Raw genomic sequence first — 84,432 nt, 5'->3', positions numbered from 1 at the left:
TAGCGTGGGACATGAAGGCCTCCTGGCTGTGGTGTGGTTCCTCGACAGCTCCACTTCACAACCGGAGGCCTTCACCTGTCAGGTGAACTCACCGATCAGCATCAGGACAACGTCCCTGGACATCACATCTAGAGAGGTGACCATCATGGCCGACGACAACCCTCGCGAGGCGAAGAGAACCCTCACCATCCAGGAGCGATGGGCGTACGACCTCGGACGGCCCTTAACTATGATCACCACGCCTCGGAAGGGGCGGGCGGGGGCGGATGAGACGCCCGCTGGGGAGGGGCCCGCTGAGGAGGGGCCCGCTGAGGAGGGGCGCGACAACAGGTTCAGAGAATGAAACAGGCCCTGACCGGCATTTCTGCCGGTCAGGGCCTGTTACCTAGTAGCGGGGACAGGATTTGAACCTGCGACCTCTGGGTTATGAGCCCAGCGAGCTACCGAGCTGCTCCACCCCGCGTCGGGTGAACACCACGTTACTGGAATGCGCTCACGATGCGCAAATCAGTTGAACGTGACGCTCGTCTCCCGGGTCGGGCCGGACGGTGCCGCCCCGTCCCGGGAGCTGAGATCAGTTGCCGCCCCGCGCCTTCGACTCGGCCGCCTGCAGCGCGGTGATCGCGTCACCGAGCTGCTTCATGGCCTGGCCGACCGCGACCTGATCGCCGGAGCGCTGCGCGGACAGCACCGAGCCCCAGGCATCCGAGACACCCTTCACAGCGGCCTGCACCTCGGGAGTGTCTCCGCCGGGCACCGTCGCCTGCGTGGGGGGCCCGGCCGCACCGGGCTGCTGGCCGCCGGGCACCGTCTGGCCCTGGGTGGGACCGGAGACGCCGGTCGCCGCCGTCGCGAGCGCCGCGTCGACACCCCGGTAGCCCGCGTCGGAGAGCGAGGCCGCGACGGTCGTGCGGTAACCCGCGCCGCCCGTGACCGGGTTGAGGCTGAGCACCTTGATCAGCTTCGGCGCCGTGTTGCCCCCCTGCGCCTGGGCGTACATCGGCCAGACGTAGGTCAGCCCGCCGTTGGCGAGACTGATCGCCTGCAGGTTGCCGAACTTGGGGTTCAACGCCTGGATGTTGGCGTTGTCGGCGGTGTACGGGGGCGAACCCTTGATCAGGTCGACGGCCCAGACCGGGCCCGGCGTCTGCCGCCCGGGCAGCCCGCGGACGTCGCGCACCACGAGCCGGCCCGCGTCCTCACCCTCCGACGCGACCGAGACGTAGGCGGCCATGTAGGGCTGGTCCTTCGCCTGGAGGATGGAGGTCAGCTGGAACCGGGCGTCGCCGCCGCCGGGGCCGGCCGCCACCGAGTAGTAGGGCGACTGGAGGCCGTCCTTGTCGGGCGTCTCCTTCGGCGCCGCTGCGACCTGCCACAGGTCGTTCTGCTGCCGGAACGTGTTCGCGTCCGTCGTGTGGTACTTCTGCAGCAGGAAGCGCTGGACCTCGAACAGATCCTGCGGGTAGCGGAACTGCTGCGCCACCTCGGCAGGTACCGCGCTCCTCGGCTCGATCACGCCCGGGAAGACACTCTTCCAGGCGTTGAGCACCGGATCCTGGTCGTCGACCTGGTACAGGCGCACCGTTCCGTCGTAAGCGTCGACGGTCGCCTTGACCGAGTTGCGGATGTAGCCGACCTTCTCGTCCACCTGGCGTCGTTGCGCCTGCTGACCGGGCACGACCTGCTGCCGGCTCCCGGTAGCGTCGGAGAGCGAGGTCTGCTGCGCGTACGGGTACCGGGGCAGCGTGGTGTACCCGTCGACCATCCAGAGGATGCGGCCGGTACGCGAGTCGACCATCGGGTAGGTCTTGGTGTCGACCGTCAGGAAGGGCGCGAGCTGCTTGACGCGGTCACGCGGGTCCCGCTGGTAGATGATCTTCGAATCCGGGCCGATGTTGCCGTTGAGCAGGATGTTCCGCTCGGTGAACTTGATGGCGTACGCCAGCCGGGTGAACCAGTTGCCGATGCCCACGCCGCCGCTGCCCTCGTACCGCGAGCGCTCGGTGTCGCTGTCGAGCTCGCGCGGGTCGCCGGTGCTCCCCACGACCGAGTAGAAGTTCGGGTCCGAGCCGATGATCTCGCCGAAGTAGATGCGCGGCTGCGTCACGGTCGCCTTACCCGCGATGCCGTTGCGGGTGAACACGGGCTGGCCGCCCGCGTTGGCGTTGGCCACCGCGTCCCTGCCGCTTTCGCTCACGACCTGGTCGACCTGGCCCGCAGGCGCGGTGAGCAGGCCGTTGCCGTGGGTGTAGACCATGTGCCGCGAGGTCCAGTCGGTCGGCGTCGTCGCCGGGTTCAGCTCGATCGGCGCGAGCAGCACGTTCGTGGGGTTGCCGCCGACCTCGTAGCGGTCCACGGACAGGTTGTCGGTGAGCTTGTAGTAATCCTTGAGCTTGCCGAAGTTGGAGAACGCCGGCGAGACGACGTTCGGGTCCAACAGCCGGACGTTCTGCAGCGACGGCGCGTCCTTCGCGGTGATCGTCTGCAGCGCCTCCGGCGTCGCCTTGGAATCAGAGGTCTCGTACTTCGCGTCCGTCAGCCCGTACGCCTCCCTGGTCGCGGCGATGTTCCGCGCGATGTACGGCAGCTCCTTCTCCGCGTTGGGGCCGACGGAGAAGGTCTGCACCGCGGTGGGCCAGCCGACGCCGACCACGAGCGACGAGAACAGCATCAGCACCGTCGCCACCGCCGGCACCCGCAGGTCGCGCAGCACGATGCCGAAGAAGAACGCCGCGGCGCAGATGATGGCGATGCCGGTGAGGATCGCCTTCGCCGGGAGCATGGCGTGAATGTCGGTGTAGCTGGCACCGGTCAGCATCGGCGACCGGTTCGAGTACACCAGCGCGTAACGGTCGAACCAGTACGCGACGGCCTTCGTCAGCAGGAAGACCCCCGCGATCGCGGCGAGCTGGATGCGCGCGCCGCGCGAGAGCGAGCCCTCGCGGCCCGCGAGGTGAATGCCACCGAAAATGTAGTGCGCGAACAGGTTCGCCAGGAACATGACGATCAGGCCGGCGAACAGGAAGCCGAGCACGAATTCGATGAACGGCAGCGTGAAGGCGTAGAAGCCGATGTCCATGCCGAACTCGGCGTCGGTCTGACCGAAGGGCTGGCGGTTGAAGAACAGCAGCACCTGCTGCCACGACGCCTGCCCGAAGATGCCGGCGATGAGGCCGATGAGCAGCGGGGGCACGATCGCGAAGGTCTTGAGCTGGCTCGTCACCACGGCGCGGTAGCGCACGACCGGATCGTCCGTGGGCGAGGGCAGGAAGGCGGGCCGCACCCGGTACGCCAGCCACATGCCGGCGAAGGTGAAGGCCGCGAGGACCAAGCCCATCACGACGAACAGGCCGAAGCGCGAGAGCAGCACGGTCTGCAGCACGCCGGCGTGGCCCAGCGAGCCGTACCAGAGGAAGGCGGTGATCACGTCCACCACCCGCGGCCCGATGAGGAGCAGCGCCAGAATCACCACGGCCAGCGCGATGAGGATCTTTGCCCGGCGGGAGAGCGTGGGGATGCCCGCGGCACGAGGTGTCGTCACGACGGCCAGTGTACGGATTGCCCGACGTGGGACCGGCGTGTGCTCACCGAGAGTGGTACCGCACGCGGCGCGGATGCGATCATGGGCGCGTGACCTACGACGAGCCGGAGCAGGTATTCGACGAGGCGGCCCTCGGCCGCGCGGCCCGCGAGGCCATCGAGTTCGTGGAACCGCAGGGCTGGGGCCAGCCGCCCCAGCTGTTCGGACTGGTCCCGACCTCCCTGCTCGCCACCAGCCAGCCCGAGTGGGCCGACATCCTCGACGACGGCGCCTCGCTGACCGTGATCGAGCAGGAGCCGCTCCCCGGCGACCCGCAGGGCGGGAGCTCCGAGCTGAACAACGTCCTCGCCACCACCACCTGGCCCGACGAGGTGGTCGGGTGCGCCCTGGTGCAGGAGATCATCGTGCTGCCGCCGAACGCCGAGGCCGACCTCGACGGGGCGCTCGAGCCGCACCTGGCCGACGTCGACGCCGCCGACCGGGCCGGCCGCGCCGCAGCCGAGAGCCACCCCGGGCGGCGCACCGCGCGGATGGTCGCCGCCGTACTGCGCGACGGCCACCGGATCACGCTGCTCATGCTGCAGCCCGCCGACGACGAACCCTTCGCGGATGCCGAGCTGCTGCGTGCCGACCAGCTCGCGCCCGGCCTGATCCAGGGCCTGCTCGCCACCTTCGACGAGGTCTGAGTCCCGGGGGCGGACGTCAGCAGGAGGGCGCGGGCCTCCCCTCGCGGACGTCGGCGAGGGCCTCCACGGCACCGTCGAGCGATTCGACCCTGACCAGTTGCAGCCCCGCGGGCGGCGAGGACTTCGCCGCATCGCAGTTGGCGGCGGGCACCAGGAAGACGGTGGCACCGTCGCGCTTGGCGCCCTGCAGCTTGTGCTCGATGCCGCCGATGGGACCGACCCTGCCGTCGGAGGCGATCTCGCCCGTCCCGGCGACGTTCTTCCCGCCCGTGAGGTCGCCCGGCTCGACCAGGTCCACGATGCCGAGGGAGAGCATCAGGCCCGCCGACGGGCCGCCCACCTTCTGCACGCCGAAGCCGATCCGGACCTTCGGGTCCGCGGGCACCTGCCCGACGACGATCCCGAGTCGCGGCTTGCCCTCCGTCTCGCCGAGCGTGACGGGTACCTGCGCGACACCGTCGGGCCGGCGGACGGCGACGGTGACCACGTCGCCCTTCTTCTTGCCCTCGAGCCCCTTGGCGACCTGGTCGGGGGTGGCGACGGGCGCGCCGTCGACGGACTCGAGGACGTCGCCCTCGCGCAGCTTGCCCTGCGCGGGCCCGCCCTCGCTCAGACCGACGACGCCGGCGGCGGTCGGGATCTTCAGGTATCGCAGCGCGGCGATCGTGGCGGACGACTCGGAGCCGGTGAACTGTTCCCGGTTGCCCGCCTCGATCTGCTCCCGGGTGGCCCCGGGCGGGTAGTAGATGTCGCGCGGCGCGATCTGCTCGCCGCCGATCCACTTGCCGAGCGCGCCGAAGAGGTTGAGGCCGTCGGTCACGGCGATGGTGGTGAAGCGCAGCTGGCCGGCGGGCTGGTGCACGGGCAGGCCGTCGATGGTGATGACCTTGCGGTCGGTGACCTTGCCGTCGGCGTCGCGCTCGCCGTAGGTGGCGAGCGTGTCGGCGGTGTCGCCCGGGCCGACGGCGACGTACGGGACCGTCACGAACATCCCCAGCAACACGAGTACCAGGAGCGGCACCAGAGCGGCGAGAGCTGTCGTGATCCTGCGTTCCGTCACGGGCCACAGCGTAGCCGCCGTGTGTTCGCGCAGAGCGTGACGCACGGTGCCGCCACGAGCGGAGCCGGGCAAGTACCGTGGAGTCATGAATGACCTGCCCTTCGGATTCTCCTCCGGCGACGACGGTGGTGACGACGGCAAAGGCCGACGGGACCAGCCCTTCGGCGCCGGTCAGCCCTTCGACATGTCGCAGCTGGGCGACATGCTGAGCCAGCTCGGCCAGATGATCTCCGGCATGGGCTCGGGCATGACCGGGCCGGGCGCCGGCACCGGCGAGCCCGTCAACTACACGATCGCGGCGCAGCTCGCGCGCCAGACGCTCGGCAAGCACGAGTCCGTCTCCGAGAGCCAGCGCACGGCGGTCGAGGAGTCGACGCACCTCGCACAGCTCTGGCTCGACGGCGCCACGGTGCTCCCGGCCGGCCCGCAGCGGACGGCCGCGTGGACCCCCGTCGACTGGCAGGAGAAGACCCTGCCCACCTGGAAGCGGCTCGTGAACCCGGTCGCGGAGAAGATCTCCGGATCGTGGATGCAGAGCATGCCCGAGGAGGCGCGCGAGATGGCCGCGCCGATGATGGGGATGTTCAGCCAGATCGGCTCGATGTCCTTCGGTACGCAGCTCGGCCAGGCGCTCGGCTCGCTGTCGAAGGAGGTGCTCACCAGCACCGACATCGGCCTGCCGCTGGGACCGGACGACACGGCGGCGCTGCTGCCCGAGGCGATCGAGGCGTTCAGCAAGGACCTCGATGTCAAGAACCAGGAGATCCTCGTCTTCCTGGCCGCGCGCGAGGCCGCACACCAGCGGCTGTTCTCGCACGTGCCGTGGCTGCGGGCCCGCGTACTCGACACGGTCGAGCAGTACGCCCGCGGCATCACCATCGACATGTCGGGCATCGAGGAGCTCTCCCGCAACCTGGACCCGACCTCGCTGCAGGATCCCTCGAAGCTCGAGGAGCTGATGGCCGCGCAGGGGGCCGCGCTGCAGCCCAAGGCCACGCCGGAGCAGACCGCCGCGCTCGAGCGCCTGGAGACGCTGCTGGCCCTCATCGAGGGCTGGGTCGAGACCGTCGTGCACGCGGCGATCGCCGATCGACTCCCCAGCGCCGCCGCGCTGCGCGAGACGATGCGCCGCCGCCGCGCCTCGGGCGGCCCCGCGGAGCAGACCTTCGCCACGCTCGTCGGCCTGGAGCTGCGCCCCCGCAAGGTGCGCGAGGCCGCCGACCTGTGGGACCGGATCCTGAACGCGACCTCGATGGAGGCGCGCGACGCGGTGTGGGCGCACCCGGACCTGATCCCCGACGCGTCCGATCTGGACGCGCCCGCGGCCTTCATCGACCGCATGCTGGGAGACGCGTCCGGCGCGGCCGCCTCGGACCTCGACGACCCGATCGGCGCGATCGAGCGGCTGGGGCGCGAGTCCGGCGACGAGTAAATCTCTCTGGGCGTGCATCACGCCTGGTCAGGCCCGGTCATCCCCTGTGGATAACCGGGCCTTTCCGCGCTGTGGCGGCGCGCGGGCGTGCTCGACTGGAGCCATGCGGCACCGTCTGAACCCCTTCCTCACCGTGGTCGTGCGCCCGCCCACGCTCGTGCAACTCGGCGCGTCGGCGACCGGGGCGCCCGTCCTGCGGCCGCCCCCGTGGCTCGCGCCCGATGCGGCCGCGGGGCTGCTGCGCTGGCTGCAGTCCTTCCGCACCCCGCGCGAACTGGAGCGCCGCGCCGCCGACCTCGGTATGACGGCGGCCGACGTCGCCGAACTGCTCGACGCGCTCCGCGGCCACGGCCTCCTCGAATCCGAGCCGCCCCGCTCGCCCCTGCAGGTGCACCTGCACGGCCGTGGCCCGGTCGCGGACTCCGTGCTCGGCGAGCTCGCCGCGCTCGACGCGGTCCGGGTGACCGCGGGGACCGCGCGCAGCTGGTCGCCCGTCGGTCGCGGCATCGACCTCGTCGTCCTCGCCGACGCCCTCTCCCCCGACCCCGTGCTGGTGGCGCGGCTGATGCGGGAGCGGGTGCCGCACCTGCCGGTGGTCCTGCGCGACGGCACCGGGATCGTCGGGCCGCTGGTGCTGCCCGGCGCGGGACCGTGCCTGCGCTGCCTGGACCGCGTCCGGGCCGAGGCGGACCCCGGGTGGCCCACGCTAGCCTGCCAGTTGTTCGGCCGGGCGGGCCGCGCGTCGGCGCAGATCCTGCGCATGACCGCGGCGGTCGCGACCCAACAGGTCGCGGCCGTCGCCGCGGGACGGTGGGACGCGGCGGCCCCTCCGGACGTCCTCGGCTGTACTTTGGAGGTCGAGGGCAGCGCGATCGCCGTCCGACGATGGTTCATGCACCCCGGGTGCGGATGCGGGGTCACCGCCTCCGCCACCGAGGATGCCGGTTGACTACAGGGGGCCAGGTGTCCGAGATCACCCGTGGCAGCGCGAAGCGCACGGCCAAGCTCGCGGGGCTGCCGCTGGGCATGGCGAGCCGCACCGCGGTGGGCTGGGGCAAGCGGCTCACCGGTGCCGACAAGGACGAGGTGAACGCGGAGCTGCAGGCCAAGGCGGCCGAGCAGCTCTTCGAGGTGCTGGGCCAGCTCAAGGGCGGCGCGATGAAACTCGGCCAGGCCATGAGCGTGATGGAGGCGGCCGTCCCGCCGGAGTTCGCGGCCCCGTACCGCGACGCGCTCGCGAAGCTGCAGAACGAGGCGCCGCCGATGCCTGCGGCCACCGTGCACAAGGTCCTCGACCAGCAACTGGGCACCGGCTGGCGCGAGCGGTTCAGCTCCTTCGACGACGAGGCCGCCGCGTCGGCGTCCATCGGACAGGTGCACCGCGGCGTGTGGTCCGACGGCCGCGAGGTCGCGGTCAAGGTCCAGTACCCCGGCGCCGACGAGGCGCTGCGCGCCGACCTCAAGGCCCTGGGCCGGCTCAGCTCGGTGCTCAAGCCGCTCACGCCGGGCGCCGACGTCAAGTCCCTGGTGCAGGAGCTCACCGACCGCACGGAAGCCGAGCTCGACTACCGCTACGAAGCCACCAACCAGCGCAAGTTCGCCAAGGCCTTCGACGGCGACCCGAACGTCCACGTGCCGAAGGTGTTCGCGAGCTCGCCGACCGTGATCATCAGCGAGTGGGTCACCGGCCGGCCGCTGCGCGACGTCATCGCGAACGGCACGCAGGAGGAGCGGAACCACGCCGCGTCGCGTCTCACCGAGTTCGAGGTCAGCGCCCCCGCTCGGACCGGCCTGCTGCACGGCGACCCGCACCCCGGCAACTTCATGATCGCGCCCGACGGGCGTCTGGTGGCCCTCGACTTCGGCGCCGTCGCCGAATACCCGGGCGGCATCCCGCCGGCGGTGGGCAAGATCCTGCGGCTCGCGCGCGACGAGGACTACGAGGCGCTCTTCCCGCTGCTGCGCAGCCAGGGCTTCATCCCGTCACGGCTGGCGATCACGCCCGAGGACATCCGCAGCTACCTCGCGCCGTACGTCGACCCGTTGCGGTCGGAGAGCTTCCACTTCACCAGGAAGTGGCTGATGAAGGCCGCGTACACCGCGACCGACGTACGCGGCGAGCAGTTCCAGACCGGCCGCAAGCTCGCGCTGCCGCCCGAGTACGTGATGCTCTTCCGCGTGCTCCTGGGCATGGTCGGCATCTGTTCGCAGATGGAGGCGGAGGCGCCCTACCGCGCGATCGTCGAGCACTGGATCCCGCTGCTCGACGGCGACGACTGACCCCGGAAACGAGTGAGCCCCGATCCGCACGGATCGGGGCTCACTGCGCTCAGGCCGCATTCTTCCGCGGCCGGCCGCGCGGGCGCTTGCGCGCGATCACGACCCCCTGCTCGAAGATCTGACCTCCCCACACGCCCCAGGGCTCGCCGCGCTCGAGGGCGGCGGCCAGGCAGGCGCGCTGGAGGGGGCAGGTCTCGCAGAGGGACTTGGCCCGCTCGAGGTCCGACGGGGCCTCGGCGAACCACAGGTCGGGATCGCCTGCGCGACACGGCACGCGGCTGTCGATACTGACGGATTCGATGCTCCGGACGACGGGTCGTTCGTCCATGATGGTCGGCACTTCTGGTCACCATTCCACCTGTGATTCAGGTGGCCTCGGTAGCGGCGCCCGGTCAGGCGCACGGGATTCTCTTCCGGGTGGGTGCGCGAACCGTGTGGCGGTCCTCGATCCCCGACGGTGCGGGGGGTGTCGAGTGACCGCGAATCCACGGGTTCCGCGCGGCTGCGGGTCCCGTGGTGAATGTGAAGAGGTGGGTCTTGAGACCTAACCTCGTCGCGAAAGACACACGGGGCGCGTGAGCGGTTCGTGATCGACGGCGTACATCGCCTGCTCCTGACGCAGTCGCCACAGAGGCGGCGTCGTGCCGGGCAGGGCGTGGGAGGCCTCGAGACGAACCGCTACGGCGGCGAACACTCCACCCTCTGCTGCGGTGAACTGCTTGCTTGCGGTGAAAATTGCGTTGTTCATGTCGATTGCCTCCTTTCGCGCGCTGGTCAATCACGGTCCGGCGGCGAGGCAGTACCTCGCGCGTCATCCCGTGCGGTCGTGTTCCACAGTATGCGCACGAAAGTATCCGCACAAGTTATTTTTGACCTGCGGTTTCGCGGAGTTCAGGCGTGCTCGGAAACGAGCGCGAGCACGTCGTCACCGTACTTCTCCACCTTGGTCGAGCCGATGCCGTTGATTCGCACGAGCTGCGCGCGGGTGCGCGGCTCGTGCTCGGCGATCGCGAACAGCGTGGCGTTGGAGAAGATCGTGTACGGCGGGACCTGCTGGTCGCGGGCCTGCCCGGTACGCCAGATCTTCAGGGCCTCGACGAGCGCGTCGTTGAGGTCCGACGGGCAGTCCTCGCAGCGCGAGCGCAGCTTCTCCTCGCGGGTGTCGAGGATGCCGCCGCAGACGCGGCAGACGTCCGACGAGCGGCGCTTGCCCTTCGCGGGGCCGGAGTCGACGCGCGGGCGGCCCCCGTCCGCCTGCTCGGCGACGACGTCGAGGAACCGGGTGCGCTTGCGCGTCTTCCGGCCGCCCTCGTTGCGGGCGAGCGCCCACGACAGGTGCAGGTGCTCCCGGGCACGCGTGACGCCGACGTACAGCAGCCGGCGCTCCTCCTCGATCGGCTCGGGATCGCCCTTGGCGATGGCCTGCGAGATCGGCACCGAGCCCTCGGTGAGGCCGACCAGGAAGACCGCGTCCCACTCCAGGCCCTTCGCCGCGTGCAGCGACGAGAGCGTGACGCCTTGCATCGTGGGCGGGTGCTTGGCCTCGGCGCGGGCGCGCAGCTCGCCGATCAGCTCCGCCAGCGTGAGGCCGGGCCGCTCCTTGGCGAGATCGGCCGTCAGCTCGACCAGCGCGCCGAGCGCCTGCCAGCGCTCGAGGGCCCGCGCACCGTCGGGCGGCTCCGGGGTGAGGCCCAGCGGCTCCAGCGCCCCCTTGACCAGGGAGAGCAGCTCCGCGTCCGCGACACCGCCGAACTGGCCCGCGCGCTCCATGAGTGCCCGCACGGCCTGGCCGATCTCGGGCCGCTCGAAGAAGGCGCTGCCCCCGCGCACCTGGTACGGGACGCCCGCCTCGGTGAGGGCGGCTTCGTGCACCGCCGACTGGGCGTTGATCCGGTACAGGATGGCGATCTCGCTGGCGGGGACGCCCGTGGCCAGCAGTTCGCGGATGCGCCCCGCGACGAGCTTCGCCTCCGCCGGCTCGTCGTCGACCTCGGCGTAGACCGGGCCGGGCCCGTCGGGTCGCTGGCCGACGAGTTCGAGGCGGGTACCGGCGACGCGGCCCTGCGCGGCGCCGATCACCTTGTTGGCCAGCGCCACGACCTGCGGGGTCGAGCGGTAGTCGCGCTGCAGCCGGACGATCGTGGCGTCCTCGAACCGTCGGGTGAAGCCGAGCAGGTAGTCCGGGGTGGCGCCGGTGAAGGAGTAGATGGTCTGATTCGCGTCGCCCACCACGGTGAGGTCATCGCGGTCGCCGAGCCACGCGTTGAGCAGCCGCTGCTGCAGGGGCGTGACGTCCTGGTACTCGTCGACGACGAAGCTGCGGTACCGGTCGCGGAACTCCTCGGCGACCACGTGGTTGTCCTCGAGGATCGCGGCCGTGACGAGGATCAGGTCGTCGAAGTCGAGCAGGCGGTTGCCGTCCTGGTCGGTCTTGCGCCGCTCGTAGGCCGCGTAGACGTCGGCGACGGTGCCCGGCGCCAGGGGTGCCGTGCGGCCCGCGTCCTCGACGGCCTTCGCGTAGGTCTCGGGGGTGACGAGGGAGGCCTTCGCCCAGTCGATCTCGCTGAGCAGGTCGCGGATGGTGTCGGTCTCGGGCCGCAGGTCGCAGTCGCGGGCGGCGCGGCCGATCACGGGGAACTTGTTGTCGAGCAGCTCCCAGCGGGTGTCGCCGATGGCCCGGGGCCAGAAGTAGCGCAACTGCCGCATCGCGGCCGCGTGGAAGGTGACGGCCTGCACGCCCGGCTGCCCGTCGCCCCCGCCGATGCCGAGGCTGCGCAGCCGGGCACGCATCTCCCCCGCGGCCCGCGAGGTGAACGTGACGGCGAGGACCTGACCTGCGGCGACGTGCCCCGTGGACACCTGGTGCGCGATGCGGTGAGTGATGGTGCGGGTCTTGCCCGTGCCCGCGCCCGCCAGCACGCACACCGGTCCGCGCGGCGCGAGAACGGCCTCCTGCTGTTCCGGGTCCAGTGCTTCGATCACACCGTCGAGTATTCCAGCCGGGTCCGACAGATCGGGGCCGGGGAAGAAGTGCGGGCGCGGCGTGGTTGAGTCGGAGCATGAGCCAGCTGACGATGTACACCACCACGTGGTGCGGTTACTGCAACCGCCTCAAGACGGGCCTCAAGGCCAACGGGATCGAGTGGACCGAGATCAACATCGAGGAGGATCCCGCGGCCGCCGAGTTCGTGGAGGGGGTCAACGGCGGCAACCAGACGGTGCCCACCGTCAAGTACGAGGACGGTTCCACCGCGACGAACCCGTCGCTCGCCGACGTCAAGCGCAAGCTGGGCGTCTGAGTCTTCCGACCGCCGAAAGTCCGGTCATCCGTCTCGGCGATCCCTGAGACGGATGACCGGACTTTCTCGTTCCGCGCTCACACCGCCGCGAGCACGGCCCGCCGGTCGCCGACCCGCGCCACGTACGCCCGCGTGAACAGCGCCGGCAGCGCGAAGCCGAGCGCCTGGGCGGCGATCCGGACCGGCTCCGGCTCGCCCAGCGCCACGCATGCCGCGCCGAGCAGTGCTGTCGTCGCGAAGGATCCCATCCAGACCCCGGTGATCACCGTGTTGACATGCAGGAACATCGGGTGCCGGGCAGTCTCCTCGTCGACCGAACGGCGCGCGACGGCCAGCGTGAACGGGCGGCCCGTCGCGAGCCCGATCCCGGCGATCACCGCGAGCCACGCCGAGGAGAGCGCGCCGTCGTAGGCCTCGAGCGGCGAGTGCGGCGCGACGAACGCGAGCACCGCGAGTGCGGCGAAGTAGACCGCCCCGCCGAGTTCGAGCGCGCCCGCCTCCCGTCCGGCGCGCCGGTCCTGCACGAGGAGCCCGGCGGTGACCGCCAGCGCGGCCAGGGCGCCCCACTGCCAACCGACGGTCGACGATGCGATTGCGAGAACGATCCAGGGAAGGAATCCGCGTACGTAAGTCATGGCAAGGAAACTATGCCGAGCACGCCCGGACGTCGTCGGCCCGCGGGTGGAGATCCGGGTGGAGAGCTACATCGCCGCCCACGCCTCGGTGATCGCGCGGGCGATGGAGATGGAATTGGGCAGCAGGAGCGGCGCATCGGGCGCATCGGTGCTCCAGTCCCCCGCCTCCAGCGCGTCCCGAACCTGCGTCCGGCTGAACCAGTGCGCCTCGGCGATCTCGCCGTCCCGGAAGTCGACGACCGCGTCCCGCGAGGCGCGGGCGGTGAAGCCCAGCATCAGCGAGCGCGGGAAGGGCCAGGGCTGGCTGGCGACGTACGTGATCTCGTCGACCTCGATCCCCGCCTCCTCGTGCAGTTCCCGCGCGACGCACTGCTCCAGCGATTCGCCCGGCTCCACGAAGCCCGCGAACAGGGAGAACAGTCGCTCCGGCCACTGATGCTGGCGCCCCAGGAGGACGTGATCGCCACCGTCGTGCACCAGGGTGATCATGGCGCTGTCGGTGCGAGGGAATTCCTCGCGGCCGGCTGCCGTGGCCCGCACCCAGCCCGCTTTCGAGGGGACGGTCGGCGCACCGTCGACGGGCGAGAACCCGGCGGTGGCGTGCCAGTTGAGCATCCCGAGCGCCTCCGCGAGCAGCGCGGAATCGACGGGCGAGAGCAGGTGGCCGCGCATGCGCAGGTCGGCACCGTCGAACTTATCGACGCGCAGCGCGAAGACGACCGCCCCGTCGACCCGGCCGAGCAGCACCGCGTCGGCGGGGCGCGACGGCGCGACCTCGTGCCCGCGGGCGAAGACGAGGGCGGTGCCGTCGAGGTCGAAGCGGCCGCGCGGGTCGATGCGCAGCACCCTCGCGGTCGCCCACGCCGCGTCGAGCGCGGTCTCGTCCGCGCGCAGTTCGTCGGCGCGGTCCACGTGATAGCGGGAGAGGAGCGGGGGCACGGTCAGACTGAGCTTCGCCACGCTCGTCATCGTAGGCTGACCGCATGATCGAACCGTTCGTCGACGCCGCCTGGGTGCGGGCCAATCCCGGAGTGATCCTGGCCGATACCCGCTGCTACCTGGACGGGCGCTCCACCCGCGAGGCCTACGACGCCGGCCACCTCCCGGGCGCGGTGTACATCGACCTCGACGGTTTCCTCGCCGCGCCCCCGTCGCCCGCCGCGGGCCGGCACCCGCTGCCCTCGCCGGAGGCCTTCGCCGCCGGGCTCTCCGCCGCCGGGATCGGCGACGGCGCGACGGTGGTCGCCTACGACGACGCGGGCGGCGTCATGGCTGCACGCCTGGTCTGGCTGCTGCGGGCGCTCGGCGAATCGGCCGCGCTCCTCGACGGTCCGCTCGGCCCCCTCGAGGACACCGGCACCGTCGAGCCCGCGCCCGCGACGTTCACGCCGCGGGCGTGGCCGGCGGACCGTCTGGCCACGATCGACGAGGCTGCCAGCGGCGCGGTCCCCGTGATCGACGCGCGCCCCGCGGACCGCTTCCGCGGCGAGAACGAGACCGTCGACCCGCGCGCGGGTCACATCCCCGGCGCGGTCAGCGTGCCGTGTCGGGAGAACGTGTCCGACGGTGCGCTGCTCCCCCGCGCGACCCTCCGTGCGCGGTTCGAGGAGGCCGGCCTGCGGCGGGGCGAGGACTTCATCGCCTACTGCGGCTCCGGCGTCACCGCGTGCCACGACCTGCTCACCTCCGAGCACGCGGGGTTCCCGGGCGGCCGGCTCTACCCGGGCTCGTGGTCGCAGTACGCGGCCACCGACCGGCCCGCCGCGACCGGCGACTGACGCGCGGGTGCGGTGACCGCTAGCCGGACGCCTTCGCGTCGGCGTTGCGGACGAACAGCAGCCGGTCGCCGGCCTCGACGACCGCGACCGCGGGCGAGTCGACGCGGTACAGGTTGCCCTTGCGGACCACGCCCAACACGATGTTCGGCAGGTGCCGCGGCGAGCGGCCCACCTCGACGCGGGTCACCTCGCGCTCGGCGATGTTGAAGCCGTCGCCGGGCGAGAGCAGGTCCTCGATCATCTCCACCACCGACGGGGTGGTGGTCGCCATGCCCAGCAGGCGGCCCGCCGTCTCCGAGGAGACGACCACCGAATCGGCGCCGGACTGGCGCAGCAAGTGCGTGTTCTCCGACTCGCGGATCGACACCACGATCTTGGCGCGCGGCGCGAGCTCGCGGGCGGTCAGCGTGACCATCACCGCGGCGTCGTCGCGGTTGGCGCCGATGATGATCGACGCGGCGCGCGGCGCGCCCGCGAGCCGGAGCACGTCGGCCTTCGTGGCGTCGCCGCGGACCGTCACGAGGCCGTCGATCTCGGCGAGTTCGAGGGCGGACGGGTCGGTGTCGACGACGACGATCTTGCTCGGCTCGATGCCGTCGTTGATCATCGCGCTCACCGCGGTCCGGCCCTTCGTGCCGTAGCCCACGACGATCGTGTGGTTGTGCACAGCAGACCTCCAGCGTTGGATCTTGAACGCCTGGCGGGACCGCTCCGTGAGGACCTGGAGCGTGGTGCCGACCAAGACGATGAGGAAGAGGATGCGCAGCGGAGTGATCAGCAGGACGTTGATCAGGCGCGCGGATTGGGTCACCGGGGTGATGTCGCCGTAACCCGTGGTCGAGAGGGAGACGGTGGCGTAGTAGAGGCAGTCGAGGAAGGTCAGCGACGTCTTGCCCCCGAGCCCCGCTTCGATCGCGGAGTCCCGATAGCCGTCGCGCTCGAGGTAGACGATGAACACGGCCAGGAACAGCGCACCCAACGCGAGCAGGACCCGGACGCCGATGGCACGCCACGGATTGGTGGAGTCGCCCGCCGGGATACGGAGGATACTGACCAGCGCGTGGTCAGGGAGGTCCGTCAGTTCGGACTTGCTCCGTCTGCGGAACGTTCTGCGTGCGGACATACCTACCTGGAAGATTCCTCGCGAGGACTACTGGTCATTACCCGTCCGGTCTAGCACGTCCGGCGGAGCCGACGTGCAATCTGCCACAATCTACAGATGGTGTCCACAGACCCGACCGCCCGTCGTACCGACAAGCTCGCCCGCGGCATGGCTTTCGCGCTCGCCGGGATGGGCGCACTGCACTTCGTCGCGCCGAAGCCCTTCGACTCGATCGTCCCGCCGAACCTCCCGCTGGGCCTCACGCCCCGGCGCGCGACGCACCTCTCGGGGGTGGCTGAGCTGGCCACCGCCGCGCTGCTCGCCGCACCGCAGACCCGCCGGCTCGGCGGCGTCGCCGCGGCCGCGCTGTTCACCGCCGTCTTCCCGGCGAACATCCACATGGCGCGGCAGTGGTCCGACAAGCCACTGCCGCTGAGGCTGGGCGCCTACGCGCGCCTGCCCCTCCAGGTGCCGATGATCGCCTCCGCCGTGAAGATCGCGCGCGACACGGGCGCGACCGACTAGTCCTCGCCGGCGCTCGTGATCAGGCTCGCGAGTCCCGGATGGTCGAGCAGGTCCGACGGTGCCACCGTCTCCCCCGAGCGCACGTAGAAGAAGGCCGCCCGCACGTCGTCGATCGGCACGTCGCGCAGGCGGGCCCACGCTAGCCGGTACGCCGCGAGCTGCACCGCCGCGGCGCGCTCGTCCGCGGGCTCGGTGGGGCGCACCCCCGTCTTCCAGTCGACGACGGTGAAGCCGCCGCCCGGGTCGCGGAAGACCGCGTCCATCCGCCCGCGCACGACGGTGCCGGCGGCGGCGATCTCGAACGGCACCTCGATGTCGACGGGGGTGCGCGCCGCCCATTCGCTCTCCTCGAACCGCCGCTGCAGCAGCGCGAGGTTCTCGTCGGCGCCGGCGTCACCGTCGGCCGCGCCGGGCAGCTCGTCGAGGTCGAGCAGCCGCGACGCCCCGTACCGGCGCTCGAGCCAGGCATGGAAGGCGGTGCCGCGCCGCGCGTACGGGTTCGGCTTGAACGGCACCGGCCGCCGCAGCCGACTCGCGAACGTGGCGGGGCTGCGACGCAACTCCACCAGCTCGCTCACCGAGACCTCGCGGGGGACGGCCACGTCGAGCTCCGCCTCCGCCTGGCGGGCGCGCTCGGCGAGCAGCGCAGTCACCTCGGCGGCCCAGCCGAACGGGTCGGGCTCGTCCCGATCGGGTTCCGCGACGCGGTCGAGCTCCGCGAGCACCAGCTCCGCGCCGGCGTCCACGTCGGCGCGGTGCGCACCGAGGAAATCGCGGGGCCAGGGCAGCCGGATCGGCTCGGTCTCGAGCGGGTTCGGCGCGTCGTCCAGGGGTTCGCCCGCCCACTCGGTCACCGCGTCCGGGGCGTGGTCGCGCGCCGCGACGAGGAACCGCGACGGTGCCTTCGGGGTCTTGACGTCCTCGCTCCAGTAGTGGCCGGACAGCAGGAGCACCGACTGAGTGCGGGTGACGGCGACGTAGAACAGGCGCTCGTCCTCGTGCATGTTCATGCCCTTGAGCGCCTTGCGGTGCGCCTCGAGCGCCTCTTCCAGGTCCTTGCGGTTGTTGCAGCCGTCGAGGTCGAGGCCGGGCACGCCGTCGGTCTCCCCCGGCTCGGCCAGGTCCCCGCGCAGGTTCGGCTGCAGCTCGGCGGGCGTCGAGAGCCAGGTGGGCAGCGCCCGGTTCGAGGGGAAGATGCCCTCCGACAGGTGCGGCACCGCCACCACGTCCCACTCGAGGCCCTTCGCGGAGTGCACGGTGAGCACCTGCACCCGGTCGGTGGCGACTTCCACGTCGCCCGGGGTGAGGCCGCCCTCCACCTTCTCGGCGGCCGCGAGGAAGGCGAGCAGGCCCGGCAGGGTGGCGGTGGGCCGCTCGGCGTAGGACACGACGACGTCGGCGAAGGCGTCGAGGTGCTCTCGGCCGGTCGCGCGGCCGCCGAGCTGCCGGGACGCGCGGATGCGGGTCTCGATGCTCACGTCCAGCACGCGCTCGGCCTCGGCCACGACCTCGGGCAGCGGGTGCCCGAGGCGCTCCCGGACGTGCCGCACCTCGCGATCGAGGGAGCGGATCTTCGCCAGGCCCGCGGCCGAGTAGTCGGCGTCCGGCCCGGGGTCGGCGATCGCATCGCCGAGCCCGGCCGCGTCGAGGCTCTCCGAGGGCAGCGTCGCGTCCAGGGCGGCGTCGAGCTGCTCCGGCGTGGCGACGGCGCCCGCGGCCGCCCGGCCGGTGGTATGCGCGATCCGGCGTGCGCGATTCCACAGGGCCCGCAGGTCAGCGGCGCCGAGTTGCCACCGCGGCCCGGTCAGGAGCCGCATCGCGGCGGTCCCGGCGAGCGGTTCGACGGCCAGCCGCAGCAGCGCCACGACGTCCTGCACCTCGGGCGTGCTCAGCAGGCCGCCGAGCCCCACCACCTCGACGGGCACGCCGCGCTCGGAGAGGGCGGCGGCGATGCCGGCGGAGTCGGCGTTGCGGCGCACGAGCACCGCGACGGTCGGCGGCTCCTGCCCCGCCTCGATCCGGCCGCGCCACTGTTCCGCGATAGCATCGGCGGCCCAGTCCCGCTCGTCGATCACCGTCGAGTGCAAAGCGATCCGCAGGTCGCCTTCCGGCGCGTCCGGCCGCGCCTTCAGCTCGGAGACGGGCACGCCGCGGCTGCGCAGGTCCTCGGAGACCGCGTTCGCGAGGCTCAGCGCGCTCGTCGGGTTGCGCCAGCTGGTGAGCAGTTCCCGTCGCGGTGCCGGGCTCCCGTCCGTCCGGGGGAAGTCCGTGGCGAAGCGCGGCAGGTTCGCCGCCGAGGCGCCGCGCCAGCCGTAGATCGACTGGATCGGGTCGCCCACCGCGGTCACGGCGGCGGCACCCGACGGTCCGCCGAACAGCGACGCGAGCAGCATCCGCTGCGCGTGCCCGGTGTCCTGGTACTCGTCGAGCAGGACGGCGCCGAACCGCGCCCGCTCGAGGGCCGCGACGTCGGGGTTGGCGAGCGCGAGCTGCGCGGCGAGCCCCATCTGGCTGCCGAAGTCGAGCACCTCCCGCGCCCGCATCTCGGCCGCGACGGCCCGCACCAGCGGGATCAACCGGCGCCGCTGCTCCTGCACCTCCGCGGCCTTGAGCAGCGCCGCGGTGGGGGCGGCCCGCTGCCGCGGCCCGGGCGGGAGCAGGCCGATGAGCCGCTCCAGCTCGTCGTCGTCGGCCTCCAGCTGGTCGGGCATGACGAGGTGGTCGGCGAGCGCCCCCGACAGTCCGAGCACCCATTCGGTGAGGTTCGCCGGGTTCCGGTCCAGCTCCAGGGCCTCGTCCCACCCGGTGACCACGTCGTACGCGATCTGCCACCGCTCGGTCTCCGAGACCAGACGCACCGACGGCTCGACCGGCAGCAACATGCCGTAGTCGCCGAGCAGCCGCCCCGCGTAGGCGTGGTACGTGCTGATCTCCGGCTCGACGGTGCGCAGCGACGCCCGCAGCTCGCCCGACGGGTCGATCCGGTCGACGACGGGCGCCCCGGCGAGCCGGGCGAGCCGTTTACGCACGCGGATCATCAGCTGTTGCGCGGCCTTGCGCGTGAAGGTGAGGCCGAGCACCTGGTCGGGCGTCACGTAGCGGTTGGCGATGAGCCAGACGACGCGACCGGCCATCGTCTCCGTCTTGCCCGCGCCCGCGCCCGCGACCACGAGGCACGGCCCGAGCGGAGCCTCGATGACGGCGCGCTGCTCGTCCGTCGGCGCGAAGGCCTGGCCCAGTTCCCGGGCCAGGTCGACGGCCGAGATCAGCGGCGCGTGCGGAAACCGGTCGGTCATCCCCTCAGTCATCGGTGACGCTCCTCCCCTTGTCCACGACCGGGCAGCACGACGCCACCGCGCAGTACTGACAGGACGCGTTGAGCGTGGCGGCGAACTGCGGCCCGCGGGTGCGTCGCGCGGCCTCCCGGATCACGCCGAGCCACTCGTCCACGTCGGCGGGGGTGAGGGCGTCCTGGTCGCGGACCGTCGCGCCCGTCTTGGTGTTCGCCTTCGCGACGTACACCAGCTTGCCGCCACCGGGCGTCTCCGGGACGCCCCCGATCCCTCCGTGCGCGAGCGCCACCTGGTAGGTCCGCAGCTGCGCCTGGGCCTGCCCGTCCGCCTGGGTCGGGACGGTGCGTCCCGTTTTCACATCCACCACGACGGCCCGGCCGAGCGGGTCCCGTTCGAGCCGGTCGATCCGGCCGCGGATCCGCACGTCAGGATCGTCTCCCGAACCCTCGATCACCGCGTCGACGCCGATCTCCACGCCCGCCTCGGTGAGCTCGCCGCGGCTGCCCGCGAGCCAGGACCGGAAGGACTCCAGCATCTCCTCGGTGCGCGCCAGCTCCCGCTGCGCGAACCAGTCCGCCTCGAGGTCGACGCGGTCCCAGACCTTCTCCAGCGACCGCGTCACCTCGTCCTTCGGGATCCGGCCCGCGACGGCCTGCACCAGGGTGTGCACGAGGTTGCCGGTGGCCTGCTTGGCCGAGTCGCCGTCGCTGCCGCCGAAGCGTTCCAGCATCCAGCGCAGCGCGCAGGCCGACAACGACTCGACGTTCGACGGGGACAGCGCCACCGGCCCGTCCTCCGGCGACCACAGCGGGTCGTCGGTGCTCGCCCCGGCCACGCCGTACCAGCTGTCGGGGTGCGCCCCCGGGACGCGATCGGCGGCGAGGCGGGCGAGCTGGCGCGCCGCGTGGCCGCGTTCCTCCGGCTCGCGCTCGGGATCGCAGGCGGCGGTGCGCAGGACGGCGACCAGGGTCCGCAGGTCCAGGGAGGCCGACGGTGCGCTCTCCACCGCCGGCGTGTAGGTCTCCGGATCCTCGTCGCCCGACGGGGCGATGCCCTGCAGGAACCGGGAGGGCACCAGGTCGCCGTCGCCGTCCGCGGTGTCGACCGCCGTGATGAGCAGCGTGCGCCGGGCCCGCGAGCAGGCGACGAGCAGCAGTCGCCGCTCCTCCGCGAGGAGCGGCAGCGACCGCGAGACGGTGGGCAGCGCCGCGGGATCCATCCCGTCGAGCGCGTCCAGCAGCTCATCGGTCCCGAGCAGGCCGCCGCGGCGCCGCAGGTTGGGCCAGCGCCCCTCCTGCACGCCGGCGACGGCCACGACGTCCCACTCCCGCCCGACGGTGCTGTGCGCCGACAGCAGCGTCACCCCCGGGACGGTGGCCTGCCCGCTGCGGCCGCGCGCACGGTCGGACCGCGGGATCTGCAGCTGCTCCAGGTATTCGACGAAGGCGCTCACGGAGGCGGTGGGCAGGGTGTCGGTGAAGTCGGCGGCGGAATCGAAGAGGCCCATCACCGCGTCGAGGTCGCGATCGGCCTGCTCGCCCAGCGTGCCACCGCGGAGCGCGAGCGCGCCCCAGCGGGTCGCGAGGCCGGTGGCGGCCCATGCCGCCCACAGCACCTCCTCGACGGTGCCGTGCTCGGCCGCGGTGGCGGCCGCGCGCACGGCGGCGAGTACCCGCTCCACGGGCTCGGCCTCCAGCCCGGTGAGTACCGCTTTGTAGGGCGCGAACTCGGCCGCGCCGGTGAGCACGGCAGTGAGGATCTCGGCGGAGCCGCGGTCGTCCGCCGGGTCGGCGCGGCGCACCGCCCGCCGCACCCGACGCAGCGTGAGCGGATCACCCCCGCCGACGGGGCCGGACAGCAGGGTGACGGCCTCCGCCGGGTCGAGCCCTCCCGGCGCGACGGCCGCGCGGAGCACGAGGAGCAGCGCGTGCACGGCGCGCTGCCGGGCCAGGGGCACGTCGTCGGCGGGGACCGTGACCGGCACCCCCGCGTAGGCCAGCGCGCGACGCAGCGGCGCGATCGACGCGGAGACCGACCGGACGACGACGGCCATGTCCTCCCACGGGACGCCGCCCAGGACGTGTTCGCGGCGCAGCATCGCGGCGATCGCGTCGGCCTCCTTCGCCGGAGTGGAGAACAACCGGACCGCCGCGGTCCCGGGCCGCGGCCGCTCGGGCGCAACCGCCCCGAACCGGTGCGGCAGGCGCGCAGAGATGCGGTTCACGGCTCCCGCCACCTCCTCCCCGAAGCGGAAGCTGCGCTCGAGGAGCACGTCCCGGTCGGGCGTGACGTCGAGGTTCTGCAGGAACCGGGTGCTGGCGCCGCGGAAGGAGTTGACCGCCTGATCGGGATCGCCCGCGATCACGGTGAGTTCGGTGCCCGTGCCCAGCAGCCGGATCAACGCCGAGGCCAGCGGGTCCAGGTTCTGCGCATCGTCGACCAACAGGAACCGGATCCGCTCGCGCTGCTGGGCGAGCAGCGCGTCGTCGGAGGCCAGGGCCGTGACGGCGGCGTCGATGAGCTCCGCGGCGTCGACCGCCGGAGCGACGGCCCGCTCCCCAGCGAGGCCGACGGAGCCGCGCAGCAGCGTGGTCTCCTGGTACTCGCGCAGCGCGGTCGCCGCGGCGAGCCACTCCCCGCGGTTGTACCGGCGCGCCAGGTCCTCGATCTCGTCCGGGCCCGCGCCCCGCTGCGCCGCCTGCGCGAAGAGGTCGCGCAACGCCCCCGCGAAGCCGTGCGTGACCAGCGCGGCGCGCAGCCGCTCCGGCCAGTGCGCGCCGCCGTCCTCGAGGTTGCCGCGCAGCAGCTCCCGCACCACCGCGTCCTGCTCCGAGCCGGTGATGAGCCGCGGCGGCGGGCTGCCCGTGGTGGAGGCCTGCAGCCGCAGCACCGCGAAGGCCAGCGAGTGCACGGTGCGCACGAGCGGCTCGCCCGAAGCGTGCACCCCCTCGCTCCCCGCGAGGACCCGCGCGGACAGCTCGCGCCGCAGCGCGGCAGCGGCCCGCTTGTTGCCGGTCAGGACCAGCACGGACTCGGGCTCGACGAACGGATCGGTCAGCTTCGCCACCGCGATGTCGACGAGCGCCGAGGTCTTGCCGGTGCCCGGCCCGCCGCGGATCCGGTACGGCGCCCAGCCGCCCACGTCGAGCGGCAGCTCCCCCGTGGCCGGCGAGGCGAGCGCGGCGATCGGGCCGACCCATTCGCGGGCGACGGGCGGCTCGGGCGGCGTGTACTGCAGGCGGAGGGAAGGCCGACGGTGCTTCCCCGCACCGTCGGCCCCTCGATTTCCGGTTCCGGCGTTCACCCGCGCCCCCTCTCCGACCACGTCCGACGATCACATCACAGCCCACTGACAGTCTCGCGGCGGCACGGCACAGGGCATGATCGGGAGCATGCTCAACACCCACGTCTACGGCCCCGGCACCCCCGGCGCTGCCACCGTGCTCGCGATCCACGGCGTCACCGGCCACGGCGCCCGCTGGCGGCGGTTCGCCGACGACGAGCTGCCGGGCGTGCGCGTGCTGGCCCCGGACCTGCGCGGCCACGCCCGCTCGACGTGGGCGCCGCCCTGGCACCTCGAGCGGCACGTCGCGGATCTGGCCGAGGTGATCGAGCGGCACGGCGGCGGCCCCGTCACCGTGATCGGCCACTCCCTGGGCGGCGCGCTGGCCTGCCGGCTCGCCGCGGCCCGTCCCGAACTCGTGCGCGCGCTCCTGCTCGTGGATCCGGCGCAGGAGCTGGACCCCGAGACGTGCGGCACCATCGCCGACCAGACGATCGAGTTCTTCGACTTCACCTCGCCCGAGGAGGCGAAGCAGGACAAGCGTTCCGGGGCCTGGGCGCGGGTCCCCGAGGCGGTGATCGACGACGAGATCGCCGAGCACCTCGTGCGCCGCGACTCCGGCCGCTGGGAGTGGAACATCAGCTGCGCCGCCGTGACCGCACTGTGGGGCGAGCTCGCCCGCCCGGCCGTCGGGGCACCGTCGGCGATCCCAGCGGTGCTGCTCCGCGCCGACCGCGCCCACTTCGTCACCGACGCACAGCTCGCGGCGATGCCCGACGGCGTCGAGGTGATCGCGGTGCCATCGGATCACATGGTGGCGCAGGAGATCCCGGCGACGGTCGGCGAGTACGCGCGCCGCCTGATCGGATAGGCCCGTGGCGAAGGTCACCGAGGAGCAGGTCGAGGCGGTGCGGGCGCTGATCGAGGCGATCCCGCCCGGCCGGGTGCGCACCTACGGCGACATCGCCGGCGAGCTGGGCCTGAGTTCGCCGCGGATCGTGGGCTGGGTGATGCGCACCGACGCCTCCGACCTACCCTGGCACCGCGTGGTCCCGGCCAGCGGGCGCCCCGCGGTGCACCTCGCGACGCGCCAGCTGGAACGGCTGCGGGCCGAGGGCGTGCTCGCCGACGGCGACCGGATCCCGTTGCGCGATTACCGCCTCTGAGCGAATCAGAGCAGCCAGCGGCCGATCTCGACGATGTGCTCGAGCCCCGGCAGCGCCTCGGCCTCCGAACGCGGGTGCACCGCATGCACGGCGAGCCGGAAGATGAGGGCGCGCAGCACCATCTGCGGCCACTCGGGCAGGTCGCTCCAGCGCATGAGGAGACCGTCGTCGGCGCCACCCCACGACAGCCCGTCGACGGCGACGACCGCGGCGGCCCACGCCGCGGGACGCCAGTACGGGGTGAAGTCGGTGATCCCGGGCGCGGCGGCACCGGCGAACAGAACGGAGCTGGCGAGGTCGCCGTGGACCAGCTGCGGCGCGGCCTCCACGGGCGTGCGTCGCGCTGCGAGCTCGTTCACCAGCTCCACGGCCCGCTGCCGGTGCTCGACCGTCTCGTCGAGCGCGCCGAGCTTGCGGGCCGTCGCGAGGGGCTTGTCCTCCCACGCGGCGCGGTCGGCGAAGCCGAAGTAGTCGACGTCGGTGAACGGTGCGACGACGGGCGCGGCGAGGAAGCGGGGCCGCTCGAGCTTCGCCGTGACCTCGTGGAGGCGGTTCGCCATGGAGATGATCTCGTCGAACCGCGGCTCGGCCGAGCCTGCGATGAAGGTGTCGGCGCGCCAGCCGGAGACCACGTACCGGCCGTCGGTGGCGCGGAAGGGCCGGGCCAGGCGCATGCCCTCGACGAAGAGGTCCTCACGCACCGTGGCCGACCACGCCGCGCGGGCGTGGTCGGCGATGAGCGAGAGCACCACCTCGCCGCAGCGCCAGCCGCCGTCCCATTCTCCGCCCAAGGCGATCGGCTCGGTCTCGTCCAGGCCGAAGGTCGACAGAACGTGCGCGGGGGGTTCGACAGGGCTCACCTGATGAAATCTACCCGCGCGCGGGCGATCGGGTCGCTAGGCGCGGCCCGGCTCGACGAGGAGGATCGGGATCAGGCGGTCCGTCTTCTCCTGGTACTCGGCGTAGGGCGGGTACGCGGCGACGCCGCGCGCCCACCACTCGTCGCGCTCGGCGCCGTGGATCTCGCGCACCGGACCGGAGACCACGGTGGTGCCGTCCTGCACCTCGACCTCGTCGTTCGACAGCAGCGCCGAGTACCAGACGGGGTTGTCGGGCGCGCCACCCTTGGACGCGAACGCCGCGTACACCCCGTCGTGCTCGACCCGCATCAGCGGCCGGCGGTACAGCTTGCCCGACTTGGGGCCGCGGTAGGTGAAGACCACCACCGCCATTCCCGCGACCGCCACCGAGTCGGTGGTGCCGGTCTCGTCGATCTTCGCCAGCTGGTCCGCGACCCAGCCGGCCTTCTCCGTTGCGTATTCACCTTCGAGGGCCATGCTCCCACCCTAGGACTTTTCTCCGGGATGATGGAGGGCGTGCCCGACTCCCGCCCCGTCGTGACCGTCTCCGTCCAGTTCCCCGACCTGTCCGTCGCCGAGTTCGACGGTGTCCGGTCCCGCCTCGTCGCGGCCCGCCCGGGCAGGATCGTCGTGCCCCACGAGGCGCACCGATGGTACGCGGCGGCCTCGGACCCGGAGACCGTCCGCGCGTTGGTGTCGGCGCTCCGGGCGGTGGTCGAAGGCCGGAAGCTCTCCTTCGACGACGAGGAGGCCCTCGACGACCTCAGCCAGGAGTACGCGGATTGGCTCGAAGAATCGGAGGACATCGACGACGCCGAACCCGGCCCGATCATGAGCTTCTCGGCGCACCTGCCGGCGCTCGACCGCGACGAGTTCGCCGCGCTCGCGGAGTCGCTGCGCGTCGCGCACTCGCGGCGGATCGTGCTCGGCGAGCAGGAGGGCCTGAGCCATCACGAGCTGTCCGAGCGCTCCCGCATCGCCGCCCGCATGCCGGGCATCCGCGCCGCCCTGCGGGGCGAGCCGGTCAGCACCGTCGACGCCCTGCCCCTGCTGGCGCTGCTCCACGACTACGCGGGCTGGCTCACGGCGCACCCTCCCCGGTGACACCGCCGCGCTTGGCCCGCGATCAGTAGACGGGCAGCGACGGATCCACCTGACGGGCGTAGGCGGTGATGCCGCCCTGCAGGTGCACCGCGTCGCGGTAGCCCGCGCCCTGGACGGCGGCGAGGACCTCCGCGGAGCGGATGCCGGTCTTGCAGTAGAGCACCAGCTTCTTGTCGGCGGAGACCTGCGCGAGCCCCTCGCCGGTCTCGAAGGCGCCCTTGGGCACCAGCTTCGCGCCGTCGAGGTGAACGATCTCCCATTCGACGGGCTCGCGGACATCGACCAACTCGTAGTCGACGCCGGCGGAACCCATCTCCACCAGCTCCTTCGGCGTGATGGTACTGCCGGCGGCGGCGCGCTCGGCCTCGTCGGAGACGACGCCGCAGAACTCGTCGTAATCGATGAGCCCGGTGATGCGCGGGGCGGCGGGGTCCTTGCGGATCGACAGGGTGCGGTAGCTCATCTCCAGGGCGTCGTAGACCATGAGCCGGCCCAGCAGCGACTCGCCGATGCCGGTGATGAGCTTGACCGCCTCGGTGCCCATGATCGAACCGATCGAGGCGCAGAGGATGCCGAGCACGCCGCCCTCGGCGCACGAGGGCACCATTCCGGGAGGCGGCGCCACGGGGTACAGGTCGCGGTAGTTCAGGCCGCGCTTCTCGCCGTTCGGGCCATCGGGCGCGTCCTCCCAGAAGACCGACACCTGGCCCTCGAACCGGAAGATCGAACCCCACACGTAGGGCTTGTGCGCCAGGACCGCGGCGTCGTTGACGAGGTAGCGAGTGGCGAAGTTGTCGGTGCCGTCGAGGATCAGGTCGTACTGCTCGAAGAGTTCGACGGCGTTCTCGGGCTCGAGGCGGACCGGGTGCAGGTTCACGGTGACCAGCGGGTTGATCTCGGCGATCGAGTCCCGCGCGCTCTCGCCCTTGGGCCGCCCCAGGTCGGAGACGCCGTGGATCACCTGGCGCTGCAGGTTGGACTCGTCGACCTCGTCGAACTCGACGATGCCGATGGTGCCGACGCCGGCGGCGGCGAGGTACAGCAGCGCCGGGCTGCCGAGCCCGCCGGCGCCGATGACCAGCACCTTCGCGTTCTTGAGGCGCTTCTGCCCGGTGACCCCCATCTCGGGGATGATGAGATGCCGCGAGTAGCGCGCGACCTCGTCGCGGGTCAGTTCGGCGGCGGGTTCCACAAGCGGGGGCAGCGTGCTCACACACTGCTCAACGACGGTGCGCCCGGCACCATTCCCTGGCCCGTCACCGTCGGGCCGCGGGAACCGTCACTTGAGGACGGGCGCGACCCAGGCGTTGGGCCGGCAGGCGAGGTCGTTGCCGAAGCCGTCGGACTTGTCGAGGTCGAAGATGTCGCGGTTCTTCACGCCGAAGGACTGCTGCATCATGATCGGCGCGAGCGCGCCCTGCGCGGGGCACGGGACGTGCTGCGGGTAGCCGATGGCGTGGCCGACCTCGTGGTTGATGGCGTACTGCCGGTAGGCGGTGAGGTCCCCCTCGAAGGCCGTCGCGCCGCGCACCCAGCGGGCCAGGTTGATGATCACCCGGCCGAGCTCGCCGTTGTAGCAGGACGACTCCAGTTGGATCGTGTAGCCGCAGGCCGAGCGGGTGGTCATCGGCGAGGTCAGCGAGATGGTGAAGGAGGGCGTGCCCCTGTCGATCCGCTGGAAGGCGACGGCGGGGTCGTGGATCCAGCTGCGGGGGTCGGCGAGGGTGCGGTCGATCATCGTGGCGAAGGGCTGGTCGCCTCCCAGCGCGCCCATGTCGACGCCGTCCTCGACCGCGACCATGTAGGTGAACAGCTGCTGCTTTGCTTCGGACTGCTTGCCGATCCGGGGCGTCGCGCCGGGAACGACGTGCCAGATCCCCTGCCCCTTCTCCGTGAACGGCCCGCCCTCGGGCAGTACACCGGCCGGGGGCACCGGGCCCGGCACCGTCTTCGACGGTGCGCCGACGATCGTCTTTCCCGGCGTCGGGTTGCGGGAGAGCTGCCCCTCGGGCGAGGTGTCGGCGGTCTCCGTGGTCCGCAGGGTGTCGCCGCTGAACGTCAGTACCAGGGCCACCACGGTGAGGACTGCGAGCACGGGCACCGCGTAGGCACGCCAGCCGTAGGTACGCAGCAGGCGGCCGACCCGGCCCTCTTTCGCGTAGACCCGCTCGCGCGGCGGCCGCGTGCGGTGCTCGCCCGACGTCGCGGTGGTGGAGTTGATGGGGTCCCACTCAGCCCGTAGCGGCGCACGCCCGTCCGGACGGGGACGCTTCGGGTTCGAAGGACTACTCACGTCGTCAACAATTCCACGGTCGGCGCGCGCGGAGTGGAACCGACACGCGCCTGGTTACCGCGATTCCTCGGCGGCGGCGATGAGGTCCGCGACGATCCGCGCGGTCTCGGCCGGCTTCTCCATCTGCGCGACGTGGCCCACGTCCTCGAACACCGTGAGCGTGCTGCCCCGGATGTGGCGCACCACCTTGGGGGCGACGCCCACGCTCACAAGCAGGTCCCGCGCTCCCCACACCACCGCGGTGGGCACCGACACCGAGCGGGCCGCCGCCCAGTGCGTGGCGCCGAAGTCGACGATCCAACTGCGGACCAGTGCGTTGAAGCTCGCCGCGAGGGCGTCGGGCGCCCAGGTCATCGACGCGCGCGCCGCGGCCTGGTCGACGGCCTGCTGCCGCCGCACGGGCCCCATCACCCGAGGGTCGACGAGGATCTCCCGGAAGGTCTGGTCCACCTGCCGCTCCGGATAGGCGCTCGCGATCAGGCGGAACCCGGCGGGGCCGACGCTGGGGAGCCGCACCAGCGACAGCGGGAGGAACTGCAGCCGCCGCACCCGTGGCCGCAGGTCGGGGAAGGCCGGGGAGATCAGGGTCAGGGAGCGCAGCAGGTCGGGCCGCAGCATCGCCACGCGGACCGCGATCGCGCCGCCGAGGGAGTTGCCGAGCAGGTGCACGCTCGCGCCGCGGACCACGACGAGCGTCTCCAAGTAGGCGATCACGGTCTGCGCGAACTCCTCGATGGAGTAGTCGCCGTCGGCCGGCGGGTCCGACAGGCCGAATCCGGGCAGGTCCAGCGCGTACGAGGCGGCGACCGGCGCGAGCACCTGCCCGAGGTCGGTCCAGTTGATCGACGAGCCGCCGAGGCCGTGGATCATCACCGCCGCCGGACGCGGGTCCGGCGGCGCAGTGATCGCCGCTGCCGGGTCGACGTGGCGCACGAACACCCGTCGCCCGCGGAGAGTGAGGAACTCCCCGGGCCAGACGTCGCTGGTCCGATTCACCTGAGCGAGTGCCGACACACCGGCAGCTTGCCAGAGCACCGGGGGTCGGCGCGACGGTCGGGAGTATTGTCGATAAGTCAGGACCGAGCGCGGCCCTGGGAAACGGTGAGGTGTACGACATGGCGGACCTGGGCGTGACGACCGCGGCGGGCGATACCCGCGGCGGGCCGAATCCTGCGCCGCGCCGGACCGCCCGCCTGCCCCGCAGCGCGCGACGCATCCAGCTGTTGGAGGCCGCGAGCAGCGTCTTCGTCGATCTGGGCTACCACTCCGCGGGAATGGACGAGATCGCCGTGCGGGCCGGCGTCAGCAAGCCGGTGCTGTACCAGCACTTCCCCGGCAAGCTGGAGCTGTACCTCGCGGTCCTGGGCGCGCACAGCGAGGCGCTGGTCACCGGCGTCCGGGAGGCGCTGAGCAGCTCCACCGACAACCACGAGCGCGTGATCGCCGCGGTCCGCTCCTTCTTCGACTTCGTCGACCGGGACAGCATGGGCTACAAGCTCATCTTCGAGTCCGACGTTCTGGAGCCGGTCGTGCAGGAGCGGGTCGAGGGCGCGGTGGATGCGTGCGTCGACGCCGTCTACGACCTGGTGTCCGAGGACTCGGGCCTCGACCCGTACCGGGCGCGGATGCTCGCCGTCGGTCTGGTCGGCGCGAGTCAGGTCAGCGCGCGGTACTGGCTCTACGCCGACCGGCCCATCCCCAAGGAGGAGGCGGTGGCGACCACCGTCGAGCTGCTCTGGGGCGGCCTGAGCCACGTGCCACTGCAGACCCAGCGCCGCCCCCAGTAGCGCGCCGTTCCAAGTCCTCGCCAAGACCGTGTCACCGGCTGCTCTTGCAGCCGTGAACGCTGCATGAAGTCATTCGGAAGCCGCAGTATCAAGTCCCGGTTTGCCCAGTTCGCACTGGCTAGCGTCAGAGGGTGCCAACTCCGGGAAGGTGGGTCGCGCCCACCGCGTTCGCCCTCGCCGCGGTGGTCGCCGTGGCCGGCGGCGCGTACCTCCTGACGGCGCCCGGCCCCGCGCCGGCGCGCGGCGCGGCGGCGCACGCCGTCGGAGTCACCGCGAAGCTCGACGGCTGCGCGGCACCCGCCGGCGCCGTCGACGCCGGGAACCGGGTCTTCGCCGTCACCAACACCTCCACCAGGCCGCTCGAACTGGCGCTCGCCGGACCCGACGGCGCGGTGTACGCCGAGCTCGACGCCCTCGCGCCGAGCGCGACCCGCCTGCTGCGCGTCGCGCTCGGGTCCGGCGAATACCACTTCGAGTGCTACTTCGCCGAGACCGACGCCGTGAGCGGCCCGGCGTTCCGCGTCCCGGGCGAGGCACCCCGCGGCCCCGCGGTGATCCCGACCTCGATCCAGGACCTCACCCCCGCGACGCTCGACTACCAGGCGTGGATCGGCGGCCGCCTGCCCGCGCTCCGCGACGCCGTCGCCGCCCTCGCGGCCGCATCCGGGATCGAGGCGCAGCGCACAGCGTGGCGGGCGGCGCACCGGCTCTACGAGACGCTCGGCGCCGCCTACGACGCCTTCGGCGACTGGGACCGCAAGCTCAACGGCCGGCGCACCACCGGGGACGCGACAGGCTTCCACGCGATCGAGGCGGCACTGTGGGGGCCGGTGCCCACGGTGCCCGTCGAACTCGAGCGGACCCTCACCCGCGACGTCGACGGGCTGCTCGCCGACTATCCGTCGCTGGCGGTGGACCCGCTGCAGATCGGTCTGCGCGCGCACGAGATCACCGAGAACACGATCGAATTCACTCTCACGGGCGCCGACGACGCCGGATCCCACTCGGGGCTCGACATCGCGCGGGCCAATCTCGAGGGCACCCGGCGGGTCCTGGACTCCCTGAACGCCGTGCTCGCCACCCGCTACCCCAAGCTCCCGGCGACGCGGGCCGCGCTCGACCGCGCCGACCACGTGTGCGCCGACCTGGCCGCCCGGTTCCCGGACCGCCCACTGTCCGAGCTCCCGCTCGCCGACCGGCAGCGGCTCACCACCGCCTTCGGCGGCCTCGTCGAACTGCTCGCCCCGATCGCCGCGATCGCCGACGTCCGGCGGACGAAATGAGGGCCTCGCGGCGCGGCTTCCTCGGCGGCACGGCCGCCGCCGCGGGCCTGGTGGGACTGGCTGCGTGCACGCGCGACGACGTCCCGGCGCCCGCGGCCGCACCGGCGGAGCAGCGGCACGCGACCTACGCGGCCTTCGACATCACGTGCGACTCCCCCGCCGAGACCGACGCGCTCCTGCGCACTCTCTCCGAGCGGATCCGGGCGCTCAAGCAGCCGCACACGCCCGTCTCCACGGCCATCACCGCGCCCCCGAACGACTCCGGGACGCTGGGCCCCGACCTCGGCGGCGCCCCCGATCTCACCGTGAACCTCGGGTACGGCGCGAGCTTCTTCGATCGCTGGCACGCCGACAAGCGCCCGGACGGCATCCGTCCGATGCGCGAGTTCGACGACGACCGACTCGATCCGGCGCGGTGCCACGGCGACCTGCTGCTGGAGATCCGGGCCGCCGAGCAGGACACCGTGCTGCACACGCTCCGCGACCTCAGCCGCGCCGGGCGCGGTGGCCTCGCGCCCCGCTGGCGCCAGGACGGCTCCCAGCCGGCGCCCCGGCCCGACGGCGCACCGCGGAACCACTTCGGATTCAAGGACGGAACCTCGAACGTCCGGCCCGAGGAGTTCGACAGTCTCGTCCTGCTCGACGGCGCCACTCAGCCGTGGACCCGTGGCGGCACCTTCCTCGTGGTGCGCCTGATCCGGATGCTCACGGAGTTCTGGGACCGGATCTCGCTCGCCGAGCAGGAGAACATCATCGGCCGCGACCGCGCGAGCGGCGCACCGCTCGACGGGAGCACCGACCTCGACGCGCCGCAGTACGCCGACGACCCGGGCGGCGACGTGATCCCGCTGACCAGCCACATCCGGCTCGCGAACCCACGCACCGCCGAAACCGAGGGCTCGCGGATCTTCCGGCGCGCCTACAACTACGCGGGCGGCCTCGACATGAACGGCAATCTCGACCTGGGGCTCGTCTTCACCTGCCTGCAACGCGACATCGTCGCGCAGTTCGAGGCCGTCCAGCAGCGGCTGAGCGGCGAACCGCTCACCGACTACATCGCCCCGTTCGGGGGCGGCTACTTCTATCTTCCGCCCCGCGACGCGGGAACGGACTGCTCCACGACAGGAGGCATACTGTGAATCCCTTCCGCTACCGGGGAACTCGTTCCCACACGACTCGGGCCGCAGCGCTCGCGGGCGCTGCGGCGATCGCGCTGGCGGCCGGCGCGATCGGCGCACCGTCGGTACTCGCCGACCCGGGCGACACCGCCACCCCGATCAAGCACGTGGTGGTGATCTTCAACGAGAACATCTCCTTCGACCACTACTTCGGCACCTACCCGGTGGCCGCGAACACGCCCGGCGAGAAGCTGCAGGGCTCGGGCCTGGACGCGCCGAGCTTCACCGCGGCGCCGGGAACCCCCGAAGACGTCAACACCTTCACCCGCGCCGGCCTCGCGGGCGAGGCGAACCCCAACAAGTACAAGCCCTTCCGGTTCACCCCCGGCCAGGCCGTCACGTGCGATCAGAACCACGAGTACACGGCGGAGCAGGAGGCCGCGAACGGCGGTGCGATGGACAAGTTCGTGGAGTTCACCACCAAGGACAAGTGCGCCTCGTCCGGCCCCGGCATGTTCGAGCACCCCGGTTCGGTGATGGGCTACTACGACGGCAACACCGTCACCGGCCTGTGGAACTACGCGCAGAACTACACCCTGAACGACAACTTCTGGTCCACCCAGTTCGGGCCGTCGACGCCCGGCGCGATCAACCTCGTCTCGGGGCAGACCTTCGGCGTGGAGTCCTACGACGCCGCGACCGGGAAGAAGACCTCCGCGCCGGACAAGTACACCGTCGGCGCACCGACCGCCGAGGGTGTCGGCACGATGTACGAGGATCCGGACCCGCTGTACGACGACTGCTCGAACAAGAACCGCACCGGCAAGGACGCGCTCGCGGCCATGCAGGGCAAGAACATCGGCGACCTGCTCAACGAGAAGTCCGTGACCTGGGGCTGGTTCCAGGGTGGCTTCCGCCCGTCGACCGCCGCAGCGGGCGATGCACGTGCGCTGTGCAACACGACGCACCGCAACGTCGCCGGGAACGCGTCCGTCGACTACAGCCCGCACCACAACCCGTTCGCCTACTACCGTTCCACCGCGAACGAGCACCACGTCGCGCCGTCCGGCATCGACGAGATCGGCCACGGCGGCGTGGCGAACCACAACTACGACCTCACCGACTTCGACGCGGCGCTGAAGGCGGACAAGCTGCCCGCCGTGAGCTTCCTCAAGGCCGGCGAGTACCAGGACGGCCACGCGGCCTACTCGGATCCGCTCGACGAGCAGACCTTCGTCACCACCTACGTGAACCGCCTTCAGCAGTCCAAGGACTGGGCGTCCACCGCCGTGATCCTCGCCTACGACGATTCGGACGGCTGGTACGACCACCAGGCGCCCGTGATCCTCTCCGGCAGCAAGGATCCCACGCTGGACCGGACGATCTGCGCCTCCGCCGCCGCGCCCGCCCTCGCCGGGCAGTCGGTGCGCTGCGGCCCCGGTACGCGCCAGCCCTTCCTGCTGATCTCGCCGTTCGCCCGCAAGAACACGGTGAACCACGACCCGATCGAGCAGGCGTCCATCACCAAGTTCCTCGAGGACAACTGGCGCACCGGCCGGATCACCGACTCCGCCGACGAGCGGTCCGGAAAGCTGGACGGCCTCTTCGACTTCGGGGCCGCGCGCGCCGACAAGGTGTGGCTGAACCAGGTCACCGGCGCCGTCGAGGCCACGCCTCCGCCCGCCGATCAGGGCGCGCAGGCCGCCGCCGTGAAGGGCGCACCGTCGAGCTCCGCGGCGACTCCCTCGCCGACCTCGACGCAGGCCGCGGGCGAGTCGGCGGGCTCGTCGTCGAAGACCTGGCTCTGGGTGGGCATTCCCGTGGTGGTCGTCGTACTCGTCGGCGTGGGCGTTTGGGCCCTGCGCAACCGTCGATCGGAGTCGTAGTCCGGAGCAGAGTGCGGTCGGCCTCCTGCGGAATCCGTGGGAGACCGACCGCATTCGCGGTCAGGCCGCGCGGTGCATCAGCATCTCGATGGGGCCGCGGGAGAACCGCCGGGTCCACAGCGCCGACGCGGCGAGCAGGAAGGCCATCACCGCGAGGTACACGGCGACGGTGAAGGCGAGCCGGTGCTCGGCGCCGTACCGCGCGGCGAGCCCGAGGCCCCAGCCGTAGCAGAGCACCGAGGCGATCGCGTTTTGCAGGACGTAGCAGCTCAGCGCGGTCTTCCCCACCTTGCTCAGCGCGGCACCCGCCCGGCCCACCGCGCGCCGCTGGTAGAACTCGGCGACGAGCGCGAGCAGGCCCAGCGCCACCAGTGGGGCCACCGCGTACCGCCCGACGAAGACGGCCGGGCCCGCGAGTCCCAGCGGCGCACCGGCGATCCCGATCGCGAGGTCCACCGGCGCCGCGATCCCGCCGATCCACAGCATGCGGCGGCGCAGGCGCGCGCCGTCGGGGCCGAACAGCCCTCCCTGGAAGAGCGCCGCGCCGGTGAGGAACATCGTGATCGTCAGCGGGATCAGGAAGATCGTCTCCGCGCGGAAGAGTAGCGCGTGGTCCACGCGGAAGAGCACCAGGTCCCAGAACGAGCCGTCGGCATACGGATTCGCGCCGGCGGGCGCCGAGGCCGTGCCGCTGCCGGACGACAGCGCCATTCCGATCGACACCAGCGCCACCGCCGACAGGTGCAGCGCGGCGAAGCCGACCGCCCACCACAGCCGCACCCGGGGTCGCAGGATCAGCATCGCCGAGACCACGAAGGACACCAGGGCGTAGCCCATGAGCACGTCGAACTCGGCGACCAACAGGAAGTGCACCAGGCCGTCGAGGAACAGCACCAGCGCGCGGCGCCAGTAGCGGCCGGGCCAGGGGCGCTCGTGACGGGCCGCCGAAGCCTGTTGAATCGCCAGGCCCACACCGAACATCAGGCTGAGCAGGCCCAGGAACTTGCCCTGCGCGAGGGTCTGGAGCACGCGGATCGGCAGCGACTCGGTGCCCACCGAGTCGAGGTAGCCGACCATCCCGCGGGGCTCGGTGAAGATCCACACGTTGGTGCCGAAGGTGCCGAGGATCGCGACGCCGCGGGCCACGTCGAGGGAGGCGATGCGGCGCGTCGGCGGCGCGGGGATGCGCGCGGTGCCGGCCGGAGCGGGAGTCGAGGTCATGGCCCTACCCTCCCGAACACACGAGGACCCCGCGACCATCGGATGGCGGGAGCGGGGTCCGTCGTTCGGGGGACGACTGCGCTTGTAGCGACCTCGACCGCCGCGTCGTTGAGTCTCGCCGAGCGTTCGATTCGTGGACCTATTTCGTGACGATGACCGGCGTCATCGCCCCCGCGTGGATCGCACGGTCGCTGGTGGCGATGGCGAGCCCGCGACGTGTGGCTTGGGCGACGATCATGCGGTCGAACGGGTCCCGGTGGTCCCAGTTCAGCTGCCCGGCCAGCGTGGCGTCTGCCGAGTCCATGACCAGCTCCTGCGCGGTCATCGCTTCCAGGGTGTCCGTCCAGCTCGACAGGATCGCCGCGCCGTCGAGACGCCCCAGACGAGTTTTGATCGCGATCTCCCACGCTGAGGCCGCCGAGATGAATAGCTCGTTGGCCGGGTTTTCGAGCACCTCGCGGGCCGACGCCGCCACCAGTTCGGGCGATTTCGCGAGCCAGAGCAGCGCGTTAGTGTCGAGGAGCACGGCGGTCACGAGACGGCGTCCCAGGCCGCCAGCTCAGCGTCGGGGAGCGGGGCGTCGAAGTCGTCGGGGATCTCCAGGCCGGGGAACTGTCCGAATGTCCGGCTCCGCGGGGTCACCGGCGTGATGATGACCGCCGCGCGGCCATGCGAGGTGACAGTGACCGGGCTCCCCGTCTTCTCGACCTCGGCGATGATCGCGTTGAACTTGGCTTTCGCCTCAGTGCTCGTGATGGTGCGCATGAGCACACCATACGTCCGTTCAGACCAGTCTGACTAGTCTCATCGCGTGGCGATCCGATCTCGTTCGTCGTGGGGATCTACTCGGCCGAGATCATTCGGCCGAGGCCGGCGCGGCGCCCTCGGGCTTCTTCGCGCCGGAGCGGCGGCGACGGCGGCGCTTGCGGGCCGGGGCGTCGCCCTCGGCACCGATGTCCGACGGTGCACCGTCGGCCTTGGGAGCCTCCGCGGCGTCGCCGGCAGGGGCGGTGGCACCGTCGGACTGACGCCCCCCACGGGTGCGGGTACGCGACCGCGTGCGGGTGCTCTCGCGCTTCTCGCGCGGCTTGCGCTCGACGACCTCGCCCTCGGCGCGCGTGCGCACGCCGGGCAGGCTGCCCTTGACCTTCGGGTCGATGCCGAGGTCGGTGAACAGGTGCTCGCTGGAGCTGTAGGTCTCCGCGGGCTCGGGCTTGCCGAGGCCGAGGGCCTTGTCGATGAGCTCCCAGCGGTGCAGCTCGTCCCAGTCGACGAAGGTGACGGCGGTACCGGTCTTGCCCGCGCGGCCGGTACGGCCGATGCGGTGCACATAGGTCTTGTCGTCCTCGGGGCACTGGAAGTTGATGACGTGGGTGACGTCGTCGATGTCGATGCCACGTGCCGCGACATCGGTGGCGACGAGTACGTCGATGGAGCCGTCGCGGAACTTGCCGAGCGCCTTCTCGCGCGCGACCTGGCCGAGGTCGCCGTGCACGGCGCCCACCTTGAAGCCGCGCTCGGCCAGCTCGTCGGCCACCTTCTGCGCGGTGCGCTTGGTGCGGGTGAAGATCATCGTCGCGCCGCGGCCCTCGGCCTGCAGGATCTTCGCGACCATCTCGACCTTGTCGAGGGCGTGGGCGCGGTAGACGTACTGCGTGGTGCGCTCGTGCACCGCGGAGTCGTCGTGGTGTTCGGCGCGCACGTGCGTCGGCTGCTTGAGGAAGGTGCGGGCCAGGGTGATGATCGGGCCCGGCATGGTGGCCGAGAACAGCATCGTCTGTCGCTCGGTGGGCACCATGGTGAGGATGCGCTCGATGTCGGGCAGGAAGCCCAGGTCGAGCATCTCGTCGGCCTCGTCGAGCACGAGGATCTGGATCTTGCCGAGCACGAGGTGGCCCTGGTTGGCGAGGTCGAGGAGGCGACCGGGGGTTCCGACGACCACGTCGACGCCCTTCTGCAGCGCCTCGATCTGCGCCTCGTACGGGCGGCCGCCGTAGATCGAGGTGATCTTCAGGTCGCGCTCGCCCTTGGTGGTCTGCACGCGAACACCGTCGGAGGCGCGCTCCAGGTCCTCGGTGACCTGCACGCACAGCTCGCGGGTCGGGACGATGATGAGCGCGCGCGGGGTGCCGTCGAGTGCGCGGAGGCCGTCCTCGCCGACGTCGGCGCGGGCCTGCGTGATCAGGCGGTTGAGCAGCGGGACGCCGAAACCGTAGGTCTTGCCCATGCCCGTGCGGGCCTGGCCGATGAGGTCGTTGCCGGCGAGCGCGAGCGGGAGGGTCAGCTCCTGGATCGCGAAGGTGCGCTCGATGCCCCGCTTGCCGAGAGCATCGACGATGGCCTGGTCGACGCCGAGCTCGGCGAAGCTGGGCGAGACGTGGTCGTCGCCGATCACGTGGACGTCGGGCATGCCCTCTACGGTGGCGGGCTCGGTGTGGATGTCGTTGTTCGCAGTGGTGATGGTTCTGCCTTTCATCGGCGGCGAATGCGTCGCGTTCACTTCTCACGCGCGCACTGTTCCGGCCAATGAATCCCCGGCCCGGGTTTCGGACCGTCATCCTCGCCTCGACGCCCTGCCGTTCGACGGTGGGGCGGAGTGCGCGCACAACTACCAGCGACCGAACTCGGTCGCTGCCGACCATCCTACCCCCCGCAGCGGCCCGCACTAGCATGTGCACCATGAGCGAAGAGCCGCAGGACCGGGGAATCACCGCCGAGCACCCGGGCGTCGCGGCCCTGCTCGCGGTGCTGGCGTACGGCGAACTCGCCGCCTTCGAGCGGCTGGCCAAGGAGGCCGAGCTCGCGCCGGACCTTAGCGGCCGGATCGCCGTCTCGTCGATGGCCGCGGCGCAGATGCGCAACTTCGAGCTGTTGGAGACGGAGCTCGACCGGCGAGGGCAGGACGTCGGGAGCGCGACCGCGCCCTTCGCGCCGGTGATCACCCGGTATCACGAGCGCACGACGCCGCGGAACTGGAACGAATCGCTGGTCAAGGCCTACATCGGCGAAGGCCTCGCCGCCGACTTCTACTCCGAGGTCGCCCGCGCGCTCCCCGTCGAACCGGCCACGGTCGTCGCGACGGTGCTCTCCGACACCCGCGAGTCCGACTTCGCGGTGGACCGGGTGCGCGACGCCGTCTCCACGAACCCGGCGCTGCGCTCGCCGCTCACTCTGTGGGGCCGGCGGCTGCTGTCCGAGGCCATCACGCAGGCGCAGGAGGTGCTCGCCACGCGCGACGAGCTGGCCGCGCTGCTGTTCGAGCACTCCGGCGAACTCCCGGGCGTGGCCCAGTTCTTCGAATCGCTACAGACCCGGCACGCCGAGCGGATGGCGACGCTCGGCCTGGGCTGACTGCCCTCAGCAGAATCGGCGCCCTCGCCCCGCGCCGGCACGGCACCGGCGGATAACCTCGTGCCATGGAGATCAAGATCGGAATCGCGGACTCGAACCGTGAACTCGTGCTGCAGAGCAAGGACTCGGCGGAGGACGTCAAGAAGACCGTCGCCGACGCGCTGGCCGGCCGCGCGGAACTGCTGGAGCTGACGGACGAGAAGGGCAAGCAGTACCTGGTGCCCTCCGCCCGCGTCTCCTACGTCGAGGTCGGCACGAGCGAGAGCCGCTCGGTCGGCTTCAACGCCAGCTGACCGTCCGCGGCACCGACCGCCAGTAGGCTCAGGCGCGTGGTGAAACCCGAACGCAGGACCCGCGTCGATCTGGCGGTCTCGGCCGCGATCCTGGTCGCGGTCGTCGTCGCGGGCTTCGTGGCGTGGAACACCGGCTCCGCCAGCAAGACGGTGAGCGAGACCGCCCCCGCACCGTCGACGGCGCCGTCCGCCCTCGTCGAGCTGCCCGCCGCGCTCCGCGAGGCGTGGACCGCGCAGTCCGACCGTCCCCCGCTGGCCCTCGGCGGCTCCCTCGTCCTGAGCCGGGGCGGCGAGGTCGCCGGACACGATCCCGCGACGGGGCAGCGCACCTGGCGCTACCAGCGCGACAGTGATGTCTGCGGGCTCACGGACAATGCCGGGCTCGTGCTCGCGTTCTACCGCGACGTCCGCGGCTGCGGCGAGGTGATGGCGCTCGACCCGGGCACCGGGCAGCGGCGCGCGAGCCGCACCAGCCGCGAGGACCACGACGTGACCCTCACCGGCGACGGCAACTACGCGGTCGTCCAGGGGCCGACGCGCGTCGACGTCTTCCGCTCGGACCTCGTGCGCACCGTCGAATACGGCAAGCCCGACGTGCCCGTGAACCCCGGCGTGCAGCCGCGGTCCGGGTGCACGATCGGCTCGGCGCTGCCCGCCGGTGCGTCGATCACCATCCTCGAGGCCTGCCCGACGGAGCCCTACCCCCGGCTCACCGTGATCGGCGCCTCCCCCAAGGAGGCCTCCGAGCCGCAGGAGACCTCGTCGGTCGTCAGCCCGGACCTGGGCGACGCCGCGCCCGAGGGCGGCGACCGCGCCCGACTCATCACCGCCACGGCCAACGGCGCGGTGGTGTACGTGCCCGCCCAGGACGGACGTCCCGCGCGGGTGACCACCGTCGACCCGCAGGGCCGCACGCTGCGCTCCGTCGACGTGACCACCGGTCCGGGCGGCGCCCCACGCGAGGTTCCCGTCGTCACCGAGGCGGGCATCGCCGCCTTCTTCACCGGCACGTCGACGGTGGTGGTCGACGCCGCCTCGCTGGCCGCGGCGATGGTCATCCCGGGGACCCTCGGGCCCGGCGCCGTGGTCGGCGGCCAGCTCGTGGTGCCGGGGCCGACGTCGCTCACCGCGTACGACCTCAACACGCGGGCCATGACGCGCTCGACCCCGATCGCCAAGCCCGGCTACACCGACGGACCCGTGCTGCTGGCCGAGGTGGGCACCACGATGATCGCGCAGTGGGGATCGACGGTCCAGGCCTACCGCGCGGCGTAGCCGGCCGCGGTTGTTACGACGGCGGGAGAAGGTGCGCGACGGCCTCTCGCGGGTACCGATACGCCCGGAAGATCGAATTGTTCGGGCCCTGAGAGGAATCCAGGCCGACCCCGGCGCCGAAGGCCCCGAACTCGGGCACCCGGTACTCCCACACGACTCTCCCGTCGGTCGTGACCTCGAAGATGCGGCCGAAGCTTCCCTCCGCGATCAGGGTGTTGCCGTTGGGAAGCCGCTGCGCGGACCCCATGTACGGGCTGTAGAAGTTCTGCGGCGGGTTGTCCTGGTACACCCACACCTCCTCGCCCGAGGCGGGATTCCACTCGACCGCTCGGGAATAGGGGAAGCTGATGGGATCGCGGAAGCTACCGTTGTCGAACACCAGGATGTTCCCGTTGTCCAGCTGATGCGGGTAGTGCTGCTGCGCGACGTGCGGTGCGCCCAAGGTCCAGCCGATCTCGCCGGTCCCGCGCCGGATCAGGACCACCTGCGAGGTGCTGCGGAATCCCACGATCAGGTCGCCGTCCGGAGTCTCCGAGATGGTGTTGGCCATCGGCCAGTGGTCCCGCGCGAAGTGTCGATCGAGCACGGCCTCGTCGGGGTCGAGGTTCTCCGCGGCCGACCATCGCCACACCTGCTCGCCGTCCCATGTGACCTCGACGACGACGTCGCCGTAGATGGCGCCGCCGGCCGCCTCCGACCCGGGTACCCCTCCCCGGACCCGTTCCGCCTGCTCGGGGGTGAGTCGCTCGACGGTGAGCAGCGCCAGGTTGCCGTTCCTGAGCACGATGGCGTCGTGGTGCTGGAAGGGATGGTCCAGGCGCCGCAGGATCGTCGAATCCGGTGCCACCTCGGCGACGATCCCGCCGTGGTAGACGCCCCAGATCGGGAACAGCGGCTCGTCCTGGTCGAGCTTGCCGTTGAAGAGCAGATTTCCGGTGTCGAGGATGCGGGCGTGCCTGCCCGGCGGGAAGGGCAGCCGCCAGGTGTGCACGACCACGCCGTCGAGGTCGATCAGGTAGGTCTCGCCGGCTCCGGCGATCGGCGTGTACAGGGTGTAGCCGTCGTACGCGGCATCGCGGTCGAGATGCCGCAGCCCGACGCCCCGCCGCGCCAGAGTGTTCCGGGAAAGGTCAGTGGACACGGTGATACTCCTAAGGAAGAGAGACGAGGCCGGGCGACACCGAGCGCAGCGGCGCCGGATACAGGGATGCGGCGAGATCCGCCGGTCGGCCCGTGACGGTGATCGGCAGCGACGTGGTAGCCCACTCGGCCTCGGCGACCAGCGCGTCGCGCAGCGGGACGTCGAGCCCCAGCTTCACCTGGTAGAGCGGCCACAGCTCGTTGACGTTGTCCGCGGTCAGGGTGTTGTTCGAGGCGGCGACCACGTCTGCGCGCGCCTTCGCGGGGTCGTCGTCGACGACCTTCTGGGCCCTGTTCAGGACCGTCAGCACCTTGCTGATCTGCGCATCGGAGACGTCCGTGCGCGCGACGAGCAGGGTGGGGCTCTGGTAGCCCGGGTAGACCAGTTCGCGATACCTCGGCCCGAGCGCCTTCTTCGTCGCAGCGTAGAAGCTGGGGAAGGTGAATCCGGCGTCGATGTCGCCCGCCGACAGCGAGGCCGGGATCTGGCTCGCCGCCAGGTTCACCACCGTGACGTCCGACGGCGTGAGGCCGCCGTCGGCCAACACCTTGCTCAAGAGGTACTGGGTGTTCGTCCCCTCGGTGACGCCGATGCGCTTCCCGCGGAGATCCGGGAACGCGTTGACCCCGGATGACGTGGTGGTCAGCAAACGCCAGCTCACGCCCCAGGAGAGGTTCGCGACGATGTTGAGCTTCCTGCCGCTCAGCACCGCGGTCACCGTGGGCAGGTCGCCGATCGTGGCGAACTGGGCCTGACCACCGATGAGTGCGTTGAGGGCGTCGCGTCCACTCGGGAACGACTGCCGGGCGGCCTCCAGCGATTCGGCCGTCCACAGCTGCTGCGCCTCGGCGACGAGGAATTGCGCCGCGCCGACTTGATCACCGCCGGCGATGGTGACCCTCTCCGTCGAACCGGTGCCACCGCCGGAACCGTTCGAGCATCCCGCGGTGAGCACCCCGATCGTCGCGATCGCCAGCGCTACGCGCTGCCAGCGACCGAATCTCCGTGTGACACCCGATGACTCCATCACGATGTGTCTCCTTTCTCGTTGGATCGTTGTGGGTTGGTCAGTGCCCGCCGAGGTGACTGACGATGCGCCTGCGGGTCTCCGCCAGCGCGGGCTCGTCGGCGCCGATGAGCGAGATGTCCTCGGTGACCCGGCCTGGCTGCGCGGACATCAGCAGGATCCGCTGCGACAGGAAGAGCGCCTCGTCCACGTCGTGCGTGACGAACAGGATCGTGGTGGACGTACGCTCCCAGATCTCGAGGATGAGCTCTTGCATCACCGCGCGGGTGATGGCGTCGAGAGCCCCGAACGGCTCGTCCATCAGCAGCACGTCCGGTTCGGCGGCCAGCGCCCGGGCCATCGACACCCGCTGCTGCATGCCACCGGAGAGTTCCGCCGGCAGCGAGTCCGCCGCATGCCCCAGGTTCACCGCCTCGAGCGCTGCGAGGGCGCGCTCGCGCTGCTCGGCACGGGGCAATGCGAAGCGCTTGAGCGCGAATTCGATGTTCGCGCGGGCGGTGAGCCACGGGAGGAGTGCGTACTGCTGGAAGACCACCGCGCGGTCCGGGCCGGGCCCACGCACGGGCCGACCGTCGACCTCGATCGACCCGTGCGACGGCAGGACGAACCCCGCGATGGCGTTGAGGAGCGTGGATTTGCCGCAGCCGCTCGCCCCGAGCAGGGTCACGAACGCGCCGGCGTCGATGTGCGCCGTGGTCTCGCTGAGCGCGATCACCGGCTCCCGGCTCCTCGCCTTCCGGTACTCCACGCCGAGCTCACGGATGTCCACGACGCCGCGGCGGTCGGGGTGATCGTCGGTCATATCACTCGCTCCAATTGATGACGCGGCGGCCGATCGCGGCGATCACGACATCCGTGACGGCGCCGAGGATCCCGAGGACGATCAGGCCGACGAACATCCGGTCGGTCTGCATGAATTGGCCGTCGACCTGAATGCGGTAGGCCACGCCCTGCTGGGTTCCGCCGAGTTCGGCCGCGACCAGGGCGAGGTAGGCGATGCTGCTGCCGTAGCGCAGAGCCGTGACGATCGCGGGCGCCGCCGAGGGAATGAGAACCGTGAGCCACGTACGGAGTCGCCCGATGCCGAACATGTCCGACACGCGCAGGTAGATCTGCGGGGTCCGGTGCACGGCGTCGTGCACGTAGAGCCACACCGCGAGGAACACCGCGTACGCGATGACGATGCGTTTCGCCTCCTCCCCGATGCCGAACCACGCGGTGACCAGCGGGATCAACGCGATCGCGGGGATCGGCCGCAGGAACGACACGATCGGCGAGACGAGACGCGCGATCAGCGGATTCCGCCCGGTGATGAATCCCAGCAGGATGCCCAGCGATGCGCCGATCAGGAACCCGATGGCCGCGCGCTGCAGGCTCATGGCGAGATCATCGGCGAGGACGCCGGACTGGATCATCGCGAGGGCCGCTCGGGCGGTGCGGGCCGGCGACGGGAACAGCGTCGAGTCGACGACCCCGCTGGCGGACACCGCCGTCCAGGCGATCAGCACGACCGCGAGGCCTGCCAGCGCCGCCGTCACTCCGTTGTCGAGCACGCGCAGCACCGAATACCCACGGCCGGGGCGCCCGACTTCTGTTCTCGTCACGCCATCAGAGTTATTGACACCGTCAATAATCACAAGTCAGAGCGGTATTTCGCATCACCCTGAGTGAAAAGCTTCCTGCCGCCGGCCCCTCGCGGAGTGGGCGCCGCACCGGTGCCGCATCGAGCGGCGGCTAACATCGCAGCAGTGCGCACGCCCAGACCTGAGACCGTCGCGGTAGGCCGAAGAATCCGCGGGCTCAGGACCGCCCGCGGTTACTCGATGAGCTATCTCGCGCAGTTGGCCGGCATCTCCCAGCCGTACCTGAGCCAGCTCGAGAACGCGACGGCCAGCCCCAGCCTGGCCACGCTCATCACCGTCGCACGCGCCCTCAGCGTGGAACCCGGCGACCTCCTGACACCGTCGCCGGGGTCGGAGCCCGCGGATCCGCCCGCGATCGAGACCGCGGTCACCACGCCCGTCACGCGCGAGCGGTTCGCCGTGATCGACGATCAGGGCCCCCAGGGGGAGTCCCTCACCCGCGCCGGTGCCGACGCGCGGCTCACCGCCTACCTGCACACGTTCGATCCCGCGGCCCCGGAGCGGGGCTGGTTCTGCCACCCCGGCGAGGACTTCATCTACGTGCTCTCGGGCTCGATCACACTGGAACTCCAGGGCGAGCCGCCGGTGCGCCTCGACGCGGGAGACACCGTGCACCATGCGGGCACCACTCCCCACCGATGCGCCCCGGTCGGGCCGGGAACGGCGACGACCCTCCTCGTCTGTGCCCGCGAACTCGGCGATACCGGCCGCGGGGTCGATCGGGGCCCCGCCGCGGACGGCATCGACGCGCCCCACGGCCGCTGACGCACGCGACTCCGGCGCGGCGCGAGCCCGCGACGCTCCCCCTCGGCCGCTACTCGGGAACCCAGGTGACCAGCGGCGCACCGTCGGAGACGTGCGCCTTAATGCTCTGCGCGAGCTCGCGGTAGGCGGTGGCGCCCTTGTTCTTCCGGCCGGCGAGCACGGTGCGGCCGGCCGCGTTCGCCTCGGCGAACCGCACGGTGCGCGGGATCGGCGGCGACAGCACGGCGAGGTCGTAGCGGTCGGCGACGTCGGAGAGGATGTCGCGGCTGTGCGTGGTGCGCGCGTCGTAGAGAGTGGCGATGGCACCGAGCATGCTCAGCTCGGGGTTGGTGATGGTCTGCACGTCACGGACCGTCTTGAGCAGCTGCCCGACGCCGCGGTGTGCGAGGGTCTCGCACTGCAGCGGGATCGCGACGGCGTCGGCGGCGGTGAGGCCGTTGAGGGTCAGCACGCCCAGGCTGGGCGGGCAGTCGATGATCACCACGTCGAACGTCTCATTCACCTCGGCGAGGGCCCGCTTGAGCGCGTACTCGCGGCCGGCGCGCATGAGCAGCAGCGCCTCGGCGCCGGCGAGGTCGAGGGTGGCGGGGAGCACGGTGACCCCGTCCTCGGTCTCGAGCAGCACCTCGTCGATCTTCTTGTCCCCCAGAAGGACGTCGTGCACGCTCCGCTCGATGCGGTCGGGGTTGTGCCCGAGGGAGAAGGTCAGGCAGCCCTGCGGGTCGAGGTCGACGACGAGCACGCGGGCGCCCAGTTCGACGAGGGCCGCCCCCAGGCTGGCGACGGTGGTGGTCTTCGCGACGCCGCCCTTCTGGTTGGCGACGGCGAGGACGAAGGGCGTGTCACCGGTCATGCTGCGAGGGTACCCACCGTGCACCACGATGAACGGATGAGCACCGGACACCGCCTCGTGTACATCCGCCACGGCGAGACCGCATGGTCGCGCTCGGGCCGCCACACCGGCACCACCGACGTCCCGTTGACCGAGACCGGGATCGAACAGGCGCGAGCCCTCGGCCCCGTCCTCGCGGACCTGGCCCTGGCGAACCCGACCGTGCTGGTCAGCCCGCGGGCGCGGGCGGCGACCACCGCGGAACTGGCGGGCCTGACGGTCACGGCCGTCGACGAGGACCTGGCCGAGTGGGACTACGGGGACTACGAGGGCCGCACCAGCGCTGAGATCCGCGTCGACGATCCGGGCTGGACGGTGTGGGATCGCGGCGCGCCCGGCGGCGAGTCGCTCGCGCAGGTGACGGAGCGGGTGGACCGGGTGCTGACGCGAGCGCGGGCGGCGATGGCCGACGGTGACGTCGTCCTCGTCGCGCACGGCCACCTGGGCCGCGTGCTCACCGCGCGGGTGCTGGAGCAGCCGCCCGAGTTCGGGCGGCACGTGCTGATCCTGCCCGCCTCCGCGGCCGTCTTCGGCGACGACCGCGACGGCATCCCGCAGATCAGCCGCTTCGGCCTGACCGGCTACGCCGCCGCGCACTACGCGGGGCGGTAGGCCCGGTCAGTCCCGGCGGTACTCGCCCTCGAGCCAGGCCACCGTCGGCGGGGAGAACAGCAACACGAGCACGACGATCGCGGGCACCAGCAGCGGGTACCCGAGCAGCGGCGAGCTCTGGGCGAAGGCACCGCTGATGCCGGTGAAGCCGAGGAGCACGTTGGTGAGCACGCCGACGGTGCGGCCCCACCGCTTGCCGCGCAGCAGGGCGATGCCGCCCGCGAGTACCGCGGAGCCCATCGGGATCATCCAGAAGGCCAGACCGTAGGCGCCCGTGGTCGTGGAGGCGGTCCCGGCGATGCCACGGATCAGCTCGACGACGCCCACCGCCAGCGCGGCCGCACCCTCGAACGCGACGAGCCACCCCGCGGCCACGACGGTGCCGGGCGCGGCGGTGCGGGTCGCGCCGGAGCGCTTCGTGCGGGAGCGGGTGGCGGCGGGGCGGGAATCGTCGCCGCTTCCGTTGGTGGATGTCACGACCCCAGGGTATCGGGGCGGCCTGGGTAGGCTGCTCGGTGTGCGCGCCCTGTTGATCGTCAACCCCAACGCCACGTCCATCACTCCCGCGGGGCGAGACCTCGTGGCGATGGCCTTGGCGTCCGCGCTCGACGTCACACTGGCGCAGACGGAACGGCGTGGTCACGCCGCCGAGCTCGCCGCCGCGGCCCGCGACGACGGCACGGATCTGGTGATCATCCACGGCGGCGACGGGACCGTCAACGAGGTCGTGTGCGGGATCCTCGGCCGCGAGGGCCTGCCCGGGGGCGCTGCCCCCGTCGGCGCCGACACCCTGCCCGCCATCGCGGTGATCCCCGGCGGCAGCGCGAACGTCTTCGCCCGCTCGCTCGCGGTACCCCGCGATCCCCTGCAGGCCACCGTCCACCTCACGGACCTGCTGGCACGGCGCAGTTTCCGCACCATCGGGCTCGGCTGCGCCGACGAGCGCTACTTCCTGTTCAACGCGGGCGTGGGCGTGGACGCCGAGGTGATCGCCACCATGGAGTCGCTGCGCGACAAGGGCAAGCCGGCCACCCCGTCGCGCTACGTGCGCACCGCGATCCGCACCTTCTTCTCGGCCGCCCGGCGGGAGCCGCAACTCACCGTCCACCTGCCCGGCGCGGAGCCGGGCACCTGGGAGGACGTCGACGGGGTGCACTTCGCCTTCGTCTCGAACGCGAGCCCGTGGACCTTCGTCAACAACCGCGCGGTGTTCACCAACCCGGGGACGGATTACGGCACCGGGCTGGGGATCTTCGCCTCGCGCTCGATGCGGACGATCCCGAACCTCCTGCTGGTGCGCCAGATGCTCTCCGCCCGGCGTACCGACGGCCCGACGGTGCGTCACCTCCTCCGCCACGACGACCTGCCCGAACTGCGTGTGAGCAGCGCCGTCCCGGTGCCCGCGCAGGTGGACGGCGACCACCTCGGCGACCGCACCGAGGTGCGGTTCTGGTACTCCCCGGAGCGGATCCGGGTGGTGGCCGATCTGCCGCCACTGCCGCGAGTGCGCTGACTCCCGCATCCGCACCGCGGCGGCGCTTCCCGTGGACTCCCCGTGACCAGATCCGGCAGGGCGAAGTGAGCAGTTTGTCACGTGTCCACAGAAATCTATTGCAAAGCCGCAGCGTGTGAGGATATTCTTGCGGGCACGCCGTTGAACCGGCAGGAGCTTAGTACACCCCTCGGAACCGGGTTCTCACCGCCCCCGCTGTGAGATCCCCCACCCCCGAGTCGGAATCTCTTGACTCCTGTCGGGAACGTGGAACTATTCATGACGTAACAGCGCGGAAACAGTTGGGTTCCCTCCGCGTTAACAGTCTGGAAATTCGGTGCCTGATCGGCACCTGTGATGAGTGGCGCGCACGCGCGCCTGAAGGAGTGTACTGACATGGATTGGCGCCACAAGGCCATCTGTCGCGACGAGGATCCTGAGCTGTTCTTCCCCGTGGGCAACAGCGGTCCGGCCATCGCGCAGATCGCTGACGCCAAGCTGGTCTGCAATCGCTGCCCCGTGACCGCCGAGTGCCTGTCCTGGGCCCTCGAGTCGGGCCAGGACGCCGGCGTGTGGGGCGGCATGAGCGAGGACGAGCGCCGCGCGCTCAAGCGCCGCAATGCGCGGACGCGCACGCGCACCGCTGTCTGAGAAGCGGACCGCCTTGGACGAAGGCCCGGTGGATCTCCACCGGGCCTTCGTCGTGCGCGGGCCGGGCCGGCTCAGACGGGCTGCAGCGGGACGTGGAGCACCGCGTCCGTACCCCCGTGCCGCGAGGTCAGGCTCAGCGTGCCGCCCAGCTCGGACTTCACCAGCGTCTGCACGATCTGCAGCCCCAGCCGGTCCGAGCTCCCGAGGCTGAAGCCGGGCGGCAGTCCGGCACCGTCGTCCCGGACGGTGACCTCCAGCATCCTCGTCGACCGCTGCGCGAGCAGCTCGATGGTGCCCGATTCCCCCGGCGCGTACGCGTGCTCCATGGCGTTCTGGATCAGCTCGGTGACGACCATGACCAGCGGCATCGCGCGGTCGGCGTCGAGCGGGCCGACATCGCCCCGGCGGACGACGGTGACCGCCGCCGAGCCGCCGCCCGGGGTCACGTCCCCCATGATCGGGATGAGCCGGTCGACGACCTCGTCGATGTCGACGTGCTCGTCGACGCTCATGGACAGGGTCTCGTGGACCAGCGCGATGGAGGCCACGCGCCGCACCGACTCCAGCAGGGCCCGCTTGGCCTCGTCGTTGCGGGTACGCCGGGCCTGCAGGCGCAGCAGCGCCGAGACCGACTGCAGGTTGTTCTTGACCCGGTGATGGATCTCGCGGATCGTCGCATCCTTGGAGATGAGGGCGCGGTCGCGGCGCTTGAGCTCGGTGACGTCGCGGAGCAGGACCACCGCACCGTCGTGCCGACCGCCCGGATGCAGGCCCAGAACCCGGAGGACGACGGTGACGCCGCCCTTCGTGAGCTCGATCCGCGAGCCCTCGCCGCGCCGCAGCGCACCCTCGAGGGCGGTGGCGAGGTCCTCGGACTCGAAGCTGTCACCGACGAGCTCGGCGGTCGCCTCGGCGAGCTCGCTGCTCTCGAGGTCGGTGTGCGCGCCCATCCGGCGGTAGGCGGACTGCGCGTTGGGGCTCGCGAAGACCACGCGGCCGGCCCCGTCGAGCCGGATGAAGCCGTCGCCCGCCCGGGGCTCCGCCTCGCCCGTGGGCAGTTCCTCGCGCTCGGGGAAGGTACCCTCCGCGACCATCGTGCACAGGTCGTCGGCGCACTCGGTGTACGCCACCTCGAGGGGACTCGGGGTGCGCGGGTGGGTGACGTTGAAGTCGCGCGTGAGGACGGCGACCACGTCGCCGTCGGAGGGCACCGGGACGGCCTCGCGCCGCACCCGGGCGGGACCGGTCCACGCCGGGGTCACCCCGCGCACCACCACCCCGCCTTCGAACGCGGCGTGCAGCGTGGGCGCCTCCCACGGCGGGACGACGACGCCGACCCCGTCGGAGTCGTACACCGTGGAGGTGGTGTTGGGCCGGCACTGGGCGATGCAGATGTACACGGGGTCCGTGGTGTCACCCGCCGGGTCGTCGCGGACCCACAACCGCAGGTCGGCGAACGAAAGATCGGCCAGCAGCTGCCACTCGCCGGCGATCCGCTGCAGGTGCCGGGCGGCCCGCCCCGGGAGGTCGGTGTGGATCGCCAGGAGGTCGGCGAGGGAGGCCATGGGATCGCCTTTTTGTCGTCGTCGGTGCCGTCGTGAAACAATAGCGGGTACTGCGTGTGTGGTTGACGGACAGGAAGGAGACCGCCATGGGCAAGCGTGGACGTAAGAAGCGCTCGCGGAAGAAGAACGCTGCGAACCACGGCAAGCGCCCGAACTCCTGATCCCTCAGGTTTCATGTGACTTGCGCGCGAGGGCCCGTCGACGATGATCGTCGACGGGCCCTCGTCCTGTCTGCGCTGGCGGTGGCGCGGCGCGCAGCTACTCCGCGCGGAAACGCACCTCGGTGTGCCGAATGCTGATGGTGAGCCGCTCGCGCAGCCCCTCGGGCGCGCGTTCGCCGCCGCACTTGCGGTTCACGAGCGACTTGATCTGCTGCTCGATGCCGTAGTGCGACAGGCACTGCGAACAGCCGTCGATGTGCGCCTTGAGACGCTCCTTGGCGGCCGAGTCGCACTCGTTGTCCAGGAGCAGCCAGATGTCCGCCATCACGGCGGAGCAGTCGAGCTCCAGGTCCGGATTGCCGTCCGATGAGTACGTCACTTCTCGACCTCCTGATCGGCGGGGCCCTCGGCACCGTCGGAATCCTGCCCCCGGAGGAAGCCGCGCTCCCGCGCGACGCCCTCGAGCTCGGCACGGAGCTGCCGCCGGCCGCGGTGCAGCCGCGACATGACCGTGCCGATGGGGGTACCCATGATCTCGGCGATCTCCTTGTAGGGGAATCCCTCCACGTCGGCGTAGTACACCGCCATCCGGAAGTCCTCGGGGAGCTGCGCGAGAGCCTGCTTGATCTCGTCGTCGGGCAGCGCGTCCAGCGCCTCGATCTCCGCCGAGCGCAGGCCGGTGGAGCTGTGCTCCGCCGTGGCCGCGAGCTGCCAGTCGGTGATCTCGTCGGTGGGGTACTGCGCGGGCTGCCGCTGCTTCTTGCGGTAGCCGTTGATGTAGGTGTTGGTGAGAATCCGGTACAGCCAGGCCTTGAGGTTGGTGCCCTTCTTGAAGCTGCGGAAGGCACTGTAGGCCTTCACGTAGGTCTCCTGGACGAGGTCCTCGGCGTCCGCCGGATTGCGGGTCATCCGCAGCGCGGCGCCGTACAGCTGATCGAGCAGCGGCAGCGCCTCGGCCTCGAAGCGGGCCGTGAGCTGTTCCGGCGTCTCGGTCACCTCGTCGGGGGCCGAGTCCAGATCCGCCACGTGCGTGATGTCCCCGTCCGTCATACCGTCGAAGGCTACCGGTCGCTCGAGGACCGCTGCGCCGCTACCTGCATTCACGACCTCTGCAACAGCGCTGCCCGTCGGCTTGTTCCCGCGGTGTCCGGATCAGCGCAGGCGGAGCCGAACCCTGGGCAGGCCTGTGCCCCCGGCGTGCTCGATCGCCCCACTCAGCGGATCGGCAGCGCCGGGCACACCGGGTGTGAACAGCCGCGGGCCTGTCGTCCGGCGCCCGTGCCCGCCTGCTTGACTGGCCGCATGGGCAAGAAGAACGCCGCGGCGACGCCGGCGATCGCGGCGCTGCAGGCCGCGGGGATCGAGTTCCGCGTGCACGAGTACGCGCACGATCCGCGGGCGGAGTCGTTCGGGGGCGAGGCGGCGCGGGCGCTCGGCCACGACCCGGCGCGCGTCTTCAAGACGCTGGTGATCGACGACGGGAAGCAGCTCGCCGTCGCGATCGTCCCCACCTCCGGCAAGCTCAGCCTCAAAGCCGCGGGCGCCGCGCTGCGTCTGCACCGGCCGGCGATGGCCGACCCCGCCGACGTGCGGCGCGTCACCGGCTACGTGCTCGGCGGCGTCTCCCCGCTCGGGCAGCGCAAGCGCCTGCCGACGGCGATCGACGAGTCCGCGCTCGGCTTCGATACCGTCTTCTGCTCCGCCGGCCGACGGGGCCTGGAGGTCGAGCTGGCACCGTCGGACCTGGTGGCTGTGACCTCCGCGACAGTGGCGCCGCTCGCCGCGCCGTGATACGCAGGGGATGATGGGCGACCCGCCCGGTTTTGGCGGCGGACGCAGTGGAAAGTAGGTTCGTGATATGGCCAGCTACTTCGTCACGGGCGGGACGGGCTTCATCGGCCGTGCCGTCGTGGCGCGGCTCGCCGCTGCGGACCGCGACAGCCCGATCTACCTGCTGGTGCGCGACGCCTCGCTCCCCCGGTTCGAGCGGCTCATCGCGGATCTGGGCCACGAGCTCGCCCCGCAGGTCGTGCCCGTCGCCGGCGACGTCACGCGGCCCGGCCTCGGCATCACCCCCGGCGACCTCCCGGAGCACGTCGACCACGTGATCCACCTTGCGGCGGTCTACGACATGGACGCCCCCGAGGAGCTCCAGCAGCTGACCAACGTCGACGGCACGCGGAACGTGCTGGAGCTCGCGGACCGGCTCGGCGCCACGATCCACCACGTCTCCTCGCTGGCGGTGGCCGGCAACCACGAGGGTTGGTTCGCCGAGTCCGACTTCGACGTCGCGCAGTTCCTCCCCACCCCGTACCACCGCACCAAGTACGAATCCGAGCGCCTCGTGCGCGAGTCGACGGTGCCGTGGCAGATCTACCGGCCGTCGATCGTGGTGGGCGACTCGATGACGGGCGCGATCGACAAGATCGACGGCCCCTACTACTTCTTCCCGTTCCTGCGGCTCATGGGGACCATCCCGCACCACCTGCACGTGCCGTTCGCGAATCTGGGCTACACCAACGTCGTGCCGGTGGACTTCGTGGCGGCTGCGATCGTCGCGCTGGTCACCGCGCCACCGGCGCCGGGCACCGTCTACCACCTGGCCGACCCCAAGGGTCAGAGCATGGCGACGATCTACGAGGCGATCGCGCCCGCCTTCTCCGGCCCGAAGACGCTGCCGGTGCCGAGCGCGCCGCTGGGCGAGTTCGCGGCGCGGATCGGCCGCCGAGGCGAGGTGCGGGCGCTGCGCGACACCATCGCGCGCCAGCTCGGCATCCCGCCGTCGCTGCTGGACCACCCGTTCTACAACACCCGGTTCGACTCGGAGGCGACGCACCGCGTGCTGAGCCGGTACGGCGTGGCGCTGCCGCGCCTGAAGTCGTACGGTCCGAGACTGTTCCACTACTGGGCCGGACACCTCGACCCGTCGCGCAACCGCCGCGACGACCCCCGCGGCCCGCTCGTGGGCAAGCACATCCTGCTGACGGGCGGCTCCTCCGGCATCGGCCGCGAGGCCGCGAAGCAGGCGGTTGTCAAGGGCGCCAACGTCTTCATCGTCGCCCGCAAGCCCGAGGACCTGGCCGACGCCGTACACCGGATCGAGGCCGAGCCCGGAACTCCGGGCGTGCCCAAGGGAATCATCCGCGCGTACCAGTGCGACGTCACCGATCCGGAGGCCGTGCGCACCACCGTCGCTCAGATCCTCGCCGAGCACGGCCACGTGGACGTGCTGGTCAACAGCGCCGGAAGGTCCATCCGGCGGGCCACGGTCGACTCCGTCGACCGCGCGCACGACTACCAGCGCACCATGGCGGTCAACTACTTCGGCGCCGTCTACCTGATCCTGGAGCTGTTGCCGCACATGATCGCCCGCAAGTCGGGTCACGTGGTCAACGTGTCCTCGATCGGGGTGCAGGTGCGCGGCCCGCGGTTCGCGGCGTACATCGCGTCGAAGTCGGCACTCGAGGCCTTCAGCGACATCACGGCGGCCGAGACCATGTCGGATCACGTGACCTTCACCAACATCCACATGCCGCTCACTCGCACGCGGATGATCGCGCCGACCGAGGCGTACGACAACGCGATGGCGCTGTCCGTGGAGAAGGCCGGCCAGATCGTGGTGCGCGCGATCGTCGAGCGGCCCCGGCGCATCGACACCCCGCTCGGCACCCTCGCCCAGTTCGGCCAGTTCCTCTCTCCGCGCATCGCGGCCGCGGCCCAGCACCAGGGCTACCTCCTGTTCCCGGAGCCCGAGGGCGGCGGAGAGGGCGCGGCGAAGGTGCTGGACGTCGATGTGGCCGAGGTGGATACACCGCGCGGGCGGCTCGCGGCCACCAAGGACCTCTCGAAGGACATCTCCACCGCCGCCGTCAGCCCGCTGTTCGGCATCTCCGGCGATCAGGGACTGCGACGCCTCGCCCGCAAGACCCTCAACCGCCTGCCCGGCATCAACTGGTAGGTGCGCGCAGTGCCGTACAGCACTTCGCACAGCAGTAACCGCGGACCGGGCGCGAGCGCCGTCGAATCTGCCTATCGTGGGGAGTGAACCGTTCCCATCCCCCACAAGGAGATCCGACGATGCCCGAGATCCAGTACGCGGTCACCGACCCCGCCACCGGCGAGGTGCTGCAGACCTACCCCACCGCCGAGCCCGCCGAGATCGAGGCGGCGATCGACGCGGCGTCGCGGGCCGCGCGGACGTGGCCGCAGCAGTCGACGGTCGCGGAGCGGGCCGCGCTGGTGCGTCGCGTCGCCGAGCTGCACACCGAGCGCCGCGAGACGCTCGCCCGGATCATCCAGCGGGAGATGGGCAAGCCGCTCGAGGACGCGCTCGGCGAGGTCGACTTCTCCGCCGCGATCTACACCTACTACGCCGACAACGCCGAGAAGCTCCTCGCCGACCAGCCGCTGGATCTACTCGAGGGTGACGGCACCGCGGTGATCCGCCGCTCCCCCATCGGGGTGCTGTTCGGAATCATGCCGTGGAACTTCCCGTACTACCAGGTGGCCCGGTTCGCCGGCCCGAACCTGGTCGCGGGCAACACGATCCTGCTCAAGCACGCGCCGCAGTGCCCCGAGTCGGCCGAGGCGATGCAGGTGATCTTCAACGAGGCGGGCCTGCCGTCGGGCGCGTACGTCAACATCCGGGTCACCAACGAGCAGGCGGCCGACATCATCGCCGACCCGCGGGTGGCCGCGGTCTCCCTGACCGGCTCGGAGCGGGCGGGCGCGGCCGTCGCCGAGGTCGCCGGACGGAACCTGAAGAAGTGCGTACTGGAGCTGGGCGGCTCGGATCCGTTCATCGTCCTCTCGACCGACGACCTCGACGCCACCGTCGACGCCGCCGTGGCCGCTCGCCTCGACAACACCGGCCAGTCCTGCAATGCGGCGAAGCGGTTCATCGTGACCGCGGAACTCTACGACGACTTCCTCACGAAGTTCACCGGCAAACTCCTCGCCGCCGGCGACGGGATCGCGCCGCTCTCCTCGGAGCGCGCCGCGATCACCCTCGAGACGCAGGTCAACCAGGCTGTGGAAGCGGGCGCGCGCCTCGCCATCGAGGGCCGGCGCGACGGCGCCTTCTACCCGCCCGCCGTACTCACCAACGTCACCGAGGACAACCCGGCATTCGGGCAGGAGCTGTTCGGGCCCGTCGCCACGGTCTACCGGGTGGAGGGCGAAGGCGAGGCCCTCGCTCTCGCCAACGACACCCCCTTCGGTCTCGGCTCCTACGTCTTCACCACCGACCCGGAGCAGGCAGCCCGCCTCGCGAACGGCATCCAGGCGGGAATGGTCTTCGTCAACGGCGTGCTCGCCGAGGGGGCGGAGCTTCCCTTCGGTGGCGTGAAGCGCTCCGGCTTCGGCCGCGAGATGGGCCCCCTGGGCATCGAGGAGTTCCTCAACAAGAAGCTGATCCGCACGATCGCGTAGGCCGACGGGGCTTCCGCAGGGGCGTACATGAGGTCGCGCCTCGAGAACTCCATACAGAAAATGAATAACGCCTGGTCGGCACCACATCACGTGGACGACCAGGCGTTATTCATTTTCTGTATGACGATCATGACGTGTACTCGCCCCGTTCCTCCGGCGAGGGCCCGCACCCGCGGCGCAGCGCAGCGGCTACAGCAGGCTCAGTTGACCCGGCTCGCTCCCGGGCTCGACGCGCTCGATCAGCTCGGGGCCCGTGTTGGCGACGGCGTTGACCAGGCTGGACACCGGGCGGATCTCAATCCGCTCGGCCACGTCGAGGGCGGGCGGGCGCAGCAGTACCGGGTCGACGGGGGCGTCCGGGTTCAGCCACTCGTCGAAGGATTCCGGGGTGAGGATCAGTGGCATCCGGTCGTGCACGGCGCGGAGCGGGCCGACCGCGTCGGTGGTCAGCACCGTCGCCGACAGGGTCGGCGGCACGTCGACTCCCGCCCCGGCCGGCCGCCACACCGACCACAGGCCTGCGATGTACAAGCGCGTCCCGTCCACCGGGGTGAGGTAGGTGGGCTGCTTGCGCGGCTTCTTGGCGTCCGGGTCGAGGACCTGCCACTCGTACCAGCCGTCCATCGGGATCAGGCAGCGCTTGGACTTGATCGCCGTGCGGAAGGCGGGCTTCTCGTCGACGGACTCGGCGCGCGCGTTGAACAGCGGCGGGCCGCCCAGGGTCTTCTGCCAGTGCGGCAGCAGACCCCAGCGCATCGCGCGCAGCCGACGGGTGGCCGGATCGTCCGGCGCCTCCCGCGAGTGCCGGGAGACGACGGCGACGACGGTCGTCGTGGGCGCGACGTTGAAGCCCGGCACGTCCAGTTCCACGCCCTCGGTCTCGTCCTCGGCGTCGATCTCCGCCGCCAACAGCGCCGGATCGGTGGTCACCGCGTAGCGTCCGCACATGCCCTCAGCGTACGACGGGACACCGACAGGTTCCGCTCGTCGGGGCGCGCTACGCCTCGAACTCGTCGAAGAGACGACGCGGGCCGACACCGGTGGTGGCGAGGGCGTCGTGCGGGTTCGCGAGGGCACAGGAGGCCATGGACAGGCATCCGCAGCCGATGCAGTCGGTGAGGTTGTCGCGCAGCCGGGTGAGCTCGTCGATCCGGTGCGAGAGGTCGTCGTGCCAGTGGCGCGACAGCCGCTCCCAGTCGGCCTTCGTCGGCGTGCGGCCGTCGGGCAGCGTCTCCAGGGCCTCCCTGATCGTCGCGAGCGGGATGCCCACGCGATGGCTGATCCGGATGAAGGCCACGCGACGCAGCATCTCCCGCGGGTACCGCCGCTGGTTGCCGGTGGTGCGCCGCGCGGAGATCAGCCCCTCGCGCTCGTAGAAGTGCAGCGCGGAGACCGCGACGCCGCTGCGCGCGGACAACTGGCCGACGCTGAACTCCCGGGTGGTCTCCACCCCGCGAACACTACCTGAACGATAGTTCAGGGATCAGCGTGCGGGCTGCGGCGCCGGCGACGAGGCCGGTGCCGGTGCCGGGCGGGCGGCGGGTGCGCCCGGAGCAGCGGGGGCGGCGGGCTTCGCCGACGGAGCGCCCGGCTTCGCGGACGGAGCCGGGGCGGCCGGCTTCGCGGACCCGCTCGCCGCAGGAGCGGGGGCGGGGGCGGCGGTGGGCTGCGGCGGGTTCTTCAGGATCGAGCTCTGCACGCCGAGCAGGTCGACGGCCAGCTGGTCGTCGGCGCCGACGAAGGGCGCGGGCTCGCGGGACTGGCGACCGCCGCGCAGCGACATCGTGACGCCGTTGACCACCGCGGTGTACTGCCGCGACTGCAGGTACTCCACCTGGTTGCCGCGCCGGGTCTTGGTGGTGAACTCCAGGCCCAGGCCGTCGGAGGCGCCGGTGACGGCGATCGAGCGCACGCTGACCTCGGAGGTGGCGCCGTCGCGGACGGCCTTGAAGGTGCCGCACTTGGGGAGGGCCGCACGGAGCGGTGCGACGTCGATCGCGAACTTCGAGACGACCATCGACCAATTGACGCCACGGGCGGAGCCATTGGTCTGCGCGGTGTCGGTGCCCTTCGGGATGGGCAGGCCCGCGTACAGGACCTTGCACTCGGCCGGCGTGACGGCCGCGGTGTTCAGCGACGCCCATGCGCCGTTCCAGCTCGCGGCGGCACCGGAGAGCACCGCGCCGCCGAAGTTCATGCCGTCAGGGAGGTTGCCGGAGCCGATCACCAGCTCACCCGCCCTGTTGACCGGGGCCCCGGCGGGCTTGGGATCGCCGGGCTTCGGATCGGCCGACGCGACCGGTGCGAGGACACCCGCAAGGGTGGCGACGGCGGCGACGGACACGACGGTCCTGCCCACGAACGTAGAAGTGCGCTTCATCGAAGATCTCCCGGCGGTGATGACCTGACCTGTTCCGCCCAGCAAGGTAGCACGCGGTGAGGTCTGTCTCATGTGCAAGGATGTGCGCGTGGAGCAGTTGGAGCTATGGCCCGCGCCCTTCGCCGCAGGTCCGGTGACGGGAACCGTCGCCCTCCCGGGCTCGAAATCGATCACCAATCGCGCGTACGTCCTTGCGGCGCAAGCGTCGTCGCGGTCCACGCTGACGAACACCCTCCGCAGCCGCGACACCGATCTCATGGCGCGCGCCCTCGAGACGCTCGGCGCCCGCGTCGACTTCCTTACCGACACCACGGTTGCGGTGTCGGGCGGGCGTTTGCACGGCGGCGACGTCGACTGCGGCCTCGCCGGCACCGTCATGCGCTTCCTCCCGCCACTCGCCGCCGGGGCGCGCGGCACCGTCGCCTTCGACGGTGACCCGCAGGCCCGGGCCCGTCCGCTGGGCACCGTCCTCGACGCGCTGCGCGGGCTCGGCGCCCGAATCGACGGCGACGGCCTGCCGTTCACCGTGCGCGGCGACGGCCCGATCCGCGGCGGCACCGTCACCATCGACGCGTCCGCCAGCTCGCAGTTCGTCTCCGGCCTGCTGCTCAGCGGCCCGAGCTTCGCCGAGGGCGTCACCGTGCACCACGACGGCAAGCCGGTGCCGTCGATGCCGCACATCGAGATGACCGTCGACATGCTGCGCGCCGCGGGCGCCGAGGTCGACACCTCCGAGGCGAACACCTGGCGCGTCGCTCCGGGCGGTGTCCGGGCGCACGAGTGGACGGTGGAACCGGACCTGTCGAACGCCACCGTCTTCCTCGCCGCAGCGGCGATCACCGGCGGCGCCGTGACCGTGCCGCACTGGAATCCGGAGTCCACGCAGCCGGGCGTCCAGTTCGCCGACATCCTCGCCGCGATGGGCGCCGAGGTCACGCACGCCGCCGGCGCGCTCACCGCGCGCGGCACCGGCGACCTGCACGGCCTCGACTGGGACCTGCGCGACATCGGCGAACTCACCCCCACCGTGGCCGCGCTCGCCGCGCTCGCGGACACCCCGTCGCACCTGCGCGGCATCGCCCACCTGCGGGGCCACGAGACCGACCGGCTCGCCGCGCTGACGGCCGAGATCACCGCCCTCGGCGGGCGCTGTGCCGAGACGGAGGACGGACTGCACATCGAACCCGCGACCCTGCACGGCGGCGTCTGGCACAGCTACGCGGATCACCGCATGGCCACCGCCGGCGCCATCCTCGGCCTGGTCACCCCGGGCGTGCAGGTCGAGGACATCGCGACCACGGCCAAGACGATGCCGGACTTCCCCGCGCTGTGGAACGCGCTCCTCGGCGGATCGTGAGCCTTGGGTAAGCGCGAGTACGACGAGTCCGACGTCCGGGTGCGCCCCGGGAAGAGCAGTCGGCCGCGCACGAAGAACCGCCCGGATCACAGCGACGCCGCGACGGCGATGGTGATCTCGGTCGACCGCGGCCGGTGGGGCTGCGCGCTCGACGGCGACCCCGAGCGGGTCATCGTCGCCATGCGGGCCCGTGAGCTGGGCCGCTCCCCCATCGTCGTGGGCGATTCCGTGGGCGTCGTCGGCGATCTGACGGGCCGCAAGGACACGCTCGCGCGCATCGTCCGGGTCGACGAGCGGTCGACCGTCCTGCGCCGCACCGCCGACGACACCGACCCGTACGAGCGGATCGTGGTCGCGAACGCGCAGCAGCTGCTCATCGTGACGGCCCTGGCCGACCCCCCGCCGCGAACCGGTTTCGTCGAGCGCACCCTCATCGCCGCCTACGCCGGCGGCCTGACGCCGGTGCTGTGCCTGACCAAGGGAGACCTCGCCGACGCGGAGGAGTTCACCGCCGCGTTCGCCGACCTCGACCTGACCGTGATCGCCGCCGGCCGCGACGACCCGCTCGACGCCGCGCACGAGCTTCTCACCGGCCGCCTCACCGCGCTCATCGGACACAGCGGCGTCGGCAAGTCGACGCTGGTCAACCGCCTCGTCCCCGACGCCAATCGGGCCACCGGCGTGGTCTCAGGAGTCGGCAAGGGGCGGCACACGTCCACCCAGTCGGTCGCGCTGTGGCTGCCCGACGGGGGCTGGGTCGTCGACACTCCGGGCATTCGCAGCTTCGGCCTCGCCCATATCTCCACCGATGACGTGATCGCCGCCTTCCCCGACCTCGCCGAGACGGTGGAGGACTGCCCGCGCGGGTGCGCTCACCTGGGCCCGCCCGCCGATCCCGAGTGCGCCCTGGATCGTCTGGAGGGGACGGCGCACCGTCGGGCGATGGCGGTCCGGGGCCTGCTGGCCGACCTGACCGCCACTCCCGACTGGGCCTGAGCTACGCGGACGCGCGCTTGGGGAGCTTCCAGCCGGGCCGCGGGAAGTGGCAGGTGTAGCCGTCCGGGTACTTCTCCAGGTAGTCCTGGTGCTCCGGCTCGGCCTGCCAGAACGGGCCCGCCGCCTCGATCGTGGTCACGGCCTTCCCCGGCCACAGGCCCGACGCGTCGACATCGGCGATGGTGTCGCGCGCGACCCGCTCCTGCTCGTCGCTGAGCGGGAAGATCGCCGAGCGGTAGCTCGAGCCCACGTCGTTGCCCTGCCGGTCCCTGGTGGACGGGTCGTGGATCTGGAAGAAGAACTCCAGCACGTCGCGGTAGCTGGTCTTCGCCGGGTCGAAGACGATCTCGACGGCCTCCGCGTGGCCCGGATGGTTGCGGTACGTCGCGTGGTCATTGGTGCCGCCCGTGTAGCCCACGCGGGTGGACTCGATGCCCGGCTGCTTGCGGATCAGGTCCTGCATGCCCCAGAAACATCCGCCTGCCAGGACCGCCGTCTCGCGGCCGGGGGCCGTGGTGATGGTGCCGTTGTCAGTCATGCGCAGCTCCTTCCGCCGGGAGACGAGTGCTCCCGCTAGTCGCTTCAACATCGCCGTGCCTCGCACGATTCCGACGGTACTCGGATGGGCGAGGTCGGCGGGCGCGAGACTACTGCGCGGCGGCCTGCGCGGCGTCGATCATCGCGTCGACGCTGGTCAGCTTCACCCGGGGACGCACGTCCTCCTCGGCGAGGGCGGTCTCGTGCGCGTCGATGGCCACCCAGCCGTCGTACTCGACGAGGTTCGGCACCCGGTCGACGATGAGCTTCTCGACCTGCGCACCGTCGAAGTCGCTGCGCGCCAGCCTGCCCGCGGCGACGTCGGCGAGCAGCACCGAGACGGTATCGCGCGCGCAGTCGCGGTTGGTGGGGATGACGCCCGACGGTCCGCGCTTGATCCAGCCGACCACGTAGTGGCCCGGCAGGGGCGCACCGTCGTAGCCGACGATCCGGCTGTCGGCGTTGCGGAAGACGCCCCGCTCCGTGTCGAAAGGGATGCCGGGGATGGGCGTGCCGTGGTACCCGACGGCGTGGATGACGAGGCCCGCCTCGTGTTCGGCGACGGTGCCGGTCGGCTGCGCCTCGACCGTGCCGTCCTCGCCCGCCACGAGCTCATTGGTGGCGACGGCGACGGTACGCACACGGTCGTCGCCGCCGATGCCTACCACGGAGCGCAGGAACTTCAGCACGATCCGGCGGTCCGCACCGGTGGGTTCCTGGGCGGCGAGCCTGCGCAGCTGCTTGAGGTTGTTGCGCTCGACCGGCGGGCGCGCCTTGTCGCGCTCCTTGTCCTCGGCGGGCACGTCCGCGGGGTCGACGATCACGTCGACGCCGGGCAGCTTGCCCAGCTCGGCGACCTCGGCGGGCGTGAACGCGGCGTGCTCGGCGCCGCGCCGGCCCAGGACGACGACCTCGCGCACCGCAGAGCCGCGCAGGGCGTGCAGCGCGTGCTCGGCCATGTCGGTGCCGGAGAGCTTGTCGGCGTCGCTGACGAGGATGCGGGCCGCGTCCAGCGCGACGTTGCCGTTGCCGATCACGACAGCGCGCTCGACCCCCAGGTCGACGTCGAGGTCGCGGCGATCGGGATGGCCGTTGTACCAGCCCACGAAGTCGCTCGACGGGTGGTTGCCGGGGAGCCAGGCACCGTCGACCTCGAGGCGACGGCCACCCGACGCGCCGATCGCGTAGATCACCGCGTCGTACCACTGCGCCAGCTCGGCGGCCTGGACGTCGGTCGCCACTTCGACATTGCCGAAGTAGCGGAAGTTCTCGTGCTGCGCGGTGCGGTCGAAGATCTTGGTGACCGACTTGATCGCCGGATGATCGGGCGCGACGCCGTAGCGGACCAGGCCGAAGGGCGTCGGGAGCCGGTCGAAGACGTCGACCTGGATCTCGAGGTCGTCCTGCTCCAGCAGGTTCCCGGCGGCGAAGAACCCCGACGGCCCGGAACCCACGATCGCGACGCGCAAGGGCTTCATCAACAACACTCCCGAAACGGACGGCGCAGCAGCCTCCTTAGGCTGCCCAAAGTACGGAGTCTACGCCACGCCCGAGCGCCGGCGGCGGGCGCGACGCACCCGCTTCGCCTCGACCGCGAGCCGCTTCTCCTCCACCTTGTGCCGCGCGGCTTCGGCGATCGCGGAGCGCAGGCCCACGCGCTCGACCTCCTCCTGCGCGGCGTGCGCCGCCTCCCGGGCGTGCACCAGCCGCTCGTGCGCGTTCTCCTGCGCGTGCGCGAACCGGTCCTGCGCCGCCTCCTGGGCGTGCGTGAGCCGCTCGTGGGCGACCTCCTGCGCATGCTGCAGGCGCTCGCGCACCGCAGTGAAGCGCAGCTCGGACGCGGTCTCCGGCGCATCGTCGGACGTGGCGCGCAGCCAGCGGTCCGGCAGCGAGAGCTTGGCGATGGTGCGCTGCGAGAGGTAGTACTGCCGCAGCAGTGGCCCCTCGGTGTACGGGATGTCGTACTTCTCGCAGATCGCGCGCACCTTGACCGCGATCTCGGACAGCCGATTCGAGGGCAGGTCCGGGAACATGTGGTGCTCGATCTGGTAGCTCAGATTGCCGGTCATGAAATCCATGGCGGGCCCACCGGAGATGTTCGCGCTGCCCAGCATCTGCCGCAGGTACCACTCGCCGGGCGTCTCGTCGACGATCGACTCTGTGGTGAACTTCTCCGCACCGTCGGGGAAGTGGCCGCAGAAGATGACCACGTACGTCCAGATGTTGCGGGCCACGTTGGCCGTGAGGTTCGCCGAGAGCGTCCGCCCGAAGGAGCCTCCGACAGCCTTACTGATCGCCGGGTAGAGGAGGAAATCCTTGCCCAGCTGACGCGCCGCCTTGACGCCCAGCTCGCGGAGCTGCTTGCGGGTCTGCGGCCAGGGCTTGTTGCCGGCGATCGCCTCGGCCAGCTCGATGTCGTGCAGGGCGATGCCCCACTCGAAGGTGAGCCCGAGGAAGATGTTGTTGAGGAACTGCGCGGAGCGCTTGGCCTCCCACTGCTCGTCGCGGGTCACGCGGAGGACGCCGTAGCCCACGTCGAGGTCCTTGCCCACGACGTTCGTGTACTTGTGATGCAGGAAGTTGTGCGAATGCTTCCAGTGCGCACCGGGACAGGCCATGTCCCACTCCCACGTGGTGGAGTGGATCTCGGGATCGTTCATCCAATCCCACTGCCCGTGCATGACGTTATGCCCGAGCTCCATGTTCTCGATGATCTTGGCGACCCCGAGCATCCCCGCGCCCGCAGCCCAGAACCATCGGTTCTTGGAGCCGAGGATCGTGAGCCGACCCGCCGCCTCGAGGGCGCGCTGCGCCCGGATGACGTTGCGGATGTACCGCGCGTCCCGTTCGCCGCGCGCCGCCTCGACCTCGGCACGGATCGCGTCCAACTCGATCGCGAGATGCTCGATGTCGGCGTCATCGAGATGGGCGTATTCGCCCACGTCAGTGATAGCCACGTTTCTAGGTTACGCGCAGTTCGACGGTCCGCGTTACTTCGCGGCCGCCAGCTCCTCGACGTGCGAGCGCAGGCCGCGACGGTTGCCATCTGCATCGATCTCGCCCTTGACCACGGTGGTCTTGCCGCTCTCGTCGTAGAAGCGCTTGTTCGAGTGCGTCTCCGGCGCGTCATCGACGGTGGCCTTGAGGAACTTGTCCGGCAGCGAGAGCTTGATGATGGTGCGCCACGACTCGGCGTACTGCTTCCACATCGGGCCGGTGTTGTACGGCAGGTCGTACTTCCGGCAGATCTCCACGAGACGCGAGTTGATGTAGTTGTAGCGGTTCGAGGGCAGGTCGGGGTACAGGTGGTGCTCGATCTGGCGTCCCAGATGCCCGGAGATGAAGTGCAGCGCATTGCTGCCCTCGAAGTTCGCGGTGCCCAGCATCTGGCGCAGGTACCACTCGGGGAGGGTCTCGTTCTCGATGTCCTCGATGGTGAACTTCTCGGCGTCGTCCGGGAAGTGACCGCAGAAGATGGTCATGTGGTCCCACACGTCGCGCACGGTGTTGGCCACCAGGTTGGCCGAGGCGGCCTTCTTGTAGCCGCGGGCACCGGTGAAGGGCACGGCCATCGCGGGGAAGAGGACGTAGTCCTTCGCGGTCTGCTTGGCGATCTTGGTGAGGACCACTTTGAGCCGACTCCGGAACTCCTCCCAGTCGTACTCGGCGTACTGCTCACCACCGTTGAGCATGGCCTTCAGGGCGTTCATCAGCTCGAGGTGCTGGACGGCCTTGCCGTACTGGAAGCCGACCATCAGCGTGAAGTTGTAGATCGGGTTGAGGAGCATGTACGGCTCCCACGGCTGGTCGCGCGTGACGCGCAGGATGCCGTAGCCGATGTCGTCGTCCATATCGGTGACGTTGGTGTACTTGTGATGCATGTAGTTGTGGGTGTGCCGCCAGAACTTGCCGTCCGACGCGCTGTCCCACTCCCAGCTGGACGAGTGGATCTCCGGATCGTTCATCCAGTCCCACTGGCCGTGCATGATGTTGTGGCCGAGCTCGTTGTTCTCGATCACCTTGGCGTACGAGAGGCACGCGGCGGAGGCGGCCCACGCGGCCTTGCCCTTCCAGCCCTTCATCCCGGCGCCGAGGCCGAAGACGCGGCCCGCGGTCTCCGCGATGCGCTGGCTCTTGATCACGCGACGGATGTACTTGGCGTCCTCCTCGCCGCGGCTCTCCTCGATCTCGCGGCGCAGCGCATCCAGTTCGGCACCGAGCGCCTCGATATCGGCGTCGGTCAGGTGCGAGTATTCCGCGATGTCGGTGATAGCCACGAAGCGTTCCCCAATCGGTACGACCGCATGCAGCGGCTCAAGAACAGAACGGTTCCAGCGTAGCAGCAGCCTGGGACAAAGTCATTGATCTTGTTCCACCTGGGGCGCACGTCACACGCGGCGGCGTCGTCCCCCCGCGCCGCACCGATCCGCGACCCTCACGTTTCGTCCCCCACCCGAAGCCGGTCGTGTGATGTGGGGTCGGCTGTCCCCCGCGCGACGCCGCCTCCCCCGCCGCACGCCGAAGCCCGCGCCGGGCGCACCGTCGGGCGAAGGTCAGGGGCGGCGACGGCCCCGTCGGGCGTGGATGGCCGCACGGGCGGCCTTGAGGCCGACCCGGCGGCCGGTGCGCTCGTCGGTGCGCGGCTCGGCGAACTCCGTACCCGCGAACATCGCCTCGGACGCGGTCTCGGGGGCGTCGTCGGCGGTGTCGCGGAGGTACTTGTCGGGCAACGACAGCTTGGCGATGGTCCGCCACGACTTGTAGTACTGCACGTGCAGCGGGCCGACCGTGTACGGCAGGTCGTACTTCTCGCACAGCGCCCGCACGCGGACGCCGATCTCGGCGAGGCGGTTCGACGGCAGGTCGGGGAACAGGTGGTGCTCGATCTGGTAGCTCAGGTTGCCCGAGAGGAAGTCGATGACGGGGCCGCCGGAGAGATTGGCACTGCCGAGCATCTGCCGCAGGTACCACTGCGCCTGGGTCTCGTTGTCGACGTCCTGCTTGGTGAACTTCTCGGCACCGTCGGGGAAGTGCCCGCAGAAGATGACCGCGTTGGTCCAGACGTTGCGGATCACGTTGGCGGTGATCGTCGCGGTGAGAGCCTTGCGCCAGCCGCGCGTGCCACCGAAGGGCACGCCCACGAGCGGCGCCGCGACGTAGTCCTTGAGCACCTGCCGGCCGATCTTGCGGCCCACGTCCGAGGCGTCGGCCTTGAAGCCCTCGCGGTCGAACCACGGCTTCTTCCACTTGGTGGCCGCGCGGCCCAGCTCGAGGTGCTGGATCGCCACGCCGTACTCGAAGAGCAGCATGAGGAGCGTGTTGTAGACCACGTTGCCGGAGTTGAACGGGGTCCACGGCTGGTCGCGGGTCACGCGGAGCGTCTTGTAGCCCACATCGTCGTCCATGCCGAGGACGTTGGTGTACTTGTGGTGCACGTAGTTGTGGGTGTGCTTCCACAGCCGGGAGGTACCGGCGTTGTCCCACTCCCACGTGGTCGAGTGCACCTCGGGATCGTTCATCCAATCCCACTGCCCGTGCATGATGTTGTGCCCGAGCTCCATGTTCTCGATGATCTTGGCGAGCCCGAGCGTGGCCGCCGAGCCCCACCAGAAGCCACGCTTGTGGGCGCCCAGCAGCATCAACCGGCCGGCCACCTCGAGCCCGCGCTGGGCGGCGATGGTGCGCTGCAGGTACCGCACGTCCGACTCGCCGCGTGCGGCCTCGATGTCGCGCCGGATCGCGTCCAGTTCCGCGCCGAGCGTCTCGACGTCGGCCTCGGTGAGGTGCGCGTACTCGGGGATGTCGGTGATCGCCATGCGGGGCCGCCCTCCGTGGTGGTCTCGGACCGTCTAACCTACGCAACCGTAAGTTACGCAGTCGTAGCCTGTCAACGGAGACCGGCGCGGAGTTGCCGAACCGACACGGGATGTGCACGCCTCGGCTACACGACACGGTCCAGTTCGTCCGCTGCCGCTCGCAGAACCCGCGTGATCACCTCCGCCGGAACGCCGCCGCGCACAAGCCCACGCACCAGCTCGTCGACCGCGTGCTGCGCGGCCGCCTCCCCCGCTTCCCGCGAGCCGAGCGGGGTGGGATCGGCCACGCGAGTGCCCGCTCCGCGCCGGGTGACGATCCATCCCTCACGCTCCAGCTCCTGGTACGCCCGGGACACCGTGCCCGGCGCGAGACGCAGGTCCGAGGCGAGCTGCCGCACCGTCGGCAATCGCTCCCCGGCGCTGAGCGCGCCCACCCCGACGAGGGCCACGATCTGCTGTCGGATCTGCTCGAACGGGGGCACGGGGCTGGCGGGATCGATGGTGATTCCCGCCGTCATCCGCGGGCCTTCGCACTGCGCGAGTCCGTGGGGCGCCATCCCCACGACGGGGCGGCGAAGCGGTAGAGCGCGAAGGCCGACAGGCCGATCGCGAAGGCCATGACCACACCCAAGCCCAGCTCGGCGAGAACGCTCGGGTCCCCCACCGTCTCCATCCGGCCTGTCGGCGCCCCCGCCGCGTCGAACGTCGTGGACGAACACGAGTCGAACATCGCCGGGTAGCGCTCGCGCAGAGAGATCCCCGCCAGCGCGATCAGTTGGGCGGCGGCGGCTCCCACCGCCGCCACGGCCCGGACCACCGCGCGGCGCCGCAACTCGTCGTCCACCTGAGGGTCGCTCCCGACCGCCGGGCGCGATGTCGCCGACGCGGCGAGTCCGGCGGCAAGGACGATGCAGGCAACCAACACCGCGATCGCTCCGAGCGCACCCACCGTCGACAGCGTCTCCTGCGCGCTGCCCGGGGGTGGGGGTGAGCCCCACCGCTGCCGGAGCAGGTCGCACGGCGACGGCGCGGGCGTGCCGCCCGCGACAGCCGACCACGCCAGCATCGCGACGGCGACCAGCACACCGATCACGGAGAACGCCACGAGGAGGCGCGGTGCCATGTCGCGCGCGCTGCGCGGACGTAGGAGCGCCGCCCGGGCGCCGGGAACGGCCGGTCGCATCCATTCGCCGACGAGGCACACCGCGAGGAGCACGAGCGCAGCCCCCGCCGCCGCCGAGGGCCGCCACGCCGCCGGAAGACCCCCCGCCGCCCCGAGCATCGCCGCGATCAGCCACCCTCCCATCACCACGGAAGGCACCCGCTCCCGCCACCGCGTGGCCCGCGGAGCCCTGCGGAACGGATTGTCGGCGGACAGCAGGTACTCGCGCCGCGCGATCGCCGCGACCGCGGCGAGAACCGCCGCGCCCCACAGCGGCAAGAGCATCAGGCTCGTCATGAAATGCGCACCCCCTCGGCCTGCCTGGGCGAAGTCCGAATCAACCGGCCGGGGAACAGATAACAGGCGATCGCCCACACCACCACCAGGACCCCGGCCGATCTGGTCCAGCCGGCCGCGTCGCCGACGAGCGCCCATGAGGAGAGCACGCCGTCACTGAGCGCGCACTCGTGCAGGCGTGGCCACCCGTTGGGGTGGCTCGAGATCTGCGCGTAGAAGTCGCTCATCCGGGGCCGGTTGGCGGCGAGGTCCTCGAGGGTCGCGGATGCAAAACCCGCCGTCAGCACCACGACCAGCACCGCAGCGGACGACGATCGGGTGGCGAGACAGCGGCGGAGAGCGGAGTCGACGGCACCGTCGGACACCACCGAGGGCCGGCGATGGCAATGCCGGACCGCCACCACCGCGATCAGTACGGACCCCCACATCAGCACGAGCTGCACCACAGGCCACCACGGACTGCCGACATCGAGCGGGCCCGACAGAGGCTCGACGACGTTGGGGCCTGCAGGAACCTCGCAACCGAATCCGAGCCGGTTCGACTCCGGCGTCCCCAGCGGCTGCGCGCCGAGGTAGATGAGCGCGATCGCGGACAGCGTCCCCGGCACGAGCAGGACCCCCGCTGCAGCCGGGAGCGCCCACGGGACCAGGTCCCGCAACCGACGCGGCGACAGCGCGCCGCCGATCACCCCCGGCGACGCGACCGGCCGAAGTACAGCCGCGCAGAGCGCGACCTGGGGGAGCAATCCCACGATCAGCATCTCGGCCGGCGCGAACTCCCGGCCCGTGGCGACGCCCACCAGACCTGCGAGCAGGCACACGACGAACGACGCCGCCACCGCACCGCCTGCACGCCCGAGGATCCCGCGCGCGGTGTTCAGGGAATCCTCAGCGCCACCCTTGGGCAACGACCCCGCTGAGCGCGTCGCGAGGAAGCCCAGCGCTGCACCGACGACTGCGAGTACCACCGAAGCGATGATCGGCGTCGAATTCACTCCAAGCCCCCCTTGTGTCAAACAGACAACACAAGAATGGCGCGCCGAGCCGGTTGTGTCAACGGATCGACACAAAAGAACCCTGGGTTACACCTCCAGCGTGCAGTCCCCGACGGCCACGGAGATGCAGGTCTGGATGCGCTCGCCCTCGGTGTGCAGATCGCCGCTGCGCAGGTCGCGGACCTGGCCGTCGGCGAGCTGCACCACGCAGGTCTGGCAGATGCCCATGCGGCAGCCGAAGGGCATCTGCACGCCGGCGGCCTCGCCCGCCTCGAGGAGGGTGGTCGCACCGTCGACCTCGGCGGTCTTGCCGGACTTGCGGAAGGTGACGTCGCCGCCGGACGCGGAGACGTCGGCGCGCTCGACCGTGAACCGTTCCTGATGCAGGCGCGACTCGAGGCCGCGGTCCTTCCACGCCTTCTCCAAGTCGCTCAGGAAGACGCCGGGCCCGCAGATCCAGGTCTGCCGCTCCTGCCAGTCCGGCACGGCGTCGGCCAGGTTGGCGGGCGTCAGGCGCCCGGCGTCGCGCGTGTAGCGCAGCTGCACCGCGACGTTGTCGTGGTTGGCGTCGAAGGCCTCGAGCTCGTCGCGGAAGAGCGTGGACTCGGCGTTCGGGGCGGAGTGCACGGCCACGATGTCGGTGGACGCGGGAATGCCGCGCCGCTCGAGCGTGCGGAGCATCGCCATAACGGGCGTGATGCCGCTGCCGGCGGTGAGGAAGAGAACCTTGGGCGGCAGGGGGTTGGGGAGCGTGAAGTCGCCCGACGGTGCCTGCAGGCGCACGATGGTGCCCTCCTGCACGCCGCTGACGAGGTGGTTCGAGAGGAAGCCCTCGTTCATCGCCTTGACGGTGATCGACACCTCGCGGGGCGCACGGCCGTGGCCCATGTCCGGCACGGAGGTGAGCGAGTAGGAGCGCCACGTCCACTTGCCGCCGACGAGCACGCCGATGCCCACGTACTGCCCGGCCTCGTACTTGGTGTTGAAGCCCCAACCGGTCTCGATGGTGAGCGTGACCGACTCGTCGGTCTCCTGCTCGACCCGCACGATCTTGCCGCGCAGCTCCCGCGCCGACCACAGCGGGTTGATCAGGTGGAGGTAGTCGTCCGGCAACAGCGGCGTCGTGAGCCGCGCGACCGCGCCGCGGACCAGGTTGGTGCGGGGATGCTCGGCGGAGACGTTCTTGGCCGGGGCCTCGAGCCAATCACGGAAGGCGCGAAAAGAGTTGCTCATGGGGGTGAGCCTACGGTGCCGTAACCTCTTGGAACAATTTTCCCTGGGTTGTCCTATCGGGTGCGGCGCGGCTACGGCCTCGCCGGGCGGGACGCGACGAAGTTCCAGTAGCCCCGCGGACCGTCGGAGATCGTGAGCTGGTTCCCCACGACCTTGACGGTGCGGGCGCCGTCGAAGGCCCGGCGGAACTGCTCGCCCGCGTTGGGGGCGGAGCACATCCGCAGGGTGGAGAAGAGGCCGCTGAAGGTGGCCCGGTCGCCGATGACCTCCGCAGTCATGCCGAAAACGTTGCAGCCGTCGTTCCCACCGCCGCTGCGCTTGCCGTCGATGCTGACGTGCGCGGGCGAGCCGGTGTACTTCACGGGCGCCGTCCGGGCGACGCCGCTCGACTCGAACCTCCACTGCGTGCCGGCCAGCGGCACCGGGGCCGCCGACGCCGCAGGTGCCGACGCCACGACGCCGGCCCCCACGACGAGGGCCGCCGCGAACCGGGCACCGCGCACTGTCATTCCCTCACCGTAACCCCGCCCGCGACCGCGGTCAGAGCAGTTCCAGCAGGAAGGGCAGTTCCTGGGTGGCATACCAGGCGAGGTCGTGATCCTCGGCATCGCCGACGGCGAGCTCGGCGTCCTCGTCGCCGAGGTCCGCGGCGTCGACCACCTGCGCGGCGCGGGTCACGGCCGCCTCCGCCTCGGAGACGTCGACGTGCACGGCGAGGACGTCCTTCAGCCGGATCGGCTCGGTCACTTTGAGCACGGCGTCGTCGAGGTCCGAACGCTCCTTCGCCGCCGGCACGTCCGCCGTGATCACCACGCGCCGAACAGGATCCGGCGTGGCACCGTCAGCCCCCTCGGCCTGCGAGTCCTCGTCGTCGACGGCGAGGAGCCGCAGCGAGGCGCGCGCCGCCTGGCGCATGGCGGCCTCGGCGAGCTCCTCGTCGTCGCCCGAGGTGTACGCCTCGCGCAGCGCAGGGGTGACTCCGAAAACTGTTCCCCCCAAAGGGAACAGCTCCCCGTCACGCTGCAGGGCCTGCAGCCCCGCCAGCGTACTGGGCACGTACACCCGGACCGTCATCTACTCCTCCTTCGCGGACGCGGCGAGCTCGTCCAACGCCTCGTACAGGAATTCCGCCATCGAGATGACGTCCCACATGCCGTCGCGGTCGGCGTTGAAGCCGATGTACACCGTGCCGTTGTACGACGTGATGCCGATGGACACGACCTGGTTCGCGATGAGCGGCGGCACCGGATACACCTGCTGCACCTCGATGCCCGCCAGGTACACGGGCGCCTGCGGACCCGGCGCGTTGGTGACCAGCGCGTTGAACGAGCGCGGCGAGACGCTCATCGCGGTGCGCGCGCCGAGCGCATGCAGCGTGGGCGGGGTGAAGCCGCCGCTCGCGGCCAGCGCCCGCGCCGCGACTTGCCGGTTCCGGTCCACCTGGGCGGCGGCGCCGTGGGCGATCTGGCGCATCCGCACCACCGCATTGCTCTCGGCGACGGGCAGCGGGACGATGTAGGCACGCACCTGCTCGCCGACGCCGAGGCCCACGTCGTCGACGGCGATCGGCTCGAGCACCCGGACCTCGGTGCTCGCACTGATCGGCTCGCCGCGCGAGATCAGCCACGTCCGCAGACCGCCCGCGATCACCGACAGCAGCAGGTCGTTCACGGTGCAGCCGAAGGCCGCCCGCAGTCGGCGGAATTCGTCGAGGTCCATTCGCGCGACGGCGAACCGGCGGCTCCGGGAGATGGGCACGTTGAGCGAGCGCACCGGCGTCACGGCGGTGCGGGCCCGCACCAGCGACGAGGCGCGCTCGATGACATTGGCCGCGTCCTCCTGCAGCCCGGTGATGGACTCGGCGACCTCCCCGACCACGCCCTGGATCATCGCCGCGGTGCGCTTGGGCCGCGACAGCAGGTCGATGACCGCGCCCATCACCAGCTCGCCGTCGCTGGGCTCGTGCTGGCCCATCCACAGATCCTCGGGCGGCTGCGGCGTGTGCGGGGTGTCGGTGAGCAGCAGCTGCATCAGGTCGACGTTGTCGCGGCCGTCCACCAGCGCGAGGTGGGTCTTGGAGAACACCGCGAGCCGGTCGTCGGCGAGCCCCTCGATGAGGTACACCTCCCACAGCGGCCGCTCCCGGTCCAGCGGCCGGGAGTTCAGTCGTGCGACCAGGTCGTGCAGCTGGTCGTCGCTGCCCGGCTGGGGCAGCGCGGAGACCCGCACGTGGTAGGTGATGTCGAAATCACGGTCCTCGATCCACACCGGGCGGGCGATGCCCAGCGGCACCGTGCGGACCTTCTGCCGGTACCGGGGCACCTCGGCGAGGCGCTCCTCGATGGTGTCGAGCAGGCGCTCGAAGTCCAGGCCCCCGTCGGGTCGGCCGAGGACCACGAGCGACCCGACGTGGGTGGGGGTGGTTGAGTTCTCCAACGCGTAGAACTCCGCGTCGGACTGGCTGAGCCTGCCCTTCACGTGCACCTCCCCCACGACCGATCGTCGGCGCCAGCATACGGGATCGGCGGATCGGACCCGGTCCGAGTTGGTGGGATCCGAACGCCTTCCTGATGCGTCTAATCAGTATGGGGGCGATCATTCTCGCGGCCGACGGGGCACGATCCCGCGCGTCGCACACACCGGAATCGGGCTTCGTGGTGCTGCGCGCGCCGGACGCGGAACCGCCGGCGCGGCCGCTGGCGCACGCGCGGGCGGTTCGGACGGCGGAGCCGCTGCCGACACCGTCGGAACCGGCGCCACCGGAGCCGATTCCGCTGCCCGGGCCCGTGGCCGCGGTACACCCCGACGCGCACCGGTTCGTGCTCTCGACGCTGCGGCCCGTGTTCGAGGTGCTGGACCGGCGCCGGCCCGCGAAGCACCTGACGGCGATCGCCACGGTGACCGTCGTGGACGTGCTGCGGACCCTGGCGGAGACGGGGCCGGCGGGCACCGTCTCGGGATGGGGGAACGTGCACGTCGGGACGCCGCGCGCCCTGGTGCAGCGGCGCCGCCGGCGCCCACGCGAACCGGAGGTGGGCGCCGAGATCTTCCTGACCTACACCCGCGGCGAGCGCGTGCTCGCCGCGGCCGGACGGGTCGAGGCCGCGGCCGGACGGTGGCAGTGGGTCGCGTTCACGACTGCGGCGTGACGGAGGTCGCGCGGCTACCGGCGATGCTTGCCGCGGGAGGCGGCGGCCTTCTGCGCGGCCTTGTCCGCCTCGCGCTTGGCGGCGCGCCGCTCGGAACGGGTGCCCTGCGGCTGGTCCGCATTCTGCGAGATCTCGGTGAGCTCGCCCGACTCCGACGGCCCGGAGAGAGTGATCTTCTCCGGATCCGGCTCGGAGACAGGAGCGCTGACCTGCGCTTGAGCGGGAGCCTCGCCGCCGGCCGCGGGGGCACCCTCCTCGGGCTCCTGCACCTGAACCTTGAACAAGGTGGAGACCGACTCCTCCTTGAGGCCCTCGAGCATGCCGTTGAACATGTCGTAGCCCTCGCGCTGGTACTCGACCACCGGATCGCGCTGAGCGATCTGGCGAAGACCGATGCCCTCCTTGAGATAGTCCATCTCGTAGAGGTGCTCGCGCCACTTCTGATCGAGGACCGACAGCAGCACGGAACGCTCGACCTGGCGCATCGCGCCCTCGCCCGCGGCCTTCTCGATCGACGCCTGATGCGTGTCGTACGACGCGTGGATGTCCTTGAGGAGGATGTCCTTGAGCTCACCGCTGGTGATCTCGTCCCGGTCACCGTTCTCGTCCTCGCCGACGATCTTCTTCCAATCCAGCTCGATCGGATACAGGGTGCCCAGAGCCGTCCACAGCTCCTCGAGGTCCCAGTCCTCCACGTAGCCGGTGGAGGTGGCGGCGTCGACGTACGCGGAGACCACATCGTCGGTCATGTGGTTGACCTGGTCGAAGAGGTCCTCACCGCGGAGGATCTTGCGGCGCTCGTCGTAGATGACCTTGCGCTGCTCGTTCTGCACGTCGTCGTACTTGAGGACGTTCTTCCGGATCTCGAAGTTCTGCTGCTCGACCTGCGTCTGCGCGCTGCGGATGGCGCGCGAGACGAACTTGTTGTCGATCGGTACGTCGTCGGGCAGGTTGACGCGGTTCATCCACGCCTCGATCTGCGCGCCGTTGAAGCGCCGCATCAGCTCGTCACCGAGTGAGAGGTAGAACCGCGACTCGCCGGGGTCGCCCTGCCGGCCGGACCGGCCGCGGAGCTGGTTGTCGATGCGCCGCGACTCGTGCCGCTCCGTGCCGAGCACGTAGAGGCCACCGGCCTCGCGCACGTCGTCGCCCGCCTCCTTGGACTGCTTCCGGACCCGCTCGATGGTCTCGTCCCACGCGGCCTCGTACTCCTCGGGCGTGGAAACCGGATCGAGCCCCTTCTCGCGGAGCTCCAGGTCGGCGAGGATGTCGGGGTTGCCGCCGAGCACGACGTCGGTGCCGCGGCCGGCCATGTTGGTGGCGACGGTGACGGCGCCGGGGGTGCCGGCCTTGGCGATGATCGCCGCCTCCTGCTCGTGGAACTTCGCGTTGAGCACGGTGTGCGGGATCTTCTTGCGCTCGAGCTGACGCGAGAGGTACTCCGACCGCTCGACCGAGGTGGTGCCGATGAGGACGGGCTGGCCGGCTTCGTGGCGCTCTGCGATGTCCTCGACGATGGCGGCGAACTTCGCCTCCTCCGTCTTGTAGATGAGGTCCGTCTGGTCCTTGCGGATCATCGGCTTGTTCGTCGGGATCGGGATGACGCCCAGCTTGTAGATCTGGTGCAGCTCGGCGGCCTCGGTCTCGGCGGTGCCGGTCATGCCGGCCAGCTTGTCGTAGAGGCGGAAGTAGTTCTGCAGCGTGATCGTGGCCAGCGTCTGGTTCTCGGCCTGGATCTCGACGTTCTCCTTCGCCTCGAGAGCCTGGTGCATGCCCTCGTTGAAGCGGCGGCCCGCGAGCACGCGGCCGGTGAACTCGTCGACGATGAGGACCTCGCCCGAGCGGACGATGTAGTCCTTGTCGCGCTCGTAGAGCTCCTTGGCCTTGATCGCGTTGTTCAGGTAGCTGACGAGCAGCGAGTTCGTCGCGTCGTACAGGTTCTCGATGCCCAGCTGATCCTCGACCAGCTCGACGCCCGCCTCGTTGATGCCGATCGTCTTCTTCCGGATGTCCACCTCGTAATGGACGTCCTTCTTCATCAGCGGGACGATGCGGGCGAACTCCGTGTACCACTTCGACGAGGCATCGGCGGGGCCGGAGATGATGAGCGGCGTGCGGGCCTCGTCGATGAGGATCGAGTCGACCTCGTCGACGATGGCGTAGTTGTGGCCGCGCTGCACCAGCTCCTCTTCGCTGTGCGCCATGTTGTCGCGCAGGTAGTCGAAGCCGAACTCGTTGTTGGTGCCGTAGGTGATGTCCGCGCTGTAGGCCTGCCGCCGGCGGTCCGGGTCCTGCCCGGCGAGGATGCAGTCCACCTCGAGCCCGAGGAAGCGGTGCACGCGGCCCATCCAGTCCGCGTCGCGCTTGGCGAGGTAGTCGTTAGTCGTGACCAGGTGCACGCCCTTGCCCGTGAGCGCGTTGGCGTAGGCGGCCATGACCGAGGTCAGGGTCTTGCCCTCACCGGTCTTCATCTCGGCGATGTCGCCCTGGTGCAGCGCACCGGCTCCCATGATCTGCACGTGGTACGGCTTCTGCCCCAGCACGCGCCACGCCGCCTCGCGGGCGGTGGCGAAGGCCTCGGGGAGGATCTCGTCGAGCGACTCGCCCTTCTCCAGGCGCTTCTTGAAGACCTCCGTCTTGGCCTGCAGCTTCTCATCCGAGAGCGCCTCGTACTCGTCGCTCAGGCTCTCCACGTAGGACGCCAGGCCGTCGAGCCGCTTGACCATCCGGCCTTCGCCGAAACGCAGCACCTTGGAGAGAACCACTGAGAAACCCCAATCCCGTGAACACAGCTAAGAATCCCGGCCGCCTCGGCGGCGGCCGGGATCCATGGTAGGCGAAACGTCAGGTCAGGCGGAGCAGGCCGTAGTCGAACGCCTTCCGGCGGTACACCACGGACGGCCTCTCGGTCTCCTTGTCGAAGAACAGGAAGAAGTCGTGACCGACCAGTTCCATCTGCGACAGAGCGTCATCGACCGTCATCGGCGTGCCCGGGTGATCCTTGATGCGGACGATCTGGCCGGGCAAGTGGTCCTCGACGAGAGCGGCGTACGGATCGTCGTCCACCTCCGCCGCGGCTTGCGCATCGGGCAGGGCCGACGGTGCCGTCGCCTCCGCGACGGAGACCGGAGTGCGGTTGCCGTAGTGCACCTTCTTGCGGTCCGCGGCCTTACGCAGGCGGCTCTGCAGGCGCGAGAGGGCGGTCTCGAACGCGGCGTAGAAGTTCTCCGCCGCCGCCTCGGCGCGGGCGACGCCGCCCTTGCCGCGCACCGTCAGCTCCAGTCGCTGGCACTGCTTGGACTGCCGCGGGTTGGGCTCGTGGAAGAGGCTGACCTCGAACAGGGTGATGGTGGAACGGAACTTCTCGAGCCGCGCCAGCTTGTCTCCCAGGTAGACGCGGAAGTGCTCGGGCACCTCCACGTTGCGGCCGTCGATGGCCACCGGGGCGTTGGGAGTGAGGTATTCCTTGTCGCGCTCGTCAGTGACGTGACCGGGTTCGCGGAAGGGGTCGACCTCGACGTTGGGGGTCGCGTGGGCGCGATTCGTGTCGCGCGGGGACAGAAGGGTCATGTGGAACCTTTCAGGGCAGCGCCGGATCCCTTGCGCTAGAACGGATCACCAGTCCGTCACTGCGGTCAGCGCGCGCGGGAGCAGGCTCAGATTCGAACGACGGGCGGACTGCCCGTCGCCAGGAGGGTGTGTCATCACCTCCTCTTTCTCGAACCGGGAAAGGTATCCCCGAAGATAGCCCCGGTTCCCCGATCCCGCCAGTATTTGGTCACTGCGAGTTCACCGCCGCGTCAGGCCGCGGCCACGGTGATCGCGGCGGCGACGGTCACGCCCCGTCGGGCCAGGGCGTCGACGGACTCCGCCAGGGTGGCCCCAGTGGTCACCACGTCGTCCACCAGCACGACGGTGCCCGCGGGCGGCAGCCCCCGCACGCGGACGGTGCCGCGCACGTTCGCGGCCCGGGCCGACGCGCTCAGGCCGACGGACTCCGCGGCGCCCACGGACCGCAGGACCGGCGCGACGGTCACCGCGCACACCGGCTCCGCGGTGCGGGCGGCGGCGCGGCACACCGCGGTCACCACGTCGCCGCCGCGGCGGCGGGCGGCCCACGCGGTGGTGGGCGCGGGCACCAGGATCAGCGGACCGTCGACCTCGCCCCAGGCGCGCAGCCGCAGCACCCCGTGCGCGAGGGCCCGGCCGAGCGGGACGGCGAGGTCGCCCCGCCCACGCTCCTTGAGTTGCAGGACGGCGCGGCGCCGCGCACCGTCGTACCGGCCCAGTGTCCAGACGGGCACCGCGACCGGCACCGTGGTCCGGATCAGCGCGGGGACGTCGTGCAGGGCCGCCTCGCAGCGGGCGCACCAGCGCACGCGCGGGAAACCGCAGCCGCCGCAGGTGCGGGGCACGGCCAGCTCGACGAGGTCGTCGACCCCGCCGGCCACCCCGCGGACGACGCTCCGCACGACGCGCACGACTCCCCCGCTCCAGGTGCGTTCCGCCCCGGGAGCGCCGGGGTCTAGCCCGGCAGCACCGGGTTCGCCCGGCCCCCCGCCAGGCGATCCACCTGGCTCCAGTATTGCTCGTCGCTATCGGGGCCGATGCCGATCTGCCACACGCCCGACGAATCGGTGGCGTACACCGCGGTGGTCGACACCGCGACGTTGTAGACGGGCGGCGACAGGTTGCGGCTCGGCACCGCGGTGACCTCGCCGGAGTCGTAGCGCACGGACAGCACGGGCGAATCGGAGGTGGTGCGGCCGATGAAGATCGTGTCGCCGGTCTGCCAGTCGACCGACGAGGCCACTAGCTCCCGGTCCGTGACCACCGACGCGAGGTGAGCGATCTTGATCCGCCCGTTCGGCGCCGTCTGCACCACGCCGATCAGCACCCGCCCACCCACGACGAGCGCGACCCGCACCCCGTCGCGCGAGAGCCGAAGCTCGGTGATGGCGCCGGGCGCGGCCGCCGCCACCTCGCTCGCGTCCACGTCGACGGTCGAGATCTCGCCCGTGGTCTGGTCCTGCCGTACCCGGACCACGCGCGTCCCGTCCAGCACCGTCCAGACCCCGGAATCGTCGGGCGTCCACGATGGCCGCGTCATCGACCCGGCCGTGAGCACCTGGGTGGGGACGCCGCCGTACGGGGCGACCGCGAGCGTCGTCGCGGGACCGCCGCGGGGGCCCGCGTCGAGCACCGCCGCCACCTGTCGCCCCGACCACGACAGCCCGATGGAGCGGATCGACGTCGACGACCCGAGCGGGCCCGCGACGTCGGTGACCTGGTTGCCGGTGACCTTCACGAACTTGCCGTCGAGCACCGCGTGCAGGCCGACCGCGAGGTCCGACGAGGCGTTCGGGCTGATCGAGGCGACGTCGTTCGGATTCCAGCCGGCCTGGTGCCGGTCATCGAGCGGGGAGCCGTCGACGGTGATCACGTACGGTCCCTGGACGTCGGCCCCGGCGAGGGTCCACACGATCTGGCCGGCGATGAGCCGCGCCACATCGGGCTCGATCCGCGGCAGGCCGGTCAGATCCACCCGCACCCCCGCGAAGCCGACGCCCGGATCGCGCTGATCGCCCCGCGTGTTCGTGACCGCGCCGCGGACCGCGGCGTTCGTCCCGAAGGGGTTGAAGACGGCGTCCGCCAGCGCCGCGCGCGGGCCGCGGACCAGCTGCAGCAGCAGGTCGGCGGCCAGCTTGGAGCGCGGGCCGGCCAGCCACCGCGCGTCCGGCACCAGGGTGCGGCCCGTCGGGTCCGGGAAGTACAGCAGGTACCGGCGGTAGACGGTGCGGAACTGATCGGTGTCGATGACCAGCATCGGGGTGTCGCCGACCGAGCTGAGGCCCTGCACGCGCCACTGCCCGTCGACCTGCACGAGCTGCACGTTCTGCGTGATCGACTGGCCCGCCGGCTCGAAGGTCCCGTCGGCGCCGAGGAAGCCCGTGGCCTGCGCGCGGATCGTCGCCTTCAGGAAGTTCGCGGTGCGCTCGGTGGGCAGCACGTCGATGTCCTTGACCACGACGGCCTGCTGGGGCACCTGCCAGTTCGCATTGGGCGTGAGGAACGTCCGGGAGGCGGCGTAGTTGCCGTCGGCCACCGCGTTCGCCTTGAGGAAGTCGCGGACGATCACCTCGGGCTGCGAATCGCGGCGCGGCGCCAGGCCCTTGTCGGGCTCCGGCGACTCGCCGCCCAGGTCGCCGATGACACGCGGGCTCGTGGACTCGGGGATCGTGGCGCAGCCGGTCAGCGCGATGAGCGCGGCGAGCACGATCGCCAGGACCTTCGTCGCGGTGGCGCGCAGCGTGCGGATCGTCCTAGGCATCGTCGGAACCCCCGTCCGGGCCGCGCCGCGTCATCGACTTCAGGGGCAGGGGGCTGATGGTGACCCGCCCCCCGCGCTCGCGGGGCAGGGTGAGCCGGAAGCACGAGCCGTTGCCGGGATCGCCCCACGCCTCGAGGCGCCCGCTGTGCAGCCGCGCGTCCTCGATGCTGATCGCCAGGCCCAGCCCGGTGCCCCCGGAGCGCCGCACCCGCGACGGGTCCGAGCGCCAGAACCGGTTGAAGACCAGCTTCTCCTCGCCCGGCCGCAGACCCACGCCGTAGTCGCGGACCGTGATGGCCACGGCCTCGTCGTCGGCGCGCATGGTGAGGATCACGGGCTTGCCCTCGCTGTGGTCGATGGCATTGGCCAGCAGGTTGCGCAGCACCCGCTCGACGCGCCGCGTGTCGGCCTCGACGATGACCGGCTCGTCGGGCATGTCGAGGATCAGCTCGGTCTCGGACTGCTCCGCGAGGTGCCGCACGGTGGCCATCGCGGACGCGATCGGCACCTCGATGTCGATCTGCTCGGCGTGCAGCTCCGCGACGCCCGCGTCGTGCCGGGAGATCTCCAGCAACTCGGCGAGCAGCGTCTCGAAGCGGTCGAGCTCCTTCTGCATCAGCTCAGTGGTGCGGCGCAGGCCGGGGTCCAGCTCGTCGGCGGAATCGGCGATCATGTCGGCCGCCATCCGCACCGTGGTCAGCGGGGTCCGCAGCTCGTGGGAGACGTCGGAGGTGAACTGCCGCTGAAGGTCGCCGAACTCCTCGAGCTGGCTGATCTGCTTGGACAGCGACTCGGCCATGTCGTTGAAGCTCATCGCCAGGCGCGCGATGTCGTCCTCGCCGCGCACCGGCATGCGTTCCTTGAGCCGTCCCTCGGCGAAGCGCACCGCGATCCGTGCCGCCGACCGCACGGGCAGCACCACCTGCCGCGCGACGAGCAGGCTGACCGCGGCGAGCAGGATCAGCAGGACCGCGCCACCCGTGTAGAGCGTGCCCTGCATCAGGCTGAGGGTGGTCTCCTCCTGGGTGAGCGGGAACACCAGGTACAGCTCGAGGCCCGCGATCGTCGACTGCACGGGCGTCCCGATCACCAGCACCTTGCCGTACCGGCCGGTGCTGTCGGTGACCGTCGCGTGCTGAGACGCGGTCTGGCCGCCGCGGACGAAGTTCTGCAGCGACTGCGGGACCTCACTCTCGCTGCCGATCACGATCGGCGGCCGGCCGGCGCCGTGCGGCACGATCAGCACGGGGTCGTAGTTGCCGGACCGCGCGGCCGTCGGGCCCACGTCGAGGCCCTGGCTGACCAGGCTCCCGCGGATGCCGCGGAGCATCGCCTCCACGCCCTCCGTGCGGGTCTCGGCGCGGCTGAGCGAGAGCTCGACGCTCTGTTTGACGCGGGCGGTCTCCTCCTTGCCCGCGGTCAGTTTCGCGTCGATCAGCTGGTTCGCGATCTGCGAGGTGAGCACGAAGCCCAGCAGGAGCAGCACCGTCAGGCTGAGCACCAGGGTCTGCGTGACCACGCGCAGCTGCAGCGAGCGGCGCCACACCTGGCCCGCGTACGACAGCCCCATTCCGGCGTACCGCACACCGTCGCGCACCACGACCGCGGGGTCCGTGCGGACCGCGTGCCACGCCTCGCGCGCCCGATCCGCCAGCCGGGCCGCCCCGGCCCGGTCGATCACGATCCGATCGGCCCGCTCACGCCGGCCCCGCCTTGTAGCCGACACCGCGCAGCGTGAGCACGATCTCCGGGTTCTCCGGGTCCTTCTCGATCTTCGCGCGCAGCCGCTGGATGTGGACGTTCACCAGGCGCGTGTCCGCCGGGTGCCGGTAACCCCACACCTGCTCGAGCAGTACGTCGCGGGTGAACACCTGGCGCGGCTTGCGGGCCATGGTGACCAACAGGTCGAACTCGGTGGGCGTGAGCGCGACGACCTCGCCGTCGCGGGTCACCTTGTGCGCCGGGACGTCGATGACGACGTTGCCGATCGACAGCAGTTCGCTGGGCTCCTCGTCGGTGCGGCGCAACCGGGCCCGCACGCGCGCGACGAGCTCCTTGGGCTTGAAGGGCTTGATCACGTAGTCGTCGGCGCCGGACTCCAGGCCCAGCACCACGTCGACCGTGTCGGCCTTCGCCGTCAGCATCACGATCGGCACCGACGAATCGGCGCGCAGCACGCGGCACACGTCGATGCCGTTCATGCCCGGGAGCATGAGGTCGAGCAGCACGAGGTCGGGCCGGAACTCGCGGGCCGCACTCAGCGCCTGCGTGCCGTCGCCGACCACCATCGAGTCGAAGCCCTCATTGCGCAGGACGATGGAGAGCATCTCCGCCAGCGCGGGATCGTCGTCGATCACCAGGATGCGGGGTTTCATGCTGTCCATAGTGGCACTGCTGGCGGCGTTCCCGCTCGCACGACACCTTACGATCCTCCCCATGGGACGACTCGTCGCGATCGAGGGCCTCGACGGGGCCGGCAAGAACACGCTCACGCGGGCGGTCACGGCGCGGCTCACCGGCGGCGGGCTGACGGTGACCGCGCTCGCCTTCCCCCGGTACGGCACGCAGTTCGCCGACCTGGCCGCCGAAGCGCTGCGCGGCGGAAACGGCGACGTCGCGGACTCCGTGTACGGCATGGCACTGCTGTTCGCCTTCGACCGGCAGGCCGCGGCGCCGGAGATCCGCGCCGCCCTGGCCGCCCACGACGTGGTGCTGCTGGACCGGTACGCCGCCTCCTCGGCCGCGTACAGCGCGGCCCGCCTGGGCGAGGGCGCCGACGGTGCGGTGGCGGCGTGGGTGCGCGAGCTCGAATTCGGCCGGTTCGGGCTCCCGGTGCCCGATCTGCAGGTCTACCTCGACGTGCCGGTGGACGTCGCCGCCGAGCGCGCGCGGTCCCGCGAGGCCGGCGACGCCGCCCGCGAGCGGGACGCCTACGAGCGCGACGGCGGCCTCCAGCTCCGCACCGGCGCGGTCTACAGCGGGCTGGCGGCGGCGGGCTGGGTGTCGCCGTGGCGGGTGCACGGCGTCGACGACGCCCCGGAGCTGCTCGCCGACGCGATCGCAGCCCTTTCCTGAAGAACAGGCCTGTTATTCACTGAAGTCCCACCCGCACCGGTGCTGTGGCGCAGTAACGTGCGCCACGAAAGTGACTCGCCAGTAGCAGGGAGGGACGATCGTGCGGATCCTCGGGGCCACCGCCGCTGCCGGCGCCGCGGCGCTGCTGCTCGGCGTCGCGGTGGCGGACACGACCGCCCCCGGCACCCCCGTCGCGCACCGCTCCCCCGGCCCCGAACTCGTCGCCCAGGCCGCGATCGGCCTCGCGGACCTGCGTCCGCCGGCACCGTCGGACGCACCGGTAGCACCCGCGCCGCGGCACGTGCCGATCCCGCCGCGCCCGGAGGCCGTCAAGGTGGCGCCCGGCCCGCTCGGAATCCCCGGTGCCGCGTTCGCCGCCTACCGCGCCGCCGCCGACCGGATGGCGCTCGAGGCGCCGGGCTGCGGCATCGAGTGGAACCTCGTCGCGGCGATCGGCCGGATCGAGTCGGGGCACGCGGACGGCGGCAACGTCAACGCCGCCGGCGACACGCTCACCCCGATCCAGGGCCCGGTCCTCGACGGCTCGCTCGCGGGCAACGCGGTGATCCGCGACGGCGACGGCTTCGCCCGCGCCCTCGGCCCGATGCAGTTCCTCACCACCACGTGGTCGCTGTTCGGCGGGGACAACTCCGGCGACGGGAAGGCCGACGTCAACAACCTCCGCGACGCCGCGTACGGCGCTGCCCGCTACCTCTGCTCCAGCGCGTCGGGGCTGCAGTCCGAGGCGGCCCAGCGGGTCGCGGTGTTCGCCTACAACCAGTCGAAGGCCTACGTCGACAACGTCGTGGCCTGGTCGAAGGCCTATCGCGACCGGGCGATCCCCGTCGGCGGCATCCCCGACATGAGCGCGCCCGTCGCCCCACCGCCCACACTGCCCAAGCCGCTGCCGCCCGGCACGGTGGTCGTCGTCGGGTGCGGGACGCCCGGCGGCGCGCCGTCCCGCCCCGGTGGGCCGTCGGGGCCGGCGTCCCCGTCCGGCGCGGTGGCCCCGTCCGGCACGGTGGCCCCGTCCGGACAAGCGCAGCCGTCGCCGGCCGGTCCGGCCGCGGGGGCGACGACCTCCCAGCGGCCCTCGGTGGCCCCGTCGGCGGCGAGCGCGGCACGCGGTCCCGGGGGCACGCCGCTGCCCACCACGGTGAGCGACTGCGCGCCC

79 protein-coding genes and 1 tRNA gene are annotated in these 84,432 nt (G+C 71.3%); 31 read left to right on the top strand and 49 right to left on the bottom strand.

From position 1 onward, the window contains the following. The coding region (locus FK529_RS20395; RefSeq protein WP_205124402.1) for a hypothetical protein at positions 1–343 on the top strand (343 nt) is incomplete at its 5' end. A gap of 46 nt (positions 344–389) precedes the next feature. On the opposite strand, the gene FK529_RS17405 is transcribed toward FK529_RS20395, so the two are convergent. Further along, positions 390–463 (bottom strand) — tRNA-Met (locus FK529_RS17405). Positions 464–574: 111 nt separating this feature from the next. Next, positions 575–3,541 (bottom strand): UPF0182 family membrane protein, encoded by a 2,967-nt coding sequence (locus FK529_RS17400; protein ID WP_146563570.1) that lies wholly within the window; start codon positions 3,539–3,541, stop codon positions 575–577. Between the two features lie 89 nt (positions 3,542–3,630). On the opposite strand from FK529_RS17400, the gene FK529_RS17395 reads away from it, so the two are divergent. Continuing rightward, positions 3,631–4,227, top strand: a complete 597-nt coding sequence (locus FK529_RS17395; protein ID WP_146563568.1) for a PPA1309 family protein — start codon at positions 3,631–3,633, stop codon at positions 4,225–4,227. A gap of 16 nt (positions 4,228–4,243) precedes the next feature. On the opposite strand, the gene FK529_RS17390 is transcribed toward FK529_RS17395, so the two are convergent. Beyond that, the gene (locus FK529_RS17390; protein WP_146563566.1) at positions 4,244–5,287 is read right to left on the bottom strand and encodes a YlbL family protein; all 1,044 of its coding nucleotides are present in this window, start codon (positions 5,285–5,287) and stop codon (positions 4,244–4,246) included. A gap of 85 nt (positions 5,288–5,372) precedes the next feature. On the opposite strand from FK529_RS17390, the gene FK529_RS17385 reads away from it, so the two are divergent. From FK529_RS17385 to FK529_RS17375, 3 genes are all read left to right on the top strand, one after another. Continuing rightward, positions 5,373–6,719 carry a zinc-dependent metalloprotease gene (locus FK529_RS17385; protein ID WP_146563564.1) on the top strand — a complete coding sequence of 449 codons (1,347 nt, stop codon included), beginning with the start codon at positions 5,373–5,375 and terminating at the stop codon, positions 6,717–6,719. A 103-nt stretch (positions 6,720–6,822) separates the two neighbouring features. Beyond that, positions 6,823–7,668, top strand: coding sequence for a hypothetical protein (locus FK529_RS17380; protein WP_146563562.1), 846 nt, complete (start codon positions 6,823–6,825; stop codon positions 7,666–7,668). 14 nt (positions 7,669–7,682) lie between these two features. Then, positions 7,683–8,999: an ABC1 kinase family protein gene (locus FK529_RS17375; protein ID WP_146563560.1), complete on the top strand. Its 1,317-nt coding sequence runs from the start codon at positions 7,683–7,685 to the stop codon at positions 8,997–8,999. 49 nt (positions 9,000–9,048) lie between these two features. On the opposite strand, the gene FK529_RS17370 is transcribed toward FK529_RS17375, so the two are convergent. Together FK529_RS17370 and FK529_RS17365 are read right to left on the bottom strand one after the other, a co-directional pair. Then, positions 9,049–9,327, bottom strand: coding sequence for a WhiB family transcriptional regulator (locus tag FK529_RS17370; protein ID WP_146563558.1), 279 nt, complete (start codon positions 9,325–9,327; stop codon positions 9,049–9,051). 563 nt (positions 9,328–9,890) lie between these two features. Beyond that, positions 9,891–11,981, bottom strand: coding sequence for an ATP-dependent DNA helicase UvrD2 (locus FK529_RS17365; protein ID WP_146563556.1), 2,091 nt, complete (start codon positions 11,979–11,981; stop codon positions 9,891–9,893). Between the two features lie 77 nt (positions 11,982–12,058). On the opposite strand from FK529_RS17365, the gene FK529_RS17360 reads away from it, so the two are divergent. Continuing rightward, complete coding sequence (locus tag FK529_RS17360; protein WP_146563554.1) at positions 12,059–12,298, top strand: mycoredoxin; 240 nt, start codon at positions 12,059–12,061, stop codon at positions 12,296–12,298. Positions 12,299–12,375: 77 nt separating this feature from the next. Here FK529_RS17360 and FK529_RS17355 read toward each other — a convergent pair whose 3' ends face one another. Both FK529_RS17355 and nudC read right to left on the bottom strand, forming a co-directional pair. Continuing rightward, positions 12,376–12,933, bottom strand: a complete 558-nt coding sequence (locus FK529_RS17355) for a hypothetical protein (RefSeq protein WP_146563552.1) — start codon at positions 12,931–12,933, stop codon at positions 12,376–12,378. 66 nt (positions 12,934–12,999) lie between these two features. Further along, positions 13,000–13,902, bottom strand: coding sequence for an NAD(+) diphosphatase (gene nudC / locus FK529_RS17350; RefSeq protein WP_146563550.1), 903 nt, complete (start codon positions 13,900–13,902; stop codon positions 13,000–13,002). A 14-nt stretch (positions 13,903–13,916) separates the two neighbouring features. Between nudC and FK529_RS17345 the strand changes: the two genes are divergently transcribed. Continuing rightward, entirely contained in the window at positions 13,917–14,711 is a 795-nt protein-coding gene (locus FK529_RS17345; protein ID WP_146563548.1) for a sulfurtransferase, read from the top strand. 19 nt (positions 14,712–14,730) lie between these two features. On the opposite strand, the gene FK529_RS17340 is transcribed toward FK529_RS17345, so the two are convergent. Further along, positions 14,731–15,834, bottom strand: a complete 1,104-nt coding sequence (locus tag FK529_RS17340; RefSeq protein ID WP_146563546.1) for a potassium channel family protein — start codon at positions 15,832–15,834, stop codon at positions 14,731–14,733. Between the two features lie 96 nt (positions 15,835–15,930). Between FK529_RS17340 and FK529_RS17335 the strand changes: the two genes are divergently transcribed. Then, positions 15,931–16,338, top strand: a complete 408-nt coding sequence (locus tag FK529_RS17335) for a DoxX family protein (protein WP_146563544.1) — start codon at positions 15,931–15,933, stop codon at positions 16,336–16,338. Here FK529_RS17335 and FK529_RS17330 read toward each other — a convergent pair. Together FK529_RS17330 and FK529_RS17325 are read right to left on the bottom strand one after the other, a co-directional pair. Further along, positions 16,335–19,646 (bottom strand): ATP-dependent DNA helicase, encoded by a 3,312-nt coding sequence (locus FK529_RS17330; protein ID WP_146563542.1) that lies wholly within the window; start codon positions 19,644–19,646, stop codon positions 16,335–16,337. The two genes, FK529_RS17335 and FK529_RS17330, sit on opposite strands and share 4 nt — an antisense overlap. Then, a complete protein-coding gene (locus FK529_RS17325; protein WP_146563540.1) occupies positions 19,639–22,935 on the bottom strand; it encodes an ATP-dependent helicase in 3,297 nt (1,098 codons plus the stop codon). The genes FK529_RS17330 and FK529_RS17325 overlap by 8 nt, the downstream gene beginning before the upstream one ends. A gap of 88 nt (positions 22,936–23,023) precedes the next feature. Here FK529_RS17325 and FK529_RS17320 point away from each other — a divergent pair, with 88 nt between their 5' ends. Together FK529_RS17320 and FK529_RS17315 are read left to right on the top strand one after the other, a co-directional pair. Next, positions 23,024–23,785, top strand: a complete 762-nt coding sequence (locus tag FK529_RS17320) for an alpha/beta hydrolase (RefSeq protein WP_146563538.1) — start codon at positions 23,024–23,026, stop codon at positions 23,783–23,785. Between the two features lie 4 nt (positions 23,786–23,789). Next, entirely contained in the window at positions 23,790–24,080 is a 291-nt protein-coding gene (locus FK529_RS17315) for an MGMT family protein (RefSeq protein WP_146563536.1), read from the top strand. Between the two features lie 5 nt (positions 24,081–24,085). Here FK529_RS17315 and FK529_RS17310 read toward each other — a convergent pair whose 3' ends face one another. Further along, entirely contained in the window at positions 24,086–24,940 is an 855-nt protein-coding gene (locus FK529_RS17310; protein ID WP_146563535.1) for a TIGR02569 family protein, read from the bottom strand. Between the two features lie 36 nt (positions 24,941–24,976). Beyond that, the gene (locus FK529_RS17305) at positions 24,977–25,417 is read right to left on the bottom strand and encodes a nitroreductase/quinone reductase family protein (protein WP_146563532.1); all 441 of its coding nucleotides are present in this window, start codon (positions 25,415–25,417) and stop codon (positions 24,977–24,979) included. Positions 25,418–25,456: 39 nt separating this feature from the next. Here FK529_RS17305 and FK529_RS17300 point away from each other — a divergent pair, with 39 nt between their 5' ends. Beyond that, complete coding sequence (locus FK529_RS17300; RefSeq protein WP_146563530.1) at positions 25,457–26,044, top strand: hypothetical protein; 588 nt, start codon at positions 25,457–25,459, stop codon at positions 26,042–26,044. A 22-nt stretch (positions 26,045–26,066) separates the two neighbouring features. On the opposite strand, the gene moeZ is transcribed toward FK529_RS17300, so the two are convergent. From moeZ to FK529_RS17285, 3 genes are all read right to left on the bottom strand, one after another. Beyond that, positions 26,067–27,248 carry an adenylyltransferase/sulfurtransferase MoeZ gene (gene moeZ / locus FK529_RS17295; protein ID WP_193559724.1) on the bottom strand — a complete coding sequence of 394 codons (1,182 nt, stop codon included), beginning with the start codon at positions 27,246–27,248 and terminating at the stop codon, positions 26,067–26,069. Positions 27,249–27,323: 75 nt separating this feature from the next. Beyond that, a complete protein-coding gene (locus FK529_RS17290; RefSeq protein ID WP_146563527.1) occupies positions 27,324–28,337 on the bottom strand; it encodes a DUF3152 domain-containing protein in 1,014 nt (337 codons plus the stop codon). 54 nt (positions 28,338–28,391) lie between these two features. Then, positions 28,392–29,351 carry an alpha/beta fold hydrolase gene (locus FK529_RS17285; RefSeq protein WP_146563525.1) on the bottom strand — a complete coding sequence of 320 codons (960 nt, stop codon included), beginning with the start codon at positions 29,349–29,351 and terminating at the stop codon, positions 28,392–28,394. A 101-nt stretch (positions 29,352–29,452) separates the two neighbouring features. Between FK529_RS17285 and fasR the strand changes: the two genes are divergently transcribed. The 4 genes from fasR to FK529_RS17265 all read left to right on the top strand — a co-directional run bounded on the left by fasR (position 29,453) and on the right by FK529_RS17265 (position 34,411). After that, entirely contained in the window at positions 29,453–30,124 is a 672-nt protein-coding gene (fasR, locus tag FK529_RS17280) for an HTH-type transcriptional activator FasR (protein ID WP_146563523.1), read from the top strand. A 131-nt stretch (positions 30,125–30,255) separates the two neighbouring features. After that, complete coding sequence (locus tag FK529_RS17275; RefSeq protein WP_146563521.1) at positions 30,256–31,407, top strand: EfeM/EfeO family lipoprotein; 1,152 nt, start codon at positions 30,256–30,258, stop codon at positions 31,405–31,407. Beyond that, a complete protein-coding gene (locus FK529_RS17270; RefSeq protein ID WP_146563519.1) occupies positions 31,404–32,546 on the top strand; it encodes a Dyp-type peroxidase in 1,143 nt (380 codons plus the stop codon). Before FK529_RS17275 ends, FK529_RS17270 begins: the two co-directional genes overlap by 4 nt. Continuing rightward, a complete protein-coding gene (locus FK529_RS17265; protein ID WP_146563517.1) occupies positions 32,543–34,411 on the top strand; it encodes a phospholipase C in 1,869 nt (622 codons plus the stop codon). The genes FK529_RS17270 and FK529_RS17265 overlap by 4 nt, the downstream gene beginning before the upstream one ends. 60 nt (positions 34,412–34,471) lie before the next feature. On the opposite strand, the gene FK529_RS17260 is transcribed toward FK529_RS17265, so the two are convergent. From FK529_RS17260 to FK529_RS17245, 4 genes are all read right to left on the bottom strand, one after another. Then, a complete protein-coding gene (locus tag FK529_RS17260; RefSeq protein WP_146563515.1) occupies positions 34,472–35,632 on the bottom strand; it encodes a DUF418 domain-containing protein in 1,161 nt (386 codons plus the stop codon). 139 nt (positions 35,633–35,771) lie between these two features. Then, positions 35,772–36,167: a type II toxin-antitoxin system VapC family toxin gene (locus FK529_RS17255; protein WP_146563513.1), complete on the bottom strand. Its 396-nt coding sequence runs from the start codon at positions 36,165–36,167 to the stop codon at positions 35,772–35,774. Beyond that, the gene (locus FK529_RS17250) at positions 36,164–36,397 is read right to left on the bottom strand and encodes a type II toxin-antitoxin system Phd/YefM family antitoxin (RefSeq protein ID WP_146563511.1); all 234 of its coding nucleotides are present in this window, start codon (positions 36,395–36,397) and stop codon (positions 36,164–36,166) included. Before FK529_RS17250 ends, FK529_RS17255 begins: the two co-directional genes overlap by 4 nt. A 91-nt stretch (positions 36,398–36,488) precedes the next feature. Beyond that, the gene (locus FK529_RS17245) at positions 36,489–38,108 is read right to left on the bottom strand and encodes a DEAD/DEAH box helicase (RefSeq protein WP_438947210.1); all 1,620 of its coding nucleotides are present in this window, start codon (positions 38,106–38,108) and stop codon (positions 36,489–36,491) included. Positions 38,109–38,311: 203 nt separating this feature from the next. Between FK529_RS17245 and FK529_RS17240 the strand changes: the two genes are divergently transcribed. From FK529_RS17240 to FK529_RS17230, 3 genes are all read left to right on the top strand, one after another. Next, entirely contained in the window at positions 38,312–38,983 is a 672-nt protein-coding gene (locus FK529_RS17240) for a ferritin-like fold-containing protein (RefSeq protein WP_146563509.1), read from the top strand. Between the two features lie 65 nt (positions 38,984–39,048). Then, on the top strand, positions 39,049–39,276 hold the full coding sequence (locus FK529_RS17235; RefSeq protein WP_146563507.1) for a DUF3107 domain-containing protein: 228 nt from the start codon (positions 39,049–39,051) through the stop codon (positions 39,274–39,276). Positions 39,277–39,312: 36 nt separating this feature from the next. Then, positions 39,313–40,551, top strand: coding sequence for an Rv3212 family protein (locus FK529_RS17230; protein WP_146563505.1), 1,239 nt, complete (start codon positions 39,313–39,315; stop codon positions 40,549–40,551). 13 nt (positions 40,552–40,564) lie between these two features. Here the strand turns inward: FK529_RS17230 and FK529_RS17225 are convergent, their stop codons facing one another. From FK529_RS17225 to FK529_RS17210, 4 genes are read right to left on the bottom strand one after another with little or no spacing between them, the layout of a single operon-like run. Beyond that, entirely contained in the window at positions 40,565–41,692 is a 1,128-nt protein-coding gene (locus tag FK529_RS17225; protein ID WP_146563503.1) for an aryl-sulfate sulfotransferase, read from the bottom strand. Between the two features lie 10 nt (positions 41,693–41,702). Then, on the bottom strand, positions 41,703–42,719 hold the full coding sequence (locus tag FK529_RS17220) for an ABC transporter substrate-binding protein (RefSeq protein WP_231703155.1): 1,017 nt from the start codon (positions 42,717–42,719) through the stop codon (positions 41,703–41,705). A gap of 40 nt (positions 42,720–42,759) precedes the next feature. Further along, positions 42,760–43,521: an ABC transporter ATP-binding protein gene (locus FK529_RS17215; protein WP_146563499.1), complete on the bottom strand. Its 762-nt coding sequence runs from the start codon at positions 43,519–43,521 to the stop codon at positions 42,760–42,762. 1 nt (position 43,522) lies between these two features. Beyond that, positions 43,523–44,323 (bottom strand): ABC transporter permease, encoded by an 801-nt coding sequence (locus FK529_RS17210; RefSeq protein WP_205124401.1) that lies wholly within the window; start codon positions 44,321–44,323, stop codon positions 43,523–43,525. 63 nt (positions 44,324–44,386) lie between these two features. On the opposite strand from FK529_RS17210, the gene FK529_RS17205 reads away from it, so the two are divergent. Continuing rightward, positions 44,387–45,127, top strand: a complete 741-nt coding sequence (locus tag FK529_RS17205) for a helix-turn-helix domain-containing protein (RefSeq protein ID WP_331456336.1) — start codon at positions 44,387–44,389, stop codon at positions 45,125–45,127. Positions 45,128–45,176: 49 nt separating this feature from the next. Here the strand turns inward: FK529_RS17205 and FK529_RS17200 are convergent, their stop codons facing one another. Further along, positions 45,177–45,980, bottom strand: a complete 804-nt coding sequence (locus FK529_RS17200; RefSeq protein WP_146563495.1) for a ParA family protein — start codon at positions 45,978–45,980, stop codon at positions 45,177–45,179. 36 nt (positions 45,981–46,016) lie between these two features. Here FK529_RS17200 and FK529_RS17195 point away from each other — a divergent pair, with 36 nt between their 5' ends. Continuing rightward, the gene (locus tag FK529_RS17195) at positions 46,017–46,631 is read left to right on the top strand and encodes an acid phosphatase (protein WP_146563493.1); all 615 of its coding nucleotides are present in this window, start codon (positions 46,017–46,019) and stop codon (positions 46,629–46,631) included. 6 nt (positions 46,632–46,637) lie between these two features. Here FK529_RS17195 and FK529_RS17190 read toward each other — a convergent pair whose 3' ends face one another. After that, a complete protein-coding gene (locus FK529_RS17190) occupies positions 46,638–47,108 on the bottom strand; it encodes a hypothetical protein (RefSeq protein WP_146563491.1) in 471 nt (156 codons plus the stop codon). 40 nt (positions 47,109–47,148) lie between these two features. Between FK529_RS17190 and FK529_RS17185 the strand changes: the two genes are divergently transcribed. Beyond that, positions 47,149–48,144: a diacylglycerol/lipid kinase family protein gene (locus FK529_RS17185; RefSeq protein ID WP_146563489.1), complete on the top strand. Its 996-nt coding sequence runs from the start codon at positions 47,149–47,151 to the stop codon at positions 48,142–48,144. 375 nt (positions 48,145–48,519) lie between these two features. After that, on the top strand, positions 48,520–48,774 hold the full coding sequence (locus FK529_RS17180; RefSeq protein ID WP_013125780.1) for a WhiB family transcriptional regulator: 255 nt from the start codon (positions 48,520–48,522) through the stop codon (positions 48,772–48,774). Positions 48,775–48,845: 71 nt separating this feature from the next. Here FK529_RS17180 and FK529_RS17175 read toward each other — a convergent pair whose 3' ends face one another. Further along, positions 48,846–50,339: a sensor histidine kinase gene (locus FK529_RS17175; RefSeq protein ID WP_146563487.1), complete on the bottom strand. Its 1,494-nt coding sequence runs from the start codon at positions 50,337–50,339 to the stop codon at positions 48,846–48,848. Positions 50,340–50,425: 86 nt separating this feature from the next. Between FK529_RS17175 and FK529_RS21050 the strand changes: the two genes are divergently transcribed. After that, positions 50,426–50,500, top strand: a complete 75-nt coding sequence (locus FK529_RS21050) for a 50S ribosomal protein bL37 (RefSeq protein WP_372456759.1) — start codon at positions 50,426–50,428, stop codon at positions 50,498–50,500. A gap of 97 nt (positions 50,501–50,597) precedes the next feature. Here FK529_RS21050 and rsrA read toward each other — a convergent pair whose 3' ends face one another. Continuing rightward, on the bottom strand, positions 50,598–50,879 hold the full coding sequence (gene rsrA / locus FK529_RS17170; protein WP_146563485.1) for a mycothiol system anti-sigma-R factor: 282 nt from the start codon (positions 50,877–50,879) through the stop codon (positions 50,598–50,600). Beyond that, the gene (locus FK529_RS17165; protein ID WP_146563483.1) at positions 50,876–51,550 is read right to left on the bottom strand and encodes a sigma-70 family RNA polymerase sigma factor; all 675 of its coding nucleotides are present in this window, start codon (positions 51,548–51,550) and stop codon (positions 50,876–50,878) included. The genes rsrA and FK529_RS17165 overlap by 4 nt, the downstream gene beginning before the upstream one ends. A gap of 252 nt (positions 51,551–51,802) precedes the next feature. Between FK529_RS17165 and ybaK the strand changes: the two genes are divergently transcribed. From ybaK to FK529_RS17150, 3 genes are all read left to right on the top strand, one after another. Then, positions 51,803–52,291: a Cys-tRNA(Pro) deacylase gene (gene ybaK, locus FK529_RS17160; RefSeq protein ID WP_146563481.1), complete on the top strand. Its 489-nt coding sequence runs from the start codon at positions 51,803–51,805 to the stop codon at positions 52,289–52,291. A 67-nt stretch (positions 52,292–52,358) separates the two neighbouring features. Then, a complete protein-coding gene (locus FK529_RS17155) occupies positions 52,359–54,458 on the top strand; it encodes an SDR family oxidoreductase (RefSeq protein ID WP_146563478.1) in 2,100 nt (699 codons plus the stop codon). 119 nt (positions 54,459–54,577) lie between these two features. After that, positions 54,578–55,930, top strand: a complete 1,353-nt coding sequence (locus FK529_RS17150) for an NAD-dependent succinate-semialdehyde dehydrogenase (RefSeq protein ID WP_146563476.1) — start codon at positions 54,578–54,580, stop codon at positions 55,928–55,930. Between the two features lie 189 nt (positions 55,931–56,119). Here FK529_RS17150 and FK529_RS17145 read toward each other — a convergent pair whose 3' ends face one another. Genes FK529_RS17145 through FK529_RS17135 form a run of 3 tightly spaced genes read right to left on the bottom strand, consistent with a single transcriptional unit; the run spans position 56,120 to position 58,310 of the window. After that, positions 56,120–56,878 carry an SOS response-associated peptidase gene (locus FK529_RS17145; RefSeq protein ID WP_146563475.1) on the bottom strand — a complete coding sequence of 253 codons (759 nt, stop codon included), beginning with the start codon at positions 56,876–56,878 and terminating at the stop codon, positions 56,120–56,122. Between the two features lie 49 nt (positions 56,879–56,927). Next, complete coding sequence (gene soxR / locus FK529_RS17140) at positions 56,928–57,380, bottom strand: redox-sensitive transcriptional activator SoxR (RefSeq protein WP_146563473.1); 453 nt, start codon at positions 57,378–57,380, stop codon at positions 56,928–56,930. 33 nt (positions 57,381–57,413) lie between these two features. Further along, positions 57,414–58,310 (bottom strand): hypothetical protein, encoded by an 897-nt coding sequence (locus tag FK529_RS17135; RefSeq protein WP_146563471.1) that lies wholly within the window; start codon positions 58,308–58,310, stop codon positions 57,414–57,416. A 70-nt stretch (positions 58,311–58,380) separates the two neighbouring features. Between FK529_RS17135 and aroA the strand changes: the two genes are divergently transcribed. Beyond that, complete coding sequence (gene aroA, locus FK529_RS17130; RefSeq protein ID WP_146563469.1) at positions 58,381–59,667, top strand: 3-phosphoshikimate 1-carboxyvinyltransferase; 1,287 nt, start codon at positions 58,381–58,383, stop codon at positions 59,665–59,667. 3 nt (positions 59,668–59,670) lie between these two features. Further along, the gene (rsgA, locus tag FK529_RS17125) at positions 59,671–60,663 is read left to right on the top strand and encodes a ribosome small subunit-dependent GTPase A (protein WP_146563467.1); all 993 of its coding nucleotides are present in this window, start codon (positions 59,671–59,673) and stop codon (positions 60,661–60,663) included. Position 60,664: 1 nt separating this feature from the next. Here the strand turns inward: rsgA and msrA are convergent, their stop codons facing one another. The 12 genes from msrA to FK529_RS17065 all read right to left on the bottom strand — a co-directional run bounded on the left by msrA (position 60,665) and on the right by FK529_RS17065 (position 73,181). After that, positions 60,665–61,201, bottom strand: coding sequence for a peptide-methionine (S)-S-oxide reductase MsrA (gene msrA / locus FK529_RS17120; RefSeq protein ID WP_146563465.1), 537 nt, complete (start codon positions 61,199–61,201; stop codon positions 60,665–60,667). A gap of 109 nt (positions 61,202–61,310) precedes the next feature. Then, on the bottom strand, positions 61,311–62,678 hold the full coding sequence (locus tag FK529_RS17115; protein ID WP_146563463.1) for an FAD-dependent oxidoreductase: 1,368 nt from the start codon (positions 62,676–62,678) through the stop codon (positions 61,311–61,313). A 60-nt stretch (positions 62,679–62,738) separates the two neighbouring features. Continuing rightward, complete coding sequence (locus FK529_RS17110) at positions 62,739–64,157, bottom strand: fatty acid desaturase (RefSeq protein WP_146563461.1); 1,419 nt, start codon at positions 64,155–64,157, stop codon at positions 62,739–62,741. Between the two features lie 33 nt (positions 64,158–64,190). Further along, a complete protein-coding gene (locus FK529_RS17105; protein WP_146563459.1) occupies positions 64,191–65,477 on the bottom strand; it encodes a fatty acid desaturase family protein in 1,287 nt (428 codons plus the stop codon). Between the two features lie 276 nt (positions 65,478–65,753). Continuing rightward, on the bottom strand, positions 65,754–67,016 hold the full coding sequence (locus FK529_RS17100) for a fatty acid desaturase family protein (protein ID WP_146563457.1): 1,263 nt from the start codon (positions 67,014–67,016) through the stop codon (positions 65,754–65,756). Positions 67,017–67,141: 125 nt separating this feature from the next. After that, positions 67,142–67,534 carry a GntR family transcriptional regulator gene (locus FK529_RS17095; protein WP_146563455.1) on the bottom strand — a complete coding sequence of 131 codons (393 nt, stop codon included), beginning with the start codon at positions 67,532–67,534 and terminating at the stop codon, positions 67,142–67,144. Beyond that, positions 67,531–68,475, bottom strand: coding sequence for a hypothetical protein (locus FK529_RS17090; protein WP_146563453.1), 945 nt, complete (start codon positions 68,473–68,475; stop codon positions 67,531–67,533). Before FK529_RS17090 ends, FK529_RS17095 begins: the two co-directional genes overlap by 4 nt. Next, the gene (locus FK529_RS17085; RefSeq protein ID WP_146563450.1) at positions 68,472–69,470 is read right to left on the bottom strand and encodes a hypothetical protein; all 999 of its coding nucleotides are present in this window, start codon (positions 69,468–69,470) and stop codon (positions 68,472–68,474) included. The genes FK529_RS17090 and FK529_RS17085 overlap by 4 nt, the downstream gene beginning before the upstream one ends. Positions 69,471–69,557: 87 nt before the next feature. Beyond that, positions 69,558–70,703, bottom strand: coding sequence for a ferredoxin reductase (locus FK529_RS17080; protein ID WP_146563448.1), 1,146 nt, complete (start codon positions 70,701–70,703; stop codon positions 69,558–69,560). A gap of 71 nt (positions 70,704–70,774) precedes the next feature. Then, positions 70,775–71,212: an META domain-containing protein gene (locus FK529_RS17075; RefSeq protein ID WP_158635143.1), complete on the bottom strand. Its 438-nt coding sequence runs from the start codon at positions 71,210–71,212 to the stop codon at positions 70,775–70,777. A 31-nt stretch (positions 71,213–71,243) separates the two neighbouring features. Continuing rightward, on the bottom strand, positions 71,244–71,777 hold the full coding sequence (locus tag FK529_RS17070) for a DUF6912 family protein (protein ID WP_146563444.1): 534 nt from the start codon (positions 71,775–71,777) through the stop codon (positions 71,244–71,246). After that, the gene (locus FK529_RS17065) at positions 71,778–73,181 is read right to left on the bottom strand and encodes a WS/DGAT/MGAT family O-acyltransferase (protein WP_146563576.1); all 1,404 of its coding nucleotides are present in this window, start codon (positions 73,179–73,181) and stop codon (positions 71,778–71,780) included. A gap of 107 nt (positions 73,182–73,288) precedes the next feature. On the opposite strand from FK529_RS17065, the gene FK529_RS17060 reads away from it, so the two are divergent. Next, positions 73,289–73,852, top strand: coding sequence for an Rv3235 family protein (locus FK529_RS17060; protein WP_146563442.1), 564 nt, complete (start codon positions 73,289–73,291; stop codon positions 73,850–73,852). A 14-nt stretch (positions 73,853–73,866) separates the two neighbouring features. Here the strand turns inward: FK529_RS17060 and secA are convergent, their stop codons facing one another. The 6 genes from secA to mtrA all read right to left on the bottom strand — a co-directional run bounded on the left by secA (position 73,867) and on the right by mtrA (position 82,567). Continuing rightward, on the bottom strand, positions 73,867–76,578 hold the full coding sequence (gene secA, locus FK529_RS17055) for a preprotein translocase subunit SecA (RefSeq protein ID WP_231703153.1): 2,712 nt from the start codon (positions 76,576–76,578) through the stop codon (positions 73,867–73,869). Positions 76,579–76,696: 118 nt separating this feature from the next. Next, the gene (hpf, locus tag FK529_RS17050) at positions 76,697–77,422 is read right to left on the bottom strand and encodes a ribosome hibernation-promoting factor, HPF/YfiA family (RefSeq protein ID WP_146563438.1); all 726 of its coding nucleotides are present in this window, start codon (positions 77,420–77,422) and stop codon (positions 76,697–76,699) included. A 230-nt stretch (positions 77,423–77,652) separates the two neighbouring features. Then, entirely contained in the window at positions 77,653–78,333 is a 681-nt protein-coding gene (locus FK529_RS17045) for a ComF family protein (protein ID WP_231703152.1), read from the bottom strand. Between the two features lie 44 nt (positions 78,334–78,377). Beyond that, positions 78,378–80,183, bottom strand: coding sequence for an MtrAB system accessory lipoprotein LpqB (gene lpqB, locus FK529_RS17040; RefSeq protein WP_146563436.1), 1,806 nt, complete (start codon positions 80,181–80,183; stop codon positions 78,378–78,380). Continuing rightward, positions 80,176–81,783 (bottom strand): MtrAB system histidine kinase MtrB, encoded by a 1,608-nt coding sequence (mtrB, locus tag FK529_RS17035; RefSeq protein ID WP_269432102.1) that lies wholly within the window; start codon positions 81,781–81,783, stop codon positions 80,176–80,178. The genes lpqB and mtrB overlap by 8 nt, the downstream gene beginning before the upstream one ends. Before the next feature lie 97 nt (positions 81,784–81,880). Further along, positions 81,881–82,567, bottom strand: a complete 687-nt coding sequence (gene mtrA / locus FK529_RS17030) for an MtrAB system response regulator MtrA (protein ID WP_146563434.1) — start codon at positions 82,565–82,567, stop codon at positions 81,881–81,883. Positions 82,568–82,619: 52 nt separating this feature from the next. Here mtrA and FK529_RS17025 point away from each other — a divergent pair, with 52 nt between their 5' ends. Beyond that, complete coding sequence (locus FK529_RS17025; RefSeq protein ID WP_146563432.1) at positions 82,620–83,258, top strand: dTMP kinase; 639 nt, start codon at positions 82,620–82,622, stop codon at positions 83,256–83,258. Between the two features lie 100 nt (positions 83,259–83,358). After that, a partial coding sequence (locus tag FK529_RS17020) for a lytic transglycosylase domain-containing protein (RefSeq protein WP_146563429.1) occupies positions 83,359–84,432 on the top strand: 1,074 nt, incomplete at its 3' end.

Origin of the sequence: Tsukamurella asaccharolytica, from assembly GCF_007858435.1 — a bacterium.
Taxonomy (GTDB): domain Bacteria; phylum Actinomycetota; class Actinomycetes; order Mycobacteriales; family Mycobacteriaceae; genus Tsukamurella; species Tsukamurella asaccharolytica.
The sequence above is the reverse complement of the archived record's forward strand: the minus strand, read 5'-3'. Positions and strand labels throughout refer to the sequence as shown.

Excerpts from the sequence above, each read along its gene's own strand:
- FK529_RS17360 (WP_146563554.1), top strand. The coding sequence starts at position 12,059 with ATGAGCCAGCTGACGATGTACACCACCACGTGGTGCGGTTACTGCAAC.
- FK529_RS17250 (WP_146563511.1), bottom strand. The coding sequence starts at position 36,397 with ATGCGCACCATCACGAGCACTGAGGCGAAAGCCAAGTTCAACGCGATC.
- FK529_RS17200 (WP_146563495.1), bottom strand. The coding sequence starts at position 45,980 with ATGACCGGTGACACGCCCTTCGTCCTCGCCGTCGCCAACCAGAAGGGC.
- FK529_RS17330 (WP_146563542.1), bottom strand. The coding sequence starts at position 19,646 with ATGACTGAGGGGATGACCGACCGGTTTCCGCACGCGCCGCTGATCTCG.
- FK529_RS17245 (WP_438947210.1), bottom strand. The coding sequence starts at position 38,108 with ATGAAAGGCAGAACCATCACCACTGCGAACAACGACATCCACACCGAG.
- FK529_RS17090 (WP_146563453.1), bottom strand. The coding sequence starts at position 68,475 with ATGACGAGCCTGATGCTCTTGCCGCTGTGGGGCGCGGCGGTTCTCGCC.
- FK529_RS17075 (WP_158635143.1), bottom strand. The coding sequence starts at position 71,212 with ATGACAGTGCGCGGTGCCCGGTTCGCGGCGGCCCTCGTCGTGGGGGCC.
- FK529_RS17340 (WP_146563546.1), bottom strand. The coding sequence starts at position 15,834 with ATGTCCGCACGCAGAACGTTCCGCAGACGGAGCAAGTCCGAACTGACG.
- FK529_RS17195 (WP_146563493.1), top strand. The coding sequence starts at position 46,017 with ATGAGCACCGGACACCGCCTCGTGTACATCCGCCACGGCGAGACCGCA.
- FK529_RS17060 (WP_146563442.1), top strand. The coding sequence starts at position 73,289 with ATGGGGGCGATCATTCTCGCGGCCGACGGGGCACGATCCCGCGCGTCG.
- FK529_RS17135 (WP_146563471.1), bottom strand. The coding sequence starts at position 58,310 with ATGAAGCGCACTTCTACGTTCGTGGGCAGGACCGTCGTGTCCGTCGCC.
- FK529_RS17370 (WP_146563558.1), bottom strand. The coding sequence starts at position 9,327 with ATGGACGAACGACCCGTCGTCCGGAGCATCGAATCCGTCAGTATCGAC.
- FK529_RS17335 (WP_146563544.1), top strand. The coding sequence starts at position 15,931 with ATGGTGTCCACAGACCCGACCGCCCGTCGTACCGACAAGCTCGCCCGC.
- fasR (WP_146563523.1), top strand. The coding sequence starts at position 29,453 with ATGGCGGACCTGGGCGTGACGACCGCGGCGGGCGATACCCGCGGCGGG.
- FK529_RS17380 (WP_146563562.1), top strand. The coding sequence starts at position 6,823 with ATGCGGCACCGTCTGAACCCCTTCCTCACCGTGGTCGTGCGCCCGCCC.
- FK529_RS17070 (WP_146563444.1), bottom strand. The coding sequence starts at position 71,777 with ATGACGGTCCGGGTGTACGTGCCCAGTACGCTGGCGGGGCTGCAGGCC.
- FK529_RS17220 (WP_231703155.1), bottom strand. The coding sequence starts at position 42,719 with ATGGAGTCATCGGGTGTCACACGGAGATTCGGTCGCTGGCAGCGCGTA.
- FK529_RS17305 (WP_146563532.1), bottom strand. The coding sequence starts at position 25,417 with ATGGCCCTCGAAGGTGAATACGCAACGGAGAAGGCCGGCTGGGTCGCG.
- FK529_RS17025 (WP_146563432.1), top strand. The coding sequence starts at position 82,620 with ATGGGACGACTCGTCGCGATCGAGGGCCTCGACGGGGCCGGCAAGAAC.
- FK529_RS17355 (WP_146563552.1), bottom strand. The coding sequence starts at position 12,933 with ATGACTTACGTACGCGGATTCCTTCCCTGGATCGTTCTCGCAATCGCA.
- FK529_RS17150 (WP_146563476.1), top strand. The coding sequence starts at position 54,578 with ATGCCCGAGATCCAGTACGCGGTCACCGACCCCGCCACCGGCGAGGTG.
- secA (WP_231703153.1), bottom strand. The coding sequence starts at position 76,578 with ATGGTCAAGCGGCTCGACGGCCTGGCGTCCTACGTGGAGAGCCTGAGC.
- FK529_RS17115 (WP_146563463.1), bottom strand. The coding sequence starts at position 62,678 with ATGAAGCCCTTGCGCGTCGCGATCGTGGGTTCCGGGCCGTCGGGGTTC.
- FK529_RS17270 (WP_146563519.1), top strand. The coding sequence starts at position 31,404 with ATGAGGGCCTCGCGGCGCGGCTTCCTCGGCGGCACGGCCGCCGCCGCG.
- nudC (WP_146563550.1), bottom strand. The coding sequence starts at position 13,902 with ATGACGAGCGTGGCGAAGCTCAGTCTGACCGTGCCCCCGCTCCTCTCC.
- FK529_RS17080 (WP_146563448.1), bottom strand. The coding sequence starts at position 70,703 with ATGAGCAACTCTTTTCGCGCCTTCCGTGATTGGCTCGAGGCCCCGGCC.
- mtrA (WP_146563434.1), bottom strand. The coding sequence starts at position 82,567 with ATGGACAGCATGAAACCCCGCATCCTGGTGATCGACGACGATCCCGCG.
- FK529_RS17385 (WP_146563564.1), top strand. The coding sequence starts at position 5,373 with ATGAATGACCTGCCCTTCGGATTCTCCTCCGGCGACGACGGTGGTGAC.
- FK529_RS17260 (WP_146563515.1), bottom strand. The coding sequence starts at position 35,632 with ATGACCTCGACTCCCGCTCCGGCCGGCACCGCGCGCATCCCCGCGCCG.
- lpqB (WP_146563436.1), bottom strand. The coding sequence starts at position 80,183 with ATGCCTAGGACGATCCGCACGCTGCGCGCCACCGCGACGAAGGTCCTG.
- FK529_RS17240 (WP_146563509.1), top strand. The coding sequence starts at position 38,312 with ATGAGCGAAGAGCCGCAGGACCGGGGAATCACCGCCGAGCACCCGGGC.
- FK529_RS17180 (WP_013125780.1), top strand. The coding sequence starts at position 48,520 with ATGGATTGGCGCCACAAGGCCATCTGTCGCGACGAGGATCCTGAGCTG.
- FK529_RS17345 (WP_146563548.1), top strand. The coding sequence starts at position 13,917 with ATGATCGAACCGTTCGTCGACGCCGCCTGGGTGCGGGCCAATCCCGGA.
- FK529_RS17145 (WP_146563475.1), bottom strand. The coding sequence starts at position 56,878 with ATGTGCGGACGCTACGCGGTGACCACCGATCCGGCGCTGTTGGCGGCG.
- FK529_RS17215 (WP_146563499.1), bottom strand. The coding sequence starts at position 43,521 with ATGACCGACGATCACCCCGACCGCCGCGGCGTCGTGGACATCCGTGAG.
- aroA (WP_146563469.1), top strand. The coding sequence starts at position 58,381 with ATGTGCAAGGATGTGCGCGTGGAGCAGTTGGAGCTATGGCCCGCGCCC.
- hpf (WP_146563438.1), bottom strand. The coding sequence starts at position 77,422 with ATGACCCTTCTGTCCCCGCGCGACACGAATCGCGCCCACGCGACCCCC.
- FK529_RS17175 (WP_146563487.1), bottom strand. The coding sequence starts at position 50,339 with ATGGCCTCCCTCGCCGACCTCCTGGCGATCCACACCGACCTCCCGGGG.
- FK529_RS17320 (WP_146563538.1), top strand. The coding sequence starts at position 23,024 with ATGCTCAACACCCACGTCTACGGCCCCGGCACCCCCGGCGCTGCCACC.
- msrA (WP_146563465.1), bottom strand. The coding sequence starts at position 61,201 with ATGACTGACAACGGCACCATCACCACGGCCCCCGGCCGCGAGACGGCG.
- FK529_RS17155 (WP_146563478.1), top strand. The coding sequence starts at position 52,359 with ATGGCCAGCTACTTCGTCACGGGCGGGACGGGCTTCATCGGCCGTGCC.
- FK529_RS17100 (WP_146563457.1), bottom strand. The coding sequence starts at position 67,016 with ATGGCGATCACCGACATCCCCGAGTACGCGCACCTCACCGAGGCCGAC.
- FK529_RS17095 (WP_146563455.1), bottom strand. The coding sequence starts at position 67,534 with ATGACGGCGGGAATCACCATCGATCCCGCCAGCCCCGTGCCCCCGTTC.
- FK529_RS17165 (WP_146563483.1), bottom strand. The coding sequence starts at position 51,550 with ATGACGGACGGGGACATCACGCACGTGGCGGATCTGGACTCGGCCCCC.
- FK529_RS17235 (WP_146563507.1), top strand. The coding sequence starts at position 39,049 with ATGGAGATCAAGATCGGAATCGCGGACTCGAACCGTGAACTCGTGCTG.
- ybaK (WP_146563481.1), top strand. The coding sequence starts at position 51,803 with ATGGGCAAGAAGAACGCCGCGGCGACGCCGGCGATCGCGGCGCTGCAG.